This window comes from Arthrobacter sp. GW460-12-1-14-TSB2 (assembly GCF_059423525.1).
On record NZ_JBWKYC010000001.1, the window covers coordinates 86333 to 201675 of the forward strand.

The following is a 115343-nucleotide window of genomic DNA, read 5'->3' on the forward strand; positions in this document are numbered from 1 at the left end:
TCCACCAGCCAGCGCATCAGCGATCCGCGCTGGCTGGCGATCAGGCGGTGCCCGCCCAGGTCCTCCCGCTGGATCGCCGTTCCCGGGTTGAACGTGTCGGCCTGCGGGTTCACGATCAGGATCAGGGGCTGGCGTTCGAGCTCCAGGACCTGCACCCCCGGGACCCGGATGGGCGTTGAGGAACCGGCCAGTCCGATTTCGGTGCTGCCGGTTCGGACCGATTCGATGACTTCCTCGGGTGTGAACGCGGCGCTGACGTTGAGCCGGACGGAGGGGTGCAGCCGGGTAAAGCCGGCGATCATCGAGGTCAGGGGCTCGATGCCGGGGGAGGGCATGGTGATGATGTCCAGCCTGCCGCTGCGCACGCCCCGCAACGCTTGCACCGCGGACTGGGCGGCATCGAGGTCCCGCATTACCAGGCGTGCCGGTCCGACAAGTTCCTTGCCGGCCTCGCTGAGCACCGCCCTGCGGCCGATCCGGTGGAAGAGCGGCACGCCGAGGTCCTTCTCCAGTCCCGCGATGGTCTGGGACAGCGAGGGCTGGGCGATCAGGAGGTGCTCTGCGGCCCGGTTGAAACCATCATGGTCAACAACGGCCAGGAAATACTTCAGCTTTCGTGTGTCCACTCCGGCCCTTTCGCGAATTTGGTCCTGACAGCCTACGCCCGTGACAATCGACCATGCCCTATCCGCAGCTCAGGCTCAATGCCGGTGCCCTCGAAAACAATATCCGTGTCATGGCGTCCTGGTGCCGGGAACACCAGGTCGATCTTGCACCGCACGTCAAGACAACCATGTCCGCGCCGATCATCAGCCGCCAGGTGGCGGCCGGAGCAGTCGGCGTTACGGTTGCCACCGTGGACCAGGTGGCTGCCGCCCTGGGCTGGGGGCACCAACATGTCCTCATCGCCAATGAGGTGGTAGACCGGGACGGCCTCACACGCATCCGGACCTGGCTGGACGAGGATTCCGCGCGTGAGATCCGCTGCTTCGTGGACTCCGAGGCGGGCATCAACGCCGCGGCACAGGTGTTCACCGCCGATGGCGGCGTTCCGTTGGAGGTGATGCTCGACGTCGGGACTCCCGGCGGGCGCACGGGGGTCCGCACCCTTCAGGAGGCTGTCCGCCTCGCCGGGCTGGTCCGCGCCGCGGCCGGCCTGAGGCTCGTTGGAGTGGCCGGCTACGAGGGCGTGGTGCCCAACAGTCGTGCGGAGGACACCGTCACGGCGGTTGACCGGCACTGCAGGCTCGTACGGCAGGTGTTCCTGGAAGTCGCCCCGTTCTTCGAAACGTCCGCCCCCGTCTACTCCATGGGTGGATCGGCATTTCCGGACCGTGTGGTGGAATTCCTCCCGGACGCCGGCCAGGTGCCCGGAACAGGGCGGATCCTCCGGTCGGGCTGCTACGTCACCCACGATCACGGCACCTACGCCGGTGTCAGCCCGGTGCCGGGACTGATGCCCGCGCTGACCGTCCGCGCCGTGGTGCTCTCCACCCCCGAGGAGGGGATCGCCGTCGTCGGGTCCGGCAAACGGGACCTGCCGTACGACGCCGGGCTGCCGGTGGTCCTGGCTGTCCAAACCGCTGACGGTGCCCCGAAGGACGGGGCAACCGCTGTGGTGCGCAACCTCTACGACCACCACGCAGTCCTCACTGGCGTGACGGGCCTGGACGTCACGGACCTGGTGGACTTCGGCATCTCCCATCCCTGCTCCGCCTTCGACCGCTGGCCCGAATACGTCGTCACCGACGGAGACGGACGGGACATCGATGTGTGGCAGACCGATTTCCACCGGTCGGGAATCACCCGGCGATGATGCTGCCCAGGTTCCGGTACTTTGCCTGCCGCCGCGTCAGCAGCTCGCCGATCCCGGTGGCCGACAAGGTGGCGAGCTCGTATTCGATGGCCTGTCCCATGCGCTGGCAGAATGCTCGTGCTTCCGAGGCCGCGTCCCCGTGTGCTGCGTTGCCGCGTTCGTCCACGATGTGTTCCACCAGGGCGTTGGTGTAGAGGGCTGCAACGTTGACGCCCTGCGCTGCGGACATGGCCGGGGCGAAATCGGTGCTCCGATGGACGATGGCGCTGGCGCCTTCGGGCGGCAGCGGGGACAGCCACGCGTGCTGGGCGGCGATGGTGCGGTCTGCGGGCAGAAGTGCCAACGCCCCGCCTCCCGCCCCTTGGCCGAGCAGGACTGAAACGGTGGGGGAGTTCAGCCCGATCATGTCATGCAGTGACCGGGCAATCTCCCCGGCCAGCCCGCCTTCCTCGGCCTCCTTCGACAGCGCCGCGCCGCCTGTGTCAATGACTGTCAACAGCGGCAGCCCCAGTTCCTCGGCCAGGCGCATGCCGCGGCGGGCTTCCCGGAGCGACGCCGGTCCCATCGCCGTCTGCCGGGAGGGCCTGGGCCGGGTGTGGCCGATGACCACGCAGGATTCCTGGCCGAATCGCGCCAGGGCAAGCTGCAGCCCGGGGTCCTTTTCCCCCTGCCCGGTGCCGTTGAGGGGCAGCACATCGCGGGCGCCGTAGGCGAGCAACTGGCGGAGGTCCGGGCGGCGCGGGTTCCGGGAGATTTCGATCGATTCCCAGGCACCGGCGTCGGACGCTTTGACGGCGAGCGTGCGGGGCGGCGCAGGCCGCGGGTGCGCGCCCGGGACCACCATGCTCAGGGCGCGGTCCACGACGTCGGACAGTTGCCAGGGCGGGACCACCGCATCGACCAGGCCCTTGTCGAACAGGTTCTCGGCCACCTGGACGTTCTCCGGAAACGGCGCACCGTAGAGGGCCTCATAGACCCGCGGCCCGAGGAAGCCGAGCAGGGCCCCGGGCTCGGCCACGGTAATGTGGCCGAGCGATCCCCAGGACGCCATGACCCCTCCCGTGGTTGGGTGCCGCAGGTACACGAGGTAGGGCAGCCCGGCCTGGCGGTGGGCGCGGACGGCCGCGCTGATTTTCACCATGGACAGGAAGGCGATGGTGCCTTCCTGCATGCGCGTGCCGCCGGACGCAGGTCCCGCCAGAAGCGGCAGTCCCTCACGCGTGGCCCGTTCGACGGCGGTGACGATGCGTTCAGCGGCGGCGAGGCCGATGGAACCGGCGAGGAATCGGAACTCGCTGACGATCACGGCTACGCGCCGGCCCCGGATGCGGCCTTCGCCGGTGAGGACAGACTCGTCCACGCCTGTCTTGGCGCGGGCAGCTGCCAGTTCCTCCCGGTACTCGGGGCCGGGATCGGGGTCAACAACCGGCGCGTCCCAGCTCCGGTAGGAACCCGCGTCCAGCACGGCCGCGATGAGTCCGGCGGCGTCCAGGTGCCTGGCTTTCTGTTCTGTCAGCATGGTCACCGCCCCTCCTGCTTCGCGCCGGCGGCCAGTCCCAGCCACTGCCGGATCTGATCGCCGTCCTGGTCGAGCAGCGGCGGGGCCGTGTGGGTAGTGAGGGTCGTTTCAGCGGTGTCGGCAGCGCTGAAGAACCGCAGCGGCGGACCGGGCAGGCTTACGGTGCCCAGGAGCTTGTGCTCGACGTCGATCACCAGACCCTGCGAATGGACCTGCTCCCAGGCGTAGACCTCGTCCAGGGTGCGGACCTTGCCGGCCGGGATGCCGGCGTCGTTGAGTTTGCTGAGCAGCTCCTCGGCCCCGTAATCGGAGAACGCGTTCTCCACTTCCTCGATGACCTTCTCGCGGTTGCGCACCCGGTCCGCGTTGCTGGCGAACTCGGGCCGCGAGCCGTCGATTCCGAAGGTGGAAGCGAACGTGTTCCACAGCTTTTCGCTGCCCACGCTGATCTGGACGCGGCCCTGCCGGCAGTGGAACAGTCCGTAGGGGGCGATGGAGGGGTGGTGGTTGCCCTGGGCCTTCGGAATTTCACCGGCGACTGTAGCCCTGGTGCCTTGGAAGGCGTGCACCCCGATAAGGGCCGCGAGCAGTGAGGTGCGCACGATCTGTCCCTGCCCGGTCCGTTCGCGCTGCAGCAAGGCGGCCAGGGTGCCGAACGCGCCGTACATGCCGGACAGGAGATCAGCGATCGGAACGCCCACCCGCTGGGGGTCGTCCGGTCCGGAGCCGGTGAGGGACATCAGCCCGGTCTCGCCCTGCAGGATCTGGTCGTAGCCGCTGCGCCGGGATTCCGGCCCGTCATGCCCGAAGCCGGTGATGGACAGGATCACCAGTGCCGGGTTCAGGGCGTGCATTTCCGCGGCGGAGAAGCCCAGCCGGTCCAGCACGCCGGGGCGGAAGTTCTCGATGACGACGTCGGCGCGTTCCAGCAGTTCGCGCAGCACTGTCCGCCCGTCGTCGTTCTTCAGGTCCAGGGCGATGGACTCCTTGTTGCGGTTGCAGGACAGGAAGTACGTCGCCTGCGGGTCGTCGTCGGGACCTACAAAGGGGGGACCCCAGCCGCGGGTGTCATCTCCGGTGCCGGGGTTTTCCACCTTGATGACCCGGGCGCCGAGGTCAGCCAGCATCATGCCTGCGTGCGGGCCCGCCAAGGCTCGGCTCAGGTCCACCACGAGGTAGCCCGCCAGGGGCCCGTCGGTCCGGGGCGTGGATTCAGTGCTCTGCATGGGGTTCCTTCTGTTGCTCATGGATATCTGGGTTGAGGCCTGCTGGATGTCCGGGCGATTACAGCCAGCCCGGGACCACCATCACCAGCCAGGCGATGGCGGGTCCCGCCACGACGACGATCCCGCTGTAGGCCAGGATCTGCTTGTAGAACTTGTCCTTGTCCACGTCTTCGGGCGCGTTGGCCAGCACCAGTGCGCCGTTCGTGGAGAACGGGGAGACGTCAACGATCGTGGATGCCACGGCGAGGGCGGCAATGACCCCGACGGCGCCGATCTCCCCGGAAGCCAGGAACGGCACTGCGAGGGGAATGAGGGCCGCCAGGATGGCGGTGGACGAGGCGAAGGCCGAGACCACGGCGCCGATGTAGCAGATCAGCAGGGCCGCAAGCAGCGGCATGCCCAGCTGGGCCACGCCGTCGGACACGAATTTGATGGTGCCGGCTTCCTCCAGGACCCCCACGAAGGTGAGCATGCCGCAGAGGAGCAGGACAGTGGACCAGCTGATCTTGTTGACGGCGCCTTTCTGGGCGGCCGGGGAGACCAAGGCCAGGACCATGGCGATGGTGATGGAGACGAAGCCGACGTCCACCTTGAACCCCAGCGAAACCACGGCCAGGGCGATCAGGCCAAGAATGGTGACCAGCTGTGGAACGGAGGCGCGGGGAGTGCCGGCCAGCTCTGCCCCGGCCCCGGGCGAACCGTCTTTGCTGCCTTCCGGCGAGCTGCCTGATGTGCCCTTCGAGGCGACGCGGGCGGAGGAAATGTCGGTGCCCGAGCCCTGCAGGGTCACGCCGGCGGTCCGGGCTCCCACGCTCATGGCCATGCGCTTTTCGGCAGCCTGCTCCACGAACCGGCTTCCTGCGGAGGACCCGATCCTGTTTCCGCCGAGAACGAGGAACAGCACCAGTGCAATAGCCAGGTTGAAGACGAAGCTCGCCAGGAAGATTGCCATGGGGCTGGCTTCCAGTTCCGTCTTGGCAATGATGCCGTTGACGGTGACACCGTAGACGGCGATGGGGGAGAAGCCGCCGGCCTGTGCCCCGTGGATCACCATCATGCCCATCATGAGCGGGTTGATCTTGTGCCTGGCCGCGAAGCTGAGCGCGATCGGGGCGATGATGGCGACGGCGGCGGGCGAGAGCGCGCCCACAGCCGTGATGACGGCGGTGATGGCGAACATGATCCACGGGATCAGGGCCACCTTGCTGCCAACCAGCCGCACGGCGCCCCGGACCATGAGATCGATGGTGCCGTTGTTCTGCGCGATGGCGAACAGGTACGTGACCCCGACGATGGTCAGGAAAAGCCCTCCGGGAAAGTTGGCGAGGATGTCGTTCGTGGACATCCCCAGGACAACCGAGCCCAGCAGGAATGCCCCGACAAACGCCAGGGCGCCCATGTTGAGCGGGAGCACCGTGGCTAGCAGGAACATCACCGCCAGGATGATGATGGACAGGATAGGAGCGGACATCGTTGTTCCTCCGGATCGTTCGTTGGGGATTTAATTGGCTTAGTGGCCTAGCCTCCTAGACACTAGGTGTCTCTGTCAATAGTTCTCCGGTAGTCTTGGGGTTGAGGACCATGCCGAAAGGACGCAGATGGCAAAGCAGGCGGCAGCGCAACAGATTTCCCGCGTTTCGCGGCCCAGGCTCTATGAGCAGCTCGTGGAGCAACTCATGGACTTCATTGAGGCGGCCCAGCTGGGCCCGGGTGACACCCTTCCAGCAGAGCGCGAACTGGCCGAGCGGCTGGGGGTATCCCGCGCAACGCTGGCGCAGGCCCTGGTGGCGCTTGAGGTGCTCGGAGTAATCGATGTCCAGCACGGCACCGGGGCGGTGCTGGTCTACCGCCCCAACGTCCCGTCCGTCATCAAGGGGCTGCGCGAACACCGTAACCGGCTGCCCGAGATCGTGGAGGCGCGAAGCACGCTCGAGGTCAAGCTGGCCGAACTGGCAGCGGCCAGGCGCAGCGACGCCGACATGAAGGCCATCGACAAGGCGCTCGACGTCATGGCCGAGGAGGTTGCCTCGGGTGGACGGGGTGCGCACGGCGACGAGCTCTTCCACCAGGCCGTGACGGCCGCCGCGCACTCCGCAGTGCTGGGGCAGTTGATGACCTTCATCGCCGGAATGGTGCTCGAAACGCGGCTCGAGTCGCTCGGGCAACCTGGCCGCCCGGAGCAGTCCCTCGCGTCGCACCGCAAGATTGCCGACGCCATCAGAGCCCAGGACTCCGCCGCGGCTTCCAGCGCTATGCTCGAGCACATCGACCTCGTCTCCGATGTGGCGCTGCTGAAGAACTCCTAAATCGCCCCCGCAGCAAGGCGTGGCAGGATGGCTTCGGCCAGGGTGCGACACTTGCAGGTTCAACTAACCGCCTGTACGGTTAACTTCAACCTTCAAGTAATTTGTACCCTTATCGAATGCTGAGGCACCAGATGACCATTGTGTCCGAGACCCTCATGCCGGCGGATACGGCACCATCCGCGGCTGCCGTGCGCAGCAGGGTCACAGTCCCGTTGCGCTTTCCCGATGGCTACACGGCCACGGCCGAGGTACTGACGTTCCACGGGCTGGCCGACGGCAAGGAACACCTGCTGCTGGCCCTGGGCGCGTGGGAGCAGGCGCTGCTGGATCCGGAAAAGCTGGACCCGGCGTTGCCGGATGCGGGGCCGCTGGTCCGGCTGCACAGCGAATGCCTGACCGGTGACGTGTTCGGCAGCCAGCGCTGTGACTGCGGTCCGCAGCTGCGGGAGGCGGTGGAAAAGATCAGCGCCACCGGCGGGTTCCTCCTGTACCTCCGTCAGGAAGGGCGCGGCATCGGCCTGTACTCCAAGCTTGACGCCTACGCCCTGCAGGATACCGGCCTGGACACTTACGAAGCCAACGTGGCGCTGGGGCACGGCGAGGACGAGCGCGACTACACCGCTGCCGCCCAGATGCTGGGTGCCCTCGGCGCCACCACCGTCCGTTTGCTCACGAACAACCCGGACAAGGCCGCACAGCTCACCGCCCTGGGCATCGGCGTTACTGAGCAGGTTCCCACCGAGGTCCACCTTTCACCGGCCAATCACGCGTATCTGGCCGCCAAACGGGACCACACCGCGCACACCCTCGACCTCGCGCAGCCAGCCGTTCCCAGCCACGACGAAATGCTGGCCCGTGTTGATGCGCTGATTCCCCGCCTGCGGGAGCGCGCTGAGGAAACCGAGCGAATCCGCCGCATACCTGAATCCACGATGGAGGATTTGAGGGAGGCTGGCGTCTTCCGCGTGCTCTCGCCGAAGGCTGTCGGGGGATTCGGCATGGGAGTGGAGACGTACGTCGAGGTTGTGCGCCGGCTCGGGCGTGGATGCCCCTCCACGGCATGGACGGTGGGGCACCTGATTGAGCACGTCTGGATGCTCGCCCGCTGGCCCCGCAAGGTTCAGGACGAGGTCTTCGCCGACGGAGCGGAGCCTCTGGCTGCCGCGACCGGCGCTCCGGTGGGGCGGGCCACCAAAGTTCCCGGGGGCTACTCCATCTCGGGCCGTTGGACCTTTGCCTCGGGAGTCATGCACTCGGAGTGGGTCCTCCTGGCTGTGCAGCACGGGGACGTCCGCCTGCAGTGCCTCGTGCCGATTTCCGACGTCGAACTGCTTGACGTGTGGCACACGGCAGGGTTGAGGGGAACCGGCAGCAACGACGTCCGGGCAGAGGAGCTTTTCGTGCCGGCCTACCGGACGCTTGACTGGGCCCTTCTGGGTGCGGCGGACAATCCGGGCAGCCGGATCCATCCGGACCCGATCATCCACACCCCCATGGCGACGCTTCTGAACCTGGTGGCGCCCGCCGCCGCCCTGGGAGCTGCCGAGCACGCCGTCGAAATGTTCCGTGAGCGGGTTCTGGTACGCAGGGTCAAGAACACGCTGGAGGACCGTCAGGCGGATTCCCCCCTCGCGCAGGCCCGGTTCTCGCACGCCTACGGGCTCGTTGCCACGGCCCGCCTGCAGTGGGAGGAAGCGATCCGGGTGGTCACTGCCTCGTATCAGCGACGGCCCATGACAATGACGGACCACGAGCGGGCAGCCTACCGCCTCGCGCTCGGCCTCAGCGGGACGGCGTCTGCCGAAGCGGTTCGCGTCATCATGGCGGGATCGGGTGGAAGCGCGCACCGACTTTCAAATCCGCTCCAGCGGATCCAGCGCGACGTCGACGTTCTGCTCAACCATCCGACGTTGACCCTGGACCCGATCCTTGAGCAGGCGGGCCGCGGCCTGCTGGGCCTCGGGATTACTGTTCCGTCGTTCTAGCTATTGAAGGTCGCCCCGCTACTGCCCCACGACGGGGAGCAGCTGACGGTTCCTGATCCGTGACTCGCCGAACTGGAGCGCCAGCGGTTCGACTTCCCACGACCTGCCGCTCCGCGCCCTCGGGCTGCCGACGGCAACGTGCGGTGTCCAGTGCGGAGACCGGAAGCCGAGGGCGCGGGAGCTGAGGATGAAGTCATCGACGTTGTCCACCAGCAGCCCGTCCAGCAGGTCATGGAGGGCCTGGACGAGTGAAATCTGGTAGTCGTGGACCCGCTCCGGGACGTCGACTTCAAGACATGACACGCTGCCGCCGCCCAGCACGATCAGCCGTTCGGTGCTGCACGAAAAACCTTCCAGCACAGGCAGGCCGTGCAGCCAGGCAACCGTGCTGCGGGCGGCGGCCGACGCGCTGGTGATACCCCTGGTCCACTCCGAGACATCCTGGCAGAAGTCATCGAGCACTCCGAGGTGCAGCAGGGTCATGTGCAGTCCCCGCGGCCGGCGCAGGGCGCGGACATAGCGGCCGAGTCCCTCGTAGTCCGAGGGGCCGGAACCGACGCTGACCACCGGCGCCTCCACCGTGATGCGTGCAACCGGGTACATTCCGGCCCCCTCCTGACCGCGCTAACAGCTGGCTGTGAATGCCATTATCCGCCTGCCCGCCCGCCGACGGGCTCAGCCCGCCAGTGGGCGCAGGCCGTCGACCAGGGGAGTGGTGGGCCGCCCGGCCAGCCGTGCGAGATCTCCGGTGGTCAGGGCAAGTGCTCCCTCCCGGATATTGCCGTCCAGGGCTGCGAGGAATCCGGCCGTGGCAGGGTCAAGGCCGGCGGCCTCCAGGGCGCTGACGTGCTCTGCTGAACTCACGGGCAGGTAGCTGACGTTGCGCTCCAGGACCGTCGAGAACGCAGACGCCAGTTCCCCAAACGTCCAGGCGTAGTCGCCGGACAATTCATACACGCGGCCTTCGTGACCGGGCGTGGTCAGGACTGCGGCGATGGCTGCGGCGTAGTCCGCCCGGGTGGCGCTGGCAACGCGTCCCTCGCCTGCGCTGGCCAGCAGCGTGCCGGTCTCGCGGGCCGTGAGCAAGGCCGCGGCGTAGTTCTCCGTGTACCAGCCGTTGCGCAGGAAGGTGAACGGAAGGCCGCTGGCGCGGATGGCCTCCTCGGCCTTCGCGTGGTCAGGGGCCAGAACGAGCTCGGTGGTGTCAGCGGCCAGGACGCTGGTGTACAGAATGTGGGCAACCTTGGCCCGGACAGCCGCGCCGATGACTGTTTCGTGCTGGGTTGACCGGTTCTGGATATCGCTGCCGGAAATGAGAAGGAGGGTGTCGCCTTCGTCGAGGGCGGCGTCAACGGTGGCCGGATCGTCGTAATCCACTGTCGCTGTCCTGACGCCGTAAGCCGCCAGTTCCGCCAGCTGCTGAGCGGAACGCCCCGCGGCCACGATCTGCTCTGCCGGTACGCCGCGTCCCAGCAATTCCCTGACGACAAGGCGCCCCAGCTGGCCGGTGGCTCCTGCAATGACAATGGACATGAGATTCTCCTTGATTACCTTGGTTACCGGACGCCCCATTCGGGCGCCCTCCGTTATGGGCAACCGCCCCCGAACGGGAACAATTCCGGCGCCGGATGATGCACTTTGAAGTGCAATAGGCACCTTCAGGTAAGTAATGGAAAGGGCAGGTCGAAGCTTTCACCTGACCTCGACTGAGTGGTCTCAACTTCCACTGTTGTCGCGATTGACCGCACGACCCCCTCACCGGGCAGTCTTCGGTCAGGCCTCTAACGCCACGATTTCCAACACGTGCGCATAGTTCTGCTGGAGAGTTGGTATCCCCACGGTTAGGCGCCTTTCGGCGACGTAAACCACCGAAACGGCGGTGCCCCGGGTGACGCGGACGCACGGGTCCCCCTCCACAACCACTTCCCAATGCGCGCCTGGAACAGTGTGCGTGAGAAGGTCACCATAGAACATGCCAATGGCGGGGACCAGCTTTGCCAGAGCAGCTCGGTCAGTGTGGCCGTCCATGAGGTGGTCGACGGCGGCGAGGCCCTCTTTGGTGCGTGGGAGCTCTTTCCCGAGAGAACGGAAGAGAGCCAGTAGATCGTCGTAACCACCAACGTTGGTGGGAGGAATAGCTGGCTCGGCCGGTGCCGGTTTGTATTCGGCGTATCGGCGAGGAAGGCCTGCCGGAAGTTGTTGCAGAGGTTCGTCGGAGTCGCCGGGGTCCGTCATCTCGAAAGACTACGCTCGTGGTCATTGGATCGGGAACCTTTTCGGGTCCTGCGGACACTACAAGGCATGAGGCTAATGGGGGAAACCGACGAAGACCTGTGGCGTGACTGCATCACAGGCAACGCTGATGCCTTCGGGGCTCTGTTCGACAGGCATGCCGATGCGGTCTTCCGGTACTGCCTGTCCCGGTGCGGATCCTGGCATGATGCAGAGGAACTCGTCTCGATCACTTTTTTGGAGGCGTGGCGGCAGCGGGACAGGCTCAGGCCGGAGAAGGACACGGTCCTTCCGTGGCTGCTCGGGGTGGCCACGAACGCGAACCGCAACCGCGCCAGGGGATCCCGGCGGCACGCTGATTTCCTGGCCAGGCTGCCGCACTCCGATCCCCGGCACGGCCAACATGAAGCGGACCATGCGGAAGCGGTCGCCTCGCGGCTCGATGCTGAACGCGCCGTCCGCGAATTGCTTGACACGACCGCTGGACTGAACGACGGGGAACGGGACGTCGTTGTCCTGTGCCTGATGAACGGAATCGGCCAGGAAGAAGCCGCCAAGACCCTCGGTGTAAGGACCGGGACCGTGAAATCGAGACTGCACCGCGCACGGGCCAAGCTGGCCGCCATGAACCGGGACCTAGTGCCCAACGAACAACTCGACACGACAATCGTTGAAGCGAGGCTCCCATGAACCTGTCTGAAGTGACCTACCCGAAAGACACGAAGAACCGCGTCCAGAATCTCCTCGTCCAGGAGGCGCGGCGGAAACCGAACCTGCTCCGCCGTCCCCGTCGAACGCGAGTATGGCTCGTAACAGCGGCTGCCGCCGCGGTCGCGGCACTGATTGCGGGAGACGTCGTCGGACTCGCCGGCTGGCGTGGTGGAGCAACCGCGCAGGCCGCAGAAGTCCTCAACAATGCGGCGGAGACGGCGATCATGACGGCTGATCCAGTCGTGAACCCGGGCCAGTATTTGAGGGTCAAAAGCACCAATGTCTGGAGCAGCGCCTCAACCGAGGCAGATGGTTCCACCTACGAGTGGCTGGACACGGAAAAACTCGATTTGTATATTCCGGCTGATCGCTCTGATGAGTGGGTCTGGCTACGCTCAGGACGAGTACCCACGACATTCTTTGACGCCAAGTCCAAGGAGTACGTCGAAAAGAACGGCTACCAGCCATTTCCTGAGCTGCTGCGCGCACCCAACGGATCCTTCTATGGCAGCCCCGGCGGGTGGGTTCATACGGACATGTCCGCCCTTCCCCGCGATCCCTACCGGTTGCTGAACAGCATCTACAAACAAACTCTGGGGAAAGGCCAGTCCGTCGACGGCGAAGCCCTGGTGTTCATAGCTGACCTCCTCAGAACAGGTGTTGTGCCGGCCGACCTGCGGGCCGCCCTCTATAAGGCCGCGGCCATGATCCCTGGCGTGACCATCACAGAAAACCAGGCAAATCTGGACGGCCGCACCGGCATAGCCATCGGACGAACCGAGGAGGGCCCGTCCAAGACGCGTCAGGAGATCATTATCGACGCCGCAACAGGGCACCTGATCGGTGAACGGGCAATCCTTACTGAGCCTCAAGGATCAATACCGGCAGGAACGGCCATCGGCTGGACTGCCATTGAAACATCCGTTACCAACGCGGCACCCTGAACCGCCTCATCCAACTTCGTCCGTCGCATCGTTCTGTTGTGGCCCGCCCTTCCGCAAACTGACATCGTTGTGCGCGCCGGGAGCGAGGTCGTGCGCCTCCATCGAGACGCCGTGGTCGTAGGCGCTGGAGATATGCCGGCGGCCTTGGCCCACGTGAAAGCTGGCCATTGCATAGCCTCCGGCCGCAAGGACCCGGAAGCATTCTGCAAAAAAGCCGGGCAGGTCGGCGGTACGCAAATGGATGATGGCATATCACGCGAAGAATCCGCCCAGCTGCATGTCGGCGTGCGGAAGATTGCGCAGTTCTGCGACCTCAAACCGGACCCCGGGATGGCTCCTCCGGGCAACCTCAAGCATTCCGGGGACACATCGACACCAGCTATCGCGTCGGCAAATTGCCAATTCCACCACTTGCAATGGCCAAACGTAGGAATTCAGTTTGGTTTCGTAAGTATTAATCATTCATATTGATTTACATAGGCTGCTGGGCGATCTACGGAAATGGATCTCTCGCAGGGGGTACAAGGCGGAAATAGGGGTTACTCAGTTTCTCCCTTTAAATTCCCGATGATGAGGGCGTAGTAAAACGAGTGGCAGAGTATTTCCTTTTCGCAATCTAGGTACACTCCACTGCTGTGAAACTGTGAGCAGTGCGGCTTGAATGTGATTGTTAGAGATTTCCTGCCCGCTCCTATTGTCTGCCCTCCGCGGCAATTGGAGCAGTCAGGCTGACCATGCTGATGGCCAGCCATTCAATATTCAGGGAATTGCTGGGAATTCCGTGGCATGGGGCTATTGCTTCATGCCGTCATCCTCCAGCGCAGAAAGCGAGATTTCCGTGAAAAACAAAACCGCCGCCCATCTGGGCGCAGGTTTGGCATGTTTGGTGTTATTACTTTCGGGAACCACAGCAGCCCAGGCCAATCTGTTTGAAAGCCCGTTCGACGCATCCGACGGCAATCTGGTCCTTGATGACGAGGCCAAGGACTGGGTTAACGTTGGGGTCAATTGCGTATCCACGCCCAAAGTGGGCTGCGGCATTGACAAACCAACCGGGCAGAATGATGACTCGTTCGGCAACGGAACGAAGGAAGACACTGCCATCCCGAGTGTCATTGACGGGTCCATCCCCAACAACAAGAGCGACCTGACCCGTTTCTACACAAAACTCGTTACTGAGAGCAACGGCGAAGATTACGCCTACCTGGCCTGGGAGCGGGTCCAGGAGCCGACCGGCACCACGAACATGGACTTCGAATTCAATAAGTCCGCCACGTTGTCCGCCAATGGTGTCACCCCGGTCCGGACTGCGGGAGACGTTCTGATCAAGTATGACCTCTCTCAGGGCGGTACGGTTCCGACGCTCGGCTACCACCTCTGGGTGACGACAGGTGTGGGACGCGACGTGTGCGAAGCATCCAACTCCGTCCCCTGCTGGGGCAAAGTACAGCCGCTCACCGGCAATTTTGAGGGCTCGATCAATACGGTCAGCGTTATCGACCCGATTGCGCCGGACAACCCCCGCACGCTCAGTGTCCGGACCTTTGGTGAAGCAGCGATCAACCTGACGGATTCAGGCATCATTCCGGCGGGCACCTGCAGAGGATTCAGCACCGCCTACCTGAAGAGCCGTTCATCCGATTCATTCACCGCCGCTGTGAAGGACTTCATTGCCCCTCAGCCGCTGGACTTCAACAAGTGCGGCAGGATCGACGTTGTGAAACAGGATGACGACTCCCCGGCGTCAGCCCTTGCTGGAGCCGTTTTCACTCTGTACAACGATGTCGCTCCCGTTGGAACCGCGTTGGGCGCTGAGGACACCGCCACGACCCTGACCTGCACCACCGGAGCGGACGGCAAGTGCTCTTTTGTGGATGTACCAACCGGCAACTACTGGGTGGTGGAAACTACAACTCCGGCAGGACATGACACTGCAGCACCGCAGCAGGCCGTAGTGGGAGCCGGAGGAACGGTGACTCTGACCTTCACCGACCCCCGCGACTTCAAGGTGATAGTGCTGGTCTGCAAGGAAGCCGACAACTCCCTGTACCCCAGCACCGTGACTGTGGACGGAGCCGACAAGACTTCCCTTGCCACAGCCCCTTCCGGTCTGACAGCCGCCCAGCTGTGCGGCCTGGGCGGTGCCGCCTACGGCGACCTGAGCTACGGCGACCACCCGGCAAACGTCAACATCCCGCAGTAGGCCCTGAGGCTAAGCGTAAGGACCCGGAGCGGGTGGCCTGCTCCGGGTCCTTTGCGACATCGAAAGGTCCGGGTTCAGCGCCGCAACGGCCACGGACGCCAGCCGCCGGCCACTTCACGCAACCGGTCTTCCGCGTCCTGGAGGCGCACGGCGTCGACCGGAGCGGGTTCACCGCTCCCGCTTTCAAACCCGGAGCCGTCCACCGCGGTCAGCGCGTACTCGCTCCATTTCCGGCCGCCCACCGGATAGCGTTCGCGGTAGCCTCCCGCCGCCACGGTGAGCACCAACATCTCCATCCGGTCAGCCGCGGTCCCGGCCGTTTCATCGCAGGCATCGCAGCCGCACACCGGAAACGGGAAGTCATACATCACGCCGGCGTGGATCAGAACGCCCGGATATCCGGTGAACAGAAACGTCAGCGGTGCTGCATCGGCCCTGCGCGGGGTTACCCTGACAGCCTGCAGCATCTCCCGGGCCTTCATGAACACGTCCCCGGCGTGGACGGGATCCCTGTCGACGTCGACGTCGTAGACGGCAGACAGGTGATCGATCAGGGCCGCCGCGACGGCGTGTAGACCCGCGAAGCGCTCGGGATGGCTGTCGACGCTGTACGACTCCGGGGCAGGACCCTCGTCGCCCCATTGCCGGCCGTAGGGGATCAGTGCACCGTCCGGTGAGTAATATGCCCTCGTCGGCAGAAGCGGCCGGACATAGGGCGGCTGGCCTGCGGACGGCGGGACCGGCGGGGGTGGGACGGAAGGTGATTCCACCTCTTCCCCGGCCCAGTCCGACAACGCCGACACGAGGCCGCGGACGGACTCGGCGTCGGCGCTTCGCAACGCCACGAGCATGCGAGCGACGTCGAACTGCCTCTGCCGGTTGCCCACGAGGGGAGACCCGTTTTGGTACGCAGTCCACCGCCCATCCGGCCTGAGCCGCGCGATGGTGTTTCCGACGAACACGGCTGCCGCGGCGCTCATGGCGCTGTCGCTATCAATCTCGGCAGCCCATTGGTGCAGGAACCACATGAGCCTCGCAGGGTCCGCGGCGAGCTCGTCCGCCCTCACACCATGGTCGGCGCAGAACCCGATGAACGCGGAGTAACCTGCGACGTGCCTGACCTCAGTCGCGCGGCCGGGCCCCTCCGCGTATGGGGCCCCGGCGCGTGAGACGGGTTCGGGCAAGTCGGTGGCCGAACCCTCGAACAAATCTTCTGCATGCCGCATAACGGGATCCTAGCCCCGGACCAGGCAACAAGGGTGCCTGCGGAGGCGTGCCTGCGGAAGCCGGTCTACCATTGGCTCCTCGACGTCGTTCCGGCTCCGCGACAGCTCAAGCCACAGCCACAGCCGACAATCTGAATGGGGGGGCAACCATGCAGTACGGGGTGAGTAGGCGAGTTTCGGCTTGCGTCGGGGCCGTAGCGATCATTGCGGCCGCTTCGTTGTCTGCTTGTGGGGTTTCCCCCGGGAACGGAGAACCGCCCTGCCTTCCGCCCGCCTATTCGGTGGCCCCGCCCAGTGCCAGGGCGGGCGACCCGGTGACGGTCCAGGCGCCGGATGCTGACTGCAATCCCCGGTACGGCAAGGACGCCCGCATCCAGGTCACCCTCACGGATGCGGCCGGCATAAAGGTCATCAACACCACGGCCCCCATGACAGACGGAGGCGCCTTCACTTATACGTTTGTTGTCCCGGCGACTGCAGCTGCCGGACCTGCTGCGGTGGAGGCGGTGCCCTACGGCGTTGATTGGTGTGATGATACCGGCAGGAACAACCGCGCCGGCGGAACCGGGACTACCCTCGAACGAACGTCGTGTGCCGCACGAACAGAGCCCCTAACCATCATCCGCTAACCACAACGGGAAGGCGCATCAATGACAGCCCGCAACACACGTTCCGCCGGTGCCCCGTGCCGGGTGGACACATTCCAGCCCGATCCCCACGCCGCCATGGACTTTTACGGTCCGCTCTTCGGCTGGAGTTTCGACGATCCAGCGCCGATGCCGTCCGGGCTCGACGGCGACTACTTTACGGCGCGTCTCCGCGGGCGGCCGGTGGCCGGGATTGGCCAGGCTCCGCCGTTGTCCCGACCTTCGTGGAACACTCACGTCCGTGTCGAAGCCATCGGGCCAAGCCTCGTCCGCGCTGAGCAAGCCGGCGGCAGAGTCTTGGCCGGACCGTTTGGCGTCGGCTCGGAAGGCGCCCTTGCCGTGGTGGCCGATGCCACCGGGGTGCCATTTTTCCTTTCGGAGACTGGCCGGGGCGACGATGCCGCGCTGGCCGATGTACCGGACTCATGGGCGATGAGTTCGCTGCACACGACGGATCTCGACGCAGCGGCGTCGTTCTACGGCACCATGTTTGGCTGGGAACTTGATTCCGTGCCGGACGCCGGCTTCGCGCTCTGGCGCCTCTCGGGTGAAGTCGTCGCCGTCGTGACGGCGACGGACGGCGTCGCAGTCCCTCCGCACTGGAGCGTCAATTTCGCTGTCCGCGACGCGGACGCCTTGGCCGAGCACGCCGTTACCCTGGGCGGCACCATCGTTCTGGCGCCGATGAGCACGCCGGGTTTTCGCAACGCCGTGATCGGCGACCCGCAAGGCGCGTTCATTGCGGTCAGCGCACCGGCAGGCTGACACTTCCTGTTTGTCGATTGGAACAATCTCGACCGGGAGAGTGGGCACAATGGAGGCGTGACTTCTTCGCTCCTCCCGCCAGCCGCCGGACCCAACCCGCCCTTCGCTTTGGACGCTATTGGCGCGGGCCTGGCCTTTGCCGCGTCGCTGGGGGAGCTGGCTGACGCCCTGCGTTCCGGAGGGCCGGGCGGGACTGCCGTCGTCCAGGCACCTCCCGGAACGGGCAAGACAACCCTCGTTCCGCCGTTGCTCGCCAACATCGCTTCCGCCGGGTCCGGTACCGCAACGTATACCGCCGGACGGAAAGGCCGCAGCCCGCGCGTCGTCGTGACCCAGCCGCGCCGTGTCGCGGCGCGGTCCGCGGCACGACGATTGGCGGCACTGGACGGCAGCCGGCTAGGGGACCGCATCGGCTACACGGTCCGCGGCGAACGCATCTGCGGCGCGGGCACCATGATCGAGTTCGTCACGCCCGGCATCCTGCTGCAGCGGCTGCTCTCAGACCCGGGACTGGAGACTGTGGACGCCGTGATCCTTGACGAGGTGCACGAGCGCGGTCTGGAGACCGACCTGCTCCTCGGCATGCTCGCCGAGGTCCGCGAGCTGCGCGGCGACCTCATGCTGGTGGCCATGTCCGCCACACTGGATGCACCGCGCTTCGCCGCCCTTCTCGGGGCGGGCAACGGGGGGAACGACGACGGCGGCCCGGCACGCGTCGTCGACTGTCCTTCCGCGCTGTTCCCCCTGGAAACCCGGTGGGCACCGGCCGCCGTCGCGCGGCTGGACACCCGAGGCGTGACCCGCGCGTTCCTGGACCATGTGGCGGACACCGCTGCGGCAGCACATGACGAAGCCCTCGCGGAGGACGCGGACGTGGACGCCCTGGTTTTTGTGCCCGGCGCGTGGGAAGTGTCGCACGTCGCGGCCCGCCTCCGCAGCCGGGCGGATGCAGAGGTGCTGGAACTGCACGGCCAGGCAAGCCCGGCGGAACAGGACCGTGCAGTGTCGGGGCGGGAACCCGGCGGCCGTGCAAGGATCATCGTCTCCACCGCACTGGCCGAATCCTCCCTGACCGTCCCGGGAGTCCGGCTCGTCGTTGACTCCGGCCTGTCCCGCGAGCCTCGGCGCGACACGAACCGCGGCATGTCCGGCCTGGTGACTGTGTCCTGCTCCCGCGCCTCCGCCGTGCAGCGCGCCGGACGCGCGGCACGCCAGGGCCCCGGCCGGGTGGTCCGGTGCTATGACGAGAAGACCTTCGGGGCAGCCCCGGCCCACCAGATCCCGGAAATCGCGGTGGCTGACCTGACCGGAGCGGCTCTGGTCCTGGCCTGCTGGGGATCACCCGGCGGACGGGGCCTGGCCCTGCCTGACGCCCCGCCTGCGGCGGCAATGGCGGAGGCGGTTGAGGTCCTCCGCGAGCTGGGTGCCGTGGGTCCGGACGGCCTCGCCACGGAGCTGGGCAAGACCCTGGCACGGGTTCCCGCCGACCCGCGCCTGGCCCGCGCCCTGCTCGACGGCGCCGCAACCGTCGGCCACCGCGCCGCGGCGGAGACCGTCGCCGTCGTGGCCGGTGACCAGCGCGCTCCGGGCGCTGACCTGACCCGGCTGCTGGCCATGCTGCGTTCGGGCAACGATCCGGCGGCCCGGCGCTGGAAGGAGGACGTCCGGCGGATGGAATCGATCGTCCGCAACGAACGTGCCGCCGTCGGTAAATCCCAAGCCATTCCTCCGGTGCCCGCCGCGGAGGCCGTCGGGTTCGTCGTCGGCCTCGCGTTCCCGGACCGCGTTGCGCACCGCGTCCCGGGTGCGGGGGAACGGTACCTGCTCTCGTCCGGCACCCGGGCCGGCCTTCCGGCAGGCAGCCCGCTGTCAGGCCATGAATGGCTGGCGGTCGCTGAGGTTTCACGTGCGGAAGGCCGCGATGCCGCGGGTACCGGCGCCGTCATCCGTTCCGCCGCGCCGCTGTCGGCTGACACGGCGGAGGCCGCGGCCCGGCACCTGATGAGTGCAACCGTGGAAGCTGGATTCGACCAGGGGCGGATCAAGGCCCGGCGCGAACGCCGGTTGGGTGCGATCCTGCTTTCCTCGACGCCGGTGCGGCCGTCAGCCGCAGAAGGACGCGCAGCAGTGGCCCGGGCGCTGGCGAAGGAAGGGCTGGGAACCATCGGATGGTCGACGGCGGCGGACACCTTGCGCCGCCGTCTCGCGCTGCTGCACCGGGAACTGGGCGGACCCTGGCCGGACGTTTCCGAGGAAGCGCTGTTGGCCCGCCTTGACGACTGGCTGGCGCCCGAACTTGAGGCGCTTGCCGGCGGGAAGGCCACGGCCGGCATCGACCTCACCGATCCACTGCGGCGGCTCCTGCCTTGGCCCGATGCCGCCCGGCTGGGAGAACTGGCGCCGGAGACGCTGGAGGTGCCGAGCGGCTCGCGCGTCAGGATCGATTATCCGGACGCCGAGCACGACGACGGCAGGCCGGTGGTGGCGGTCAAGCTCCAGGAATGCTTCGGCTGGGCGGAAACACCGCGGCTGGCTGGCGGACGGGTCCCGGTGCTGTTCCACCTACTGTCACCGGCGCGGCGGCCCCTCGCGGTAACGGATGACCTCGCGTCGTTCTGGTCCGGGCCGTACGCGCAGGTGCGGGCCGAGATGCGCGGCCGCTACCCCAAGCATCCGTGGCCGGAGGATCCGTGGACGGCGCCGGCCACCGCCCGGACCAAGAGCAGGATGTAGCGCTGCCGCCGGCGGTGCGGGCTCATTCGCCGGTGATGCGTATCCCGGCCACAGCCCCGGTCCAGGGGCCGCCGGGGTCCTGACGCGTCAGATGGACTCCGACGTATCCGGGCTGCAGTTCCACGACCTGTGACACCACGCCTGAGCAGTCCAGAACGAGCGCCGGCAGACCCGTCCCCGTCAGGGGATCCTGGGAAAGTGAAATCTGGACGTCGTCGATGCCCACGCAAGCCGCCGTGACCGTGTGCCCACCGGCGGCCTTCACGGTGGCGATTTTGCTGAAGCCGACCCCCGAGCCGTCGGCCGGGCCGGACTCGTCAAGAAGCACAGACCCGGCCGCCGCTGAGAGGCGCTTCTTCAGTTCGGCGTAATTTCGCGTTTCGATGTCCAGAATCTCCGGACCCTTCGCCGGGACGGACGGCGCAGGACGGCCGCTGAAAACCGGGGCAGCGGTTGGCGGGGGATCGGCGGCGTCCTCGTAGGCACACCCGGCCAACAACACGGTGAGCACAGCCAGCACGGATGTACAGCGGCCCGGCCCCGTTCCCCCACGACGTGACATGGGCCGAGTCTACGGACAGTTCGCTCATCGGCAAGGCAGGCCGGTCCGGTTTCTTACGGATTCCTTAAGGGCAGGAGGCGAAGCTTGTCCTGGCGGCAACCGTCCGCCGTGCCCAGAAGGGAAGTGGCCCATTGACCGAAGTCCACCGAGTCCGAAACGAACCACGTCCGGTAAACACAACCGGCACAGGCCAGGCGGCAGCCCGTCGTGGTCTGCTGGAGCTTCCCCAGGTTCGGCATTGGATCATTTCAGCAGTCCTCCTGGCCGCCGCGGTTTCTCGCGCTGGGTCTGACCGTGCAATCGCTTCCTGGGGAGAGCGCCGTTGAACTGGGCGTTGACCAGGACCTCAGCCGGCACCATGCCGCCGTCCTGACGGTTGCAGCGATGGTCCTGAACGTGGCCTTTGGTCCTGTTTTCGGTCTGGTTGCCATTGTTCTGATCGCCCTGGCGGTGCTCCTGGTCCGCAGGTCGTTGGTGGATGCGGCCACCTTCGGTGTGTTGGCGGCGTCGGGTTGGGTGGCGAGCGAATTCTTCAAGCTCCTTGTCCGGCGGGACCGGCCCAACCCCGGCATGTTGTTCGACCCACTGGCGCCCGAAACCGGCTCCGACAGCCTCCCGAGCGGTCATGTCTCGTTCGCCATCACCCTTGCTTTCGCCCTGTATTCCCTGGCCCGCGGGACACGCTGGGCGCGTACGGTGGCCGCCCTGGGTGTGGCCCTGGCCCTGGTCGTTGCGTGGTCGCGGGTGTATATCGGGGTCCATTACCCGTCTGATGTGGCTGCATCGTTCCTCGCGGCCGGCGCCGTCCTCATACTACTCACGGGGCTCTGGAACCGATTCGCTGGCCGGATGTTTCAGCTTTTGCGCATCAACACAGCAACCCCGCAGCAACTGTCCTGAGGAGGGCCCTGTGAATATTCTTCAGGCACTTACTGGCTCCCCGGCCTTCGACGCTTCAGCCGGCGTTCTTTTCCTTTTTGACCCGGCAAGCATGCTGCAAGGCATGGGACCGGCGGCCATTGGCGTGATCGCCGCGATGGTCTTCGTCGAATCCGGAGTCCTGTTCCCTTTCCTGCCCGGGGACTCGCTGCTGTTCACCGCCGGGCTGCTGCACCAACAGCTGCAACTCACCCTGCCGGTGCTGATCGGCGTCGTTACGGCGGCGGCAGTTGGCGGTGACCAAGTGGGCTACCTGCTGGGCCGCAGATTCGGCAGGCGGTGGTTCACAGATGATGCCAGGGTGCTGAAAACTGCACACCTGACCCGGACTGAGGAATTCTTCGACCGCCACGGTGGGCCGGCCATCGTGCTGGCCAGGTTCGTTCCGATCGTCCGCACGTACGCACCCCTGACCGCCGGCATCGCCCGCTACGGGTACAAGGCCTTCACTGCGTGGAACATCATAGGTGCGCTGGCCTGGGCCGCCTCCGTGACCCTGTTGGGCTCCTGGCTCGGCCACTTCGAAATCATTGCCCGGAACATCGATGTGATCGCCATTGCCATGGTGCTTCTGTCCGTGGTGCCGTGGGGAGTGGAACTTCTCAAACGGCGGCACAAATCCCGGGCCACGGAACCAGACGCAGCCGGGGACGAAATGCCTGCGAGGGAACCGGCCACGGAAGAATAGCCATTATGAGTTCAACAGAGGATGTCCCTTCCCTGCTTCTGGTCGAAGACGACGCCGTCCTGGGACCGCTCGTGGCCGAGCTCCTTGGCATCGACTACCGGATCCGCCTTGTTGCCAATGGCAGGGACGGCCTTCACACCGGTCTGACTGAAGTGTGGGATGTGATGATCATCGACCGCGGGCTGCCCGGCATGGATGGCGTCGAACTCATAAAGGCCCTGCGTTCGAAGGGCATCACCGTTCCGATCCTCATTTTGACGGCCCTCGGTTCCACGCAGGACAAAGTCGACGGGCTGGACGCCGGTGCCAACGACTACATGACCAAGCCGTTCGACGCCGCGGAACTGAACGCACGGCTCCGCGCATTGACCCGCAGCTTTACCCTGCCCCGGACATCACTCGGCATCGGGGATTGGGAGCTGGACACCGCTTCCAGGTCCATCCGCTCGGTGTACGGGCCACTGGTTTCGCTCACTGCGAAGGAGACCGAACTCCTGGCCGCGCTGGCCAGCGAGCCGGAACGGGTCTTTACCCGCGACGAACTGATCACATCCCTGTTCCAGCCCACTGACCAGCCCGGCGTCATCGACACCTACGTCCATCACCTTCGCAGGAAGATCTCCAAAGCGGTGGTCCGCACCGTCCACGGTGTGGGCTACCAGATCGGCGACGCCCATGAATGAGGCGAACATGAATGAGACGACGCCCCCCGGCGACAGCCCCGACCATGCCACTCTCCGAACGGCCTCGCTCAAAGTGGCCCTCCGGATAAGCGCAGCATGTGCAGTGATGGTTCTGTGCCTGCTCTCCGGAGCCGCCCTGTACCTGATGAACCAGCTGGCCCACCCGGAACTGCCTGGTTCGGGAGCGCCCGCGGCGGACTATGCCTATCTCGACGCGAAGGACCTGCTCAAAGCCCTGATCATGGCGGGCGCCGCCGGGATTGTTCTTGCCGGGGGCATCGGCTGGGCAAGCGCACGCAGCGCCATCCGGCCATTGGCGGAGGCGCTGGCATTGCAGCGGAGGTTTATCCAGGATGCCAGCCACGAACTGCGCACGCCTTTGGCAATCCTGGATGCCCGGATCCAGCTCGCCCAGCGCGACGCTGTCCCGGACTCGACGGAGGGCCGGGCACTGGACCGGATCCGTGGGGACACTGCCGCATTGACCAGCATTGTCAATGAACTCCTGCTGGCCGCGACCGGGGCTCCACCGGAACCATCGACCGAACCGGTTGACCTTACCGCCATCACTGCCTCCGTGGCCGAGAGCCTTCAGCAGCTGGCAGGACAGCGGGACATCAGCGTCGTGGTCCGCAGCGAGGGCCGGCCCCTGGCCCGGATTGACGAGGGCAGCCTGCGCCGGGCCGTGCTTGCGCTCGGCGACAACGCCTTGGCCCATACGCCCGCCGGCGGCCGGATCACGCTCACGGCGTCAGCTGAGAAGCAACTCGCGGTAATAAAGGTGGCGGACACCGGCACCGGCGTAAGCGGGGTGGACCAGTCTCGGATCTTTGATCGATTTGTCAGGGCGCAGAGCCCGCAGGGAGCGCAGCGGAGCTTCGGCATCGGACTGGCTCTGGTCCGCGATATCGCTACCAGTGCCGGCGGCACCGTACAGATCGCACGGACCGGGCCGGACGGAACCACCATGCGTTTGGCGCTCCCATTGGCCGGAAAGCCGAATTCGCCCATTCCGGGATCCTTCTGAAAACCCTTGACCGGCGATACTTACCGATATATCGTTAAGTATCGCCGATGGTCGGCGACCGTAATATACAAAGGAGGATGCCCTCATGAGAGGCATTCACGACAAATTTTCAGACAACGGCCCGGAACGTGGACGTTTCGAGCGCGGACGCAGCCGGCGCGGACCCCACGGGCACGGCGGTGGCGGCTTCGGGAAGGGATTCGGCGCGGGTTTCGGCGCCGGCTTTGGGCCGGGATTCGGGCCGGGTTTTGGACCGGGCGGCCCGCGCCGGGCGAACAGGGGCGATGTCCGCTCTGCGATTCTGTCGCTCCTGGCCGAGGCCCCGTCCAACGGGTACGGCCTCATCAAGACAATCACGGAGAAGACGTCCGGCGCGTGGCGTCCGAGTCCGGGTTCGGTGTACCCGACGCTGCAGCAGCTCGTCGACGAAGAGCTCATCACGCCCGTCGGTGAGGGTCGGCGCACCGAATTCACACTCACCGATGCCGGCACGGCGTACGTGGCCGAACATGCCGAGGAGCTGGGGAACGCGTGGAACACCGATCCCGAGGGCACCGGACCCGCCTTTCACCAGAGCGTCGGCAAGCTCATGGGCGTCATCCACCAGTTCCGGGTCGCGGCCACCGACGAACAGCGTCTGGCCGCCGTCGAAAAGATTGATGAAGCCCGCCGGGCGCTGTACCTGATCCTTGCGGAGTGAACCCGGCAAGGACCCGGAGTGCCATGTGAGGTAACCGATACACACCGGAAACCTTGCGTCGTTGCCGCGAAACATTGCACCGTTAGGCTCATTCCTACTTGGACACAGCGGTCCACGCAGCGAACGGAAGGACACACCATGATGACTCTTTTGAGCACGTTGACACTCTCCCTTCATTCCGGCTGGAAGGACAAGGACCCGCATGCCGGCGGTGCGGGTTCCATGGGCGCTTTCCCGAGCGGGCAGCTCTCATCCACCCCCTGGGAAGGGTGGTGGCACGACGAACCCTAGCCCCGGAGGCCAGGGCCAGCATCTCCCTCTTGAAGTTCGGTCGCTTCAGGGTGTCGAATCGTCTTACAGAGGCCGCATGGCGGCTCACGACTAAGACGCCTGGAGTTGCTCATGTCGGTAAAAAGCTCAAATGGCCGGTCCAAGAGCCCGGCCCGCGGCATCTCTGATGCCCGGCGGGCGGACGCCTCCGCCGGGGCTCCCGCCGATTCGCCGGAGAAGGTCCGCAACGTTGTCCTCGTAGGCCACTCCGGTGCGGGCAAGACGATGCTGGTGGAAGCGCTGCTGGCAGCGACCGGCGTCATCTCCCGGATGGGATCGATCACGGACGGGAACACCGTCAGCGACGCCGAACCCTCCGAGGTGCACCAACAGCGCTCCGTGGTGCTGTCCGTTGCCCCGCTGGTGGTGGACGGCATCAAGGTCAACCTGCTCGATACGCCGGGCTACGGTGATTTCACCGGCGAACTCCGCGCCGGGCTGCGCGGAGCGGACGCGGCTTTGTTCGTGGTCTCGGCCATCGACGGCATCGACGCTGCCACCACGGCGCTCTGGGCCGAGTGCGACCAGGTCGGGATGCCCCGGGCGGTGGTGATCAGCCGGCTGGACCACCCCCGGGCGAACTTCGAGGCCACGGTTGCCGCCTGCCAGCGCTCCTTCGGCGACTCGGTGGTGCCGGCCTACCTCCCCGTGCGCAGCAGCGACGCAACCACGGGGCTCCTGGGCCTCCTCACGCAGACAGTGTCAGACTATTCCGCAGGATCCGCGGCTCCGCAGGTACGCGAAGCCACCGCGGAGGAGCTCACCGCGGCCGAAGGTGCCCGCGGCACGCTCATTGAGGGAATCATTTCGGAGAGCGAGGACGAGACCCTCATGGACCGCTATCTCGGCGGTGAGGAGATCGACGTCGGCGCGCTCGTCAGCGACCTGGAGACAGCCGTCGCCGGGGGAACTTTCTTTCCGGTGCTGGCAACGTCTGCCGAAACGGGCCTCGGCCTGACCGAACTGCTGGAAATGCTGACCCGTGCGTTCCCTTCCCCGCTGGAGCGCAGCGTGCCGCAGGTAAGCGGCCTGGCCGGCGAACCGGCCGCGCCGCTGGAGTGCGATCCGGCGGGCCCCCTGGCCGGCGAGGTCGTTCGGACCACCATCGATCCGTTCCTTGGCCGCGTCTGCCTGGTGCGGGTCTTCTCCGGCACGCTGCGGGAGGATTCCGCGGTACACGTCAGCGGCCGGGGGCTGGCCGAGCGGGGCCATGAGGACCACGACAGCGACGAGCGGCTCACCCACCTTTACTCCCCGGTGGGCTCCAGCCTCCGGCCCGTGCCCTATTGCGTGGCGGGGGACATCTGCGCGATCGCCAAGCTGGCGAATGCAGAGACCGGCGACACCGTGTCCGCCAAGGAGGCGCCGCTGCTCGTTGTTTCGTGGGACATGCCGGAGCCGCTGATGCCCGTCGCGGTGGAAGCAGCAACCCGCAGCGACGAGGATGCCCTCGCCAAGAGCCTGGGGAAGGTGGCCGCCGGAGACCCCACGCTGCGGGTGGAGCGGAACCCAGAAACCCACCAGCTGATCCTCTGGTGCATGGGTGAAGCCCACGGCGAAGTGGTGCTGGACAGGCTGCGCGAGCAGGGGGTCAAGCTGCAGACCGTCGACGTGATTACGCCGCTGCGGGAAACGTTTGCGGCGCCGGCCACGGGCCATGGACGCCACGTCAAACAGTCCGGCGGCCACGGTCAGTACGCCATCTGCGACATCGACGTGGAGCCCCTCGACCGGGGCGCGGGCTTCGAGTTCGTCGACAAGACCGTGGGCGGGGTCATTCCGGGGCAATACATCGGTTCCGTGGAGAAGGGCGTCCGGGCCCAGATGCAGAAGGGCGTGTCAGCCGGGTTCCCGGTGGTGGACATCCGGGTGACGCTCACCGGCGGCAAGGCGCACAGCGTCGACTCCTCGGACGCGGCGTTCCAGGCAGCAGGTGCGCTGGCGTTGCGGGAGGCGGCGGCCGCGGGGCGGATCCAGCTCCTCGAACCCGTCCTGGCCGTCACCATCAGCGTCGCTGACGACTATGTGGGGGCGGTGATGAGCGACCTCTCGTCCCGCCGCGGCCGGCTGACCGGAACAGCCGCGGCCGACGGCAGCGGTACCGAGATCAGCGCGGAGATCCCGGAGCAGGAACTGCTGCGCTACGCGGTGGAACTGCGGGCACTGACAGCCGGTACCGGCCGTTTCCGGCGCACGTATCTTCGCCACGAGCCCGTACCCCCGAACATGGTCCACACGGCCCCAAGGCAGTGAATTTCCAGCTTCAGGAGTGTGATCTCAGATAGGCCGCGACCGGGGCCGCCACGGAGGCGCCGATCTCCCCGGCCTCACGCTTCTTGCCCGCAACCGCAAACGAATGGTCGCCGCCCTCGTACCAGTGGAGCGTGGCCGTGGGCCCGATCCGGGCCACCACCCCTTCCAGGAGTTCCGGGGTGGCAAAGGTGTCCCGCGTTCCCTGCATGAACAGCATCGGAAGGGTGAGCCCGTAGAGGTGCTCATCGCGCAGTTTCTCCGGTTTGCCCGGGGGATGCAGCGGATAGCCGAGGTAGACCAGGCCGGCCGCCGGCATTCCCTCGGCGACAGCCATGGACGCCATCCGTCCGCCGAACGACTTGCCGGCCGCCCACACCGGACCGGCGTCGGAGTGGGCAGCGGCCCTCGCGGCGGCATCCTCCATGACGGCCCGCCAGGTGGCTATTGCCAGGGGCGGGCGGTCCGGGAACTTCCGCCCGGCCTCGCGGTAGGGGAAGTTGAAACGCAAGGTGGCGACGCCGTCGTCGTTCAACGCGTTGGTGAACCCGGCCATGAACGGGTGCTCCATCCCGGCGCCGGCCCCGTGCGCGAGGACCAGCGTGGCGAACGGGTTCTCCGGCCGGGCGTAGAGACCGGAGACCTGGAGATCGCCGACGCTGATGGTTAAGGGGGACTCGGATACGGGCATGACTCCATCATGCCGGAAATACCTGCGCGGCCGGCACACGGATTCGCGAAGGTCCCGGCTGACCCGTGGCCGGAGCGTGGTCCAATGAACGGGCTCAGCCCAGGGCCGGGGTGACCCGCAGCCAGATGAACTCCTGCGGCCGGAGAGTGATTCCGTCGTTTAAGGCGACCGGGCTGCCCGTGACGATGTCCACTGCCCCGGCCGCGAAGCCGGAGAGTGTCTGCGCCGTGATGCTCTGGTGTGAGTCGCTGAAGTTGGCGAGTGCCAGGACGAGGGATCCTTCGCCTGGCCGCTGGTAGCCCAGGACACCCCGGTTGCTGGTAGTGAAAGGAACCAGCCGCGTTCCGGCAAATTCGGGAGTAGCGGCCCGCACGGAGATCAGGGTGCGGAGCCCTTCGAACACTGCGCCTTCGGGCGTCGTCCGGTCGTGGCGCTTCGCGTACCTCTCGCCAGGGTAGTGGGGACGGTGCACCCACCTGCTGTCCGTGCCGTGGCCCTCTTCGAGGGCGTAGCCGTAGTCATTGAGCTGCCCCACTTCATCGCCAAGGTACAGCAGGGGGATCCCGCCGGTGCTGAAGGCCACCGAGTGGGCGAGCAGGATCCGGTCAACCGCCTGGCCGGTGCCGTGCTCCAGTCCGCAGAGCGACGCCGTCGTGCCGGAGATGCGGCAGTCACCGGTCCGAGGGTTGTCCTGGAAGGGAACGCCGCGGGCGAAGCTGCCCGGGAAGCGGTTCACGTAGAAGGAATTCAGGAAGCGGCGGTGGTCGAAGCCGTTGACGCCCAGCTCCGCGGCGTCCTCGTCCGCGAACGTCCAGCCGATGTCGTCGTGGCTCCGGACGTAGTTGACCCAGGACGTCCCGGCCGGGATGTTGTGCCGGCGCTCCAGCGCCTGCGCCAGCAGCGACACGTCGCGGGTGGCCATCGCCTCCCAGATCAGGGCCATCTGCAGGGGGTTGTAGGAAAGCTGGCACTCGGCGGGGTCGATGTACAGCGCCACTTCGTCGGGGTGGACGATCGCCTCGGATTTGAACAGCAGCGATGGCGCGGCGAGACGGCAGACGGCGTTGAAGGCCTGCAGCAGGGTGTGGGCCTCCGGCAGGTTTTCGCACGGGGTGCCGAGCCGCTTCCAGATGAAGGCCACAGCGTCCATCCGCAGGATGTCCACCCCCTGGTTGGCGAGGAAGAGCATCTCGCCGGCCATGGCCCGGAAAACGTCAGGGTTGGAGTAGTTCAGGTCCCACTGGAACGTGTGGAACGTGGCCCACACCCAGCGGCCGTCCGGCATTTCGATGAAGGAGCCGGGGTGGTCATCCGGGAAGATCTCGCGCACGTTTTGTTCGAAGGCGTCCGGCATGGTGCGGTCCGGGTAGATCCAGTAATAGTCGCTGAACGCCGGGTCACCCGCGGCCGCGCGCCGGGCCCACTCGTGTTCATCAGAGGTGTGGTTGAAAATGAAGTCAACCACCAGGCTGATGCCGTTGGCCCGCAGCTCGGCGGCGAGGTCCCGCAGCTGTTCCATGGTCCCGAGCTTCGGGTTGACGTCACGGTAACTGGAGACGGCATAACCGCCGTCGGAATGCGGTTCCGGCGCCAGGAACAGGGGCATCAGGTGCAGGTAGGTGAGGCCGAGCTCCTTGAAGTAGGGGATCCGGGCGCGGACTCCGTCGAGGTCCTCGGCATAGCGGTCAACGTAGCAGACCCCGCCGAGCATGTTGTTCGACAGGAACCATCCGCTGTTGCGCTCCCGTTCGGCATCCAGTGCCTTGAGCTCAGCCGGGCGGTCGTTCCAGGAACGGGCAGTCTGAAGCACGAGTGCCGTCAGCTGCTCCCGGAAGTCCTGCCGCGTGCCGTACAGGGTGTGGAAGAGCCGGTACAGGTCCGGGAAATGGCGGTCGAAACGGTGGCGGAAGTCGGAGCTGTCCTGACCCTCCGGCATGAGGTCCGTCTGTGCGCCCAGGGCGCTCAGTGCGTGCTGCCACAATGCCTGGTCCACACCAGCGGCTTCAACCATGGAACGGGTCTCCTTCGACGATTTTCGCGGGCACCCGCGGGGGCAACCGGCCAGTTCACATCCTGACAGACCCGCAGGCGCGTGCCCAGTGAGCGGGCCCAAGTTTCTTCGATTCGGACCCCAGCTACTGACGGAGTGGAGCGGGCGGGGTAGGTTGTCACCATGGCGAGCGAATCCACCACCCTCACCGTTGACGGGCCGAACGGTCCCCGCGACATGCGGATCTCGAGTCCCGGCCGTGTCCTTTGGCCCGACCTGGGCCTGACCAAGCTGGACCTTGCACGCTACCTGGCGGACGTGGGAGACGCCTTCATCGCGGCGAACGGCGGCCGGCCCGTGGCGCTGCAGCGGTTTTCGGACAATGTGGACGGCGAGCAGTTCTTCTCCAAGAACCCGCCGAAGGGCACACCTGACTTCATCCGGTCGGTGAAGGTGGTCTTCCCGAGTGCGCGCTCGCATCCCATGCTGGTCCTGGACGAACCGGCCGCCGCCGTCTGGGCCGCCCAGATGAACACCGTGGTGTTCCACCCCTGGCCGTCACTCGCCGAAAACACGGACAACCCGGACCAGTTGCGCATCGACCTGGACCCCCAGCCCGGAACGGACTTCGACGACGCGATCCCCGCAGCCTTGGAGCTGAAGGACGTGCTCGCGGAAGCCGGACTCACCACGTTCATCAAAACCTCGGGGAACCGCGGACTGCACGTCTACGCCCCGGTGGAGCCGACACGTGAGTTCCTGGACGTCCGCCATGCCGTCATCGCTGCTGCCCGTGAACTGGAGCGGCGAATGCCGGACAAGGTCACTACGGCCTGGTGGAAGGAAGAACGCGGCAACCGCGTGTTCGTGGACTTCAACCAGGCGAACCGCGACCGCACCATCGCCGGCGCCTACAGTCCCCGTGCGCTGGGCCACGCCCCGGTGTCGTGCCCGATCAGCTGGGACGAACTGGGCAGCGCCGACCCCAAGAACTTCACGATTCTCACCGTCCCGGACCGGCTAAAGACCGTCGGAGACCCATGGGCGGACATGAAGGATAAACCAGGGAAGATCGACGTGCTGCTCGAGTGGTGGGAACGCGACGTCGGCGCAGGCCTCGGGGAACTGCCATTCCCGCCGGACTATCCCAAGATGCCGGGCGAACCTCCGCGGGTGCAGCCCAGCAGGGCACGCAAGAAGGACTGAGCCAGCCGCGGTGGACGCCTGCCCGTGAGGGCTGCCCCATGAGGGGGTGCCAGGCGAAACAGCGACTACTCGAACCGGGACGGGTCACCCATGCCCCGCCGCACCACTTCCGCCGATCCGCCGGAGAAGTCGATGACGGTCGTCGGCTCCGCACCGCAGTCGCCGGAATCAACCACCGCGTCCACCACGTGATCCAGCCGCTCCTTGATCTCCCAACCCTGGGTGAGCGGTTCCTCCTCGTCGGGCAGCAGCAGCGTGCTGGAGAGCAGCGGCTCGCCCAGCTCGGCCAGCAGCGCCTGGACCACGGCGTTGTCCGGGATGCGGACGCCCACGGTCTTTTTCTTCGGATGCAGCAGGCGCTTGGGCACTTCCTTGGTGGCCGGAAGGATGAACGTGTAGCTGCCAGGCGTGACAGCCTTGATGCTGCGGAACACGTCGTTGTCGATCTGGACGAACTGGCCCAGCTGGGCAAAATCCTTGCAGACCAGGGTGAAGTGGTGCTTGCTGTCGAGCTGCCGGATGGAACGGATCCGGTCCAGGGCGTCGCGGTTTCCCAGCTGTGCACCAAGGGCGTAACAGGAGTCGGTGGGGTAGGCGATCAGTCCGCCGTTCCTCACCAGCTCCACTATTTGTCCGATCGCGCGGGGCTGGGGATCGTCGGGGTGCACGTCAAAGTATCTGGCCATGCCCTGAGCTTATGGCCCGGCGTTGATTTCTGCACGGAGGGCCGCGCCGCTGCATGGTCAGCGGGCGTGGGGCATACGGCTTCGTCGTCGATCAACCGCCCGCCGCCTCGTCATGATGGATCCGTTCCGCACGGGAGCCCAACGGCTCGCCGCTGCCGCCCCATTGCAGGGCGATGATCTCGGCCCCGATCGATACCGCAGTTTCTTCGGGAGTGCGTGCCCCCAGGTCCAGGCCGACGGGGCTGTGCAGTTTCAATAGTTGCTCGTTGCTCAAGCCCGCAGCGCGAAGCCTCTCCATCCGATCGTTGTGGGTGCGCCGGGAGCCCATCGCCCCGATATAAGCGACCGGAGGACCGCGAAGGGCCGCTTCAAGGACCGGGACATCGAACTTAGGGTCGTGGGTCAGGACACAAATCACGGTCCGCTCGTCGAGGAGCCCCCGGGCGAGCTGCTCGGAGAGATAATGGTGCGGCCACGCACGGACCACCTCCGCGGCGTCGGGAAATCTCGCTTGGGTGGCAAAGACGGCGCGGGCGTCACAAACGGTGACCTGATAGCCCAGGAAGGTGCCCAGCCGTGCCAAGGCCGCGGCGAAGTCGATGGCCCCGAAGACGAGCATCCGCGGCCGCGGCGCGTAGCTGGCGAAGAACACGGACATGCCGCTATCGAGGCGCTCGCCGTCAGGACCGTACGTCAGCACCGAATTACGGCCGGCCGCCAGCAGGCCCTGGGTGTCGTCGCCGACGGCCTGATCGGCCCGCTCCGAGCCGAGCCCGCCTTCGAACCCGTCCGGCCGGACCACGAGGTGGCGACCAAGCCAGCCGGGATCCGGGTGCTCTATCACGGTGGCAACTCCCACCGGGCGGGATGCCTCGATGTCCTCACGGACCCGGTCCAGCTCCGCGAAGGACTCCTGCGAAATTGGCTCGACAAACACCTCAATCGTGCCGCCACAGGTCAGTCCGACGGCGAAGGCGTCGTCGTCGCTGACGCCGTAGCTCACCAGCACCGGGCGGTGGTCTGCCTGTACCTGTGTGGCGAGCTCATAAACGGCACCCTCAACACATCCGCCCGAGACCGAGCCGAAGACTTCGCCGGCGGCCGTGACCAGCATGGATGCCCCAGGGGGCCTGGGTGCTGAACGGAAGGTCCGCACCACGGTGGCCAACCCTGCGGTGCCACCCTGCTGCCAGCCCGGCATCATGGCGGCGAGTACGTCACGCATCTTTCCCTGACCTCCGATGCCGGCTCAGGGCCGGCCCGAGCGCAGCCCGGCACGGCGGCCCAGGCGATAGGCACAAAACGCGACGGCGGCCAGCAGCCCTACGAGCTTGCCGGGGTTGCTGAGCTGATCGGTGAGCATTCCCTTGGCCAGCGAAAGGGCGTCCAGGCTGTTGTCCGTTAACGAAGCTGGCGCCGGTTCTGACGGCGGTGCAGACGCCGGTGCAGACGGCGGCAATGGTGCGGATGCCGCGGGGACAGGTGACACAGGAAGAGGCGCCGGCGCCTCCTGCCCGGCACCGCGCGGTGGTTCGCTGGAAGGCTCCGCGAGCAGTGCCTGCAGGTTGGCGGCGAACAGCGCCATCATCTGCTCGGTGACGCCGCCGATGACGCTCTTCCCCATGGCGGCGGCCTTTCCGGACAGGGCCAGGTCGGCGCTGACCGTACCCTGGGTGGAACCTTGCGCCTCGGCCAGATGCAGGGTGACGGTGGCTTCGGCGGTACCTTGGCCGCGGGTTTCCTGCGCCCGGCCCTGGAAGACAGCGCGGTGTTCGTCAGCGTTCCGTTCGAGGACGGACATCTGGCCCTTGTACTGCATCGAAACCGGTCCGAGTTTCACCTTCATCCCGATCTGGTAGGCGTCGTCGGACAGCTTGTTCAGGATCTGGGCCCCCGGAACGCATCCGGCCACGCGCTCAAAGTCCATGAGAGTGTCCCAGACGTCGTTGATGGGAGCGACTACGGAGAATGCGCTGTTTATTTGCATTAGCTGGTGCCCTGCCTCTCTTGTGTTGTCCTGCGTCCGTCCCGGACCGCGGTTGCCACTTCCGCGAGGGCCGCATAGCTGTGCCCGCTGACAAAGGCGTCGCAGTAGGGGAGAGCGGCTGCCATCCCGCCCACCAGCGGCTGGTAGTTCGCGTCCGCCTTCCGCGGGTTGACCCAGACAATCCGGTAGGCGAGCCGCTTCAGGCGTTCCATTTGCGCGGCCACGAGCTCCGGATCATCCTGGGCCCAGCCATCGGAGAGCACAACCACCACCGCACCCCTGGCCAGGCCGCGGCGGCCGTGCGCGTCGATGAACCTGCGCAGGCTCTCCGCGATCTGTGTCCCTCCCGCCCAGTCCGGCGCGCTCGCTGCGGCCCGGGCCAGTGCCTGGTCAGGGTTCCGGACTGCCAGCTGCCGCGTCAGCCGGGTCAGGCGCGTCGAGAACACGAACGCCTCCGCCCGGGCGCCTGTCACCGCCCCCTGCAGTAATGACAGGAAAACCCTCGTGTAGGGTTCCATGGACGCCGAAACATCGCACAGCAGGACCAGCTGCCGCTGACGGGGACTGCGGTGGGCGTAGAAGAGCCTTGTGGCATCGGATCCCGCGCGCCGGGCGGCACGGACGGTGCCCCGGATGTCAAGGCGTGCAGAGCTGTGCGACGACTTGCGGGTCCGGCGGCTCAGGCGCACCGGCGTGGAGAAGGCGATCTCGCGGACGAGCTGGCGTACCCGGGCCACTTCCTCGGCGGAGAGCTCGGCAAAGGACGTTTCGTGCAGCCTTTCCTCCGTCGATGCCATGGCCAGGATGGCGGCGCGCTCAGCACCGGCTTCCCCCTCGGGGCGTTCCCTGCCGGGAAACAGCGCGGGCGGCGAAGCTTTGGGCAGAGCATACGGAGCATTCGTCAGCCCTGACGGCGGGGACGGCCGGAGGCGCGCCCCGGAGCCGATGGCCGGCGGTGCTTTGGCGGGGCCCCTGCTGTCCGCCGGGTCAAGCCGGGCGTCAAACACAGCGGCAAAGACGGCGTCGAAAACGGATATCTGCTCCCGCGAGGACACCAGGACCACGCGGCACGTCCAGTAAAGCGATTCGCGGGCGGAGGGCGGGATCAGGCGGAGTGCTTCGGCCAGCCGAACGGCGCGGTCCGGGGAAGCCGACAGGCCGGCACGGCGCAGCGCCGTGACAAGCCCGGCGGCCAAGGAGGCGGCATCCACTCCAGGCGGGATGATGGCGGCGCTGAGATCAGCCATGGCCGTCCCCGACCAGCCAGGCCGCGCCACGGGCTCCCACGAGCTCCAGGTCGTCCCGGTTCTTGACAATCGAGCCCCAGGTCTTCTCCACGGTGGGCGCATCGAGGTGCGTGATCCCGAGCACGGACAAAGCGGAGACCCAGTCGATGGCTTCAGCGATCCCGGGCGGCTTGGCCATGTCCAGTGACCGCATCTTCGTGATGGCCGACGCTGCCTCCTGCGCCAGGGGACCGGCGCTTCCGGGGACCCGGCGCCGCACGATCTCGGCAATCCGTGCGGGTGCGGGATAGTCGATCCAGTGGTACAGGCAGCGGCGCGTGAGCGCGTCGTGCAGGTCCCTCGTCCGGTTGGACGTCAGGACCACAACGGGCGGATGCGTGGCCCGAATGGTGCCCAGCTCCGGGATGGTCACCGCGGCCTCTGCCAGCAGTTCGAACGTGAATGCCTCGAATTCGGCGTCAGCCCTGTCGATCTCGTCCAGCAGCAGCACGGCCGGGCGCGGTCCGGGATGCTCGATCGCCTGGAGCAGCGGCCGGCGCAGCAGGTACTGCGGCCCGAAAAGGTCCGATTCGTTCAGGGCTGCATCGCGGACCTCAGCCAACCGGATGCCCAGCAGCTGGCGCTGGTGGTTCCATTCATAGAGCGCTTCCCCGGCATCGATCCCCTCGTAGCACTGCAGCCGGAACAGGGGAGTGTCGAGCACGCGGGCCAGTGCCTTCGCAGCCTCCGTCTTGCCCACCCCCGCCTCGCCTTCCAGCAGGATCGGCTGCGGCAGGCGCACAGCCAGGAACAGTGCTGTGGCCAGTCCGACGTCGGCGAGGTAGTCGCCGTCGTCCAGCGCAGCAATCAGCGAGGGAACGTCCGGAACCAGCTGCTGCACGTCCCTCTCCGCACCGCTGCGCGCTGCGTTGCTCATGGTGCCCCCCGAAGCGTGTCGAGCACGCGTTCGTAATCGTCATCGGTGTTGATGTCCAGGGGAATGGTTCCGGGCACAGCTACCTCGGTGACCTCCGACGCGCGCTCCTCGAGGAGCTTCCACACCGCCTTGTCGCCGTGCAGGCCGGCGAGCGCAGGCAGCACGGACCGTGCGAAGGCAAAGGGATGGCCGATTCCGTCGTCGTACCGGCAGACCGCGATGTCGGCCTGCCCGCGTCCCGCCAGCAGCCGGTCCACGTTCCGGGCCATGACCCCCGGCTGGTCCCCGAGCAACAAAACCACCACATCCGTGTCGGGATGAAGCGACTGAAGGGCGGCGGCTATCGACGATCCACAACCGGTGCCGAAGTCCGGGTTGACCGCGACATCGCAGCCAGCGGTGTTCACCCCTTTCAGCACCACGGCGCTCGAGCCGCCCACCGCCAGCACCAGTTGGGCGAAGCCGCAGGCCCGCGCGGTGGCCAGCACGGCGTCGAGCAGCACCCCGTCACCGTAGGGAAGGAGCTGCTTGGGGCGCCCCATGCGGCGGGACCCGCCCGCGGCCAGGACCAGCCCGGCAACACGGGGCCGGGCGTCAGCGGGAGGCGTCATAGCGTTCCGGATCCTTGCGGAATGCTTCGTAGCATCCCAGGGAACAGAAGTAGATTGTGGCGCCGCCGTGCTCGAGGTGGAGCGTGGACTCGACAGCGGCCACCGTCATGCCGCACACAGGGTCAATAGCTGTCTCCGCTGCGCTTTGGACAGGCACCGGGTGCCGCCCTTTGGCGCGTTCGGCAATGAGCTGCGCGAGGATGGACACGGCGATCTCACCAGGCGTGCGGGCTCCAAGGTTTAGCCCTGCCGGGCTGTACACGCGGGAGCGCTGGGATTCATCCACATCCAGCGATGCCAGGACGGCGGCGCCGCGCATTTCGCTGGCAACCAGAGCAACATAGGGCACCCCGGCACGCAATGCGCGTTCGAGGGCCCCTTCTTCCTCCCTGCCGTGGGAGGCGACGATCAGGGCGGCGTCGTCGGCCCGTGGGTCCGCCGCCTGCCCGTCGGTCAGTTCCATCTGCAGGCCGATTCCGGCACCGAGGGACGCCAGGGCCTGGGCCACCGGCGTGGTGCCGACCACCAGGACCCGCGGCGCCGGGATGTGCGGTTCCAGGAAGATCTCGATCGCACCTCCGCTGAGGCAGGGGTTGGAAACCTCGACGGCGCCTTCCTCGCTCCGGTGCGAAGGCTCGCCTGGCACAACACGCAGCAACAGCGGCTCTTGGGCCGAGATGGCCTTCAGGCTGTATTCCCGCACCGAGGCCTCGACGCAGTTTCCGCCCACGAAGCCATCCATTTCACCATTGGACAGGATCAGGGCCGTGTCTCCGGCGTGCGCACTCGTGGGCCGCTGCGCCCGCACCACCGTGGCTCGGACGAACGGCTCCCGGCGGCTGACGAGTTCCGTTGCCCTTGCCGCTAGGGTTTCCGCCATGGCCTGCATGTCAGATCGGTGGCCTTGGGCGGCCCTGCATGGCCTCCCAGACCCGGGCCGGGGTGCACGGCATGTCCATGTGAACCACGCCGTATGGTGCCAGGGCGTCGACCACCGCATTCACAATGGCAGGGGGCGAGCCGACCGTGGCGGACTCACCGATGCCTTTGGCGCCGATGGGGTGGTGCGGCGACGGCGTCACCGTAAAGCCCGTCTCCCAGTCCGGCACCTCCATGGCCGTGGGGATCAGGTAGTCCATGAAGGAGCCGCCGAGGTTGTTGCCGTCGGCGTCGAACTCGATGATCTCCATCAGGGCCATCCCGACCCCGTCGGTCAGGCCGCCGTGGACCTGGCCCTCGATGATCATGGGGTTGATCCGGGTCCCGCAGTCATCCACCGCGATGAAGCGCCGTACTTTGACGTGGCCGGTTCCCGGATCGACGTCGACGACGCAGATGTACGCGCCGAACGGGAATGTCAGGTTGGGCGGGTCATACGTGACTTCCGCGTCCAGATTGCCGTCGACGCCTTCCGGCAGCGTCATGGTGCCGTGGGCGGCCATCGCGATGTCCTCGATGGTCTTCCCCGCGGTGGGGTCGCCTTTCACGAACCAGCGGCCCTTTTCCCATTCCAGGTCCTCCGGACGGGTCTCGAGCATCGCTGCGGCGATCAGCTTCGCCTTTTCCCGCACCTTGCGCGCCACCAGCGCGACGGCGCCGCCGCTGACCGGCGTCGAGCGGCTGCCGTAGGTGCCCAGGCCAAAGGGCGTCTGGTCCGTGTCGCCGTGGACGACGTCGATGTTCTCCGGCGGGATGCCAAGTTCCTCCGCGACGATCTGGGCGAACGTGGTTTCGTGGCCCTGGCCCTGGCTTTGCACGGAGATTCGGACCACGGCCTTGCCGGTGGGGTGCACCCGCAGCTCGGCGCCGTCGGCCATGCCGAGGCCGACTATGTCGAAGTGCTTGCGCGGCCCGGCGCCGACGACCTCGGTGAAGAAGGAGATGCCGATGCCCATCAGCTCGCCCTTGGCCCGTTTCTCCACCTGTTCGCGCCGCAGGTCCTCGTAGCCGGCCAGCTCCATGGACTTCCGCATGGCCGCCTCGTAGTTGCCCGAGTCGTAGACCCAGCCGGTCTTGTTGGCGTAGGGGAACTGCTCCGGCTTGATGAAGTTCTTCAGCCGCAGTTCCGCGGGGTCCATGTCCAGCTTCCGGGCAAGGATGTCCACCATCCGCTCCACCAGGTACACGGCCTCGGTGACGCGGAAGGAGCAGGCGTAGGCCACGCCCCCGGGTGCCTTGTTGGTGTACACGCCGGTCACCTTGCAGTAGGCGGCCTGCAGGTCGTAGCTGCCGGTGAAGATGGAGAAGAAGCCTGCAGGGGTCTTGGTGGGCTGGGCGGTGGCGTTGAAGGCGCCGTGGTCGGCCAGCACGTTGGTGCGCAGGGCCAGGATCTTCCCGTCCTTGGTCGCGGCGATCTCGCCCTCCATGATGTAGTCGCGGGCGAAGGAGGTGGACATCAGGTTCTCGGAGCGGTCCTCCACCCACTTCACCGGGCGGCCCGTGACGATGGAGCCGACGACGGCGAGGATGTAGCCGGGGTAGATGCCCACCTTGTTGCCGAAGCCGCCACCGATGTCCGGGGACACGATCCGGATCTTGTGCTCGGGGATGCCGGCGACGATCGCGAACAGCGTGCGGTGGGCGTGCGGGGCCTGCGTCGTCTCGTAGAGGGTCAGCTTGCCGTTGACGGCATCAAAGTCGGCGACGGCGCCGCAGGTCTCCATCGGCGCCGGGTGCACCCGCGGGTAGACCATCTCCTGGCTGACGACGACGTCGGCGCTCGCGAACAGGGCCTCGGTCTCCGCCGCGTTGCCGATTTCCCAGTCGAAGATCTTGTTGTCCGTCCGGCCCGGGATTTCGTCCCGGATGACGGGGGCGTCGGCGTCGAGGGCCTTGCGCGCGTCGACCAGCGGCGGCAGCACGTCGTATTCGACGTCGATCAGTTCCAGCGCGTCGCGGGCGGCGTACCGGTCCTCGGCCACAACGAACGCGACCTCCTGGCCCTGGAACCGGACCTTGTCCGTGACCAGCACCGCCTGCACGTCGGCGGAGAGGGTCGGCGCCCAGGCGAGCTTGAGGCCCTCCAGGTCCTTGCCGGTGATTACGGCAAGCACCTTCGGGTGGGCCAACGCATTGGTGGTGTCGATCGAGACCAGCCGTGCATGGGCAACCGGAGCGCGCAGGATCGCGCCGTGCAGCATGCCGGGCAGCACCATGTCGTCGATATAGTTGCCCTTCCCGCGGACGAACCGGGGGTCTTCCTTGCGCTGGATGCGGCCGTAGCCGACCGGGCGGTCCGCGTCGCCGGCTGCGGGGTTGCTGTCCCGCTCGTGGATGACAGTCATGCCTTCACCTCTGCGTCTTGGGTTTCCGTGGCGACGTCCTCCACCACGGTGTCGGTGCCGTCGAGGACCTCGTCGGCTCCTTCGCCGGTGGCGGCGGCAGCGGCGGCCGGGTGGGCGGCAGCCCACTGCACCGAGCGGACGATGGTGGCATAACCGGTGCAGCGGCAGATCTGCCCGGAAATGGCCTTGCGGATCTCGGTGTCGTCAGGATGCGGGTTCTTGTCCAGCAAGGCGCGGGCCGTGAGCATCATGCCCGGGGTGCAAAAGCCACACTGCAGCCCGTGCTCCTCCATGAACCCCTGCTGAACCGGATCGAGGGTGCCCGCCGTGGCGAGCCCTTCGACGGTGCGGATATCGTGCCCGGCCGCCATTGCCGCGAGCACGGTGCAGGACTTCACCGGCTGGCCGTCCATCAGCACCACGCATGTTCCGCAGTTGGTGGTGTCGCACCCCCAGTGCGTGCCCGTGAGACCCAGGACTTCGCGGATGTAATGAACCAGCAGCACGCGCGGTTCGATCTCGGAGACGACTTCGTTGCCGTTCACGGTCATGCTGATCTGCATGCGCTTCAGCCTTCCTGTGTCTGGGCGGCGCGGGCGCAGGCCTGTCGCAATACCCGCCGGGTGAGCTCGTCGGCCAGATGCCGCTTGTAGTCGATCTGTCCGCGCTGGTCCGCGACGGGATCACACGCAATGGCTGCCAGCCGGCCGGCCTCGACGAACAGCTCCTCGCTGGGTTGCCGGCCAAGGAGCACAGCCTCGGCTTCCGCGACGGTTCCGTCGAGGCCCAGGGCCGTGAGACCGATGGCGGCGGCTTCGACGCTGCCATCCTCCGCCAGCGAGATGGCCGCCCCGGCTGCGGCGACTGCCCAGTCGCCAACCCTGCGTTCCACCTTTTCGTAGGCACTTCCCGATCTCGGACGAACGGGGAACCGGACTTCGCACAGCAGCTCGTCAGGGGCCACCGCCGTTTCATAGGGGCCGCGGTGGAAATCGTTCATGTCGACGAGGCGCTCGCCGCCGGGTCCGCGGACTACCGCCACGGCACGCAGGACGTCGCAGACCGTGGACAGGTCTTCAGCCGGGTCCGCCTGGCACAGGGAACCGCCAATGGTTCCGCGGTTGCGCACCACAGGGTCCGCGATGACTGCTTCGGCGTCCGAAATGATCGGGAAGAGCCGGGCCACTTCGGTTGATTCCAGCAGGGCAGTATGGCGCGTCAGCGCGCCCACCCGCAGGCGATCCCCGTCGAGAAGGATGAAGTCGAGTTCGAAGAGGTCGTTGATGTCAATCAGCCATTCGGGCCGGGCCAGGCGGAGTTTCATCATGGGCAGCAGGCTGTGCCCGCCGGCGATCACCCGGGACTCGGGGCCGTGACGTGCAAGGAGTTCAAGGGCATCGTCCACGGTGCTGGCCCGCACATAGTCAAAAGAAGCCGGAATCTGCATTGTCCCTACCTCACTCCATGGCGCCGGAAAACTCACGGACGCCGATTTGAGGTCAGTCTTGCCCCGGCCTGAGTGGAGTGTCAATATCGTCATAAGCGAAGGGTTATGAAGCGGTGTCGATGACTTTGAGCCAGCTGCGGGCCTTCGCGCTCGTGGCCAGACTGGGGTCGCTTCACGCTGCCGCGGCGGCTCTGGCCGTCAGCGAGCCGGCGGTCTCCTCGGCACTGGCTGCGCTCCGGAAGGACCTCGGCGACCCCCTCTTCGTCCGGGCTTCCGGAGGCATTGCCCTGACGCCGGGCGGCCGGGCATTGGCGGACTACGCCCAGGAAATCGTGGGCCTGGCGGACCAGGCCCGGTGGGAAGTCTCCCATGCAACCACGGACGCGGGGTTGCTGAGAATCGTCGCGACAGCTCCGTTTGCCGAACATGCAGCCGGACGGCTGCTTGACCTCTTCACGAAACGCGTCCCGGGCGCCTCCGTCGATGTCGTGGTTGAATCCGCAGCCGACATAGCGTCGCTGCTCCTTGACCGCGCGTACGACATAGCCCTCGGCGCCAGGCCTGCGCAGCCGGCACTCGCAGGTGCCGACGTCGGACTGGAAATGGTCCCGTTCCTGCGGTACCAGCGCGTCTTTGTGGTGGCGGCGAAGCATCCCCTCGCTGCGCTGCATGGTCCGGTACCACTGGCACGGCTGCTGGACCGCCCGTGGTTTGCCGGCCCCTCCGGCATTCAGGCGGAGACGGATGAGGGGCGGTGGCTGGCCTCGATGGGCGTAGCGCCGGACGTGATCCGGCTAAGCAGCGAAACCGACGCGCTCGCCGCCGCCCGGGCGGGGGAAGGCCTGACACTCGCCGTGGGGCATATCGTGCGGGCGGAACTCCAGACCGGAGTCCTCGTGCGCGTGCCCGTGGTCGGAACTCCGGTGTCCGGGCTGTGGTGGGCAAGCACGCTGGACCACGGCCGGACAACGTCCAAGGCAAAGGCACTGCAGCGCTTCGTCACCTCATCGGATGCCACAGCCGCTATGGTTGCGCCGGGCGGCTCGCGGGGGCTTGAACGACGGGGATCCAAAGTCCACGTTGCGCTCTGGAGCTGAGGCCGAAGGCCATCGCCGCCCCTATGCAGTCACGCAGGACTCGGGCAACATATGAAGTGTTCCAAGCCCGGGCGGCCACCGGATCCACGGTTGGTCCGGGTATCGACCGGCACGAGAGGACACCTGAACATGACCACGACACTTAATCCCTACCTGGGCTTCCGGGACAACGCACGGGACGCCATGAACTTCTACCAGTCCGTATTCGGAGGCGAACTGGCGCTGAGTACCTTTGGCGAGTTCCATGCCAGTGAGGATGCGTCCGAGCAGGAAAAGATCATGCACGGCATGCTGACCACCGAATCCGGCTTGGTGCTCATGGGCGCCGATACGCCCAACGGCATGAGCTACAACCCCGGCGACAACTTCTCCGTTTCCCTCAGCGGCGAGGACGACGCCGAACTGCGCGGGTACTGGGAGAAGTTGTCCGACGGCGGGACCGTGACGGTGCCCCTCGAACAGGCGCCGTGGGGCGATACCTTCGGCATGTGCACGGACAAGTTCGGCGTCGCCTGGCTCGTGAACATCGCAGGACCCAAGGAGTAACGGACCCAAGCAGTATGGGGACCCAACAGTAGGGAGACCCTGGCAGCGGGAGGCGTTCGGCGCCTACTTCCTGGCGACGAAGTAGGCGTTGAACGGATCCTCCCCGAGTTCCTTCACCTCAACGGTGCCGAAGCCCGCAGCCCGCACCATGGACTCCGCCAGCTGCACGCCCCACACCGTTCCGAGTCCCTCCCCGTCCTGCGCCAGGGAGACGGACATGCAGTGGAACGTGGAGATCGCGTAGAGGAACGTTCCCCACGGGAGCTCAACATTGTCGGCCAGGTTGCTGGAGGCCTTGATGTCCACCATGAGGAACGTGCCGTCCGGGCGCAGCGCCTCGTGGATGTTTTGAAGCACCTTCGCCGGCCGGGCCTGGTCGTGGATGGCATCGAAGACGGTGATGAGGTCGAAGCCTTCCACGACGTCCAGGGCGGCCGCGTCCAGGATCTCGAACCGGGCATTTCCCAGTCCCAGCCGTCGGGCTTCCGCACGTCCCGCCAGCACGGCATCCTCCGAGAAGTCGTAACCGGTGAACCGGCTCGCGGGGAAGGCCCCGGCCATGAGGTTCACGGCGTGGCCTGCTCCGCAGCCGATATCGGCCACTTCGATGCCCGCCCGCAGCCTGTCCACGCAGCCCGCCAGCGGGAGGATGGCGGACACCAGGGAGGCGTCGTGGACCGAGCCGCTGTCACCGGCTTGGATGTCCATGAAATCCGGATAGTCCTCGTAGCCCAGGCCGCCGCCCGTGCGGAACTTCTGCGCTATCCTGCCGGCCACCTCACCCATCAGCGTGACGTACTGCAGCATGCGGGCCAGGTTGTCGACTCCAGGCCCGGAGACGGACGGGGCCAGTGCAGGGTCCAACCGGTAGGTGCCGGCGGCGTGCTGGTACTGGGTTGGCTGGTTCTGGGGTGGCCGGTAGTGAACGAAGCGGGCCGTCACCATGCCGCCGAGCCATTCCCGGACGTAGCGTTCGTTGAGGCCCGCCGCATCCGCAATCTGCTCGCTCGTGGCCGCGGGCAGTCCGGCCATCACATCGAACAGTCCGGTCTGGTGACCGACGCTGGCCAGGACCGCTGCGGAGCTGTCGTTGAGGATGCCGAGCAACCGGGCTGCGCCCGCCTCAACAGCATCGTCCGTCGGTAACCCGTCGTCGTGCGTGGTCTCCGCGGCGCCTGCGTGGAGGTCGGTATCGGTGGTGGTCATGGTTCTTTCCTTTCGTTCGGCGGACGTCCCTGTCCGGCTACTTCGAAAGTACTTTCGCGGCGGTCCTCCCCGCGTCGGGCGGATGATGCATCTTTTGCCGGGGGCGTGGGGCGGATGATGCAGGGGATCCCGGCGCGGGGAACAGGGACCGCAACCAACGCAGGACGACGACGGCGCGCCGCCGCCGTCGTGCTCTGTCCAGTTGTTGCGCCCGTCCGTCAGGTAATTCCGTGTTCCCTGGCCCAGCCCGCCGCGGCGGTCCGGGTGGATACCCCGATCTTGCCGAAGATGTTCGCCAGGTGCCGCCCCACCGTCTTTTCGCTGATGACCAGGGCCTCCGCCACCTGACGGTTGCTGGCACCCGTGGTGATGAGGGCCAGGACCTCGCATTCGCGGGCGGTCAGCCCGCTCCTGCCGGCGCCGGGTGCCGCGCCGCGCTCCAGCCGTTCGACGTCGGGGACAGCGCCGAGCTGTCGGTAGATGGCGAGTGCGGTGGCGACGTCGGCATCGGCAGCACCGGCCTGTCCGAGGCTGCGGCGGGAGCTGGCGAGCAGCTCATGGATCCGTGCCGTGCGGTAGCGCGCCCGCTGCGTCCGGTACGTCCGGGCTGCGGCTTCCAGCAGGGGCAGTGCCTCGTCGCCCCGGCCGGCAGCCAGCAGAACGGCGCCGCGGGCCTGGCATGCCCACGCCTGGAGCCCTGCAGAGGCGAACCGGGCGGCCGTCCGTTCCAGTTCCGACGCCAGCGCGTCAGCGAGCGCCGCTTCACGCTGGTCCAGTGCCAGCTCGGTGGCGGGCAGCAGCAGCCGGGCCCGGTCCAGCAGCCGGCTCTCGCCCAGGGCGGCGCGCAACTGGTTGAGCGCCAGGGCGCTGTCACCGGCAGCATAGTGGAGCAGCGCCTCTCCTGGCTGGGGGTCGACTCCGACGTCGCGTGCCCGCCGGTAAGCGGCCATCGCCCCGGCAGCGTTGCCGCGAAGGCGGCGCACCTCGCCCAGCTCGTAGTAGCCGGCGCCGGCCATCCAGCCATGCGCATTCACCAGGTTGTCGCTCGAAGCGCCTATTTCGCGTTCCACCGCATCCCAGCCGCCTTCGGCACTGACCAGCTGCAGCTCATGGATGCGCGTCACACCGGTGTACACAAAAGTGGCTGACTGGCCCGCGGTCCAATGCTCCAGTGCACCGGTCCAGGCCCGCATCCTGGCCAGGTCCCCGAGCTGGTGACACAGGTGGATGACGGTGCAATAGATGTCCCCGGCCCACACGGGGGCAACATCGCCGGCAAGGACCGGCAACAGGGCCTCGTCCAATTCGCTGAACCCTTCCTCAGTCCGGCCGGCACGGACACCGGCAAGGCCTGCCAGCACGCGGGCAAAGCATCCCAGGGTGGGATCGGACTGGCGGCCGGCCACGGCCTCGAGTTCCGCTGCCGCCGCCCGGGCCGGACCGGGGTCTTCCTCCAGGTCCAGTGACATGACGCTTTGGAGATAGAGCAGGTAGCCCTGCTCGGGGCCTTCCGGCAGGCCCTGGAGCAGGCGCCGCGCCCGGTTAAGCCAGCCGGAGGCAACCATCAGGTCCCCGCGGGTGCCCCACTGCAGTGACAGAATGATCGCCTTCATTGCCGCGGCCGGCCGGTCTCCGGCACCGGCGAGGCCCCGGTACAACTCCTCGGCCACGGACAGCGATTCGGGAACGCGGCCCAGCCACCACATCGCGTCGGCCAGGGCGTCCAGGTCCGGTAGCGCCAAGCCGGTGGTGGTTCTGGCGGCGAGCAGCCCGTTCCGTGCCGCGGGCCAGTCCCTGCGGGCGTACGCCGCGCGGGCGCTGGTGATCAAATCCGGTTCAGCCATCCGACGTCTCCAAAGGGTGGTTCCAGCGTACTGCCGTGCCCGGACTCCCGGAAAGACGGAGCGAATGTGATGTCTGGCTAATCTCTGGAAGCATAAAAACTGAAAGGTTATAGCAAGAAAGTTTAGTAATTAACTTCAATGAAAGTTGCAAACACCAATTTCGACCTGAGAAAAGTCCAATTTTTTAGAGAATCAATGGGTTACCTGGGTCGTTCAATCTGATAATGTCCCCACTATCGCTGGTCCCTCCCGGGAAACTAATGGCCGGGGAGGGGCCAGTCCTAGCTATGGAGGAATAATGCAGAACTGGGCACCGCTTATTGGGGGCTGCGCGGCGGGTCTGTTTGCGCTCACCGCCTGTAGTAGTCCGCCGTCAGTCAATCCGCCGACGGCATCGCAGGCCAGTCCTGGCCTAATCACCGATAGTCCGTCACCAACGGGCTCGGTTCAGGGGCCTCCGTCGACGAGCGCAACGCCGGCGGCTACGGACTTCATCGCCACTGAGGCCTTGACTGATGTGGGCTGCGAAGCGGACGGCAACGGCGTCTGGTCCTTTTCGGGCACGCTATCCAACACGGGTTCCGAACCCGTCAAATACACCGTGGCGGTGGCGGTGGGCACAACAAGTAGTGTCGCGGGCCACGCGATGATCGAAAAACTTGTGGCGGCTGGATCCAAGGAAAATATCCGGGCGGACGCGTTCGCCACGAACGCTCCGGCTGACGCAAAATGCGAGGCGGTGGTCTCAAAATGACGCCGACTCCCACATTGAAGCTGGACCGTATGATTGCAGCCATACTCCTTTCGGCAATGGTGCTGATGGGCGTGGCACCTATGGCCGACGCGACGACGCCTCTTCCTGCAACGCCGTCATCGGAACCGCCGTCAGAACAGGGAACAGTAGCGACGGCCGAACCTACGGTTTCGGCGGCAACGAACAATGCCGGGCGCGGCGACGCGAGTCCATCGGATCCGGTTGAACGGACACCGGCGCCAACTGCATCGACTGATCCGTCCACACCGGCTTCCGAGGCGCCGCCAACTGAAGCTCCGGACCCAACGCCGGCCGCAGCTATCCAGACGGGTTCGGCGGCAGCAGGTCCGTTCACACCGTTCGGGGCCATCGGCCAGAAGTGGATCCAACTGGGTGGTGCAGATGGTCCGTTGGGCGAACCCACGTCAAACGAGCAATGTGACGCCGCTGCTCTTTGCGTCGAGACCTTCGTTGGCGGAAATATCTACTACACGCCCACAACAGGCGCGCACGCTGTTCTTTTTGAGTCCGGCAAAACAGGACAACAATGGAAACTGTCCGGTGGACTAACCGCATTCGGATACCCCGTTTCTGGCGAGGCCTGTGACACCCTGGGGTGCTTTCAGAGATTCTCGCGAGGGGCGGACATTACGTGGACGGCTGAATCAGGCTTCGGAAGCACGCACGGTGCTATTGGCAACGCCGTGCATCGGATTTACGGAGGTTACGGGGTCATTGGATACCCGACATCCGACGAGTTGTGCAATCTTCCGACACAGGGCTGTGTACAGGAGTTCGGACGATTGCGAATCTTGTGGTCGGCTGCTTCAGGGGCCTACGGTGTGTGGGAACCGGGAGCAATCGGCGGGCTTTACGCAGGCAACGGCTCTGAGGCCGGCCGCCTTGGCTATCCTCTCTCGAAGGAAATTTGCGGTCTCACACGAGATGGCTGCTATCAGGTCTACCAAGGCGGCGTCATTGTGTGGTCCGCTGCGAGCGGTGCACACATCACTCTGGGCGCCATCCGAGGGGCTTGGCTGACCCGTGGACTTGAACGCGGTGACTTGGGCTATCCGGTGTCGGAAGAAGCTTGCGACCTCCCAGGGCCAGGGTGCTGGCAGGAGTATCAGGGCGGGAGCATCTACTGGTCAGCGACGACCGGCGCACATGCGACCAACGGCGCGATCAAGAGCCGGTTCGATGGTCTGGGAGGCGTCTCCGGTGGTCTCGGCTACCCCCTGGCCGGCGAAGTTTGTAATCAGCCCAACGGCGGGTGTTATCAATGGTTCAAGGGCGGCCTGATCTTCTGGTCGCCCTCCAGCGGCGCGCAGCCGGTCAGCGGAGGTATCAAGTCTAAATATGAAGCCATGGGGTGGCACCGGAGCTACCTCGGCTACCCGACGGCCCCGGAGACCTGTGCAGGATCCTCATGCGTCCAAGCGTTCCAGGGCGGTTACCTCACTTGGATATCGGGTATCACCAGGGATTACCGGCACACGGAATGCACGACGCTGAACGACGGCCGGATCAAATACCCCACCGGGAACGCGAATCGTGTCACTCTCACCTTCGCCGGCGATTACGGACAGTCATACGCCACAGTCGCCTATTGTCAGCGCGTGGCGGGTACGTATGTGACGGACTGGCGAACGGACGGGAGAGTGGGTGCGGCTGGCTTTAAGCCCCCGGGAGTCCCGTCAGGGCCAACGCGCTACAACTACTCGCCCACAGGCTCCTATACCGTAACGGAAGCTTTCGGACTGGGTAATCCCGGGACTGCACTGCCTTACCGCACCCTCAATCCCAATTCGCGGTGGGGCGGCAACCCGTGGACGGCAACATACAACAAGTACTTCGAGTCCACGTCGTGGGTGGGGTACGACGAGAACATGTGGTATTTCGCGACCGGAGCATCGCACGACTACCGCCAGGGGGCCGTCATCAACTACAACCGCCCGCCGGATTCGGAAATTGTCCAAGACGCAGGGTTTGCCATCTTCCTGCACGAACACAAGGTCCCGACAGCCGGATGCATTGCACTTGATGACTGGGCAGTTGAGGACTTCCTTAGGAAATCGACTCCAGGCGACCGAATCATCATGGGAGTGGCCCGCGATATCTTCCTTTAGGAAGGGTGGTTCTTCATCGTCGTCAGATCGCAGGGGACCGCTGAATTTTCCGTGTTGAGGGACGTTCAGCGGTCCCTTCCGTCGCCCGCAAGGCTCGCACCGGGGCAGCCATGACTTTCGGCCCTACGTGGCCACCGGGAAGAAGCGGAAGCTAGGAGATACATCCCGGCTACGGGAACGCTGCCCGACGGGAACAGGGAGCACCATGAGAGACCGACACCCGCAACTCCGGTTCCTCGGAGCCACGGACAGCGTGACCGGTTCAAGATACCTGGTGGAAGCAGGCGGGAGACGCATCCTCGTGGACTGCGGGCTCTTCCAAGGCTACAAGTTGCTCCGGGACCGGAACCGGGTTCCGTTCCCGGTCCAGCCGCGCTCCATTGATGCCGTGCTGCTGACCCATGCGCACCTTGACCACACCGGCTATGTCCCCGCCCTCGTCCGGGACGGCTTCGCCGGGCCGGTGTATGCCACCGAAGGCACCACTGAACTGTGTACCCTTCTCCTGCCCGACAGTGGCTACCTGCAGGAAGAGGAAGCCAAATACGCCTACCAGCGGGGATCGTCCAGGCACAGCCCGCCGGTACCGCTCTATACGGCCGCGGACGCGGTCAGGTCGCTCGACAGTTTCCGGGAACAGGGATTCGATGCCCCGCTGGAACTGGGAGGGGGAATCTCGGCGACGTTCCTGCCGGCCGGCCATATTCTGGGGGCTGCCCAGATCCGGCTCGACGTCGGCCAGCACTCCGTTCACTTCACCGGAGACCTCGGCCGCACCGACGACCCCCTGATGTTTCCTCCCCGCGGACTGGGTGCCGCTGACATTCTGGTGACGGAGTCCACGTACGGAAACCGCAAGCACTCCAGCCTGGATCCGGAACTGCAACTGGGAGAGATCATCACCCGCGTGGCGAAGAAAAACGGCGTCATCATGATTGCCGCCTTCGCCGTGGGACGGGCGGAGACACTGATGCTGCACCTGGCCCGGCTCCGCAGCAAGAACGCGATTCCGGACATCCCCGTGTACCTCAACAGTCCCATGGCCATCGACGCTTCCGGGATGTACCAGCGCCACCCCGATGAACACCGGCTCAAGCATCGGGAATACGAGGACATGTACAAAGTGGCCAAGATGACCCGCACCGTGGACGATTCGAAGCTGCTCAACCTCCGCGGCGGCCCCATGGTGATCATCTCCGCCAGCGGCATGCTCACCGGTGGCAGGATCCTGCACCACATCGCCGAATACGGATCAGATCCGAAGAACGCCATCATCCTCAGCGGGTACCAGGCGGGCGGAACCCGCGGCGCCGCGCTCGCCGCCGGCGAACGGCAGCTCCGGATCTATGGGGAGGACATCCGCATCCGGGCCGAAGTGATCCAGATGGAGAGCCTGTCAGCGCATGCGGATGCCGACGGGCTGATCGAGTGGATGAAGGCCGCCGAGCGGGAACCGCGGATGACATACATCACCCACGGCGAGCCGGAAGCGTCCGATGCCCTCCGGGTCCGGATCAAGCGGGAACTCGGCTGGCGGGTGCGCGTCCCGGAGTACCTCGAAGGCATCTCCCTCGAGGACCCGACGTGACCACCGAAAACCGTGCCGGCCTGAGCATGCTGGACGAGATCCGTTCCCTGGCCCGGCCGCTGAGCGGGCTCAGGGACCTTGACGGGCTGGTCCACAAAGCCGGCTCCGGCCGGTTTGTGGCGATCGGCGAAGCATCCCATGGCACCCATGAGTACTACACCGTCCGGGCCCGCCTGACCATGCGGCTGATCGAGGAGCAGGGGTACAGCTGGATCGGAGTCGAGGGTGACTGGCCGGACTGCTGGCGGATCAACCGCTGGGTTCGGGGACAAAGCGGGCTGGACGCCGGAGTCCACGCGATGCTCGCCGGGTTCGAGCGCTGGCCCACGTGGATGTGGGCCAACGAAGAAGTGGCGGGATTCCTGGACTGGCTGCGCGGCTGGAACCTGGAGCGCCCCCTGGCGGAACGCGTTGGCTTCTACGGCCTGGACGTCTACTCGCTGTGGGATTCACTGCGGGAAATCATCGGCTGGCTCCAGGAAAATGAGCCCGACGCCGTTCCTGCTGCCATGCGCGCATGGCAGTGCTTCCTTCCGCATCACGAGGACCCGCACCAGTACGCCTGGCGCACCCGGCTGGTTCCGGAGTCCTGCGAGGCGGACGTCGTTGCACTGCTCAGCGAGGTACGCAACCGGGCACTGTCACTACGGGACCATGAACCACGCGTCGAAAGTGACGAAGCCTTCGACGCCGTGCAGAACGCCATGGTCGCCGCCAACGCCGAACACTACTACCGCATCATGGTGCGGGGGAACCGCGAGTCCTGGAATGTCCGGGACCATCACATGGCGGACACGGTGGACCGGCTCAGCGCGCATCTGGGCCCGGCGTCTAAGGGCATCATCTGGGAGCACAACACGCACGTGGGGGATGCACGGGCCACGGACATGGCGCGGGACGGGCTGGTGAACGTGGGCCAGCTGCTCCGCGAGCGCCACGGCACCGAGGGCGTGACCCTGGTGGGGCTGGCGTCCTACGCGGGAACGGTGATGGCTGCCGACGGGTGGGGTTCCCCGGAACGGGTGCTCAAGGTACCGGAGGCGCGGACCGGCAGCCATGAGGACCTGCTGCACAAGGCGCTGGGCGCACCGGCTTTGCTGGAATTCGGCAGGGACAGGTCCGGGCCGTGGCTGTCGGCCTGGCTGGGACACCGGGCCATCGGGGTTGTCTACCGGCCGGCCAGTGAACACGGGAATTACGTCCCCACCCGGATGGGAGGTCGCTACGACGCGCTGATCTGGCTGGAGCGGACCTCGGCACTTCGTCCGCTCCATCACGAAGCTGCGCCAAGCGAGCCGGAGTTCGAAACGGAACCCACCGGCTTCTGAAATTCCGCCTTTGTTGTCGCCGGCGTGCCCGGTGTTTCCGGCGGCGCCCCGACGGGCTGAGCGCTGCGTCAGGAAGGGCCTGCGTCCGGAAGAGCCCCCCGTCGGGCTGAGCGCTGCGTCAGGAAGGGCCTGCGTCAGGAGGGGCGCTGCGTCAGGAAGGGCCTGCGTCCGGAAGAGCCCCGCGTCAGGAGGGTCCCCTCATCATCAGGACGGCCGCCGGAACGTACCAGAGCAGCGGCGCCAGCCGGAGCAGGGTGGTCAGCCAGCCCATGGGGGACAGCGGCCCGCTCTGCGGTATCACAGACAGCGCGGACAGGAACGATGCGGCCGCCGCAAAGGCGGCGATCCAGCCCAGGGCCGCGGGAGATGCCTTCATCCGCAGCGACAACACAGCAATGGCGGTGAACATCACCCCGGCGGGCAGGTTCGCCAGGGCAAGCGTGACGAGGCACAGATCCGCGACGGCGGCGGCCACCCCCTGTGCCACCGCGGCCTGCGACGGCAGGGTCAGCGTGATCTGGCCAGCCTGGCCCAGGATGTTCAAGCCAGCGCCCAGCACCCCTGCCGTGAACGCGATCCCTGCCAGCGTCCCGCGTAGCCGGCATCGGAGGCAGCTGGCCACGGTCCGGTGAGGAGTACTTCCATGGATCCGCCCGCTATGCCGAGCGCTGCCGACACCAATCCGGCCATGCCGCCCGACAACCGCAAGCGCTCGCCGGCGTTAGCAGCAGCTGCCGGATCCCGCCGCACGCGGGTCATCCCCTCGCCGCCAGCAGCCGGTCCATCACCAGGCCGGTCAGCAGCGCCATGCCGGCCGCCATCAGGACGGCGGCCGCGACACCAATGGCGATTACCGTCGTCGGATGCTGTCCCGGCTGCCACAGCGGAGGTGCGACGGCGAAGAACAGTCCCAGCCCGACGCACCATGCCAGTGCATTCCCGCCCACCCACCATCCGCTGTGGGCGAGGTGGCGGCGCAGTTCAGGCCACTGCGCCAGGCCGATCGAACAGAGCAGCAGCAAGGCTCCGGGCACTGCGACGGCGAGTTGCAGGACCGGCGGCCAGGCCTGCCATTGTTCTGCGAAAGTGCTGGGCGCAAGCCCGATGATCCAAGCCAGCGCCGCACCGGTGGCGGTGCGGACGGTCCACGAGCGCACACGGAGCCCGGGCAGCTGCCGCTTCAGCACGTGTGCCTGGGCGAGTCCCAGGACTGTGCCTTCCGCGACACCTGCCACGGCCAGCCACGCCAAGGCTCCGGCCGTATCCGGAATTATCACGAAGACCGCGACGACGGCGGGAGCCACGAAGCCCACACTCTCACCGAGTGTGACCCACAGGAACCAGCGGCGAAGGAACGGCTTTGGCCGTGCGGGGGCGGCGGGGTCCGCCCGGGTGTCCTCCATGGGGCTGACGCTACGCGCGGGGCGCAGCAGCCGGTGAGGGGCTTAAGGCCCTAACCCCTGCCTCGGCCCCCGGAGCACACTGAAGGTGTCAGCGGCCATCGGCGTGCTGATCCGAAAACGCGATGGAGAAGAGCAGGATTCGAATGAGCAAACCAATCGTCGTCGGCATCAACGGCTCCGCGGGAAGTGAGGCCGCAATGTCGTGGTCGCTGCACCGGGCGGCCAAGCTTAAGCTCCCGGTTATTGCAGTCCATGCAGTGGACGACCGGTGGATGTCGCCGGACTTCCAGTATCACGAACTGATCAGGGAATCAGGCATGGAGTTGCTAAGGCAGGTCCAGGAGGATGCCGCCAAGAAGGAACCAGGCGTTGCCGTCGATGTGCAGTTGCGGCACGGAAGCGCAGGCTCAGCCCTGAAGGAAATATCCAAAGAGGCCGCCATGCTGGTCATCGGCTCACACCACCGCCACTGGGCCGACGGAGGACCCATGACGGACCGCGCCCTTCAGGTCGTTACCGCGTCCGACAGCCCCGTGGCAGTCATACCGCAGGCCCAGGGGCCGCAGGGACGCGGCGTCGTAGTGGGCGTGGACGGCTCGGAGGAGTCCCTGCAGGCTGTGGCGTTTGCCGCGGCGGAAGCCGACCGCGAAGGGGATGAGCTGACCGCCCTGCTGGCGTTCCGGCGCCCCGCCCGCTGGGTCCAGAGCGGGATGCCTGCGAGCGGCCTGGCTGAAGTCATTGAGGAAGAGGACAAAATCGTGCTCGCCGAATCGGTCGCCGGGCTGCGGGACAAGTACCCGGACTTGGTGGTGAACCAGGTGCTCGACAAGGACACTGATCCGGCCAAGGCCCTCGTGGAGGCCGCCGCGAACGCGCGGCTCCTGGTGATCGGCAGCCGCGGACGCGGCGGGTTCAGCAGGCTCCTGCTCGGTTCCACCGCCCACGCGGTCCTGCTGCGGGTCCCGTGTCCCACGGTGGTCACCCGGGTGCACAAGATCAAGCACGAGGAATAGCAGGCACACCTCCGGTGCACGAAAAGTGGCGGCCCCCTCGGGGGGGGGGGCCGCCTTCGCGTCCGGAACCAGTTGCCCGCCTCGCTGACCGTTCTTGGGTGTCAGGTTATGCGCCCCGGATCCACGTGCGGCCTAGATCCGCCGGGGTGCTAGATCCATTTGGGTGCTGGGGGTACTTCGGGCAGGTCAGCGTCCGACGCCGGTGCCGCGGCATCCGCCGCTGTGCCGGCTGTTGCTGTGGTGCTTGTTGCTCGCACGCCCTGGGTGCCGCGTCCGGTGGCCCATTGGGTGATGGGCGCGAGCGGGCCGGTGATCAGTGTTGGGTTCTCCGCGCTGGTGTCGCCGAACGTCAGGTCTGTGCCAGTCACCCTGATGAGTAGTCCGGTGTCGGTGCCGCGGGTGTGCCAGGCTCCGGTGATGTCCTTCAGGAGCCGTTCGAGGACGGGGGCGGGGATGTCCCGGAAGCTGGCGCCGTTGTCCAGGTCCACGGCGTGGACCCAGACTTCACGGGTGCGCATCCAGACGGTTTCCTCGGCCGGGACGATCCGGCCTTGGGCTGTTTTGACTTTGTGGTGCCAGGCTCCTGCCGGGAGGTCCCGCCATTCGACGTTCAGGTGCACCGCGGAGTGGTCGAACAGGTGCCGCAGCGCGATCGGCGGAAGGGTGGCGCCGAAGTTGATTTCGTGGTCGCGCACCGACGTGGAGGCGTACATGGGCGTCTCCACGCCGGTGGCTGCCCACTCGATGAGCCGCGCGATGGCCCGCGCGTTGTAGCCGATGTGGGCCGTCACGTGCCGCCGGGTCCAGCCCGGCAGCAGCGAATCCCCGTCCAGGTCCGCGTCGGTGAGCTCGTTGAGCTTGCGGGCGAAAAACGCCGTGCCCCGCCGTGCCTGCAGCAAACCCTCGAGCAGGGCAGGGTCCGTGGTCTGGTCGTGGCGGGCGACCATCAGGCTTCCTTGACCACGCGGTTGCTCAGCTGGCCCAGGCCCTCGATGGTGGTGACCAGGATCTGGCCTTCCTGCAGGTAGCGCTTGGGGTCCTGGGCGTGGCCCACACCTCCCGGGGTGCCGGTGGCGATCACATCGCCCGGGTTCAGCGTGATGATCGTGGAGATGTAGGAGACCAGGAACTCCGGGGTGAACACCAGGTCCCCGGTGGGGGTGCTTTGCTGGACTTCGCCGTCCACGGCCGAGGTCATCAGGGGACCTGCGGTGAACTCATCCTGCGTGACCAGGGCGGGGCCGAACGGGGTGGACTTCTCCCAGGTCTTGCCCTGGAGCCACTGGATGGTGCGGAACTGGTAGTCGCGCATGGATACATCGTTCAGCACCGAGTACCCGGCGATGTGGTCCTTGGCGTCCGCTTCGCTGATCCGGCGGCCCTTCTTACCGATCACCACGGCGAGTTCGGCTTCCCAGTCCACGGTGTCCGATTCCTGCGGCAGGGCCAGGTCATCGTTCGGGCCGATCAGGGATTCCTGGTACTTCGCGAACAGGGTGGGGTACTCCGGTATCTCCCGGCCCATTTCCTTGATGTGGTTCCGGTAGTTGTGGCCCACGCAGATGATCTTGCCCGGGAACGGAACCACGGGAGCCAGGTCCGCGCCTTCGAGCGGGTGCGTCGCCCCGGTGGCGGCCTTCGCTTTCTCTTCCCATGCGGAATCCTTCAGGAGTTCCCCGACGTCGGCGAACCCGTCGATCTCGGTCAGGGTGGTCCCGTCCTGGCGGACAGCCACGGTGCCGTTAGCGTTGCCGGCGGGGGTGCGGAGGGTGAGGAGTCTCATTACTTGGTGCGTCCTTCGATGTAGGTGCGGTTGAAGTTCAGTCGTTCAAAGATCGGGGCGTCGCTGAAGCGGAACAGGTCAAAGGTTGCGTTCGAGCCGGCGCCGGCCTGCAGGGACCATTCGGCCCAGGACGGGACAACGAAGAGGTCACCCTTCTCCAGGGTCCTGACCTCGCCGTTCAGGGTGGCGGTGCCGGTGCCTTCGAAGACCTGCCAGACGCTGGAGCCGACCTCGCGGACCGCTTCAGTGGTCGCGCCGGCGCGGAGGCGGTGGAATTCGGCCCGGATGGTGGGCATCACATCCCCGCCCGTGGTCGGGTTCGTGTACCGGACGGCGGCGTGGCCCTGGGACACGGTGGCCGGGTGGCCCTCGTCCTCCAGCAGCAGCTGCTCGGTCAGGGCCCGGTCGGTGTATTCCCACCGGTACGCGGCGATGGGGGAGCTGGTGGTGTCATCCAGGCCCGAGAGCGGACGCAGGCCCGGGTGGGCCCAGAGCCGCTCGGAGCGGGAGATGTCCGGGGTGGCCTCGTCCGTGACGCGCTCGGTGCCGAACTCGAAGAACCCGGCGTCGGCGTAGTGCACGAACGGGATGTCCAGGCCGTCGATCCAGGCCATCGGCTCATCGGTGTCGTTGTGGTGGCCGTGGAAGTTCCAGCCCGGGGTCAGCAGGAAGTCCCCGCGGGACATCCGCACCGGATCCCCGTTCACCACCGTCCAGACACCCTCGCCCTCAACGACGAAGCGGAACGCGTTCTGCGAGTGCCGGTGCTCCGGTGCGGTCTCGCGGGCACCAAGGTACTGGATCGCGGCCCACAGCGTCGGGGTGGCATACGGGGTACCGGCCAGGCCGGGGTTCGCCAGGGCAATAGCACGGCGTTCCCCGCCACGGCCCACCGGGACCAGGTCACCGGCACGGGCCGCCAGCGGGTACAAGTCGCTCCACCGCCACACATGGGCCACCGCCTTCGGGGACGGGACCATCGGCATCAAATCCGCGATCTCAGTCCACAACGGGATCAGGTTCTCCCGGTCAAAATCCCGGTACAGCTGCTCAAGCTGCGCAGCCTCCTCCGGGGTCGGCTCCGGCAGGGCGTGGCTGGCGGCCACTGATTCATGAGTTGTGTTCTCGGCGCTGATGGACACAGGTGCCTCCTCGGTGAGTGCGGAACAGTTCGTTGGCGTGTCTCGACTCTACGGAGGGCTTCCCTGTGAGCTCCAACATATTCTGCTGGCCAGAATTGCTAGTCCGCGTCGGCCGGATTGGCCGCGATGTCTATCTCCAGCTGACGGCAGGTTTCCCGCAGGGCGCGGACGAGCCCGGCGTCGAACACACGGCGGAAGCGGGTCGCCGGAGTGGCGACGCTGAGCGCGCCGACCACGTTTCCGTGACGGTTGTGCAGGGCAATCCCGAGGGCGCTGACCCCCTCCTCCGTTCCTTCGAAATTGGCGGCGAAACCGTTGCTGCGGATGGATTCCAGCTCGCGGAGGAACGCCGGGTATTCCGCGTCCGGGATGGTGTCGCCGCCGATTTCGGCGTTGTTGCTGCGGAAGAGCTGGTCAATCATTGGCGTTTCCAGTTCGGCGAGCATGGCCTTGCCTCCGGAGGTCTTGTTGGCAGGCATCACCGTCCCTTGCCGGTCACCCACTCGCAACACATTGTTTCCTTCCACGGTGGCCAGGAAACGCGCTTTCGTGCCCACCCGCACCATGAGGTTGACGGTCTCGTTGAGTTGCGCGGACAGGAGCTCCATGTGCGGCTGGGCGAGGGAGCGGAGCAGCCTGGTCCAGCTCAGCCCGGCCGGCCCAACACCCATGGCCGGACCTGGCACGTAGCGGCGGGTTTCATCCTGCACCGCGAACCCGCGGTAGACCAGCATCGCCAGGAGGCGGTGGGCGGTGGACGGAGCAACGGCCAGCTCCTCCGCTGCGTCCTTGAGCCGCAGCGCCCCGCCGTCGCGGAGCAGCTGCAAAAGCTGCAGCGCATTGTCCACTGCCTCGATGGAATAGGTGGGCCGCTTCTGCACGGGATTCCGGACTGCTCTGGATGCGGGTTTGGGGGCTGGCTCTTTCTGCACATCAGAATTGTATTGTGGTTCACCTCCCACGGCCATGACAGTAGTGGCATGAATCACACATCTTCCGCTGCAGTGCCGCAACGGTCCTCGCCGGGGGCTTCCGCCCCCACAACCGTTGATGGGCCTGCATCGCGGTTCTCGAAAGCTTCGGCCGCCGCCGTCCTCGTCTGCTGGCTACTGGTGGTCTTCGATGGCTATGACCTCATCGTCTACGGGACGGTCCAGTCCTCCCTGATCACCGAGACCGGGTGGGGCCTGAACAAGGCCACCGCCGGGACCATCGGATCCATGGCCTTCCTCGGCATGATGATCGGGGCGATCTTTGCCGGCCGGATGGCCGACTCGTGGGGCCGCCGCCGCACCATCCTGGGCTGCGCCGTCGTTTTCTCCATCTTCACTGTCCTCTGCGCCTTCGCTCCCAACGCTGCCGTCTTCGGCGTTATGCGGCTCCTTGCCGGCATCGGGCTCGGCGGCCTGGTGCCGTCGGCGAACGCCCTTGTTGCCGAACTCGTCCCCACCAAGTGGCGGTCCACCATCGCCACCCTGATGATGTCCGGTGTCCCCATCGGCGGATCAATCGCCGCACTGGTCGGCATCCAGCTGATTCCCGCCTTCGGCTGGCAGTCGATGTTCCTCGTGGCCGTCCTGGCCCTGGTGATCGTGGTGCCGTTGGGACTGAAATACCTCCCGGAGACACTGACTCCGGTCAGCCCCACCGACAGGGCCGCCCGCAAGGCAGCCGGCAAAGTCGGCGGGATCAGGGAACCATCCGGCTTCTCTTCCCTGCTCCGGGCCCCGTACCTGGGGGTCAGCCTGCTGTTCGCCCTGGCGACGATCGCCACCCTGTTCGCCTGGTACGGACTCGGAACCTGGCTGCCCAACCTCATGCAGCTGGCCGGATACAACCTGGGATCAGCCCTGACCTTCGCGCTGGCCCTCAACCTGGGTGCGGTGGCCGGTTCAGTCATTACTGCTTGGGCCGGGACCCGCTTCGGTCCGATTCCGACGGCGATCGCCGCCGCGGCGGTCGCTGCGGGTGCGCTCGTGGTACTGGTCACGGGACCTCCTGTCACCGTGGTCTACCTCATGCTGGTCCTTGCAGGCGTCGGCACCCACGGCACACAGTGCCTGATCATCGCCGCCGTCGCGAGCCACTATCCCGGACACCTGCGGGGCACCGCGCTGGGCTGGGCGCTCGGGACAGGCCGCATCGGCGCCGTCGTCGCACCCCAGGTGGGTGGCCTCCTGCTGGCCGCCGGAATGGGCGTCAACTCCAACTTCATCGCCTTCGCCGGGGCAGCAGCCATCGCAGCGGTGCTGCTGGCCGCCGTCGGCCTCAAACTCAAGTCAAAAATTTCAACCTCACACTCACCTACAGGAGCAAGCAATGTCTGAGCACGCCACGTCCACCGATGTCCTCGTCATCGGAGGGGGAATGGCCGGACTGGCCGGAGCCCTCGCGCTGCGTGAAAACGGCGCCAACGTCACCCTCGTGGAGCGTGCCCCCGAATTCGGCGAGGTGGGCGCGGGTCTGCAGATGGCCCCCAACGCTTCCCGCGTCCTCCGGCGCTGGGGCCTGCTGGAAAAGGCACTGGAAATCGGTGTCCAGCCCAAGCACCTGGTGTTCCGCGACGCCGTCACCGGCGAGGAGCTGACCCGCCAGACGCTCGGCGCGGAGTTCGAGGAACGCTACGGCGCCCCGTACGTCGTAATCCACCGCAGCGACCTGCACCGTGTCCTCCTCGAAGGCTGTGAAGCGGCCGGCGTGACGCTGGTCAACGACGTCATGGTCGAGAGCGTTGAGACCGTGAACGGCCGCGGTGTGGCCCACACGGCGGCCGGCGTGGACTTCGAGGCCGACGTCGTGATCGGCGCCGACGGACTCAAGTCCACCCTGCGTCCGCTCGTGGCCAGCGACGAGCCGGTGCCCTCGGCCTACGTGGCATACCGCGGCACCGTGCCCATCACCGAAAACACCCCCAAGACCGACCTCGAGGACGTCATCGTCTACCTCGGCCCGGACTGCCACCTCGTACAGTACCCGCTGCGCAAGGGCGAGCTGCTGAACACTGTGGCCGTCTTCAAATCCGCCTCCTTCGAGCGCGGCGAAGAGCAGTACGGCGGCGTCGACGAGCTCGAGGCGGCCTACAAGGACTGCGTTCCGGCGGTTCAGGACGCGCTCAAGAACCTGGCCACCGGCATCCGCTGGCCCATGTACGACCGCGACCCGATCGAGAACTGGGTGGCCGGCCGGATGGTGCTGATGGGCGACGCCGCGCACCCGATGCTCCAGTACCTCGCCCAGGGTGCCTGCCAGGCCCTCGAAGACGCCGCTGTGCTGCAGGACGTCAGCAACGGAACCGTCTTCACCGCGGAAGGCATCAACCCGGAAGCCTGGGACGGTGCGATCAAGGACTTCAACAGCATTCGTGCCGGCCGGACCGCCAGGGTCCAGCGCACTGCCCGCGTCTGGGGCGAATCCTGGCACGTCTCCGGGCTTGCCCGGACCCTGCGCAACCTGCTCTTCAAGAGCCGGAAGGACAACGACTTCCAGTACAACGACTGGCTGTACGGCCAGGCCGGCGAGGGAGTTCCCGCGGCACGGAATGCGGCAGCGGCGGCGAAAGTCCCCGCCTAGTCTTACGTTCCAGCCCTAACGCTGCACCCTGGGAAGTGCCGGACTCGTGACCGTGTCCGGCACTTTTCCCGTTGGCACGGAGGCGGTTGCCCGTCCCACCCGGCGTCGGTAACGTTTTTTGTGGAGCATCTGAAGGACGCGGAGCTCCTGGAGGAAAGGACCCCGGCGTGAGGAATGTCTCCCTCTACCTGGACGTGGACGGCGTGATTTGCCCGTTCGGGGCGGCCGGCACCACGGACTGGGGGAGCCGGTGGCGAATTTCCGACGCCGGGTTGCTTGAAGTCGCATACGCCGGTGAGCTCGTGGAATCCCTCAACGCACTGTCCAGGACACCCGGCCTCCGATGCGTCTGGCTTACCAGCTGGGAGGAAATGGCACCGGACTACTTGTGCCCCGCGATCGGCCTTGCCGGGCAGGAATGGCCTGTGCTGGCCAGCAATGGACTAGGCAGCGGCGAAGGCTGGTGGAAACTGCAGGCACTGCAGCGGGACATCGAGGTGTTTGCTCCGGACCGTGCCGTCTGGATCGACGACCAGCTCGATTTCGAGACCGAGGCCCGGGCATGGGCTTCCATCCTTGGCCCGCGCCTGCTGCTGATTTCGCCGCAGCCCAGGCGTGGATTGTCCCGCGCTGAGCTGGAGGCCGTGCGTGCTTTCCTTTGACCGCCGGTTGTTTTGTCCTCACGGCGTTGACGCGTACGATCGATAAGGTTTCAAGCCCCTTCCGAACAACACCACCTGAGCTTCCGGCAAACACCGGGGTAACGCTGCGTGCGGACGGGGCACCGGGGAAGTGGAACTGCTGACCGTCGACTCTGCAGATTGGGCAACAGGTGGAAATCACCGTCATGGTGGCGCTGGTAATAGCGCTGGCACTTTTTTTCGACTTCACCAACGGTTTTCATGACACCGCGAACGCAATGGCTACGCCTATTGCCACCGGTGCCATCAAACCCAAGACGGCGGTTGCCCTCGCAGCGGTCCTGAACCTGGTCGGAGCCTTCCTTTCCACCGAAGTGGCCAAGACTGTTTCCGGCGGAATCATCAAGGAAGGGTCCGACGGCATCCAGATCACCCCGGACATAATCTTTGCCGGCTTGATGGGCGCCATCCTCTGGAACATGATCACGTGGCTTAAGGGACTGCCGTCAAGTTCGTCACACGCCCTCTTTGGCGGCCTCATCGGCGCAGCGATCGCCGGCATCGGCATCCATTCGGTGAACTTTGAATCCCTCATGCAGAAGGTCATCCTCCCAGCGATCTTCGCTCCGGTCATTGCCGGCGGCGTGGCCTACGTCTGCACCCGGCTCGCCTACGCACTGACGTCCCGGCACGACCCGGAGACCGGCAGCAAGCTCACCCAGAAGCGTGGCGGTTTCCGCACCGGCCAGATCTTCACGTCCAGCCTCGTGGCACTGGCGCACGGAACCAACGATGCGCAGAAGACCATGGGCATCATCACCCTCGTGCTGATTGCCGCCGGAACGCAGCAGCCGGGCTCCGGTCCGCAGTTCTGGGTCATCGCAGCCTGCGCCTTCGCCATTGCCATCGGCACGTACGCCGGAGGCTGGCGGATCATCCGCACCATGGGCTCCGGCCTTACCGACGTCAAGCCCGCCCAGGGATTCGCAGCCGAAGCCAGCACGGCCTCGGCGATCCTCGCTTCCTCGCACCTGGGCTTCGCGCTGTCCACCACCCAGGTGGCGTCCGGCTCCGTGATCGGCTCGGGGCTGGGCCGCAAAGGAACCTCCGTGCGCTGGGGCACCGCCGGACGGATCGCCGTCGGCTGGCTCTTTACGCTTCCTGCCGCCGGGATCGTCGGCGCCCTGACCGCCCTGCTGGTGAAGACCGGCGTCGTGGGAGTGGTCATTGCCGCTGTGGCCGGAACTGGCGCCGTGCTGTTCATGTTCGTGCAGTCCCGAAAGTCCCATGTGGGCCACCACAATGCCGTGGAGGTCGAGGAAGCAGGGCAGGCCGTCCGCTTCCGCAAGAAGAAGGCACTGGCGGCCAGCCGCGCCCACAAGCTGAACGGTGGAAACAAATGAAATGGTTGGAACTGGTCCAGGTGGCGGGCGCCACGCTCCTGGCGGCGGTGACGGTTGTGGTCCTTTACTCCGTCGGAGTCCGGTTCACCGCGATCGCGGGTGATTCCGAGCAGGCCACGCCGCGGTGGATGAAGTCGCTGGCGTACGCCTGCTTCGGACTGTGCGGCCTCGCGGTCCTTTTCGGGCTCTACCTGATCATTCCGTACTTCAGCAAGTAGCATCAGCGCCGGCCCCGGCGGCAAGGCTGGAACGCAAGGTGCTGCTCTGGCGGATATCACCCATCGGGGGAATAGTTAACACTGTTTCAGCGTGTTTGGTCCGGCCCCGGTGCCGGCCGATGCCGGGAGTCATCCCGAAGGGTTCTATCCAGGCCGGTTCCCCTGCCGGGAACCGCAAGCAGGTGGGTCTGTCATGCACAGTCAAACCGGGGCAGGAGCCGGGCTAACAGCCCGACGAACAGGCCGGCGACCCGGCCGGCTCCTGGTCGGGCTGCTGGGAACCATGGCGGCTCTGGGCCCGCTCTTCCTCACCAGCGGATGTGCCATCCCGCCGTCCCCGGCTCCGGGCCCTGGGACAACCACGACGACGGCGGCATCCGCTGCCGGGTCCGGCACCACATCGACGGACTCCACTAACGCCCCGCCAACGGTTGCCCCGCTCCCGGGGCCCGGCGACGGGCCTCCGCCCGCGCCCGGCGCCGTCGTCATTCGCTGGGTGCCCATCGGCCCGGCTGCGCCCTCTGACCCGCCGGAGGGGACGTTGTACGAACTCGTGCGGGACCGCAACTGCGCCGGCCTGCGCGAATCGACCCTCAACACGGCGTTTCCTGCCGTGTGGACGGCCGCGGAGGCCACCTGCCAGGCGCTGGCCACGGATCTGCCCGGAGACTGGGACCGGGCCCGGTCCGCGTTGTCTGGTGTCACAGGCCTGCCGCCCGAAAGGTGCTGGGAAATCAAGGTCACGGAATCCCTGCGCCAGGCCGTGGACCTTCGGACCGCCCATCCGGGAGCCCAGCTTCAAATAGATTCAGCAGGCGCCGGTGATGACTGCCCCCGGCGGCTGACAGGGTTGACTGTCCTTGACGGGCCATTTGCCGGCCAGCCCACCCCCACCGTTTCCTCTGCCGGCGGCACCCAGGTGCGGCTGGAAGGGTTCTTCGTGAACGTGGACAGAATCCTGGTGGACGGCACCCCGATCGACGACGGCGGCCAGCAGTTCGGCCCCCAGTTCGGTCCGTTCGTATTTTCGGCTCCTCCAGCCGCAGGTGCCTCCTCTGTCAGAGTCACAGTTGAGGCCACTCCGCCGGTTTCCGGGGCAGCAGTGCTGGTGTATTCCGACGAGACGCCGCCCGGTCCCGGCCCCACGCCGTCTGAACCGGCCACGTCAGGCCCCGCCACGACCCCGCCGCCGTCCGCGCCGCCGCAGACAGGGGCCACAAGACGGCTGACGGAACCGCAGTCATGAGCGGCGAGCCGGAGGCGGACCCCCGCTGGAAGCGCGCCGTCGACATGCTGGCGGTCATCGGCCCGCCGTTAACCATTGCCACGGCCTTGCTGGTCTACTTCGGCTGGGCACGGACGGATGCCCAAGCGAAGGCGATGGGGCTGGACGTCAGCCTCTTCGGGTACACGGTGCAGGATTTCGTGCTCCGCAGCATCCCGTCGTTGTTCATCCCGCTGGTCTGGCTGCTGCTTGTCGCTGTCGCATGGCTGTCCCTGGACCGGCTCCTGGCCGGACAACTCGCCGCCGGCAGGGTAGCGGGGATCCGGCGGCTCGCGGCGGTAATTCTGTTTACCGGGCTGGCCTGTGCAGCTGCCATGTGGCTGGTGGTGATTGTCCAACCTGAACGCACCGTGCTGTTCGTGCCGTACATTATGGCTGGCGGTGTGCTGCTCGCGGCCTGGGGCCTGAGTCTTTGGCGGCGGACCGCTGAAGCATCGGGACGCAGCCTTGCCGCGCTGTCGCGGGGGTCCGAGAAGACGCTGGTCTTCTGCCTGGTGAGCCTGCTGCTGTTCTGGGGCACCTCGGACTTCGCCCAGGCGCTGGGACGGGGACTGGCGGTGAGCTATGAGGAACGGTCCGCGCTCCTGCCCACCGCTGTTGTGTACAGCAAGGACCGGCTGGGTATCAGTGCGCCCAACGTCCGCGAACAGTCCAGCGGAACAGCGGAACATCCCGTGTACCAGTACAGCGGCCTGCGGCTATTGGTGGTCAGCGGCGGGCGCATATTCCTGCTCAACGAGGGCTGGACGCTCCGCAGCGGCAAAGTGGTGGTGCTCCGTGATGATCCCGGCATGCGCGTGGAGTATGGGAACCCCGAGTCCAAATGACTAGGCTGGGGCCATGTCCAGTCTCCAATATTTTGTGGCGTCGTCACTCGACGGATTCATTGCCACGTCCGACGACGACCTGGCATGGCTCCTCCAGTTCGACGGGTTCGAAGGCGGCCGGGAAAGCTACGAAACGTTCATGGCCGACGTCGGCTGCATCGTAATGGGCGGCGAAACATACGCCTGGCTCATGGAGCACGAGCCCGGCAACTGGCCCTACCCTGACACCCCCAGCTGGGTTTTCACCCACCACGAACATTCGGCCCCGCGGGGAGCGGACATCACGTTTATCCGCGGCGACGTCCGCGAGTTCATGGACGACTTCACGGCGGAGGCGGCCGGCAAGAACATCTGGCTGGTAGGCGGGGGAGAGCTCGCGGCCCAGTTCGCCGACGCCGGCCTGCTGGACGAAATCATCGTGTCCATCATCCCGGTGGTGCTCGGCGCCGGTAAGCCTGTGCTGCCCATCAAGACCGGCCCCACCCGGCCGTTGGAGCTGGTGGCGTCTAAGACCATGGGCAGGGGAATCGTGGAGCTGCGGTACCGGCTCGGCTGAACGTGCTCGGCCGGTCAGGGGGCGATATCCCGGATCAGGTTGGTGATGCGGGCCGTGGACAGCCGGCGGCCCGTCTCGTCGGTCATCACGACCTCGTGGGTGGTGAGCGTGCGGCCCAGGTGGATGGCCGTGCAGGTTCCTGTCACCGTGCCAGCGGCAATGGCCCGGTGATGGGTCGCTCCCACCTCGATCCCCATAGCCTGCCGTCCCGGACCGGCATGCATCCCGGCAGCGAACGAGCCAAGCGTCTCTGCCAGCACCACATGGGCGCCGCCGTGCAGGATCCCGGCCACCTGCGTGTTGCCTTCAACCGGCATGGTGGCCACGGTGCGTTCGGGGCTCATTTCGAGGAAATGGATCCCCATCTTCACCACCAGTGCGCCAACGCCGTATTCGCCGAGCCACTCATGCATTTCTTCGGGAACGCCAGCGGCTGCCAGTTCGGCGGCGAACTGCCCGGGCGTGAAATTGTCCATCATGGGAACTAGGCTGGCACCTGTGAGTGAAACTACCAAACCGGCCCCTGCCCCTCTTTCTGCAGGCACTGCAGCAGACGTCCTACCCGCAACCGAGTCCACTTCCGTGGCTGTGGCCAAGCCCGCCCGGAAAACCACACGTACCGCGGAGCCGGTTTCCGCCACCGTGGCCCCCGTGATTCCCATCACCGACCAGCCCCGCCTCCTCGTGCTGGACGGCCACTCCATGGCGTTCAGGGCGTTCTTCGCCCTGCCTGCGGACAAGTTCTCCACCGCTTCGGGGCAGCACACCAACGCGATCCACGGTTTCACGTCCATGCTCATCAACCTGATCAAGGAGCAACAGCCCACCCACGTCGCCGTGGCCTTCGACGTCTCGGACGAGACCACCCACCGGAAGGCCGAGTACAGCGAGTACAAGGGCGGCCGCAATGAGACGCCCCGGGAGATGAGCGGCCAGATCGACCTCATCGACAAGGTCATGGGTGCGTGGGGCATCAAGACCATCAAGATGCCCGGCTACGAAGCGGACGATATCCTGGCAACCCTCGCCGCCATGGGCGAAAAGGCCGGCTACGAAGTGCTGCTGGTCACGGGCGACCGCGATGCCTTCCAGCTGATTACGGACAACGTGTTCGTGCTGTACCCCAGGAAGGGCGTGAGCGACATTCCCCGGCTGGATGCCCCTGCCATCCAGGACAAGTACTTCGTCACACCGGCCGAATACTCCGACCTCGCCGCCCTGGTAGGGGAGTCGGCGGACAACCTCCCGGGGGTGCCCGGCGTCGGCCCCAAGACGGCCGCCAAGTGGATCAACCTTTACGGCGGGCTGGAAGGCGTGCTGGAACACCTCGACTCGATCGGCGGCAAAGTTGGCGACGCCCTGCGCGAGAACGTGGAGTCCGTCAAGCGCAACCGCCGGCTGAACAGGCTCCACACCGACCTGGAGCTTCCCGTGACCCTGGACGACCTTGCCGAGCCGCGGCCGGACCAGGCAGCCCTGGAGCAGTTGTTCGACGAACTGGAGTTCAAGACCATCCGCACCCGCCTCTTTGCCCTCTACGGGAGCGACGACGTGGACCTCGCCGAACGGGAAAGCCTGGACATTCCGGAGTACGCCACGCCGGCCGGAGCAGCCGAGCTGACCGCGTTCCTGGCGGCAGGCGCCGGGCACCGGTCCGCCCTCGCCGTCGACCTCGTTCCGGGACGGATCGGGGAGGACGCCGCCGCGCTGGCAATCGTCCGGGACGGAGCCGCCGCCTACATCGACCTTTCGAGCCAGGATGCCGAGGCCGAAAACGTACTGGCCGCGTGGCTGCGCGACCCCGAAGCGCCCAAGGTGATGCACGGTTTCAAAGCCGCCCTGAAAGCGCTGACCGCCCGCGGCCTGGAACTTGAAGGCGTCGTGGACGACACCTCGATTTCCGGCTACCTCATCCAGCCCGACCGCCGCACCTACGAGCTCGCGGAGCTGGCGCAGCACCACCTCAACATCGAAATCTCTCCCGCCGTTGCGAAGGCCGGACAGCTGGAGCTGGCGTTCGACGGCGACGACTCGGCAGCGGCCGGCGAACTTGTCCACGCCGCCGCCGTCGTCCAGACGCTCAGCCGCTACTTTGAAGCGGAGCTGAAGGAGCGCAAGGCGGAGGAACTGCTCTCCACCCTTGAGCTGCCGGTCAGCAGGGTGCTGGCTGACATGGAGCTCGCCGGCATTGCGATCGACATGCAGCGGATGGATGAGCAGCTGGCTGACCTGGCCAAGGTGATCGACAACGCCCAGGAGCTTGCGTTCGCCGCCATTGGCCACGAGGTCAACCTGGGATCGCCCAAACAGTTGCAGACCGTCCTCTTCGAGGAACTGCAGCTGCCGAAGACGAAGAAGATCAAGTCCGGTTACACCACCGACGCCGCCTCGCTGAAGAATCTGCTGGAAAAGACCGGGCACGAATTCCTGGTGCAGCTGATGGCCCACCGCGAGTCCTCGAAGCTGCGCCAGATGCTGGAGTCGCTCAAGAAGTCCGTGACCGAGGACGGCCGGATCCACACCACGTACGCGCAGAATGTCGCCGCCACCGGACGGATCTCGTCCAACAACCCCAACCTGCAGAACATCCCCATCCGCAGCGAGGAGGGCCGCCGGGTCCGCGGCATTTTCGTGGTCAGCGACGGCTATGAATGCCTCCTGTCCGCGGACTATTCGCAGATCGAAATGCGGATCATGGCGCACCTCTCGGGGGATGAAGGCCTGATCCAGGCATACCGGGACGGCGAGGACCTGCACCGGTTCGTGGGATCGAACATCTTCCACGTGCCCACCGACCAGGTCACCAGCGCCATGCGTTCCAAGGTCAAGGCGATGTCCTACGGCCTTGCCTACGGCCTGACGTCGTTCGGGCTCTCCAAACAGCTGGAGATTTCCGTTGACGAGGCCCGAACCCTGATGAAGGAGTACTTCGACCGCTTCGGAGCCGTCCGCGACTACCTGCGCGGCGTGGTGGATCAGGCCCGGATCGACGGGTACACCGCGACCATCGAGGGCCGCCGGCGGTACCTGCCGGACCTCACCAGCACGGACCGGCAGCTGCGCGAAAATGCGGAACGCATCGCGCTGAACTCACCGATCCAGGGCTCGGCGGCAGACATCATCAAACGGGCCATGCTGGGCGTGCACGCGGAACTGAAGGCCCAGGGCCTGAAATCGCGCATGCTCCTCCAGGTCCACGACGAACTGGTGCTTGAAGTTGCCCCCGGCGAGCGTGTTGCAGTGGAGAAGCTGGTCACCGAGCAGATGGGCTCCGCAGCGGACCTCAGCGTGCCGCTGGACGTCCAGATCGGCGTCGGTCCGAGCTGGTACGACGCCGGGCACTAGCAGTTTTAGGACGCGCAGGGCGCCGCCGACACGGCGTCCCGCGCGGTGGTTCATTCGGTTCAAGGGGGAGCAGCACGTGGCAGAAAAGTACGAGATCCGTCGATTCAGGGCAGCGGAGAAGGGTGTGCCCGGCTATGAGCAGGGAACCGATTGGATCCAGGCCGTGGGCTTCGGATTCCACGACACCCGCCGGAACGACGAATACGTGGACAAGATCATGGCCATGTACCGCACGGATGGACGCGAGCTGACCGGCGTCTACCAGACGGGTGCAGTGGCACAGCATTCATTGGGTGCCAGTGTCCCCGTGGCAACATTCGGCACGCTCCGCCGGGAACTGAATGTCGGGTACGGCCGCCAGCTTCTCACGCACATGGTGACGGCAGTGACCGTGCGCGGAACCCACCGGCGTCAGGGCCTTTTGCGCCGAATGATGACCGAAGACCTTACCGCGGCGAAGGCGGACGGCCTGGCGATTGCCGCGCTGACCGCCTCCGAGGGCTCCATCTATGGGAGGTTCGGCTACGGCGTCGCAACGTTTGAGCGCAGCATCAAGGTGGATACCGGACCACGGTTCGATCTCCGCCACCAGCCCTCCGGCACGGTGGAGATCGCCGACCGGAAGGTGCTCCTCGAACTGGCCCCTGAAGTGTTCGAGCGCGTGCACCGCCACACTCCTGGTTCCATCGTCCGGCAGGATGCCTACCGGCAGAACATCTCCGGAACCGTGGGCCGCGACGGCAACGAAGATGAAGCCATCAAGTGCGCGTTGCATTACGACGCTGCCGGAGCAGTGGATGGCTACGTCTCGTATAAATTCGCCGGCTGGGACACCAAGCCCTACACGGTGGAAATCGTGGACCTGGTGGCAGCAACGGATGATGCCTACCTGGAGCTCTGGCAGTTCCTGGGCAGCATCGACCTCATCCAGCGTGTCAGCTGGGCGGACGCACCGGTGGACGATCCTCTGGTGTGGGCGCTTGCGGACCCGCGCTGCGTCGAAGCCTCCGACCACCGGGATATGCTCTGGCTCCGGATCCTGGACAGCGTTCAGGCGCTCGGTGCCCGCCGATACTCCGCAGGCGGACGGCTGGTCCTGGAGCTCGAAGATGCCCTGGGATTCGCCGGCGGAACGTTCATCCTTGACGTCAGCGGCGGCGAGGCCAGTGTCTCGGGAGCACAGGCAGGGGCGCGCCCCGACCTGTCGATGGACGTGGCCGATCTCGCCTCCATCTACCTCGGCGCCGTGTGTCCGGTGACGTTGAAGGCGGCGGGGCGGATTCGGGAACACACGTCCGGTGCCGCACTCCGGGCAAGGCTCATGTTCGCCGTCGAACGCGCGCCCCACTGCCTGACGCATTTCTAAAGGGGTTTCGGGCCGCCGTTCCCGCCCCTGTCGCTTTGACCGGCGTTGGACGGTGCGACTAGAATAAACGGGCGTGTACTACGTGCGCGTATCTAGAATCCACAAATCAGGATGAACCTGGCAGAACCATGCGTTCTGCCAACATCCGCGCACTCGTCAATACGGGTGGGCGGCGGTCCGCCTGACCGACTAACTATCCACAACGGAGCCCCTACTACATGACCATCACCTCCACCGAGAAGCCCGGTACCCCCGTAGTCGCGATTAACGACATCGGTACCGCTGAGGACTTCCTCGCAGCAGTCGACGCCACCATCAAGTACTTCAACGACGGAGATCTCGTCGAAGGTACCGTCGTCAAGGTCGACCGCGACGAAGTTCTGCTCGACATCGGTTACAAGACCGAAGGTGTCATCCCCTCCCGCGAGCTGTCCATCAAGCACGACGTTGATCCCGGAGACGTCGTCTCCGTTGGCGATCAGGTCGAAGCCCTGGTGCTCACCAAGGAAGACAAAGAAGGCCGCCTGATCCTCTCCAAGAAGCGTGCTCAGTACGAGCGCGCCTGGGGCGACATCGAGAAGGTCAAGGAAGAAGACGGTGTCGTCACCGGTACCGTCATCGAGGTTGTCAAGGGTGGTCTTATCCTCGACATCGGTCTGCGCGGCTTCCTGCCCGCATCCCTCGTCGAGATGCGCCGTGTGCGCGACCTTGCTCCGTACATCGGTCAGCAGATCGAAGCCAAGATCATCGAGCTGGACAAGAACCGCAACAACGTTGTGCTGTCCCGCCGTGCATGGCTCGAGCAGACCCAGTCCGAGGTCCGCTCCACGTTCCTCAACAAGCTGGAAAAGGGCCAGGTTCGTCCCGGCGTCGTTTCCTCCATCGTCAACTTCGGTGCCTTCGTGGACCTGGGCGGCGTAGACGGCCTGGTTCACGTTTCCGAGCTGTCCTGGAAGCACATCGACCACCCGTCCGAGGTCGTCGAAGTTGGCCAGGAAGTCACCGTCGAGGTTCTCGAGGTCGACCTGGACCGCGAGCGTGTTTCCCTGTCGCTCAAGGCTACGCAGGAAGATCCGTGGCAGACCTTCGCCCGCACCCACGCCCTCGGCCAGGTTGTTCCGGGTAAGGTCACCAAGCTCGTTCCGTTCGGTGCGTTCGTTCGCGTCGAAGACGGCATCGAAGGCCTCGTGCACATCTCCGAGCTGGCAGTCCGCCACGTGGAGCTGGCTGAGCAGGTTGTCTCCGTTGGCGACGAGCTGTTCGTCAAGGTCATCGACATCGACCTCGAGCGCCGCCGCATCTCCCTCTCCCTCAAGCAGGCTAACGAGGGCGTTGACGCCGACAGCACCGAATTCGATCCGGCTCTCTACGGCATGGCCGCTGAGTACGACGAAGAGGGCAACTACAAGTACCCGGAGGGCTTCGACCCGGAGTCCAACGAGTGGCTTGAAGGCTACGAGAACCAGCGCGCAGCCTGGGAGCAGCAGTACGCTGACGCCCAGACCCGCTGGGAAGCACACAAGAAGCAGGTTGCCCAGCACGCTGCCGACGACGCTGCAGCTGCAACGTCCGGTGACAGCGATTCCGGCACCACCAGCTACTCCTCCGAGCCTGCTGCAGCCGAGACCGGTGCAGGCACGCTTGCTTCGGACGAGGCTCTTGCAGCACTGCGCGAGAAGCTGACCGGCAACTAATTTCCCGGTTTGCCCCGGACTTAAGTCCGGTGGCACCAGGCAGTTAGCAAGCTGAAGGTGGCCGTCCCCGAAAGGGGGCGGCCACCTTTTTGTCTGCCGGCAGGCTCTGCCTAGCCCAGCAGCCGATCGGTCGCAGGGTCCGCGCTTCCACCGAAGTACCGGTCGAGGACCTCCTGGAACACTGGCTCGTCAGGAGCGGCGCGCAGGAACAGCGTCATGGAGGACTGCAGCTTCCGGGCGTCGATCCCGCCGAAGATCCCGACGGCGCTGAGTCCCGTATGGGCGGCAACGGCCCGGGAGCAGTCAAGGAGCCGCGGACCAAGTAACGGGTGACCCCCGTAGGCCTTGGCCTCGGCCAGCGACGTGATGGCGTATTTCCGGGAGGTGGGGCTCTGCCCGAGGCCGGCGATCTGCGGGAAGATGAACCACATCCAGTGGCTCTGCTTCTCCCCGTCTTTTAGCTCTTCGAGGGCCCTCTGGTAGGTCCCGTTGGCATCCTGGGCCTGCACGAACCGTTCAAGGTCGAAGGGATCTTCCACCTGGTGCCTCCTCTGCTCAGTTGGACGCTGTCCATCCATCCAACCACCGGGCCGGCCTCGTGACGAGGGCTTGCGGCCTCAGCGAAGGGTGATCCGCGCCGTCACCGCTGGGCTCAACCCATCCCCGGACAGCTGCGCCCCGGCGGAGCGTAGGAGCGCCTGTGCGGCCGTGTTCCCGGCTGTGGTCTCGGCCTGCAGCACTGAGGCGCCTGCGCCCACGGCCACGGCGCAGACGAGCCTCACCGCCTCCCGGCCGATGCCCAGGCCACGGAAGCTTCGGCCCAGCCACATCCCGGTTTCCAGCGACGCCATCCCGGGCGTGGTGGTTCCGGTGCGCTTGAGCCGGATCGAGCCGGCCACCCGGCCGCCAAAACTGACAGCCCAGGATTTCTGGCCGTCCGGGCCGTCGAGGCCGGCCGCCGCAGCGCGGTGGTAGTCACGGAACCAGCCGATCCGCTCAGCGTTCCAGCCGGAGGTGGCACCCAACGGGGGAGTGACCTCGTCGGCAGCTGCTTCCGTGAGTGCGAGGTCCAGCAGCGCTGCCAAAACTTCCTCGTTGACGTCGAGCAGCTCCACACTGCCCGCGAGGGGCGGTGCGTGTTCAGAATGCGAAGACTGTTCAGAAGGGGACATCGATCCATTCCGCTTCTTCCGGCCGCAGGACGGCGCTGCCGGCTGTCAGGGACGCAAGCCGTGCGGCGGCCCGGTCCAGTTCGTCAGGCTGGTCGGCCAGGGCCACCCTGAGAACAGTGGTCCTCGCCTCGTAGCTGGTCTCCGCCATCACATAGCCGGCGGCGCGGAGGTCGTTTTCCAGCCTTCCGGCGGCGGAATGCGGAACCTCCACGGAGCAGATCCGAAGCCGGCGGCGCCGGACCAGCGGTGCCAGGTCCAGCGCGGAGGAGACCGATTCGGAATAGGCGCGCACCAGACCACCCGCACCCAGCAGGATCCCGCCAAAATAGCGGACGACGACGGCGGTGACGTCGCTCAGGTCAGTCACCCCGGGCAATGTCTCCCGCCGGAGGAGGGCCTCGAGCATGGGGATGCCGGCGGTTCCAGACGGCTCGCCGTCGTCGTTGGAGCGCTGGATGTCACGGTCCGGTCCCAGGACGAAGGCGGAGCAGTGGTGCCGGGCGTCGTGGAATTCCTTGCGCAGTCCGGCCACCAGGTTCCTTGCGCCTTCTTCGTCGCCGCTACGCCGGATCACGGTGATGAACCGCGACCGTTTGATCTCGAGTTCATGGCGGAAATCCGGCCCGGCCGCCAGGGTGGTGTAGGCAGTGGCCCTGCTTTCATCCTCTTGCACCGCCCAAGTCTAGTCCGGGGATGCGCCCACGCGGTCAGGGGTGGTGGTGGGTGGGGACTAGTCTGGTGGGGTGCTGAAGATCGGGTTGACAGGCGGCATCGCCTCGGGGAAGTCAGTTGTAGCCTCGCGTTTGCGCGAACTGGGGGCCGTCCTGGTTGACGCCGATGCCCTCGCTCGTGAGGTGGTGGAGCCGGGCACCCCCGGACTGGGCCGCGTGGTGGAAGCATTCGGGGCGGACATGCTGGCTGCGGACGGCGGGCTGGACCGGGCCCGGCTTGGCGCGCTGGTGTTTGGCGACCCGGACAGGCTCGCGGTGCTCAACGGCATCGTTCATCCCCTCGTCCGGGAGCGGGCCGCCGCGATGATTGACGCCGCCCCCGGCGGCGCCGTCGTCGTACAGGACATTCCCTTGCTCGTGGAAACGGGCCAGGGCAGCAATTTCCATCTCGTGCTGGTAGTGGATGCACCCGATGAGGTGCGGGTGCGGCGCATGGTGGCACTGCGGAACATGACCGAAGAGCAGGCCAGGTCACGGATGGCGGCGCAGGCCGCCAGGGACGACCGACTGGCCGCCGCGGACGTAGTGCTGGACAACTCCGGAAGCATTGATGAACTAAAAGCCGCCGTTGACGTCCTGTGGACCAGTCGGCTGGCCCCTTTTGCGGACAACATCAGCAAGCGGCGGGCGGCGCCGCGGACGGGCGGGCCGGTGCTTGCGCCGGCCGATCCGACGTGGGAAGCCCAAGCCGCCCGCCTCGCCGCCCGGCTGCAGGCTGCGGCTCCCGCGGACATCGTGGCGGTGGATCACATCGGCTCCACCGCCGTGCCGGGGCTTGACGCCAAAGACATTATTGACCTCCAGTTGACCGTTGCGGACCTTGAGACCGCGGACCGGATCGCGCCGCTCCTCGCCGCGGCGGGCTTTCCGCTGTGGCCGGGAGTGTTTGCCGACAGCCCGCAACCGTCGCACCCTGATCCGGCCGACTGGGCCAAGCGCCTGCACGGGAACGCCGACCCCGGCCGGCCCGTCAACCTGCATGTCCGGGCTGCGGGCTCGCCCGGCTGGCGGTTTGCCCTGTGTTTCCGGGACTGGCTCCGTGGCGATGCTGCGGCCAGAAGCGACTACCTGGCGGAGAAGCGGAGGGTCGCCGCCCTCCACAGCGTGGACAAGTCGACGGCGGGCTACGCGGCGGACAAGGAAGCATGGTTCGCGGAGCATGCCGCCGGCCGGATGGACGCGTGGGTGCAGCGCACGGGGTGGCAACCGCCGTCGTACGCAACAGCGTCAGCCACCGGTGCGGCTGCCGGCGCCGTCAGCGGTACTGCCCAAAGCTGAATTGGGGCACGTTGTCAGAGCCCGGCGGTAGATTATATTCATGAGTCTTGCCCAGGAAATCAACCGTGTCGTGGCTCCGTTCGAGGTCATCAGTGAGTTCAAGCCGGCGGGCGACCAGCCGGCCGCTATCGCGGAGCTGACCGAGCGTATCAAGAACGGCGAAAAGGACGTAGTGCTGCTTGGCGCCACCGGTACCGGTAAAAGCGCGACGACGGCATGGCTCATTGAGCAGGTCCAGCGTCCCACCCTGGTGATGGTGCAGAACAAGACCCTCGCCGCGCAGCTGGCCAACGAATTCCGCGAACTGCTCCCGAACAACGCCGTCGAGTACTTCGTGTCTTACTACGACTACTACCAGCCGGAAGCCTATGTAGCGCAGACGGACACCTTCATCGAGAAAGACTCCTCCGTCAACGAGGAGGTCGAACGCCTCCGCCACTCCGCCACTAATTCCCTGCTGACCCGACGTGACGTGATCGTGGTGGCCACCGTGTCCTGCATCTACGGCCTGGGCACTCCGGAAGAGTACATCGCCGGGATGGTGACGCTCCGCAAGGGCGCGGAGATGAACCGCGACGACCTTCTCCGGAAATTCGTCTCCATGCAGTACACCCGCAACGACATGGACTTCCACCGCGGCACTTTCCGGGTCCGCGGCGACACCGTGGAAATCATCCCGATGTACGAGGAACTCGCCATCCGGATCGAGTTCTTCGGCGACGAGATCGAGAACATCCACACGCTCCACCCCTTGACCGGCGAGGTGATCCGGGACGAAGACGAGATGTACGTCTTCCCTGCATCGCACTACGTGGCCGGACCGGAACGCATGGCCCGGGCCATCAAGCGGATCGAGGACGAACTCGCCGAACGGCTGCAGGTGCTCGAAAGCCAGAACAAGCTCGTGGAAGCCCAGCGGCTCCGGATGCGCACCACCTACGACCTCGAAATGATGCAGCAGATGGGCTTCTGCAACGGCATCGAGAACTACTCGTCGCACATTGACGGCCGCGCCCGCGGCACGGCGCCGCACTGCCTCATCGACTACTTCCCGGATGACTTCCTGCTGGTCATCGACGAGTCCCACGTGACAGTGCCTCAGATCGGCGCCATGTACGAGGGCGACATGTCCCGCAAGCGGAACCTGGTGGACTTCGGCTTCCGGCTGCCCTCGGCGATGGACAACCGGCCGCTTAAGTGGGACGAGTTCCAGGAGCGCGTGGGCCAGACCGTGTACCTCTCCGCCACTCCCGGCAAGTACGAACTCGGCAAGTCCGACGGCTTCGTGCAGCAGATCATCCGTCCCACCGGCCTGATCGACCCTGAGGTGGTGGTCAAGCCCACGAAGGGCCAGATCGATGACCTGCTGGGGGAGATCAAAACCCGCACGGCGAAGAACGAACGTGTCCTGGTTACCACCCTCACCAAGCGGATGGCGGAAGACCTGACCGACTACCTGCTGGGCCACGGCGTGAAGGTGGAGTACCTGCACTCCGACGTGGACACACTTCGCCGGGTGGAGCTGCTGCGGGAACTCCGGATGGGTGTCTTCGACGTCCTGGTCGGCATCAACCTGCTCCGGGAAGGCCTCGACCTCCCCGAAGTTTCGCTGGTCAGCATCCTCGACGCGGACAAGGAAGGCTTCCTGCGGTCCTCAACCTCCCTGATCCAGACCATCGGCCGCGCCGCCCGTAACGTGTCGGGACAGGTGCACATGTACGCCGACCGCATCACCGATTCCATGGCGCACGCGATCGACGAGACCAACCGCCGCCGTGCCATCCAGGTTGCCTACAACACGGAAAACGGCATCGACCCGCAACCGCTGCGGAAAAAGATCGCGGACATCACGGACCAGCTGGCCAAGGAGGATGCGGACACCCGCGAACTGCTGGCCGCTGCAGGGAAAACCCGGGGCAAGGGCAAGGGCGCGTCAAAGGTGCGCCAGGACGGCCTGGCGGCCGCACCGGCGGAGGACCTTGTGGGCCTGATCGAGCAGCTGACGGAACAGATGCACGCCGCGGCCGGCGAACTGCAGTTCGAACTGGCCGCCCGGTTGCGCGATGAAGTAGGGGAATTGAAGAAGGAACTGCGGCAGATGCAGGCCGCCGGCCACGCCTAGGGTAAAGTTGTTGTCACGTAGGGGAGTATCCCAAGCGCTACGATCGTCAACACGCACGGCATAGATGCCCTGCCGGGCGTAGCGGGCTGCCGTTTCAGCACCAAGTGCGCAGGCAAGCCGGAGAGACTTACACCGCATCTCTGTACCCTGCGAAAGGCATCCCTGTGCTCGAACTACCCGTCTGGTTCGAGGTCGGCTCACTCGTCGTCCTCGGCCTCATCCTCCTCATTGACCTGTTGCTGGTTGTCCGGCGCCCCCACGAACCTTCCATGAAGGAAGCCGGCCTCTGGGTGGCGTTCTACGTATCGCTCGCCCTGGTCTTTGCCGGCGCGATGTTCGCCTTCACCGGCCCGGAGTTCGGCGGGCAATTCGTTGCCGGCTGGGTGACGGAATACAGCCTCAGCATCGACAACCTCTTTGTCTTCATCATCATCATGGCGCGCTTCTCGGTGCCCCGTAAGTACCAGCAGGAAGTGCTGATGGTGGGCATCATCATCGCGCTGATCCTGCGCGGCATCTTCATCCTGCTCGGCGCCATCGTGATCGAGCAGTTCAGCTGGGTCTTCTACATCTTCGGCGCCTTCCTGCTCTGGACCGCCTGGAAGCAGGCCCAGGACGAGGGCGAGGACGAAGAGGACAAGGAAAACCCGCTGATCGCGAGGCTCCGCAAGGTGATTCCGATGTCGGAGAAGTTCGACGGCGGCAAGCTGCGCACCACGGTTAACGGCAAGAAGGTCTTCACCCCGATGCTGATCGTTTTTGTCACGATCGGCCTGACCGACCTGCTGTTCGCTGTCGACTCCATTCCGGCGATCTTCGGCCTGACCCAGAGCCCGTTCATTGTCTTCACCGCAAACCTCTTCGCCCTCATGGGCCTGCGCCAGCTGTACTTCCTGCTGGGCGGCCTGATGAACCGCCTGATCTACCTGAAGCACGCACTGTCCTTCATCCTGGCATTCATTGGCGTCAAGCTGGTCCTCCACGCAATGCACGTCAACGAACTTCCGTTCATCAACGGCGGCCATCACATCGAGTGGGCTCCGGAGATCCCGACGTTCGTGTCGCTGGCTGTCATCGTGGGCACCATCGTCGTCGCCGTGATTGCCAGCCTGGTGAGCTCCAAGGCTGCACAGTCGAAGTTGGACGCCCGTCTCGAAGAGGACGCCCGTAAGAGCATGAGCGACGCCGAGTAGTCACCGCACCGTTTCAGCTACCTGCCAGGCAACCCCGGTCACATCGTTGGCCGGGGTTGCCTGCGTCTGACGGCCCTGTTTGTCCGGGCACGGGCGGGGCTATGCTCTAGGGATGGCAAACACTTCCGGGACGGAGCCCGGCGTGCGCCACGATCAGGGGCGGACCCTGCCACGCCATACCGTCCAGCGGCGCACCGTCATCCTCCTGGGGTCGGCGCAGCTTCTCAGCGGAATCGGCACGGGAGCCACTGTTTCGATCGGCTCGCTGCTCGCGGTGGACCTCTCCGGTTCCAGCGCCTGGGCAGGCTCCGTTTCCACCGTGATGACCCTCGCCGCCGCCTTGTCCGCGCTGCCGCTGGCTTCGCTGGCGGACCGCCGCGGGCGCCTGGCCGGGCTGGTGACAGGTCTCGCGGCCGCCCTCGCCGGTGTCGCGGGCATCGTGGTTTCCGTAGTCTCCGGGAGCTTCCTGTTGCTGCTCCTGGGCACTGCCGGAGTGGGAGTCGGCACGGCCTCAAACCTGCAGGCGCGTTTCGCGGCCGTGGACCTCGCCGATGACGAGCATCGCGGGCGCTCCCTGTCCGCCGTCGTCTGGGCCATCACCATCGGCGCGGTGGCGGGACCCAACCTCATCCAGCCCGGCGCGGTTGTGGGCCAGGCAGTCGGGCTCCCGCCCATTGCCGGCCCCTTCATCATTTCCGCCGCCGGGCTTGTGCTGGCCGGTGTCCTCCTGCTCGCCGGGCTCCGGCCTGACCCGCTGCTGTTCGCCCGGCAGCTCGCGGCCGCCGGCCAGCAACCGGCAGCCCACCAACCCGCCGACCAGCAACAAGCCAGCCAGCCACCAGCCGTCACGCCACGGCGCGGCGCCCTTGCCCGGGGATTGCGCGCTGCCCGCAGCTCGCCGTCCGCCATCCTGGCGCTGGCCGCCGTCGTGGGAGCCCATGCCGTCATGGTGGGGGTGATGTCCGTGACGCCCCTCCACCTGCAGGAGCTGGTCGCCGGGCCCGGCGCGGCCGCCCACGCCGGGCACATGGCCTCGGGCGACGTCCTGGTGATCATTGGCTTCACGATCTCGCTGCACATCGCCGGGATGTTCGCGTTGTCGCCCGTGATGGGGTGGCTGACGGACAAGGCGGGACGAAAGCAGACGGTGGTCATCGGGTTCGCCCTGCTGGTCGCAGCCGTGGCCGTGGCCGGTGCCGGCCAGCGGTCAACCACCGCCGTGGCCGTGGGACTGGTACTGCTGGGACTCGGATGGTCCGCCGCCACGGTCGCCGGGTCCACGCTCCTGGCGGAAAGCGTCCGCCAGGAGGAACGCGTGATGGTCCAGGGCGTTTCGGACATGCTCATGGGAGCAGCGGGCGCCGTAGGCGGCGCGTCCTCCGGCGTCATCCTCAGCTGGGCGGGTTACCCCGGACTCAACCTGGCCGGAGGCGTGGTTGCCGGCGTCGTGCTTGCCGCCGCCGTCATGGCCCTCCTGCCCGGACGGGCAGGAGACCCCGCGGGACGGGTGTCCGGAACCGCCGCCGGCCGCTCACTTGCGGACTGAGCGCACCATTCCCAGCAGGCGCCCGAAGATGCCTTCGCCGTCGTCCGCAATGCCGTCATGGTGGAAGTCCGCGGTCTCCCAGACCTGGAGTCCGCGAACGGCGGACGCCGTTTCCAGGGAGAGGTCCCGGTCGACGTAGATGTCCTCGCTGTACACCGCGGCGGCAACGGGAACGGTGTTTGAGGCAAGCCGTTCCGGGTCGTAAAGCGGCTTCCAGTCGGACTTCTCGGCCAGCAGCCGGGCAACATTCCGCAGCGGACGGAGCGCCGCGTCCTGCTCGAAGTACCAGGGATAGACCATTTCGCCGGTCAGCAGCGGCTCGGCGGCGTCGGGGCGGAACTCGGGGAAGTCCTGGAGCACCCGCAGCGCGGCCCAGTCCGTGGCTTCCCCCTGACCGTAGATGGACTCGTGCATGAGGGCGTACAGCGGGTTCCCTGCGCGGGTGACAATGCCGCGGACCTGCTCCAGGAAGGAGTCGGAGAGGCGGTCGCCGTCGGGCGTGGCCACGAAGGCGTCCTCCAGCAGGTGGTGCAGGGTGTCCACCCTGGTGTTTCCGCCCAGGTAGGACCCCACCATCTGGAAACGCTCTACGGTGAGCCGTTGGCCGTCGGGCAGGTGCTCCTCAGTTTCGCGGAGGTGCCGGGCAATCCGGCTGACCGTAGCACGGTCCTCGGGGTACGACTTGAAGTATTCGGCGTTGCGGGCGGCCACGCGGCGGTAGGTGGCCTGGTACACCCTGTCGGCAGGTCCGTGAAGCGGCCCAAGCCCACCGGTGATGAGCGCCTCGCGAAGTCCCTCCGGAGCGAAGGAGAGGTAGCTCAGCGCGCAGAAGCCGCCGTAGCTTTGCCCGTAGATGGTCCACGGGCCGGACCCGAGGGCATGCCGGATCGCCTCGGCGTCAGCCACAATCGAATCCGCCCGGAAGTGGGTCAGGTAATCCAACTGGTCGGCGTCGTTTCCGCGGAGCGGGAGGGTGTTGCGGTCGATCGCGGCGGACAGACCGGTGCCGCGTTGGTCCAGCATGAGGATCCGGAAGTCCCTGGCGGCGGCTTTGCTCCAGCCACCGAGGGAGGGAAACCGGTTGCCCCTCCCGCCGGGGCCGCCCTGCAGGTAGAGCAGCCAGGGAAGCCTGGCGGCGTCTTCCTCGCTGTGGTCAGCGGAGACGTACTCCCGCGCAAAAACGGTGATCGTCTCCCCGGCACCCCCATTGAAGTGGTCAAGCGGCACCTCGAAAAAGTGCTCGGCCGTCCGCATTCCGCGGTACTCGTGCCGTGCTCTGACCGTGTGGGGGACAGCCGGCACATCGGCGGCAGCGGCAGCCTCCAACATCCCCACGGCAGCCAGTCCGGTCATCGGAAGATCAGCCAAGGACGTGCGCCTCACGGGCGGTCCCGAACGACTCGAGGGCTTCCCCGGTCAGCCGGAATGTTGACCATTCCTCCATGGGGAATGCGCCCAGTTTCTTGTAGAAGTTTATGGACGGTTCGTTCCAGTCCAGGACGCTCCACTCAACCCGTGCATAACCGCGGTCGACGGCGGTGGCCGCCAGGTGCTGCAGCAGCGCCTTGCCGTGGCCCTCGCCGCGCGCCTCCGGAGTCACATACAGGTCCTCGAGGTAGATCCCGTGGACACCTTCCCAGGTGGAATAGTTCAGGAACCAGAGCGCGAAGCCCCGGACCTCGCCGGCTTCGTTCTCGGCCATGGCGGCAAAGACCCTCGGGTTCTCGCCGAACAGGACCCCGGCGAGCATTTCCGGTGTGTTCCGGACGGCGTCGGGTTCCTTCTCGTAGACAGCCAGTTCGTGGATCATCTGCAGGATGACGGGGACATCTTCAACGGTGGCGGGCCGGATTGCACTCATCATTCGAGTTTACTAGCGACTACAGCCGGTTCACGTCCGTTACCCGGACCACTGCGGTTCCGGTTTCGTCGGAGGCCTCCAGGTCCACCTCCGCCGAGATCCCCCAGTCGTGGTTGCCGGCGGGATCGTCAAAGATCTGCCGGACCTTCCACTTCCCCGGCTCTTCGGTGATGATCAGCAGGCCCGGCCCCCGGGCGTCCGGTCCCGTGCCTATGTCGTTGTGTTCGTCAAAGTAGTCGTCCAGGACGTCCTCCCAGCGGTCGGCGTCCCAGCCGGCAGCGGCGTCGAGTTCGCCGAGCTCCGTGGCCGCCTCGTCGGCGAAAAGCTCCACGCGCCGGAACATCTCGTTGCGGACCATCACGCGGAAGGCCCGGATGTTGGACGTCAGCGACGGCGGCGGGGGCGGGGGAGCGTCGTGCGGCGTCGGTGCGGCGCCGGAGGTCAGCTCCTCCCATTCGTCCAGGAGGCTCGAATCGACCTGCCGGACCAGCTCGCCCAGCCAGGCAATCAGGTCCTCGAGGTCCTCCCGCAGGGAGTCCTGCGGAACCGTCTGGCGTAACGCCTTGAAACCGTCGGCGAGGTACCGCAGCACAATGCCCTCGGAACGCGCCAGCCCGTAAAACTGGACGAATTCGCCGAAGTTCATGGCCCGCTCGTACATGTCCCGGACCACGGACTTGGGGGCAAGCTCGAAGTCGCCGATCCAGGGTGCGGCCTTTCGGTAGACGTCGAAGGCCTCGCCCAGGATTTCCGCGAGCGGCTGGGGGTAGGTGACGTCCTCCAGCATGGCCATGCGCTGGTCGTATTCAATGCCGTCGGCCTTCATGGCGGCGATGGCTTCGCCGCGGGCCTTCTTCTGCTGGGCAGACAGGATCTGCCGGGGCTTTTCCAGCGTGGATTCGATCACGGACACCACGTCCAGGGCGTACGACGGCGACTCCGGGTCCAGGAGCTCGAGCGCGGCCAGTGCAAACGGCGAGAGCGGCTGGTTCAGCGCGAAGTTGGCCTGCAGGTGGACCGTGAGCCTGACGGTCCTGCCATCGGGGCCCTGTTCCTCGGGCGGAATCCGCTCCACCACTCCGGCGGCCAGAAGTTCCCGGTAGATGCCCAGGGCCTTCTTCATCAGCTGCAGCTGGGAACTGCGGGGTTCGTGGTTTTCCGTGAGCAGCCGCCGGGCGGCCTTGAACGGGTCACCGGGCCGTTCCATCAGGTTCATCAGCATGGCGTGCGTGACGGTGAAGCTTGACGTCAGCGGGTCCGGGACGGAGTCCACCAGACGGTTATAGGTGGGCTCGCCCCAGGACACGAAGCCCTCCGGCGGCTTCCGCCTGACCACCTGGCGGAGCTTCTTCTGGTCATCGCCGAATTTGGCAGTGGCCTTGGCCATCGCCTTGACGTTTTCGATCACGTGCTCGGGAGCCTGCACCACCACAGTGCCGGCGGTGTCGTAGCCGGCCCTGCCCGCGCGCCCCGCGATCTGGTGAAACTCGCGCGAGTTCAGCAGCCGGGTGCGGACGCCGTCGTACTTGCTCAGGGCGGTGAGCAGGACGGTGCGGATGGGCACGTTGATGCCCACGCCGAGTGTGTCCGTCCCGCAGATGACCTTGAGCAGGCCGGCCTGCGCCAACTGTTCCACCAGCCGCCGGTACTTGGGCAGCATGCCGGCGTGGTGCACGCCGATGCCGTGCCGCACCAGCCGGTTCAGGGTCTTTCCGAAGCCGGCCGCGAACCGGAAACCGGCAATGAGTTCCGCGATCTTGTCCTTCTCCTCGCGGGTGCAGACATTGATACTCATCAGGTTCTGCGCGCGGTCGATCGCCTCAAGCTGGCTGAAATGGACCACATAAACCGGGACCTGTTTTGTGGAGAGCAGCTCCTCCAAGGTCTCGTGGACCGGCGTCTGCTCGTAGTAGTAGTGCAATGGAATCGGGCGTTCAGCAGAACTGACGGTCGTCGTCTGACGCCCCGTCAACTCGGTGAGGCCGGTCTCAAAGCGGCTGACGTCACCCAGCGTGGCGGACATCAGCAGGAACTGCGCCTGCGGGAGCTCCAGCAGCGGTACCTGCCAGGCCCAGCCCCGCTGGGGGTCGGAGTAGAAGTGGAACTCGTCCATGATCACTGCGCCCAGGTCCGCTCCGGCGCCCTCGCGCAGGGCGATGTTGGCAAGGATTTCAGCGGTGCAGCAGATAATGGGGGCGTCCTGGTTGACCCCGGAGTCACCCGTGATCATGCCGACGTTTTCGGCCCCGAAGATCTCGCACAGGGCGAAGAACTTCTCCGAGACAAGGGCCTTGATGGGAGCCGTGTAGTAGCTGCGGTCGCCCCTCGCCATGGCCTGGAAGTGCGCGGCGATCGCCACCAGGGACTTGCCCGAACCCGTCGGAGTGGCCAGAATGACGTTGTCCCCGGATGCCAGCTCCATGATGGCTTCATCCTGGGCGGCGTAGAGGGACAGTCCGCGGCTTTCCGTCCATTCGACGAAGCGGGTGTAGAGCTCGTCCGGATCATGGTCCGTCCCGCTGGAGGTGCGTTCGGCCGGGACAGGGAGCTGCTCAACGAGTTTCATTGCTTTCAAGCTTAGTGCCCGCCGCCAATGGGTGGTTCTTCCTTGGTCGCGGGGCCGGGCCGGGCTAGGCTCGGCCTGACGGCAACAGCACGAGTCATTGGAGGGCGTCTTTGAAGTGGGATCCTGCGAAGTATGTGGAGTTCGGGAACCATCGCGACAGGCCGTATTTCGACCTCACAGCCCGGGTCCTTGCTGAGAAGCCCCGGCACGTGGTGGACCTCGGCTGTGGCCCCGGCAACCTGACGGCCACCCTCGCAGAGCGCTGGCCCGAGGCCGACGTCGTGGGAATAGACTCCTCCGCCGAGATGCTGCGGCAGGCAGCGGACCAGGCGCGGTCCGGCAACCTTTCCTTCGCGCTGCAGGACATCACCGAATGGATGCCCTCGGAACAAACGGACGTGGTGGTGTCCAACGCGGCCCTCCAATGGGTCCCCGGCCACGCCGCCTTGCTGGCCGGCTGGCTCGAGGCACTCAGGCCCGGCGCCTGGTTCGCCCTTCAGGTTCCCGGAAATTTCCGTTCGCCCTCGCATGTGCTGATGAGGCAACTCGCCGAGTCCGGCCGTTGGAAGGATACGCTCGGCGGCATCCTGCGCCACGACGACGCAGTGGCTGAACCCGCCGGGTACCTGAACATCATGCTCGACGCCGGCTGCGACGCTGACGCCTGGGAGACCACCTACCAGCAGGTTCTCCACGGACCGGATCCGGTCCTGGAATGGGTCAGGGGTGCAGGACTGCGGCCTGTGCTGTCGGCGCTCGCCCCGGCCGAGGCCGCGGAATTCGAAGCCGAATATTCGGCGCTGCTCAGGGACGCCTATCCTGCCACCGCCCACGGCACCGTCTTTCCGTTCCGGAGGATCTTCGCAGTCGCGCGGAAACGGGGCTGACATGCCGTCCCGGCGGGGGGAGGTGCGGTGCTCCGAGGCATGATGCTGCGGCTGCTCGCCGAGCATAAGCCGGTGGTGCTGGCCATCGTGCTGCTGCAGCTTGTCCAGACCACGGCCAACCTGTTGCTGCCCACGCTCAATGCCGCCGTCATCGATGACGGAATCGTCAAGGGGAACACCGACCTTATCCTTCGGCTGGGCGGCTGGATGGCCGGAATAGCCGCCGTCCAAGTGGCGGCTGCCCTTGCTGCCGGGTACTTCAGCGCCAACGTGGCCATGAAACTCGGCCACCAGCTCCGCAAGGAACTCTTCGCCAAAGTCCAGTCGCTCTCCTCACAGGAGGTCGGCGCCTTCGGCGTACCCAGCCTGGTCACCCGTGCCACCAATGATGTCCAGCAGATCCAGGCGCTGGCCGTGCTGGTCTTCACCATGCTCGTGGCCGCTCCCGCAATGGGAATCGGCGGAATCGTGCTGGCCCTCAACCAGGACGTGGTGCTGTCCGGCATTGTGGTGGCCATCATTCCCGTGCTGGTGCTCATCATGTTCGTGATCGTGCGCCGGCTCGTGCCCCTGTACCGGGAGGGCCAGGTCCTGATCGACCGCATCAGCAGGGTGCTGCGCGAACAGATCATCGGAGCCAACGTCATCCGCGCCTTCGTCCGCCAAGCGCACGAGGCGCACCGCTTCGCCGTCGTCAACCGTGGACTGACCCGCAACAACCTGCAGTCAGCGCTGCTGGTGGCAACGATGCTGCCGCTGATCATGATCGTGGTGAACCTGTCATCGGTGGGCGTGGTGTGGTTCGGCGGCCACCGGATCCAGGCCGGGGATATGCAGCTCGGCTCGTTGACGGCCTTCATCGCCTACATCCTGCAGATCCTCATCGCCATCATGATGGCGATGTACGTACTGATGACGGCTCCCCGCGCCGCCGTGTGCGCTGAGCGGATCCAGGCCGTGCTGGACACCCGGCCCGCGATCGCGGATCCGCCGATTTCCCGGGCCGGACTGCCGCACGCGCGGCGCACCCCCGGCGGAACGGTGGAATTCCGCAATGTCACTTTTGCCTACCCCGGAGCGGAAGCAGCTGTGCTGGACCGCATCAGTTTCACTGCTTCGCCGGGCACAATCACCGCCATCATCGGTTCCACGGGCAGCGGAAAGTCAACGCTGCTCAACCTGTTGCCCCGGTTCCTGGAAACCACTTCCGGGGAGGTGCTGATCGGCGGCCACAACGTCAAATCACTTCCGCTGCATTTCCTGCGGGACAGCCTGTCTCTGGTGCCCCAGCGTGCCTACCTCTTTTCCGGTACCGTGGCAGAGAACCTGAGGATAGCGGCCCCGGAAGCCAGCGACGACGACCTCCTTCGCGCGCTCCGCACCGCCCAGGCAGAGGACTTTGTGCGAGACCTCCCGGACGGTATCCATAGCCCCGTAAGCCAGGGGGGAACAAACCTTTCCGGCGGGCAGCGCCAACGGCTGTGCATCGCCCGCGCTCTGCTCCGGGACGCTCCCGTGTACCTTTTTGACGACAGCCTTTCGGCGCTGGACTACGCCACGGATGCCCGCCTCCGCCAGGCCCTCGTCCCGCTCACGCACCGGTCCACCGTCATCATCGTGGCGGAGCGCATCGCCACCATCCTTGACGCCGGACTCATCCTGGTGCTGGACCAGGGCAGGCTCGTTGCCCAGGGGACGCATACCGAACTCATGCGCACCTCGACGGTCTACCAGGAAATCGCCGCCTCTCAGCTCGCGTTGGGAGGCCGGCTATGAGCACAGCCACCACAAACACGACAACACCGACAACGGCGGTGGCCGGAGCGGGTGCGGGTGCCTGGGCCGCCGGGAGGCGCCTCCTTGGACTGCTCCGGCCAGTTAAATGGCGCATGCTCGCAGCTGTGGGTGCCACATGTGCGTTTGTTGCGCTCAACGTGTCGGCCCCCAAGCTGCTGGGTGACGCCACCGACGTCGTGGTTGAAGGTGTTTTTGGAGGGACCTTCAACGAACAGCAGCTGGCCGCACTGCTGGTGATCGTGGCGGTGATGTATATCGGTGCGTCGGTGTTCAGCTGGGTCCAGGGAGCGGTCACCGCCCTTGCGGTGCAACGGGTGAGCTACGGGCTGCGGGCCGCGGTGGAGGACAAACTGGCGAGGCTACCGTCCGCGCATTTCGACGAGCAGCGGCGCGGCGACGTCCTCAGCCGGGCAACGAACGACGTCGATAACATCTCGCAGGCAATGAACCAGTTGCTGAACCAGCTGATCCTGTCGGTGCTGATGCTCCTCGGCGCGTTGTCCATGATGCTGTGGCTTTCGCCGCTCCTGGCGGTCATTGCCCTGGTGACCGTGCCGTTTTCCACGGTGGTGACTGTGTTGATCGCCCGCAGGTCCCAGGCGCACTTTTCCGAGCAGTGGACCACCACGGGTGAGCTCAACGCGCACCTGGAGGAGTACATCACGGGGCACGAGGTTCTTAAGGCTTTCGGCCGGCAGGGGATGGCCACCGAGGTCTTCACTAACAGCAATGACAGGCTTTTCCGGACCAGCGCACGTGCCCAGTACGTTTCCGGCGCCGTGCAGCCCCTGCTGGTGTTTGTTTCAAATCTCAATTACATTGCGGTGGCCGTGGTGGGGGCCCTGCAGGTCACGACAGGTGCCATGACCATCGGCGGGGTCCAGGCTTTCATCCAGTTCAGCAGGCTTTTCAGCCAGCCGATCGGCCAGATCGGCGGCATGCTGACCCTGATCCAGTCCTGCGTGGCGTCGGCTGAACGCGTGTTTGCCTTGCTGGACGCGCCGGAGATTCCACGCGACGGCACGGGTGAGGACACGGCCGAGGCCGACCCGCCCGACGCCGGTCCGGCCGAGGCCGGTCCAGACGGCGTTACCGGTGGCGTCACCGCCGGCCGGGTGGTGTTCGACGCCGTCACCTTCGGCTACAGCCGTGACGTGCCGGTGGTCAAAGAACTGTCCTTCACCGCCGAACCCGGGCAGACCGTCGCGATCGTGGGCCATACCGGTGCGGGCAAGACCACCATGGTGAACCTGCTCATGAGGTTCTATGATCTCGACTCCGGCCGGATCACCATTGATGGCGTAGACATCACCGGGCGCTCCCGCGACGAGCTGCGCTCCCTGATCGGAATGGTGCTGCAGGACGCCTGGGTGTTCACCGGCTCCATCAGGGAGAACATTGAATACGGCCGTCCCGGCGCGAGCGAGGCAGACATTCTCGAAGCTGCCGAAGCAACCTTGGTGGACCACTTCGTGAGGGCCCTTCCGGACGGCTATGCGACCGTGCTGGGCAACGACGGCGACACCCTGAGCCAGGGCCAGCGGCAGCTCATCACCATTGCCCGCGCCCACCTCGCCGGCCGGAGCATCCTGATCCTGGACGAGGCGACGAGCTCCGTCGACACGCGCACAGAGGTGCAGATCCGGCAGGCAATGCAGCGGCTGAGGCGGGGACGGACCAGCTTCGTCATCGCCCACCGTTTGTCCACCGTGCGGGACGCTGATCTAATTCTGGTCATGGACCACGGACGAATCGTAGAGCAAGGGAACCACCAACAGCTGCTGGCGGCCAACGGCCATTACGGCAGGCTGTACGCCGCACAGTTTGCCGGCGGGGAAGAGACCTTGCGCGCGCCGGAGTCCGGCCTGTGAGCGGCGGGCAGGAATTTCCGGGGACCTGGAAGCCGAATCAGGGCAGTACCGTGCCGCTCTTCGAACAGCTGCGGCTGAACATCATCGAACGGGCGGACAGCGGCACCCTTGCCCCCGGGACGAGGCTGCCCGCCGTGCGCAGCCTTGCCGCAGCACTGGGCGTGGCGCCGCACACCGTGGCCCGCGCCTACAAGGAACTGGAGGCGGCAGGCGTCGTCGCCACCCGCGGCAGGCACGGAACCATCGTCTGCGCCCGGGACGAGGCCTGGACCTCCCTGACCGCGGCTGCGGCCGAATTCGCCACGGCGGCAAAGGCGCAGGGCGCCAGCTTCGCGGAGGCGGTGCAGCTGCTGGCAGCCGCGTACGACGCCGAATAGGCGCCCTCAATAGAAATTCGAAGAAGTTTTCGATTAGCATTAGTGAGTGCCTAAAGCCGTAGCTGAAGAACCAGCCGTTGATGCCCGCCCCGCCGTCGTCCCCCTGAACCAGGGAAAACCGGCGCGCCCTGACCTTTCCCGGCTCATCGTGAAAGGGGCACGGGAGCACAATCTGCGGAACGTGGACCTGGACCTGCCGCGGGACTCGATGATCGTTTTCACCGGCCTGTCCGGATCCGGAAAATCGTCCCTGGCGTTCGACACGATCTTCGCCGAGGGCCAGCGCCGCTACGTGGAATCCCTGTCTGCGTACGCACGGCAGTTCCTGGGGCAGGTGGACAAACCGGACGTGGACTTCATCGAAGGCTTGTCCCCGGCTGTCTCCATCGACCAGAAATCGACCAGCAAGAACCCGCGGTCCACGGTGGGCACCATCACCGAGATCTACGACTACATGCGTTTGCTCTGGGCCCGCGTGGGCCGTCCGCACTGCCCGATCTGCGGGGAGCAAGTGGCCAAGCAGACCCCGCAGCAGATCGTGGACCAGCTACTGGAACTGCCGGAAGGCACGCGCTTCCAGGTGCTTGCTCCCGTTGTCCGCGGGCGCAAGGGCGAATTCGTGGAGCTCTTCAAGGAACTCACGGCCAAGGGCTACTCACGGGCCAGGGTGGATGACAAGCTGATCCAGCTCAGCGACCCGCCCAAGCTCGGCAAGCAGTTCAAGCACACCATCGAAGTGGTGGTGGACCGGCTCGTGGTCAAGGAGGGCATCAGCCAGCGCCTGACCGACTCCGTGGAAACCGCACTCGGATTGGCCGAGGGCCGCGTCCTGGCGGAGTTCGTGGACCTCGAAGCGGGGGATCCGGAACGGGTCCGCGCGTTCTCCGAGCACCTCGCGTGCCCCAACGAGCACCCTCTTGCCATCGACGAAATCGAACCCCGCTCGTTCTCCTTCAACAACCCCTTCGGCGCGTGCTCCGCCTGCAGCGGCATCGGCACCAAGCTGGAAGTTGACGAGGAACTCATCATTCCCAATGGCGAGCTCTCCCTGGGTGAGGGCGCCATCGCGCCATGGTCGCTCGGCACGGCGACCAGCGAGTACTGGAACCGGCTGCTGTCAGGGCTGGCCAAGGAGCTTGGCTTCTCGATGACCACGCCGTGGCAGAAGCTGCCGAAGGACATCCGGCAGACCGTGCTGCACGGCAAGGACCACAAGGTCGTGGTGCAGTACCGCAACCGCTTCGGCCGGGAGCGCAAGTACAGCACCGGCTTCGAGGGCGTCATCCAGTACGTGCACCGCAAGCACGTGGAAACGGACTCGGACTCGGCCCGCGACCGGTACGAAGAGTACATGCGGCAGATTCCGTGCCCGGCCTGCAACGGCGCCCGCCTCAACCCGGCCTCGCTCTCCGTGCTGATCAACGGCAAGTCCATTGCCGAGGTCGCCGCCATGCCCATGCGTGAATGCGCGCACTTCCTGGACACCTTGGTGCTGACCGGCCGTGAAGCCCAGATTGCCCACCAGGTCCTGAAGGAAATCCAGGCGAGACTGACCTTCCTCCTGGACGTCGGGCTGGAGTACCTGAACCTGGAGCGTCCCTCCGGCACACTGTCCGGCGGCGAAGCGCAGCGCATCCGGCTGGCCACCCAGATCGGTTCCGGCCTGGTCGGCGTCCTCTACGTCCTGGACGAACCGTCCATCGGCCTGCACCAGCGGGACAACCGGCGGCTGATCGAAACGCTCACCCGCCTGCGCGACCTCGGCAACACCCTCATCGTGGTGGAGCACGACGAAGACACCATCCAGGAGGCCGACTGGGTGGTCGACATCGGACCCGGCGCCGGCGAACACGGCGGCCAGGTGGTGCATTCCGGTTCGTACAAGGAACTCCTGGAAAACACGGAGTCCCTCACCGGTGACTACCTTTCCGGCCGGAAGAAAATCGAAATTCCCAAGAAGCGGCGCAAGTACGACAAGAAGCGTGAGCTCAAGGTCATCGGAGCCCGGGAAAACAACCTGGTCAATGTGGATGCCGCCTTCCCGCTGGGTTTGTTGACGGCGGTGACCGGCGTGAGCGGTTCCGGCAAGTCCACGCTGGTCAACGAAATCCTTTACAAGGTGCTGGCCAACAAGCTCAACGGCGCCAAGCAGGTGGCCGGACGGCACAAGGCCGTGCAGGGCCTTGAGCACCTGGACAAGGTGGTGCACGTCGATCAAAGCCCCATCGGCCGGACTCCGCGTTCCAACCCCGCCACGTACACCGGTGTGTTCGACAACATCCGCAAGCTCTTCGCCGAGACCACCGAAGCCAAAGTCCGCGGCTACCAGCCCGGGCGGTTCTCGTTCAACGTGAAGGGCGGGCGCTGCGAGGCCTGCTCCGGCGACGGCACCCTGAAGATCGAAATGAACTTCCTGCCGGACGTCTACGTGCCCTGCGAGGTCTGCCACGGCGCCCGGTACAACCGGGAAACCCTGGAAGTCCACTACAAGGGCAAGACCATCGCAGATGTCCTGGACATGCCCATCGAGGAGGGGGCGGACTTCTTCGCCGCCTTCACCCCGATCGCCCGCCACCTCCGCACGCTGGTGGACGTCGGCCTTGGCTATGTGCGGCTGGGGCAGCCCGCCACCACGCTGTCCGGCGGTGAAGCCCAGCGCGTCAAGCTGGCTGCTGAACTCCAGAAGCGGTCCAACGGCCGCAGCATCTACGTCCTGGACGAGCCCACCACAGGGTTGCACTTCGAAGACATCCGCAAACTCCTCATGGTCCTCCAGGGCCTGGTGGACAAGGGCAATACCGTGATCACCATTGAGCACAACCTCGACGTCATCAAGAGCGCGGACTGGATCGTGGACCTTGGGCCCGACGGCGGTTCCGGCGGCGGACAGATCATCGCAACCGGCACCCCCGAACAGGTCGCGAAGTCCACCACGAGCTACACGGCCTCGTTCCTGGCGGAGATCCTCAGCTAGCCGGAGTCCCAAGCACGCTGAATGGCTGGAGCTTGCTGATCCGGCGGGAAGAAGTATTCCCGCCGGGGAATGCGAGTTTCAGCCATTCGCGCAGTTGTGGGAAACTAAGCCGGTGACCCTTTCAACAGTGCCCGTGATCTTCGACCTGGACGGCACTCTTGTCGATCCGGCGGGGGGAATAACGGGCGGAATCTCCGCGGCCCTTACCGAACTCGGCATCAGGGTCCCTGCCCAGGCCCAACTGGACGCGATGATCGGTCCGAAACTCAGCGACTCCCTCCTCCATATCGCAGGAGTTCCGCAGGAGCAGCTGGCGGAGGTCATCCGCCTGTACCGGGCGTACTACCTTGAGACCGGCATCGCCCAGAGCCGCCTGTACCCGGGCATCCGGGAACTCCTCGAAAGCTACGCCGTCGCGGGCCGTCCGATTGCCGTTGCCACGCAGAAGCCGGAAGGGCTCGCGCGGATCGTGCTGGACCACCATGGCATCGCGGCCTCATTCGGCTTCATCCGCGGTTCGGCGGCCGATGAGGCCGCCCACACCAACGCCCCGCGCGGAAAGACGGAGATCATTGCCGCCGCCATGTCCGATCTCCGCACACAACATGCCGTCATGGTGGGGGACCGCGCCCAGGACGTGGCCGGCGCCATGGCCAACGGGCTGGACTGCATCGGCGTCAGCTGGGGATTCGCTCCCGACGGCGAACTGCATGAGGCCGGCGCCGTGGCTATCGTGCACTCCACAACAGACCTCGTCGCGGTGGTTGAAAGCATGGATGCCGTACGCGCCGCTGCCCTAAGCGAGGTGCGCAACGATGGCACTGTTTGATGCAATCCGCTGGACCACCCGCACGCTGATCTCCGGAACCTGCCGGCCCACCGTCATCGGCCTGGAAAACGTCCCCAAGGAGGGACCGTTCATCGTGGCGCCAAACCACCTCTCCTTCCTGGACAGCGTGATCGTGCAAGCGCTCATGCCACGTCCGGTGGCCTTCTTCGCCAAGGCCGAATACTTCACCACGGGCGGTGTGAAGGGGAAGGTCATGAAGTCCTTCTTCGAATCCGTAGGCTCCATTCCGGTGGAGCGAGGGGAGCAGGCTGCGAGCGTGGCAGCCCTCAAGACGCTGCTGGACATCCTCGAGGCCGGGAAAGGCATCGGCATCTACCCGGAAGGCACGCGGTCCAGGGACGGCATCCTATACCGTGGCCGCACCGGCGTCGGCTGGCTTGCCCTGACCACCGGAGCGCCCGTGATTCCCGTCGGCCTCATCGGCACCGAAGACCTCCAGCCCGCCGGGCAGAACGGCGTGAAGCCGCAGCACTTCACCATGAAGGTGGGCGAGCCGCTGTACTTCGAAAAGACGGGACCGGACCACTCACTGCCGGCGCGGCGCCAGGTCACGGACCGCATCATGGACGCCATTGCAGAGCTCAGCGGCCAGGAGCGTTCCACCAGCTACAACCAAAGCAAGGCCGCGGAGTAGCGCCTTCGGCCGCCGGCCGGAGGCCCCCGGCCGGGAGTCTGCCGGCGGGAAGATCATTGCAGGGAAGTCCCTTTGTCCGGAAGTCCCCTGCAGCGTCAGTAGACTTGAATCGTGGCAGATCCAGCTAGTTACCGACCCCAAACGGGTGAGATTCCAACCAACCCGGGCGTGTACCGCTTCCGGGATCCGCACGGCCGGGTCATCTATGTCGGCAAGGCCAAAAGCCTGCGCTCCCGCCTGAACTCGTACTTCGCCAATCCCGGAGGGCTGCTGCCGAAGACGTACGCCATGGTCCACGCTGCCAGCAGTGTGGAGTGGACGGTCGTCGGAAGTGAGCTTGAGTCGCTCCAGCTGGAGTACACCTGGATCAAGGAATTCAAGCCCCGGTTCAATGTCGTTTTCCGCGACGATAAAACCTACCCTTACCTCGCGGTCACCATGGGGGAGAAGTTCCCCCGCGTGCAGGTGCTGCGCGGAGAACGCCGCAAGGGCACTCGCTACTTCGGCCCGTACACCGCCGGAGCCATTCGCGAAACCATGGACACGCTGCTGCGTGTCTTCCCGGTCCGCAGCTGCAGCCCCGGGGTCCTGAAGCGGGCGCAGGCGAGCGGGCGGCCCTGCCTGCTCGGCTACATCGACAAATGCTCCGCGCCGTGCGTCGGCCGGGTGACGCCGGAGGAACACCGGGCACTGGCGGAGGACTTCTGTTCCTTCATGGGCGGCGAAGCCAAACGCTTCATCGGGCGGCTGGAAAAGGACATGGCCGCGGCTGTTGCCGAGCTTGACTACGAGCGTGCCGCCCGGGTCCGGGACGACATCATCGCCCTCCGGAAGGTCTTCGAACGCAACGCCGTGGTCCTCGCGGAGGACACTGACGCCGATATCTTCGCGCTGCATGAGGACGAGCTGGAGGCAGCCGTGCAGGTGTTCCATGTCCGGGGCGGCCGCGTGCGCGGCCAGCGCGGCTGGGTGGTGGAGAAGGTCGAAGACTTCACGACGCCGGACCTCGTCGAGCACCTGCTCCAGCAGGTCTATGGCGAAGAAGGTGAAACGCAGGGACGGATGCCCCGCGAAGTCCTGGTGCCCGAAGAGCCGAGCAACGCAAACGAACTCGCCCAGTGGCTTTCCGGCCTGCGGGGCGCGAAGGTGGACATCCGGGTCCCGCGCCGCGGCGACAAGGCAGCGCTCATGTCCACGGTGCGGGAAAACGCCGAGCATGCACTGAAGCTGCACAAGTCGCGCCGGGCCGGAGACCTGACCAACCGGTCCTTGGCCCTGCAGGAACTCCAGGAAGCCCTCGACCTACCTGTGGCGCTGCTCCGCATCGAGTGCTTCGACATCTCCCACGTGCAGGGGACCAACGTGGTGGCCTCCATGGTGGTGGTGGAAGACGGCCTTCCCAAGAAGTCCGACTACCGCAAATTCTCCATCACCGGCGCGGCAGCCACGGACGACACGGCTGCCATGCACGACGTTCTCACGAGGCGTTTCCGGAACTACCTCCAGGAGCAGGAGGCTCATGCGGAAGCGGCGAAACTTCCCGGCCACCAGGCCGCGCTTGAGGCCCTGGCCGTCGCTTCCATGCAGGACACCACCACCCCCGCCCCGCGGGCAAAATTCGCCTACCCGCCCAACCTTGTGGTGGTGGACGGCGGCAAGCCCCAGGTCAATGCCGCCGCACGTGCCCTGGCGGAGCTCGGGATCGAGGACGTCTACGTGGTCGGCCTGGCCAAGCGCCTTGAAGAGGTCTGGCTCCCGGACAGTGATTTCCCGGTGATCCTGCCGCGGACGTCCGAGGGACTCTATCTGCTCCAGCGCATCCGCGATGAAGCCCACCGCTTCGCCATCACGTTCCACCGCCAGAAGCGCGGCAAGGCCATGACGGTTTCGGCCCTGGACAGCGTCCCGGGCCTGGGCGAGGCCAAACGCAAAGCACTGCTGGCACAGTTCGGCTCCGTCAAGAGCATCCGCACAGCGAGTGCGGCCGAACTGGCCACAGCCAAGGGCATCGGACCCTCGCTGGCGGACGCCATTGTCAGCCATTTCAGCAGCGCTGCCGCAGCCTCGGGGGCGGAAGCGCCGGCAATCAACATGACCACCGGCGAAATCATTGAAACTTAGCTAGGGTAAGGACCTGAAGCGGAACGCGCGGTTGCGTCGAATTACACAGCAGGAATGGGGCATTGCTCATGGCAGAGTCAACGGCAGGATCCGAAGCGGAACAGGACGGCATGACGCCCGTCAGGCCCGTTGAAGCGGAGCTGCTCGTCGTGACGGGTATGTCCGGGGCAGGACGCAGCACCGCTGCGGACGCCCTCGAGGACCATGGCTGGTATGTGGTGGAGAACCTTCCGCCGCAGATGCTCGGCACCCTGGCTGAGCTTGTGTCCCACGCCCCGCAGTCCATACCCAAGCTCGCCGTGGTGGTGGACGTCCGCAGCAAGGCGCTCTTCACTGATATCCGGACCGCGCTGAAAACCCTTGAGGCGAGCGGTGTCACGTTCCGCGTCCTGTTCCTGGACGCCAATGACGATGTCCTGGTCCGCCGTTTCGAGCAGGGCCGCCGTCCGCACCCGCTCCAGGAAGGCGGACGGATCCTCGACGGCATCGCCGCGGAGCGGGAGCTGTTGCATGAACTCCGCGATTCCGCAGACATTGTGCTGGACACCTCCGAGTTCAACGTCCACGCGCTGGCCACGGCCATCACTGAACTCTTCAGTGAAACCGGCCCCGTGGCCCTGCGGCTCAATGTCATGAGCTTCGGCTTCAAGTACGGCCTGCCGGTGGATGCGAACTTCGTGGTCGACGCGCGCTTCATCCCGAATCCGCACTGGGTTCCGCAGCTCCGCCCGCACACGGGCCTGGACAAGGACGTCAGCGACTACGTCCTTGAGGCCGAAGGGGTCAAGAGCTTCGTGGACCGCTACGTCCTGGCCATCGAGCCTGTGCTGGACGGCTACCGCCGGGAGAACAAGCACTACGCCACCATCGCCGTGGGTTGCACCGGCGGCAAGCACCGGTCGGTCGCGGTCGCGATGGAGCTGTCAAAGAAGCTCGCACAGTATCCCCGGGTCACTGTGACCACCACGCATCGGGATCTGGGCCGGGAGTAATGGGACTGCTTACCGGGCCGCTGCCCCTGGTTCCGCCTGCCGGCGGGACCATCGGCGGGCAGCTGGACAAAGGGCCGTCCGTCGTCGCCCTCGGCGGGGGCCACGGGCTCTCCGCTTCGCTGTCCGCCCTTCGCCTGCTCACCTCCGACCTGACCGCCATCGTCACCGTAGCGGACGACGGCGGGTCCTCCGGCCGCCTGCGCGAGGAGTACGGTGTCCTCCCGCCCGGCGACCTCCGGATGGCACTGACGGCACTGTGTGACGACACCGACTGGGGCCGGACCTGGCGGGACGTCATGCAACACCGCTTCAAGCCGGGGGCAGGCCGCGGCGGTTCCCTTGACGACCACGCCATGGGCAACCTGCTCATCGTCACCCTCTGGGAGCTGCTGGGTGACACCGTGGGCGGCCTGAAGTGGGCCGGCGCGCTGCTCGGTGCCCGCGGACAGGTACTGCCCATGTCCAGTGAACCATTGACGATCGAAGGCGAAGTCCGGGTGCCCGGCCCGGACGGAACGTCCATCCTGGAGACGGTCCGAGGCCAGGCCAAGTGTGCGGTGGCGGGTTCTCTGGAAAGCGTCCGGCTCCTGCCGGAATCGGCACATGCCTGCGTCGAAGCCCTGACGGCCATCGAACTGGCTGACTGGGTCATCCTCGGCCCCGGGTCCTGGTACACCTCCGTACTGCCGCACCTGCTGCTGCCGGAGATGCGCCAGGCGCTTTCCGATACGCCCGCGAGGCGGTGCCTCACCATGAACCTAGCCACGGACACCAAGGAGACCTCCGGAATGTCCGCCGCCGACCACCTGCATGTGCTGCGCAGCTATGCGCCCGACTTCAGCATCGACGTCGTGCTCGCGGACCCCGTGTCCGTGCCGGACGTCGAAGAGTTCAAGCGGGCCGCCGGGATGCTGGGTGCCGAGGTGGTGTTGGGTAAAGTAGGGGCGTCGAGCCGCCGTCCGATCCACGACCCCCTGCGTCTGGCAACGGCGTACCACGATATTTTCGGGAACAGTTAGGAAGGTGCCATGGCACTGACATCATCAGTCAAGGAAGAACTGTCCCGCCTGGACATTAAGAAGTCCTCGGTCCGCAAGGCTGAAGTCTCCGCAATGCTGCGATTCGCCGGCGGTCTCCACATCATTTCGGGCCGGATCGTGATCGAAGCGGAGGTGGACCTCGCTTCGACGGCGCGCCGGCTCCGGGCGGCCATCGCGGAGGTTTACGGCCACCAGAGCGAGATCATCGTCGTCTCCGGCGGCGGGCTCCGCCGTGGCAACCGGTATGTGGTCCGGGTGGTGCGGGACGGCGAAGCCCTCGCCCGCCAGACCGGTCTGCTGGACGCCCGCGGCCGTCCCGTGCGGGGGCTGCCCTCGGCCGTGGTCAACGGCTCCGCCGCCGACGCGGAAGCCGTGTGGCGCGGGGCGTTCCTGGCCCACGGCTCGCTGACCGAACCGGGCCGCTCCTCCGCCATGGAAGTGACGTGTCCCGGGCCCGAATCGGCGCTGGCGCTGGTTGGTGCGGCCCGCCGCCTCGGCATCCAGGCTAAGGCCCGCGAAGTCAGGGGAGTGGACCGTGTGGTCATCCGGGACGGCGATACCATCGCCGCCCTGCTCACGCGAATGGGCGCGCACGACGCCCTGATGGTCTGGGAAGAACGCCGCATGCGCAAAGAGGTGCGGGCCACGGCCAACAGGCTGGCCAACTTCGATGACGCCAACCTGCGCCGCTCGGCGCAGGCTGCTGTGGCCGCCGGGGCCAGGGTGGACCGCGCCCTGGAGATCCTCGGTGACGACGTCCCGGACCACCTGAAATACGCGGGTGAACTGCGGGTGGCGCACAAGCAGGCCAGCCTGGACGAACTTGGCCGGCTGGCAGATCCGCCCATGACCAAGGACGCCATTGCCGGCAGGATCCGCAGGCTCCTGGCGATGGCGGACAAGCGTGCCCTCGACCTGGGGATCCCCGGGACCGAGGCCAATGTGACGCCGGAAATGCTGGACGAGTAACGGCGCCCCTAGAATCGAGACCGGGTAACGGAAACCCGCTAAATTTCCGGGTGACCAGTCATCCGGATGCACAATCCGAGAGTTAGCAAACCGGACAACCCGTCCACGACAATGGAGGAATTTGTGACCGAGTACGTACTGCCTGAACTTAGCTACGACTACGCAGCGCTGGAGCCCCACATCTCCGCCCGCATCATGGAGCTGCACCACAGTAAGCACCACGCTGCATACGTGGCCGGCGCCAACAACGCGCTGGCCCAGCTGGCTGAGGCACGCGACAAGGGCGACTTCGCCAACATCAACCGCCTTTCGAAGGACCTGGCTTTCCACACCGGCGGCCACGTCAACCACTCCGTGTTCTGGAACAACCTGTCTCCGGACGGCGGCGACAAGCCCGAGGGTGAACTGGCCGCGGCCATCGACGATGCCTTCGGTTCCTTCGACGCCTTCCGCGCGCAGTTCAGCGCTGCGGCGCTCGGCCTGCAGGGTTCGGGCTGGGGCTTCCTCGCCTACGAGCCCATCGGCGGAAACCTCGTCATCGAGCAGCTGTACGACCAGCAGGGCAACGTTGCACTCGGCACCACGCCGTTGCTCATGCTCGATATGTGGGAGCACGCCTTCTACCTGGACTACGTCAACGTGAAGGCCGACTACGTCAAGGCATTCTGGAACATCGTTAACTGGGCCGACGTCGCCAAGCGCTTCGACGGTGCGCGCCAGAACGCTACGGGCCTCATCACCCTCTAAGCGTGACAGACACGACACCCGCCTGTAACAAACTTCACATTTAGGCCGTTTAGGACCGAATCGTGGAAGGTCGGCCCCCGCACTTGCGGGGGCCGACCTACTTAAACGTAAGATGGATCACGGAAGGCGGTTAGCCTTCAGCAATGTGGCTGGTCGCCCTCCGATCTGGTAATCATCTCTGCCCAATGGCGTGCGGGATCTGTTAGTTGGCTTGAACGCCCGCTCAACTAGTTGTGCTTCTACAAGCACCAAGGAGACTGAAAAAGTGACGACCCGTATTGGTATCAACGGCTTTGGCCGTATCGGCCGCAACTACTTCCGCGCAGCACTCGCACAGGGCGCTGACCTCGAGATCGTTGCAGTCAACGACCTCACCAGCCCCGAGGCGCTGGCCCACCTCTTCAAGTACGACTCCGTGGGCGGCCGCCTGAAGGAGACCATCGAGGTCAAGGACGGCAACATCGTCGTCAACGGCAACGTCGTCAAGGTTCTCGCCGAACGCGATCCCGCCAACCTCCCCTGGGGCGAGCTGGGTGTTGACATCGTTATCGAGTCCACCGGTTTCTTCACCAAGGCTGCTGCCGCGAAGAAGCACATCGACGCCGGCGCCAAGAAGGTCCTGATCTCCGCCCCGGCCTCTGACGAGGACATCACGATCGTGATGGGCGTGAACCACGAGCTGTACGACAACGCCAAGCACCACATCATCTCCAACGCTTCCTGCACCACCAACTGCCTCGGCCCGCTGGCCAAGGTAGTCAACGACGAGTTCGGCATCGAGCGTGGCCTGATGACCACCATCCACGCCTACACCGCCGACCAGAACCTCCAGGACGGCCCGCACAACGACCTGCGCCGTGCCCGCGCCGCCGCCATCAACATGGTCCCCACCTCCACCGGTGCGGCCAAGGCCATCGGCCTGGTTCTTCCCGAGCTCAAGGGCAAACTGGACGGCTACGCCATCCGCGTTCCCGTCCCCACCGGTTCAGCCACCGACCTCACGGTCACCGTATCCCGCGAGACCACCGTTGAAGAAGTCAACGCAGCGCTGAAGAAGGCGTCCGAGTCCGACGCGCTCCAGGGCTTCCTGACCTACACGGATGAGCCGATCGTCTCCTCCGACATCGTGGGCGACCCGGCATCGTCGATCTTTGACTCCGGTTTGACCAAGGTCATCGGCAACCAGGTCAAGGTTGTTTCCTGGTATGACAACGAATGGGGCTACTCGAACCGCCTTGTCGACCTCACGGAGCTCGTCGCAGCCAAGCTGGGCTAGGGTTAGACACATGACATTCCACACCCTCAACGAACTGATCGCTGATGGTGTCCGCGGGCGGTACATTCTGGTCAGAAGTGACCTGAATGTGCCGCTCGACGGCTCTGAAGTGACTGACGACGGCCGCATCAAGGCCTCCCTGCCAGTACTGACGAAGCTCACGGACGCCGGTGCCCGCGTGCTGGTCACAGCCCATCTCGGCCGCCCCAAGGGCGCCCCGGAAGAAAAATACTCCCTCAAGCCCGCCGTGACGCGGCTGGCTGAGCTGGCGTCCTTCAAGGTCGCCCTGGCCGGGGACACCGTTGGTGCTTCGGCCAAGGAGCTTGCCGCTTCGCTGCAGGACGGCGAAGCTCTGGTTCTTGAAAACGTCCGTTTCGATGCCCGTGAGACCAGCAAGGACGACGCCGAGCGCGGCGCCTTCGCGGACGAGCTGGTGGCATTGACCGGTGATAACGGCGCGTTTGTTGATGATGCTTTCGGCGCCGTCCACCGCAAGCACGCCAGCGTGTACGACGTCGCCACGCGGCTGCCGTCGTACCAGGGCGACCTCGTGCACACCGAGGTCGAGGTGCTGCGCAAGCTCACCACGGAGACCCAGCGGCCTTATGTTGTGGTGCTCGGCGGCTCAAAGGTCTCGGACAAGCTCGCCGTCATTGACAACCTGATCGGCAAGGCGGACACCATCCTGGTAGGCGGCGGAATGCTGTTCACCTTCCTCGCAGCCGAGGGCCACAAAGTGGCCGGAAGCCTGCTGGAAGAAGACCAGATCCCCGTGGTGCAGGACTACCTGAAGCGGGCGGCGGACGCAGGCACTGAGTTCGTCGTGCCCACGGACGTCGTGGTCGCGGCCAAGTTCGCCGCCGACGCCGACCACGAGACGGTCAGCGCTGACGCCATCGAAGGCAGCAGCTTCGGAGCACAGGGCATCGGCCTGGACATCGGACCCGAGTCGGCGGCTGCCTTCGCCGGCCGGATCAAGGGTGCCAAGACCGTGTTCTGGAACGGCCCCATGGGTGTCTTCGAGTTCGAAGCATTTGCCGGCGGCACCCGTGCCATCGCGCAGGCCCTTACTGAGGCGGATGCCTTCACCGTTGTCGGCGGCGGCGATTCCGCAGCTGCCGTCCGTACGCTGGGCTTCGCGGACGACCAGTTCGGCCACATCTCCACGGGTGGCGGCGCCAGCCTGGAGTACCTCGAAGGCAAGGAACTGCCGGGACTCAGCGTCCTGGACCGCTAGATCCTCCAGCCGGCAGGGCACCCCGCTGAAATATCCGGGGGCCCTGCCGGCTGTTTCCATCACCAGCCCCTTTTGGACAAGCACTTTTTGGAGAACACGTGACAACGTCAACGAACGGCAAGTTCGACCGCACGCCCCTCATCGCCGGCAACTGGAAGATGAACATGGACCACGTCCAGGGCATCACCCTGCTGCAGAAGCTGGCCTGGACCCTGTCTGATGCCAAGCATGACTACAGCCGCGCGGAAGTTGCTGTCTTCCCGCCCTTCACCGACCTTCGGGGCGTCCAGACCCTGGTTCAGGGCGATGAACTGGAGGTCGTCTACGGCGGCCAGGACCTGTCGCAGTTCGATTCGGGTGCCTACACCGGTGATATCAGCGGCCAGTTCCTCAACAAGCTGGGTTGCAAGTACGTCCTGGTGGGCCACAGCGAACGGCGCACCATCCACAACGAGTCCGACGAAGTCCTGAACGCCAAGGTGAAGGCTGCCTTCCGCCACGGCGTCACCCCGGTGCTCTGCGTCGGCGAGGGCCTGGAAATCCGGCAGGCCGGGACGCACGTCCAGCACACCCTTGACCAGCTCCGCGCCGACGTCGAGGGCCTTGCCGCTGAAGAAGCCGCTGAACTCGTGGTCGCCTATGAGCCCGTCTGGGCCATCGGCACCGGTGAGGTTGCCGGACCGCAGGACGCCCAGGAAATGTGTGCTGCCATCCGGGCCGAACTCGTCAGCCTGTTCGGTGACGAAGTCGCCGCGAAGGTCCGCCTGCTCTACGGCGGTTCGGTCAAGGCCAACAACGCCGCGGCCATCCTCAACGAACGCGACGTCGACGGCGTGTTGGTGGGCGGGGCCAGCCTCGATCCCGCTGAGTTTGCTAATATTGTCAGGTTCGAGAGTCACCTGCTGACGGATTAGTCCGGACACAGGCGTGACCCCCGCAATCATCAACTTCTGAAAGGCCGTCGTGGACGTTCTTCATGTCATTCTGCAGATCCTCCTGGGCATCACCAGCCTCCTGCTGACGCTGCTCATCCTGCTCCACAAGGGACGGGGCGGCGGTCTGTCGGACATGTTCGGCGGCGGCATGAGCTCGGGCCTGAGCTCGTCCGGCGTGGCCGAACGCAACCTCAACAGGTTCACGGTCATCCTCGGGGTCACCTGGGGCGTTGTTATTATCGCGCTCGGCCTGCTGATGCGCTTCTCCGGCGGCGGCGACTCCTAGCAGCTGCTTTTCCGCACAGAATCGGGACCGGGAATTTTCCAGGAATTTACACATTCCCGGTACTAACGGCCCTGCCGCCGTCGGGAACTCCGAATTACACTGTGGCTGTTGGTGTCCAATACCGGTCAGTCAAGTAGCCAGGAGTTCCCGATGGTGCATGCTGCTTCAGGGTTCCGGGGAACCCGTGTAGGGGCGGCCGAAGGGTCGGCCCCAAGAATTCAGCCAAACGACGTCGTCGGTGAACGCTTGCCGCGTATTCGTGTTTCTTATTGGTGCGCCAAGGGACACGAGACGCGGCCAGTTTTCATTAAGCTCCCGGAGGACCAGATACCGGCCGTCTGGGACTGCCGCCGCTGCGGAGGCCTGGCATCGCGGGACGAGAGCCGGGTCGAGCTCCCGCATCATGCCGAAGAAGGCTACAAAAGTCACCTTGAGTACGTTAAAGAGCGGCGCTCCAGCCAGGACGCAGAAGATGTCCTGGCTGGAGCGCTGGAACGGCTACGAGCCCGCGGGACCTTTACGGACTAGCTGCTCGGGAACCCGTGCGGCTGCATTCTCATCGATCAGCCAGAGCGTCTGTGAGCGCCCGGTGGGCCCGGCCGCCGGAACCTGAACCGGGTTGGCGCCAGCCAGGGCGAGCCCCACAGCGCCGGCCTTGTCCTCGCCCGCGACAACCATCCAGACCTCGCTGGCCGTGTTGATTGCCGGTAGGGTCAGGGAAATCCGTTCGGGTGGGGGTTTCGGCGAATTCCGGACCCCCACGACCGTGAGCTCCTTTTCCCTGATGCCCGCCTGCTCAGGGAACAACGAGGCCACATGGGCATCCGGACCCACGCCAAGAAGGACCACGTCGAACCGGGGAAGTGTCCCCGGGTTCTCGGGACGGTCATCGGACATGTCCGCGGCATGCTCCTCCGCGGCTGCCTCGGCAAGGCGGCGCGCGTAGTCGGCGGCAGCCTCCTCCGGGCTGGCGAAGTCGTCCGTTGAACCCGGTTCGTGCACCCGTTCCGGGTCAACCGCTATGTGGGACAGCAGGGCCTCATGGGCTTGGAGCGTGTTCCGGTCGCTGTCGGTGCCGCCAACGAATCGCTCGTCGCCCCACCAGAAATTGACCTTCGACCAGTTCACGGCCGGTGCCGCCGCGGAGTCGGCAACCGCCTTGAGCGTTCCGATCCCCACAGTGCCGCCTGTAAGCACCACCGTCGCCTCACCGTGTTTGTCCTGGACGTCCACGAGTTTGGTGATGAGCCGCGCTGCGATGGCCGCCATCAATACGGATGAGTCGGGGTGGATGCTTACTCTGGGATCAGCGCTCACTGGGACGGACACTCCTTAGATTTGTACGGGGCAGTCCAATAGTAATCACTTCACCGAACACTTCGTCGGGATCCAGGCGGCGGAGTTCTTCGGCGAGGCAGTCGCGCAGGCTTCGGCGCGGGAGCGAGATGCGCTGTGCCGGCTGGCCCGGCTGGGTCAGCTCCGCCACGGACAGGCCGGGACGGAACAGCTGGACGTCGCCGCTGGCACGGCTCAGCCGGACTCGGCGGATGCCGGTTCCGGCGGGGTCGGCCACGATGGTCACCGGGGCATCCAGGGCCAATGTCAGCCATGCCGCCAGGAGGAGGGTGCTGGGGGAGTCCGAGGCGCCTTCCACGGCGACGGCCGTGACGGGTGAGGAGTCCACCTGGTCGAGAACGGCCGCGAGCTGTATCCGCCAGTTGGTGAGGCGGGTCCAGGCGAGGTCGGTGTCGCCGGCCTTGTAGGTGTTGCGGATGTTGTCCAGCGCCTTCTGCGGGTCCTCCTCGTTGGCGGAGTCGGTGATCCGGCGGTGGGCTATCCGGCCGATGGAGGTCTCACACGCGCTCTTGGGTGCACCGTGCGGCCACCAGGCCACGATCGGCGCGTCGGGGAGCAGCAGCGCGGCCACGAGGGACTCGCTTTCCTCGGCGAGCTCGCCGTAACCCCGCAGCACGATCACTTCGGAGGCACCGGCGTCCCCGCCCACACGAATCTGGGCGTCCAGGCGGGTCGGCGCGCTGGCGCCGGCGTCCGCGAGGACGATGATCCGGCAGGGGTGTTCCCGGCTGGCGTCGTTGGCCGCTTCGATGGCCTCCTCTTCCAGTCCGGACTTAGTGACCACCACGAGGGTCAACACCCGTCCGAGTGCGATCACGCCGCCCTGCTCGCGCAGGGACATGATCTTCTTGGAGATGGCTGAGGTTGTTGTATCGGGAAGATCTACGATCATGGCCTTCTCCAGGTTCGTCCGTCACGGGCAAGCAGCTCGTCGGCCGAGGCCGGGCCCCAGCTTCCGGGGGCGTACGGCTCGGGCTGTTCGCCCAGGCTTGCCCAGTACTCTTCAAAGGGATCCAGGATCTTCCAGGAAAGTTCCACTTCCTGGTGCCGCGGGAACAGCGGCGGTTCGCCCAGCAGCACATCCAGGATGAGCCGTTCGTACGCTTCGGGGCTGGACTCGGTGAACGAGTGGCCGTAGCCGAAGTCCATCGTCACGTCGCGGACTTCCATCTGCGTGCCCGGAACCTTGGATCCGAACCTGATGGTCGCGCCTTCGTCGGGCTGGACCCGGATGACCACGGCGTTCTGGCCGAAGTCGTCCTCGCCGTGGTCGCGGAACAGCAGGTTGGGGGCGCGCTTGAAGACGACGGCAATTTCCGTCACGCGGCGTCCCAGCCGCTTGCCGGCACGCAGGTAGAACGGCACACCGGCCCAGCGCCGGGTGTGGATGTCCACGCGGATGGCCGCGTAGGTTTCCGTGGTGGAGTCGGCGGGGATGCCTTCCTCCTCCAGGTAGCCGAGGACCTGCTCGCCGCCCTGCCAGCCGCCGGCGAACTGACCGCGCGCCGAGTGGGTGGACAGGTCGTCCGGGAGCTTTACGGCAGCCAGGACCTTTTCCTTCTCGGCCCGCAGGTCGTCGGCGTTGAAAGAAATAGGTTCCTCCATGGCCGTCAGCGCCAGGAGCTGGAGCAGGTGGTTCTGGATGACGTCGCGGGCAGCGCCCACGCCGTCGTAGTAGCCGGCCCGGCCGCCGGTGCCGATGTCCTCGGCCATGGTGATCTGGACGTGGTCAACGTAATTGGCATTCCAGAGCGGCTCGAACAGCTGGTTCGCGAACCGCAGCGCCAGGATGTTCTGAACCGTCTCCTTGCCCAGGTAGTGGTCGATCCGGAACACTGCATCCGGCGGGAACACGGACTCCACAATGTCATTGAGCTGCCGGGCCGACTCAAGGTCGTGCCCGAACGGCTTCTCAATGACCACACGGCGCCACTTATCGCCCTCCGCCTGCGCCAGGCCATGCTTGGACAGCTGCCGGCAGACCTGCTCGAACGCCTTCGGCGGGATGGACAGGTAGAACGCGTGGTTCCCGCGCGTTCCGCGCTGCTCATCCAGTTCATCGATCGTGTCGCCGAGACGCTCAAAGGCGTCATCGTCGTCGAACTCGCCCTGGACAAACCGGATGCCCTCCGAAAGCTGGTTCCACACCGCCTCATCAAACGGGGTCCTGGCGTAGGCCATCACGGCAGCTTTCACCTCGGCGGCGAAGTCCTCGTTCTCCCACTGCCGCCGGGCAAAGCCCACCAGGGCAAAGCTCGGCGGCAGCAGGCCACGATTAGCCAGGTCGTACACGGCAGGCATCAGCTTCTTGCGGGCGAGGTCGCCGGTTACTCCGAAGAGGACCAGCGAGGAAGGACCGGCAATACGATTCAGCCGGCGGTCCCGGGGGTCCCTCAGCGGGTTGCGGCCCCGCCCAGCAGATTTCCTGCTGCCGTTTTCAGTTTCTGGCATGGTTGCTTCGGTGCCTTAACTTTCAGTGTGGGATGCTGCCTGGCCGGCGAGCTCTGAAACAATGTCCTGCAGCTGCTTGACCCCGGCAGCGCGGTCCGTGAGGTGCAGGCGGAGGACGGGACGGCCGTGCTCGGTGAGAACCTGGGCGTCGCCGGTGGCCTGCGCCGAGATCAGCTCACCGAACGTGAACGGCCGCTCCGGGATGGACAGGTCCGTGGGGGAGTCGGCAGTTACCTGCAGGAACACGCCGATGGCGGGTCCTCCCTTGTGGAACTGGCCGGTGGAGTGGAGGAAGCGCGGGCCCCAGCCGAACGTCACCGGACGACCGGTGGCCGCAGCGAGCTGGTCGCGGACCCCTTCGAACGGGGCGTAAGCCAGCCGGTCGAAGTAGGCCTGGACGCTGAGGTAGCTGTCGTCAGCGAGCTGAGAGAGCAGTGCGGACACGGCTGCGGACGCCGTGGAGGCATCACCCAGCCAGTCGCCGCCGCGGACCTCAATGGCGCCGTCGACGAAATTGGCGGGGGTCGGCTCCGGCTGTGCGTCCAGCAGTCCGCGGGCCGCTATCTTGGCGGCCTCCACGTCGGGCTGGTCGTACGGGTTGATGCCCAGCAGCCGGCCGGCCACTACCGTTGCGAATTCCCACACCATCATCTGCGTTGCCAGGCCGCCGGCAATGGCGACCTGGTTTTCGCCGAGCTGCACGTCGTCGGCGTCGGCCGCCACCAGGCGCACCACCAGGACGTCAGCCGCACCCGAGGTGACCTCCGGCGCGGACGGGCCGGCTACGACCGGAAGTACTCCGGTGCCGAGCTTGCCGGTGGATTCGGCGATGAGCTGTTCGGCCCAGTCGGCGAAGCCGACGATGCCGGATCCGTCTTCCGCAATGACGATCTTGTTGCGCAGCGGGTTGGTGCCGCCAAGGGCCGTTCCCAGGGCGAGGCCGATATTCTCGGGTGCGTCCTCGTTGAGGATTTCGGCTGCCTCTTCGGCTTCATCCAGGAAACCCTGGATGTCCACTCCGGCCAGGCCGCAGGGGACCAGTCCGAAGGCGGTCAGTGCCGAGAAGCGGCCGCCGACGTTGGGGTCGGCGTTGAAGACGGCGCGGTAGCCCGCCTCCCGTGAGGCCTTGTCCAACGGTGAGCCGGGATCGGTGACGATCACGATGCGGCTTTTGGCATCGATGCCGGCATCGGTGAAGGCCTGCTCGAAGATCCGACGCTGGGAATCTGTCTCCACCGTGGAACCCGACTTGGACGAAACCACAATCGCGGTTTCGGCAAGGCGGTCCACCAATGCAGCACTGACCTGTTCCGGGTCGGTGCTGTCAAGCACAGTCAGCTCGACGCCAGCGGTGCCCGCGATGACCTCTGGTGCCAGCGAGGAGCCGCCCATGCCGCAGAGGACAATGCGCGTCACTCCTTCGGCCTTCAGTGCATCGCGGAGTTCCAGGATGCCGCTGACCAGGGGCTGGGAGACGGTAGCCGCCTCGACCCAGCCCAGCCGGATGGCAGATTCCTGTTCGGCGTCCGGACCCCACAGGGTATGGTCCTTCGCGAAAATCCGGGTGGCAATGCGGTCTTCCAGCAGTGCTGGGAGGTGCTGCTCAAGTGCCTCGCGGGCTGCGCCGGTGGCGTCGTAGCTGAGTGTGCTCATGATGGGTTAGGAAGCCTTCCGTGCAGAGGCCAGGGCGCCTTCGACGTCACCCAGCAGTTCCTTCCAGCTGGCCACGAACTTGTCCAGGCCTTCGGATTCAAGCAGTGCCACGACTTCGTTGTAGGAAATCCCCAGTGCGTCGAGTGCGTTCAGCGTCGCATTCGCGTCGTCGTAGCCGCGGGTGACGGTGTCGCCCGTAACGACGCCGTGGTCAAAGGTGGCGTCCAGGGTCTTCTCCGGCATGGTGTTGACGACGCCGGGTGCGACGAGTTCGGTGACGTAGAGGGTGTCCGGGTAGGCCGGGTCCTTTACACCGGTGGAAGCCCACAACGGACGCTGCGGCAGGGCGCCGGCTTCGGCCAGCAAGGCCCAGCGTTCGGTGGAGAAGAGCTCTTCATAGACCTGGTAGGCGAGGCGGGCGTTGGCCAGTCCGGCCTTGCCCTTGAGTGCCTTGGCTTCGTCGGTTCCGACGGCGTCGAGGCGCTTGTCGATTTCGGCGTCCACGCGGGAGACAAAGAAGGATGCGACCGAGTGGATCTTGGAGAGGTCGTGGCCGTTGCCCTTGGCCTGCTCCAGGCCGGACTGGAAGGCGTTGATGACTGCGCGGTAGCGTTCCAGCGAGAAGATCAAGGTGACGTTGACGCTGATGCCCTCGGCCAGGGTCGCCGTGATGGCTTCGAGGCCTTCAAGGGTTGCCGGGATCTTGATCAGGACGTTGTCCTTGCCGACCTTCTTGTACAGGTGCTTCGCTTCGGCGATGGTGCCAGCGGTGTCCCAGGCGAGGCGGGGATCCACTTCGATGGACACGCGGCCGTCAACACCCTTGGTCGCGGCGGCGACGGGAGCGAACAGGTCGCAGGCGTCGGCGACGTCGGTGGTGGTGATTTCGAAGACGGTCTCTTCAACGGAAGCGCCGGCCGCTGCCTGGGCTGCGATGACGGTGTCGTAGTCGTGGCCGGTCGTGATGGCGGCGTGGAAGATGGACGGGTTGGTGGTGACGCCAACGACGTTCTTCTCTTCGATGAGCTTGCGCAGGGTGCCGGTCTGCAGGCGGCCGCGGGAGAGGTCGTCAAGCCAGATCGAGACGCCGGCGTCCGAGAGCTGCTGGGTGGGGGTAGTCATGTCATTAACTCCTGGAAATCATGGGTTCCGGGGGACCTGGGTCCCCCGGAACCGTGGTGTTGTATCAGTTGGCGAGACCTGCGAGGGATTCCTTCGCGGCGGCGGTGACTGCTTCGGCGGTGATGCCGAATTCCTGGAAGAGGCGCTTGTAGTCGGCGGAGGCGCCGAAGTGCTCGAGGCTGATGGAACGGCCGGCGTCGCCAACGAATTCCTTCCAGCCCAGGGCAAGCCCGGCTTCAACGGAGACACGTGCCTTGACGCTGGCCGGGAGGACGGCGTCGCGGTAGGCGGCGTCCTGCTTGTTGAACCACTCGACACACGGCATCGATACCACGCGGGTGGGGATGCCCTCGGCCTGGAGCGCTTCGCGGGCGTTCACGGCCAGCTGGACCTCGGACCCGGTGCCGATCAGGATGACCTGGGCGTCTGCCGTTTTGCCGTCCTTGGACGCTTCGGCCAGGACGTAGCCGCCCTTTGCAACGCCGGAGACGGCACCGAAGGTGTCGCCCTCGGCGTCGCCTTCGCCGCGGGCGTAGGTGGGGATGTTCTGGCGGGTCAGGACAATGCCGGCCGGGTTCTCGTGGTTTTCGAGCATGACCTTCCAGGCTGCGGCGACCTCGTTGGCGTCACCGGGGCGGACAACGTCCAGGCCCGGGATGGCGCGCAGTGAGGCCAACTGCTCCACCGGCTGGTGGGTGGGGCCGTCTTCGCCCAGGCCGATCGAGTCGTGCGTCCATACATACAGGGACGGGACACCCATCAGTGCACCGAGGCGGATGGCCGGGCGCTGGTAGTCGGAGAAGATCAGGAAGGTGCCGGAGAACGCGCGGGTCTTGCCGTGCAGGGCGATGCCGTTCACGATCGAGGCCGCGGCGTGCTCACGGATGCCGAAGTGCAGGACCCGGCCGTAGGGGTTGCCCTTCCACGCCTCGGTGGAGCGGGAAGCGGGAATGAACGAAGGCGAACCCTCGATGGTGGTGTTGTTGGATTCGGCGAGGTCGGCCGAACCGCCCCACAGTTCCGGCATGACCGGGCCGATTGCGTTAAGTACCTTGCCCGACGCGGCGCGGGTGGAGACGTCCTTGCCGGCTTCGAACACGGGCAGGGCGCCGTCGAGCTCGACGGGCAGCTTGCGGGCCTCGACTCGCTCGAGCAGTGCGGCCGCTTCCGGGTTCCCGGCCTGCCATGCTTCGAAAGAGTCCTGCCATTCGGTGCGGGCGGCGGCACCGCGGTCCACGACGGCGCGGGCGTGGGCCAGCACCTCCTCGTCAACCTCGAAGGTCTTCGCGGGGTCAAAGCCCAGCACGCTCTTCAGTGCCGCGACTTCCTCGGCGCCCAGGGCCGAGCCATGGATCTTGCCGGTGTTCTGCTTCTTCGGGGCCGGGTAGCCGATGATGGTGCGCAGCGACACGATCGAGGGCTTGGAGGTCTCCGCCTTCGCGGCGATCAGGGCGGCGTACAGTTCCTGCACGTCTTCCTTGTATTCGCCGGTCTTGGTCCAGTCCACGCGCTGGACGTGCCAGCCGTACGCCTCGTAGCGCTTGAGGACGTCCTCGGTGAAGGCGACGTCGGTGTCGTCTTCGATGGAGATGTGGTTCTCGTCGTAAACAACGACAAGGTTGCCGAGTTCCTGGTGGCCGGCCAGCGAGGAAGCCTCGGAGGTCACGCCTTCCTGGAGGTCGCCGTCGGACGCAATGACCCAGATGGTGTGGTCGAACGGGGACTCACCGGCGGGAGCGTCGGCGTCGAACAGGCCGCGTTGGCGGCGCTGGGAGTACGCGAAGCCGACCGAGGAGGCCAGGCCCTGGCCCAGCGGGCCGGTGGTGATCTCCACACCGGCCGTGTGCTTGTACTCCGGGTGCCCCGGTGTCAGCGAACCCCAGGTACGCAACGCCTTCAGGTCATCGAGCTCCAGTCCGTAGCCGGAAAGGAACAGCTGGATGTACAGCGTCAGGGACGTGTGGCCGGGGGAGAGGATGAACCGGTCGCGGCCGATCCAGTCCGGGTTCTTCGGGTCATGGCGCATCAGCTTCTGGAAGAGAAGGTACGCAGCCGGGGCCAGGCTCATCGCGGTGCCCGGGTGGCCGTTCCCTACTTTTTCGACCGCATCCGCGGCCAGAATGCGGACCGTATCAACGGCTCGCTGGTCCAAACTGGTCCATGACAGTTCTTGCTCTTCCAAATGTGGCACGAAAACCGGGCCCCTCTCTGTGCTGACGGCAGGTGGTACGAACAGGCCGGAGCGGGGGCACGCATGTTGGTGCCCGCTGCGGTTAGTACCAGCCGTTCACCATTGAAACGTTGATCTTCATTCAGTCGCGTTCGAGATTCCGGGAATGCGCATTCCACTGGCATTCCTTGCGTGCTGATCTGCAGACAGCTTAGCCCCATTCCAAGGGCTGGTCAGCGTGTATCTCACTAAGTGGACTGAATTTTCCTTATATGAATCACCACGCTGTGCCACTGCCGTGAGGATCGGTTAACCTGCCGGAATCATGGAGGCTTTGGGCGCCGGAGAGCCACGGTATGATATTCGGAGGCCACCGCCGGAGGGAGCGGGCCCTTTTTGGGCCGCCGCCGCTGCGAGAACCAGCCGGACTGAACAGCCAGACAGAACAGAGTGACTGCCACCGTGAGCACAACAGATACGCCGCTGAACGCCTCCCGGCTCCCCGGAAAGATCGGGATAGCCCGCAAAGCCAAGGCGTACCTTGCCCTCACAAAACCGCGGGTCATCGAACTCCTTCTTGTGAGCACTCTGCCCACCATGATCTACGCCGAACGCGGATTCCCCTCCATCGGGCTGATCCTGGCGACGCTCGTGGGTGGAGCGTTCGCTGCCGGCAGTGCCGGTGCGTTCAACTGCTACATCGACCGCGACATCGACAAATTGATGCACCGGACCGAGAACCGGCCCCTGGTAACCGGTGAAGTGACGCCGCGCGAAGCGCTCGTGTTTTCCTGGTTGCTGGGTGCGGCCGCCATCGCGATCCTCTGGTTCGGCGCCAACCCTCTCTCAGCATGGCTTGGCCTCGGCGCCATCGTCTTCTACGTGGTCATTTACACAATGATCCTCAAGCGCCGCACGGCCCAGAACATCGTCTGGGGCGGAGCGGCAGGCTGCTTCCCGGTCCTGATCGCCTGGTCCGCCGTGACCAACACTGTGGAGTGGCCCGCCATCGTCCTGTTCATGGTGATCTTCCTGTGGACTCCGCCGCACTACTGGCCGCTGTCCATGCGCTACGGCGAGGACTACCGCAACGCCAACGTGCCGATGCTCGGGGCAATCGCCGGCGCGAAAGTCGTCTCGGTCCAGGTCGTCCTGTACGCGTGGGCCATGGTTGCCTGCTCGCTGCTGCTGGTCCCTGCGGGCGGGGCTGGCTGGGTGTACACCGTCACCGCCGTCGTCGCCGGCGCCTGGTTCCTGTACGAATCGCACGCCCTCTACAACCGGGCCCAGGGTGGCGACGTCTCCAACAAGGGCGCCATGAAGGTCTTCCACGGTTCAATCAGCTACCTGACCCTGCTCTTCATCGCACTGGCCGTGGACCCCTTCGTGGGTTCAGCCATCATGGGCTAGCCCCCTTCCCACTTCCTAACCCCGGACGCTCTCTCACTTCCTGCCGTTTAATACCGGACGCTCTCTCACTTCTAGTGGCAAAATCGGCAACGCTCTCTCAGCTTCCGCAGCTTTCCGGAAAGGCTCCTTCACCCCAGGGTGAAGGAGCCTTTCGTTTTGGGCCGCAGGAAGTGAGAGAGCGTCCGCCGAAACCCCGCAGGAAGTGAGAGAGCGTCGCCAAGGTCAGGCGGGCAAAGAGAAGCACCCCGGTCAAGAATGCTGACCGGGGTGCTTCTCGGGGCTGTACTGCTTGACGGAGGCTGCCTTACGTGACGGCCTCGCGCTGCAGCACGACCAGTCCCTACTTGACCGGGCTGAACCGTGCGATGTCCGCGGCGTTCGTGGCGGCGCTCATGAGCAGCGCGGCACCCAGCATGTGGGCACCCACCAGCAACGCGGGAATGCCGTTGTAATACTGCGTGAAGCCAATGGCCGCCTGCAGCACCGTGACTCCAAGAAGCAGCAGGACGGCAGTGCGGAAGGGGCCTTGGATCCGGTCCCGGAGCACGAGGAACACGCCGAAGAGCGCTCCGGCGGTGACGAGATAGGCCGGCACCGCGTGGATGTGGGAGAAGAAGTCCCAGTCAAGGCCGTTCCTGGGGGCATCCGCATCGCCCGCGTGCGGTCCGGCGCCCGTCACCACCACTCCAAGGGTCACGGCGACGGCAGAGAACAGGGCGACGGCGGCCATCACCGGACGTGCGGCGCCCGGAAGGGCGGGAAGCCCGACGGCGGGGAACCGTCCCGTACGGCCGTACGCCCTGTTGACCAGCAGGGTGGCAATAACAACAAGGGCCATCGAGACCAGGAAGTGCAGGCCCACGACCCACGGGTTGAGCTGGGTGAGCACCGTAATGCCGCCGATGACGGCCTGTGCCGGGATGCTGGCCAGCAGGCCCAGGGCCAATAGGTAGAGGTCCCGTCGCTCTTTGCGGAGGTTCCACAAGTAGACCAGCATCAGGACTGCGATTGCGGCCAGGGCGAACGTCAGGAGCCGGTTTCCGAATTCGATGAACCCGTGGATACCCATCTCCGGTGTATTGACAAGGGACACGTCGGTGCAGCGGGGCCACGTGGGGCAGCCGAGCCCGGACGCGGTGAGGCGGACCGCGCCGCCGGTTACCACGAGCACCGTCTGGCCGATGAGTGACAGGACGGCCAGCCGGCGGACGGTCGAGTCGACCGCAACTGGGAGCTTGGACGTCATGCGTCCGAGGATTTGGGGGAGGCGCGATGCCGTACTCACGGTTTTCTCAATTCCACTTGAACCAACGGATGGCCGCTGCGCCGGCGATAGCCGTCCAAAGCAGCAGGATTAGGGTGGCGCCTCCATTGAAGGTGCCAGCGAGGAAGGCATCCCTCAGGGCCTCGCCCAATGCCCCGGA

At 66.0% G+C, this 115343-nt stretch carries 103 protein-coding genes (2 of these 103 running past the window's edge); 57 read left to right on the forward strand and 46 right to left on the reverse strand.

Annotated features, from left to right (window positions below; translation table 11 throughout):
* Positions 1-626, reverse strand: partial view of a LysR family transcriptional regulator gene (locus AC07YR_RS00435; RefSeq protein ID WP_494732761.1) — the 5' portion only. Its footprint begins 262 nt before the window's first position; 626 of the gene's 888 nt are visible here — the first part of the coding sequence; the start codon lies at positions 624-626; the stop codon falls past the left edge of the window.
* A 53-nt stretch (positions 627-679) separates the two neighbouring features.
* Between AC07YR_RS00435 and AC07YR_RS00440 the strand changes: the two genes are divergently transcribed.
* A complete protein-coding gene (locus tag AC07YR_RS00440) occupies positions 680-1816 on the forward strand; it encodes an alanine racemase (RefSeq protein WP_494732762.1) in 1137 nt (378 codons plus the stop codon).
* On the opposite strand, the gene AC07YR_RS00445 is transcribed toward AC07YR_RS00440, so the two are convergent.
* The 3 genes from AC07YR_RS00445 to AC07YR_RS00455 are packed head-to-tail and all read right to left on the reverse strand — an operon-like array spanning position 1803 to position 6032.
* Positions 1803-3335 carry a carboxyl transferase domain-containing protein gene (locus AC07YR_RS00445; RefSeq protein WP_436059320.1) on the reverse strand — a complete coding sequence of 511 codons (1533 nt, stop codon included), beginning with the start codon at positions 3333-3335 and terminating at the stop codon, positions 1803-1805. The genes AC07YR_RS00440 and AC07YR_RS00445 overlap by 14 nt on opposite strands.
* A gap of 2 nt (positions 3336-3337) precedes the next feature.
* On the reverse strand, positions 3338-4561 hold the full coding sequence (locus AC07YR_RS00450) for a CaiB/BaiF CoA transferase family protein (protein WP_436057574.1): 1224 nt from the start codon (positions 4559-4561) through the stop codon (positions 3338-3340).
* 58 nt (positions 4562-4619) lie between these two features.
* Positions 4620-6032: an SLC13 family permease gene (locus tag AC07YR_RS00455; RefSeq protein ID WP_494732763.1), complete on the reverse strand. Its 1413-nt coding sequence runs from the start codon at positions 6030-6032 to the stop codon at positions 4620-4622.
* A gap of 127 nt (positions 6033-6159) precedes the next feature.
* Between AC07YR_RS00455 and AC07YR_RS00460 the strand changes: the two genes are divergently transcribed.
* The gene (locus AC07YR_RS00460; RefSeq protein ID WP_436057576.1) at positions 6160-6867 is read left to right on the forward strand and encodes a FadR/GntR family transcriptional regulator; all 708 of its coding nucleotides are present in this window, start codon (positions 6160-6162) and stop codon (positions 6865-6867) included.
* Positions 6868-6998: 131 nt separating this feature from the next.
* A complete protein-coding gene (ribA, locus tag AC07YR_RS00465; RefSeq protein WP_494732764.1) occupies positions 6999-8852 on the forward strand; it encodes a GTP cyclohydrolase II RibA in 1854 nt (617 codons plus the stop codon).
* 18 nt (positions 8853-8870) lie between these two features.
* Here the strand turns inward: ribA and AC07YR_RS00470 are convergent, their stop codons facing one another.
* The 3 genes from AC07YR_RS00470 to AC07YR_RS00480 all read right to left on the reverse strand — a co-directional run bounded on the left by AC07YR_RS00470 (position 8871) and on the right by AC07YR_RS00480 (position 11087).
* Positions 8871-9455, reverse strand: coding sequence for a hypothetical protein (locus AC07YR_RS00470; RefSeq protein ID WP_390246748.1), 585 nt, complete (start codon positions 9453-9455; stop codon positions 8871-8873).
* Positions 9456-9527: 72 nt separating this feature from the next.
* Positions 9528-10385 carry an SDR family oxidoreductase gene (locus tag AC07YR_RS00475; protein ID WP_436057578.1) on the reverse strand — a complete coding sequence of 286 codons (858 nt, stop codon included), beginning with the start codon at positions 10383-10385 and terminating at the stop codon, positions 9528-9530.
* A 240-nt stretch (positions 10386-10625) separates the two neighbouring features.
* Complete coding sequence (locus AC07YR_RS00480; RefSeq protein WP_494732765.1) at positions 10626-11087, reverse strand: DUF6278 family protein; 462 nt, start codon at positions 11085-11087, stop codon at positions 10626-10628.
* A gap of 75 nt (positions 11088-11162) precedes the next feature.
* Between AC07YR_RS00480 and AC07YR_RS00485 the strand changes: the two genes are divergently transcribed.
* Together AC07YR_RS00485 and AC07YR_RS00490 are read left to right on the forward strand one after the other, a co-directional pair.
* Positions 11163-11774: an RNA polymerase sigma factor gene (locus AC07YR_RS00485; RefSeq protein ID WP_436057580.1), complete on the forward strand. Its 612-nt coding sequence runs from the start codon at positions 11163-11165 to the stop codon at positions 11772-11774.
* A complete protein-coding gene (locus AC07YR_RS00490) occupies positions 11771-12739 on the forward strand; it encodes a CU044_5270 family protein (protein ID WP_494732766.1) in 969 nt (322 codons plus the stop codon). The genes AC07YR_RS00485 and AC07YR_RS00490 overlap by 4 nt, the downstream gene beginning before the upstream one ends.
* A 6-nt stretch (positions 12740-12745) precedes the next feature.
* Here the strand turns inward: AC07YR_RS00490 and AC07YR_RS00495 are convergent, their stop codons facing one another.
* Positions 12746-12907: a hypothetical protein gene (locus AC07YR_RS00495; protein ID WP_494732767.1), complete on the reverse strand. Its 162-nt coding sequence runs from the start codon at positions 12905-12907 to the stop codon at positions 12746-12748.
* Positions 12908-13577: 670 nt separating this feature from the next.
* Here AC07YR_RS00495 and AC07YR_RS00500 point away from each other — a divergent pair.
* A complete protein-coding gene (locus tag AC07YR_RS00500; RefSeq protein WP_494732768.1) occupies positions 13578-14942 on the forward strand; it encodes a prealbumin-like fold domain-containing protein in 1365 nt (454 codons plus the stop codon).
* A gap of 74 nt (positions 14943-15016) precedes the next feature.
* Here AC07YR_RS00500 and AC07YR_RS00505 read toward each other — a convergent pair whose 3' ends face one another.
* The gene (locus tag AC07YR_RS00505; RefSeq protein ID WP_494732769.1) at positions 15017-16168 is read right to left on the reverse strand and encodes a DUF6226 family protein; all 1152 of its coding nucleotides are present in this window, start codon (positions 16166-16168) and stop codon (positions 15017-15019) included.
* Positions 16169-16482: 314 nt separating this feature from the next.
* On the opposite strand from AC07YR_RS00505, the gene AC07YR_RS00510 reads away from it, so the two are divergent.
* The 3 genes from AC07YR_RS00510 to hrpB are packed head-to-tail and all read left to right on the forward strand — an operon-like array spanning position 16483 to position 20313.
* Positions 16483-16797, forward strand: coding sequence for a hypothetical protein (locus AC07YR_RS00510; protein ID WP_494732770.1), 315 nt, complete (start codon positions 16483-16485; stop codon positions 16795-16797).
* Positions 16798-16818: 21 nt separating this feature from the next.
* Entirely contained in the window at positions 16819-17580 is a 762-nt protein-coding gene (locus AC07YR_RS00515) for a VOC family protein (RefSeq protein ID WP_494732771.1), read from the forward strand.
* Positions 17581-17637: 57 nt separating this feature from the next.
* Positions 17638-20313, forward strand: coding sequence for an ATP-dependent helicase HrpB (hrpB, locus tag AC07YR_RS00520; RefSeq protein WP_494732772.1), 2676 nt, complete (start codon positions 17638-17640; stop codon positions 20311-20313).
* Positions 20314-20335: 22 nt separating this feature from the next.
* On the opposite strand, the gene AC07YR_RS00525 is transcribed toward hrpB, so the two are convergent.
* Positions 20336-20875, reverse strand: coding sequence for a hypothetical protein (locus AC07YR_RS00525; RefSeq protein WP_494732773.1), 540 nt, complete (start codon positions 20873-20875; stop codon positions 20336-20338).
* 294 nt (positions 20876-21169) lie between these two features.
* On the opposite strand from AC07YR_RS00525, the gene AC07YR_RS00530 reads away from it, so the two are divergent.
* The 7 genes from AC07YR_RS00530 to AC07YR_RS00560 all read left to right on the forward strand — a co-directional run bounded on the left by AC07YR_RS00530 (position 21170) and on the right by AC07YR_RS00560 (position 27495).
* A complete protein-coding gene (locus AC07YR_RS00530; RefSeq protein WP_269319482.1) occupies positions 21170-21775 on the forward strand; it encodes a phosphatase PAP2 family protein in 606 nt (201 codons plus the stop codon).
* Between the two features lie 10 nt (positions 21776-21785).
* Positions 21786-22502 (forward strand): DedA family protein, encoded by a 717-nt coding sequence (locus AC07YR_RS00535; protein WP_436057588.1) that lies wholly within the window; start codon positions 21786-21788, stop codon positions 22500-22502.
* Between the two features lie 5 nt (positions 22503-22507).
* Positions 22508-23185, forward strand: a complete 678-nt coding sequence (locus tag AC07YR_RS00540; RefSeq protein WP_436057589.1) for a response regulator transcription factor — start codon at positions 22508-22510, stop codon at positions 23183-23185.
* 7 nt (positions 23186-23192) lie between these two features.
* Entirely contained in the window at positions 23193-24212 is a 1020-nt protein-coding gene (locus AC07YR_RS00545; protein WP_436057590.1) for a sensor histidine kinase, read from the forward strand.
* Positions 24213-24297: 85 nt separating this feature from the next.
* Positions 24298-24912 (forward strand): PadR family transcriptional regulator, encoded by a 615-nt coding sequence (locus tag AC07YR_RS00550; protein ID WP_028269348.1) that lies wholly within the window; start codon positions 24298-24300, stop codon positions 24910-24912.
* A gap of 138 nt (positions 24913-25050) precedes the next feature.
* The gene (locus AC07YR_RS00555) at positions 25051-25203 is read left to right on the forward strand and encodes a hypothetical protein (protein ID WP_156037040.1); all 153 of its coding nucleotides are present in this window, start codon (positions 25051-25053) and stop codon (positions 25201-25203) included.
* A gap of 111 nt (positions 25204-25314) precedes the next feature.
* Positions 25315-27495: an elongation factor G-like protein EF-G2 gene (locus AC07YR_RS00560; RefSeq protein ID WP_494732774.1), complete on the forward strand. Its 2181-nt coding sequence runs from the start codon at positions 25315-25317 to the stop codon at positions 27493-27495.
* A gap of 10 nt (positions 27496-27505) precedes the next feature.
* On the opposite strand, the gene AC07YR_RS00565 is transcribed toward AC07YR_RS00560, so the two are convergent.
* Both AC07YR_RS00565 and AC07YR_RS00570 read right to left on the reverse strand, forming a co-directional pair.
* Positions 27506-28183 carry an alpha/beta hydrolase family protein gene (locus AC07YR_RS00565; RefSeq protein WP_494732775.1) on the reverse strand — a complete coding sequence of 226 codons (678 nt, stop codon included), beginning with the start codon at positions 28181-28183 and terminating at the stop codon, positions 27506-27508.
* A 94-nt stretch (positions 28184-28277) separates the two neighbouring features.
* Entirely contained in the window at positions 28278-30194 is a 1917-nt protein-coding gene (locus AC07YR_RS00570; RefSeq protein ID WP_494732776.1) for an amylosucrase, read from the reverse strand.
* A 162-nt stretch (positions 30195-30356) separates the two neighbouring features.
* Here AC07YR_RS00570 and ligD point away from each other — a divergent pair, with 162 nt between their 5' ends.
* The gene (ligD, locus tag AC07YR_RS00575; protein ID WP_494732777.1) at positions 30357-31379 is read left to right on the forward strand and encodes a non-homologous end-joining DNA ligase; all 1023 of its coding nucleotides are present in this window, start codon (positions 30357-30359) and stop codon (positions 31377-31379) included.
* A gap of 65 nt (positions 31380-31444) precedes the next feature.
* On the opposite strand, the gene AC07YR_RS00580 is transcribed toward ligD, so the two are convergent.
* The 10 genes from AC07YR_RS00580 to AC07YR_RS00625 all read right to left on the reverse strand — a co-directional run bounded on the left by AC07YR_RS00580 (position 31445) and on the right by AC07YR_RS00625 (position 41557).
* The gene (locus AC07YR_RS00580; RefSeq protein WP_055806046.1) at positions 31445-32065 is read right to left on the reverse strand and encodes an L-threonylcarbamoyladenylate synthase; all 621 of its coding nucleotides are present in this window, start codon (positions 32063-32065) and stop codon (positions 31445-31447) included.
* Positions 32066-32156: 91 nt separating this feature from the next.
* Positions 32157-33290 (reverse strand): XdhC family protein, encoded by a 1134-nt coding sequence (locus AC07YR_RS00585; protein WP_494732778.1) that lies wholly within the window; start codon positions 33288-33290, stop codon positions 32157-32159.
* A 24-nt stretch (positions 33291-33314) separates the two neighbouring features.
* Entirely contained in the window at positions 33315-34052 is a 738-nt protein-coding gene (locus tag AC07YR_RS00590; protein ID WP_494732779.1) for an SRPBCC family protein, read from the reverse strand.
* Positions 34052-35299, reverse strand: coding sequence for a vWA domain-containing protein (locus AC07YR_RS00595; protein ID WP_494732780.1), 1248 nt, complete (start codon positions 35297-35299; stop codon positions 34052-34054). Before AC07YR_RS00595 ends, AC07YR_RS00590 begins: the two co-directional genes overlap by 1 nt.
* Entirely contained in the window at positions 35292-36215 is a 924-nt protein-coding gene (locus tag AC07YR_RS00600; RefSeq protein ID WP_055806036.1) for an AAA family ATPase, read from the reverse strand. Before AC07YR_RS00600 ends, AC07YR_RS00595 begins: the two co-directional genes overlap by 8 nt.
* On the reverse strand, positions 36212-36826 hold the full coding sequence (locus AC07YR_RS00605) for a nucleotidyltransferase family protein (RefSeq protein WP_436057600.1): 615 nt from the start codon (positions 36824-36826) through the stop codon (positions 36212-36214). The genes AC07YR_RS00600 and AC07YR_RS00605 overlap by 4 nt, the downstream gene beginning before the upstream one ends.
* A complete protein-coding gene (locus AC07YR_RS00610; RefSeq protein ID WP_494732781.1) occupies positions 36810-37706 on the reverse strand; it encodes an XdhC family protein in 897 nt (298 codons plus the stop codon). The genes AC07YR_RS00605 and AC07YR_RS00610 overlap by 17 nt, the downstream gene beginning before the upstream one ends.
* Positions 37707-37716: 10 nt before the next feature.
* The gene (locus tag AC07YR_RS00615; protein WP_436057602.1) at positions 37717-40110 is read right to left on the reverse strand and encodes an aerobic carbon-monoxide dehydrogenase large subunit; all 2394 of its coding nucleotides are present in this window, start codon (positions 40108-40110) and stop codon (positions 37717-37719) included.
* Positions 40107-40673, reverse strand: a complete 567-nt coding sequence (locus AC07YR_RS00620; protein WP_436057603.1) for a (2Fe-2S)-binding protein — start codon at positions 40671-40673, stop codon at positions 40107-40109. Before AC07YR_RS00620 ends, AC07YR_RS00615 begins: the two co-directional genes overlap by 4 nt.
* Positions 40674-40678: 5 nt before the next feature.
* The gene (locus AC07YR_RS00625) at positions 40679-41557 is read right to left on the reverse strand and encodes an FAD binding domain-containing protein (protein ID WP_436057604.1); all 879 of its coding nucleotides are present in this window, start codon (positions 41555-41557) and stop codon (positions 40679-40681) included.
* 119 nt (positions 41558-41676) lie between these two features.
* Between AC07YR_RS00625 and AC07YR_RS00630 the strand changes: the two genes are divergently transcribed.
* Positions 41677-42654 (forward strand): LysR family transcriptional regulator, encoded by a 978-nt coding sequence (locus AC07YR_RS00630; RefSeq protein ID WP_494732782.1) that lies wholly within the window; start codon positions 41677-41679, stop codon positions 42652-42654.
* A 129-nt stretch (positions 42655-42783) separates the two neighbouring features.
* A complete protein-coding gene (locus AC07YR_RS00635) occupies positions 42784-43200 on the forward strand; it encodes a VOC family protein (RefSeq protein ID WP_055806015.1) in 417 nt (138 codons plus the stop codon).
* 63 nt (positions 43201-43263) lie between these two features.
* On the opposite strand, the gene AC07YR_RS00640 is transcribed toward AC07YR_RS00635, so the two are convergent.
* Complete coding sequence (locus tag AC07YR_RS00640) at positions 43264-44406, reverse strand: class I SAM-dependent methyltransferase (RefSeq protein ID WP_494732783.1); 1143 nt, start codon at positions 44404-44406, stop codon at positions 43264-43266.
* A gap of 218 nt (positions 44407-44624) precedes the next feature.
* On the reverse strand, positions 44625-46250 hold the full coding sequence (locus AC07YR_RS00645; RefSeq protein ID WP_494732784.1) for a LuxR C-terminal-related transcriptional regulator: 1626 nt from the start codon (positions 46248-46250) through the stop codon (positions 44625-44627).
* Positions 46251-46548: 298 nt separating this feature from the next.
* Between AC07YR_RS00645 and AC07YR_RS00650 the strand changes: the two genes are divergently transcribed.
* From AC07YR_RS00650 to AC07YR_RS00665, 4 genes are all read left to right on the forward strand, one after another.
* Positions 46549-47004 (forward strand): hypothetical protein, encoded by a 456-nt coding sequence (locus AC07YR_RS00650; RefSeq protein WP_436057608.1) that lies wholly within the window; start codon positions 46549-46551, stop codon positions 47002-47004.
* Positions 47001-49133, forward strand: a complete 2133-nt coding sequence (locus tag AC07YR_RS00655) for a L,D-transpeptidase family protein (protein WP_494732785.1) — start codon at positions 47001-47003, stop codon at positions 49131-49133. The genes AC07YR_RS00650 and AC07YR_RS00655 overlap by 4 nt, the downstream gene beginning before the upstream one ends.
* 205 nt (positions 49134-49338) lie before the next feature.
* Positions 49339-50721, forward strand: a complete 1383-nt coding sequence (locus AC07YR_RS00660) for an MBL fold metallo-hydrolase RNA specificity domain-containing protein (protein WP_436057610.1) — start codon at positions 49339-49341, stop codon at positions 50719-50721.
* The gene (locus AC07YR_RS00665) at positions 50718-52049 is read left to right on the forward strand and encodes an erythromycin esterase family protein (RefSeq protein WP_436057611.1); all 1332 of its coding nucleotides are present in this window, start codon (positions 50718-50720) and stop codon (positions 52047-52049) included. Before AC07YR_RS00660 ends, AC07YR_RS00665 begins: the two co-directional genes overlap by 4 nt.
* Before the next feature lie 184 nt (positions 52050-52233).
* Here AC07YR_RS00665 and AC07YR_RS00670 read toward each other — a convergent pair whose 3' ends face one another.
* Genes AC07YR_RS00670 through AC07YR_RS00680 form a run of 3 tightly spaced genes read right to left on the reverse strand, consistent with a single transcriptional unit; the run spans position 52234 to position 53452 of the window.
* Positions 52234-52593 (reverse strand): hypothetical protein, encoded by a 360-nt coding sequence (locus AC07YR_RS00670; protein ID WP_494732786.1) that lies wholly within the window; start codon positions 52591-52593, stop codon positions 52234-52236.
* Positions 52590-52808 (reverse strand): hypothetical protein, encoded by a 219-nt coding sequence (locus tag AC07YR_RS00675; RefSeq protein ID WP_494732787.1) that lies wholly within the window; start codon positions 52806-52808, stop codon positions 52590-52592. The genes AC07YR_RS00670 and AC07YR_RS00675 overlap by 4 nt, the downstream gene beginning before the upstream one ends.
* Positions 52805-53452 carry a hypothetical protein gene (locus AC07YR_RS00680; protein WP_436057613.1) on the reverse strand — a complete coding sequence of 216 codons (648 nt, stop codon included), beginning with the start codon at positions 53450-53452 and terminating at the stop codon, positions 52805-52807. Before AC07YR_RS00680 ends, AC07YR_RS00675 begins: the two co-directional genes overlap by 4 nt.
* A gap of 143 nt (positions 53453-53595) precedes the next feature.
* Here AC07YR_RS00680 and AC07YR_RS00685 point away from each other — a divergent pair, with 143 nt between their 5' ends.
* Entirely contained in the window at positions 53596-54465 is an 870-nt protein-coding gene (locus AC07YR_RS00685) for a universal stress protein (protein ID WP_494732788.1), read from the forward strand.
* 149 nt (positions 54466-54614) lie between these two features.
* Here the strand turns inward: AC07YR_RS00685 and AC07YR_RS00690 are convergent, their stop codons facing one another.
* The 4 genes from AC07YR_RS00690 to AC07YR_RS00705 all read right to left on the reverse strand — a co-directional run bounded on the left by AC07YR_RS00690 (position 54615) and on the right by AC07YR_RS00705 (position 58322).
* Positions 54615-55412 (reverse strand): maleylpyruvate isomerase family mycothiol-dependent enzyme, encoded by a 798-nt coding sequence (locus tag AC07YR_RS00690; protein ID WP_494732789.1) that lies wholly within the window; start codon positions 55410-55412, stop codon positions 54615-54617.
* A complete protein-coding gene (locus tag AC07YR_RS00695) occupies positions 55412-56248 on the reverse strand; it encodes a fumarylacetoacetate hydrolase family protein (protein WP_494732790.1) in 837 nt (278 codons plus the stop codon). Before AC07YR_RS00695 ends, AC07YR_RS00690 begins: the two co-directional genes overlap by 1 nt.
* Positions 56248-57390 (reverse strand): cupin domain-containing protein, encoded by a 1143-nt coding sequence (locus tag AC07YR_RS00700; RefSeq protein ID WP_494732791.1) that lies wholly within the window; start codon positions 57388-57390, stop codon positions 56248-56250. The genes AC07YR_RS00695 and AC07YR_RS00700 overlap by 1 nt, the downstream gene beginning before the upstream one ends.
* A 98-nt stretch (positions 57391-57488) precedes the next feature.
* Entirely contained in the window at positions 57489-58322 is an 834-nt protein-coding gene (locus tag AC07YR_RS00705; protein ID WP_494732792.1) for an IclR family transcriptional regulator, read from the reverse strand.
* A 48-nt stretch (positions 58323-58370) separates the two neighbouring features.
* On the opposite strand from AC07YR_RS00705, the gene AC07YR_RS00710 reads away from it, so the two are divergent.
* The 8 genes from AC07YR_RS00710 to AC07YR_RS00745 all read left to right on the forward strand — a co-directional run bounded on the left by AC07YR_RS00710 (position 58371) and on the right by AC07YR_RS00745 (position 65890).
* The gene (locus AC07YR_RS00710) at positions 58371-59717 is read left to right on the forward strand and encodes an MFS transporter (protein WP_494732793.1); all 1347 of its coding nucleotides are present in this window, start codon (positions 58371-58373) and stop codon (positions 59715-59717) included.
* Positions 59710-60960 carry an FAD-dependent oxidoreductase gene (locus tag AC07YR_RS00715; protein ID WP_055805985.1) on the forward strand — a complete coding sequence of 417 codons (1251 nt, stop codon included), beginning with the start codon at positions 59710-59712 and terminating at the stop codon, positions 60958-60960. The genes AC07YR_RS00710 and AC07YR_RS00715 overlap by 8 nt, the downstream gene beginning before the upstream one ends.
* A gap of 167 nt (positions 60961-61127) precedes the next feature.
* Positions 61128-61622 (forward strand): HAD domain-containing protein, encoded by a 495-nt coding sequence (locus AC07YR_RS00720; RefSeq protein WP_494732794.1) that lies wholly within the window; start codon positions 61128-61130, stop codon positions 61620-61622.
* A gap of 170 nt (positions 61623-61792) precedes the next feature.
* Positions 61793-63004 (forward strand): inorganic phosphate transporter, encoded by a 1212-nt coding sequence (locus AC07YR_RS00725; protein ID WP_055805978.1) that lies wholly within the window; start codon positions 61793-61795, stop codon positions 63002-63004.
* Entirely contained in the window at positions 63001-63222 is a 222-nt protein-coding gene (locus AC07YR_RS00730; protein WP_055805976.1) for a hypothetical protein, read from the forward strand. The genes AC07YR_RS00725 and AC07YR_RS00730 overlap by 4 nt, the downstream gene beginning before the upstream one ends.
* Positions 63223-63415: 193 nt before the next feature.
* The gene (locus AC07YR_RS00735; RefSeq protein WP_494732795.1) at positions 63416-64468 is read left to right on the forward strand and encodes a hypothetical protein; all 1053 of its coding nucleotides are present in this window, start codon (positions 63416-63418) and stop codon (positions 64466-64468) included.
* Positions 64465-65334: a hypothetical protein gene (locus AC07YR_RS00740; protein ID WP_494732796.1), complete on the forward strand. Its 870-nt coding sequence runs from the start codon at positions 64465-64467 to the stop codon at positions 65332-65334. Before AC07YR_RS00735 ends, AC07YR_RS00740 begins: the two co-directional genes overlap by 4 nt.
* 13 nt (positions 65335-65347) lie before the next feature.
* Positions 65348-65890, forward strand: a complete 543-nt coding sequence (locus tag AC07YR_RS00745) for a dihydrofolate reductase family protein (protein ID WP_494732797.1) — start codon at positions 65348-65350, stop codon at positions 65888-65890.
* A 14-nt stretch (positions 65891-65904) separates the two neighbouring features.
* Here the strand turns inward: AC07YR_RS00745 and AC07YR_RS00750 are convergent, their stop codons facing one another.
* Complete coding sequence (locus AC07YR_RS00750) at positions 65905-66369, reverse strand: hotdog fold thioesterase (protein ID WP_436057623.1); 465 nt, start codon at positions 66367-66369, stop codon at positions 65905-65907.
* Positions 66370-66592: 223 nt separating this feature from the next.
* On the opposite strand from AC07YR_RS00750, the gene polA reads away from it, so the two are divergent.
* From polA to rpsA, 3 genes are all read left to right on the forward strand, one after another.
* A complete protein-coding gene (gene polA, locus AC07YR_RS00755) occupies positions 66593-69235 on the forward strand; it encodes a DNA polymerase I (protein ID WP_494733017.1) in 2643 nt (880 codons plus the stop codon).
* Positions 69236-69311: 76 nt separating this feature from the next.
* On the forward strand, positions 69312-70601 hold the full coding sequence (locus tag AC07YR_RS00760; protein ID WP_055805963.1) for a GNAT family N-acetyltransferase: 1290 nt from the start codon (positions 69312-69314) through the stop codon (positions 70599-70601).
* Positions 70602-70819: 218 nt separating this feature from the next.
* Complete coding sequence (gene rpsA / locus AC07YR_RS00765) at positions 70820-72295, forward strand: 30S ribosomal protein S1 (RefSeq protein ID WP_011691911.1); 1476 nt, start codon at positions 70820-70822, stop codon at positions 72293-72295.
* Between the two features lie 110 nt (positions 72296-72405).
* On the opposite strand, the gene AC07YR_RS00770 is transcribed toward rpsA, so the two are convergent.
* The 3 genes from AC07YR_RS00770 to AC07YR_RS00780 all read right to left on the reverse strand — a co-directional run bounded on the left by AC07YR_RS00770 (position 72406) and on the right by AC07YR_RS00780 (position 74140).
* Positions 72406-72834, reverse strand: coding sequence for a DUF1810 domain-containing protein (locus AC07YR_RS00770; RefSeq protein WP_494732798.1), 429 nt, complete (start codon positions 72832-72834; stop codon positions 72406-72408).
* A 78-nt stretch (positions 72835-72912) separates the two neighbouring features.
* Positions 72913-73467 (reverse strand): GNAT family N-acetyltransferase, encoded by a 555-nt coding sequence (locus AC07YR_RS00775; RefSeq protein ID WP_436057626.1) that lies wholly within the window; start codon positions 73465-73467, stop codon positions 72913-72915.
* The gene (locus tag AC07YR_RS00780) at positions 73454-74140 is read right to left on the reverse strand and encodes an IMPACT family protein (protein ID WP_436057627.1); all 687 of its coding nucleotides are present in this window, start codon (positions 74138-74140) and stop codon (positions 73454-73456) included. The genes AC07YR_RS00775 and AC07YR_RS00780 overlap by 14 nt, the downstream gene beginning before the upstream one ends.
* Positions 74141-74210: 70 nt before the next feature.
* Here AC07YR_RS00780 and coaE point away from each other — a divergent pair, with 70 nt between their 5' ends.
* From coaE to AC07YR_RS00800, 4 genes are all read left to right on the forward strand, one after another.
* A complete protein-coding gene (gene coaE, locus AC07YR_RS00785) occupies positions 74211-75476 on the forward strand; it encodes a dephospho-CoA kinase (protein WP_436057628.1) in 1266 nt (421 codons plus the stop codon).
* A 40-nt stretch (positions 75477-75516) separates the two neighbouring features.
* The gene (uvrB, locus tag AC07YR_RS00790) at positions 75517-77598 is read left to right on the forward strand and encodes an excinuclease ABC subunit UvrB (RefSeq protein WP_436057629.1); all 2082 of its coding nucleotides are present in this window, start codon (positions 75517-75519) and stop codon (positions 77596-77598) included.
* 164 nt (positions 77599-77762) lie between these two features.
* Positions 77763-78791 (forward strand): TerC family protein, encoded by a 1029-nt coding sequence (locus tag AC07YR_RS00795; protein WP_055805948.1) that lies wholly within the window; start codon positions 77763-77765, stop codon positions 78789-78791.
* A gap of 112 nt (positions 78792-78903) precedes the next feature.
* Positions 78904-80337: an MFS transporter gene (locus AC07YR_RS00800; RefSeq protein ID WP_494732799.1), complete on the forward strand. Its 1434-nt coding sequence runs from the start codon at positions 78904-78906 to the stop codon at positions 80335-80337.
* Here the strand turns inward: AC07YR_RS00800 and AC07YR_RS00805 are convergent.
* From AC07YR_RS00805 to AC07YR_RS00815, 3 genes are read right to left on the reverse strand one after another with little or no spacing between them, the layout of a single operon-like run.
* Positions 80323-81666, reverse strand: a complete 1344-nt coding sequence (locus AC07YR_RS00805; RefSeq protein ID WP_494733018.1) for an alpha/beta fold hydrolase — start codon at positions 81664-81666, stop codon at positions 80323-80325. The two genes, AC07YR_RS00800 and AC07YR_RS00805, sit on opposite strands and share 15 nt — an antisense overlap.
* 31 nt (positions 81667-81697) lie before the next feature.
* Positions 81698-82198: a GNAT family N-acetyltransferase gene (locus AC07YR_RS00810; protein ID WP_494733019.1), complete on the reverse strand. Its 501-nt coding sequence runs from the start codon at positions 82196-82198 to the stop codon at positions 81698-81700.
* A 19-nt stretch (positions 82199-82217) separates the two neighbouring features.
* Positions 82218-84764, reverse strand: coding sequence for a DEAD/DEAH box helicase (locus tag AC07YR_RS00815; RefSeq protein ID WP_494732800.1), 2547 nt, complete (start codon positions 84762-84764; stop codon positions 82218-82220).
* 110 nt (positions 84765-84874) lie between these two features.
* On the opposite strand from AC07YR_RS00815, the gene AC07YR_RS00820 reads away from it, so the two are divergent.
* The 17 genes from AC07YR_RS00820 to AC07YR_RS00900 all read left to right on the forward strand — a co-directional run bounded on the left by AC07YR_RS00820 (position 84875) and on the right by AC07YR_RS00900 (position 104285).
* The gene (locus AC07YR_RS00820; RefSeq protein WP_436057632.1) at positions 84875-85651 is read left to right on the forward strand and encodes a trans-aconitate 2-methyltransferase; all 777 of its coding nucleotides are present in this window, start codon (positions 84875-84877) and stop codon (positions 85649-85651) included.
* 39 nt (positions 85652-85690) lie between these two features.
* Positions 85691-87427, forward strand: a complete 1737-nt coding sequence (locus AC07YR_RS00825) for an ABC transporter ATP-binding protein (RefSeq protein ID WP_436059324.1) — start codon at positions 85691-85693, stop codon at positions 87425-87427.
* Positions 87424-89319, forward strand: coding sequence for an ABC transporter ATP-binding protein (locus tag AC07YR_RS00830; protein ID WP_436057633.1), 1896 nt, complete (start codon positions 87424-87426; stop codon positions 89317-89319). Before AC07YR_RS00825 ends, AC07YR_RS00830 begins: the two co-directional genes overlap by 4 nt.
* Positions 89316-89696 (forward strand): GntR family transcriptional regulator, encoded by a 381-nt coding sequence (locus AC07YR_RS00835; protein ID WP_436057634.1) that lies wholly within the window; start codon positions 89316-89318, stop codon positions 89694-89696. Before AC07YR_RS00830 ends, AC07YR_RS00835 begins: the two co-directional genes overlap by 4 nt.
* Positions 89697-89742: 46 nt before the next feature.
* Complete coding sequence (uvrA, locus tag AC07YR_RS00840) at positions 89743-92670, forward strand: excinuclease ABC subunit UvrA (RefSeq protein ID WP_436057635.1); 2928 nt, start codon at positions 89743-89745, stop codon at positions 92668-92670.
* Between the two features lie 112 nt (positions 92671-92782).
* Positions 92783-93499 carry an HAD hydrolase-like protein gene (locus AC07YR_RS00845; RefSeq protein WP_436057636.1) on the forward strand — a complete coding sequence of 239 codons (717 nt, stop codon included), beginning with the start codon at positions 92783-92785 and terminating at the stop codon, positions 93497-93499.
* A complete protein-coding gene (locus tag AC07YR_RS00850) occupies positions 93486-94154 on the forward strand; it encodes a lysophospholipid acyltransferase family protein (RefSeq protein WP_436057637.1) in 669 nt (222 codons plus the stop codon). Before AC07YR_RS00845 ends, AC07YR_RS00850 begins: the two co-directional genes overlap by 14 nt.
* Positions 94155-94265: 111 nt before the next feature.
* On the forward strand, positions 94266-96275 hold the full coding sequence (uvrC, locus tag AC07YR_RS00855; RefSeq protein ID WP_055805928.1) for an excinuclease ABC subunit UvrC: 2010 nt from the start codon (positions 94266-94268) through the stop codon (positions 96273-96275).
* Between the two features lie 68 nt (positions 96276-96343).
* Entirely contained in the window at positions 96344-97267 is a 924-nt protein-coding gene (gene rapZ, locus AC07YR_RS00860) for an RNase adapter RapZ (protein ID WP_055806640.1), read from the forward strand.
* Complete coding sequence (locus tag AC07YR_RS00865) at positions 97267-98286, forward strand: gluconeogenesis factor YvcK family protein (RefSeq protein ID WP_436057638.1); 1020 nt, start codon at positions 97267-97269, stop codon at positions 98284-98286. The genes rapZ and AC07YR_RS00865 overlap by 1 nt, the downstream gene beginning before the upstream one ends.
* 9 nt (positions 98287-98295) lie before the next feature.
* A complete protein-coding gene (whiA, locus tag AC07YR_RS00870) occupies positions 98296-99276 on the forward strand; it encodes a DNA-binding protein WhiA (RefSeq protein ID WP_011691931.1) in 981 nt (326 codons plus the stop codon).
* Positions 99277-99399: 123 nt separating this feature from the next.
* Positions 99400-100023 (forward strand): superoxide dismutase, encoded by a 624-nt coding sequence (locus AC07YR_RS00875; protein WP_055805923.1) that lies wholly within the window; start codon positions 99400-99402, stop codon positions 100021-100023.
* A 265-nt stretch (positions 100024-100288) separates the two neighbouring features.
* Positions 100289-101299, forward strand: coding sequence for a type I glyceraldehyde-3-phosphate dehydrogenase (gap, locus tag AC07YR_RS00880; protein ID WP_055805911.1), 1011 nt, complete (start codon positions 100289-100291; stop codon positions 101297-101299).
* A gap of 10 nt (positions 101300-101309) precedes the next feature.
* Positions 101310-102536, forward strand: coding sequence for a phosphoglycerate kinase (locus AC07YR_RS00885; protein WP_436057639.1), 1227 nt, complete (start codon positions 101310-101312; stop codon positions 102534-102536).
* A gap of 98 nt (positions 102537-102634) precedes the next feature.
* Positions 102635-103450: a triose-phosphate isomerase gene (gene tpiA, locus AC07YR_RS00890; RefSeq protein ID WP_494732801.1), complete on the forward strand. Its 816-nt coding sequence runs from the start codon at positions 102635-102637 to the stop codon at positions 103448-103450.
* Positions 103451-103499: 49 nt separating this feature from the next.
* A complete protein-coding gene (secG, locus tag AC07YR_RS00895; RefSeq protein WP_011691936.1) occupies positions 103500-103757 on the forward strand; it encodes a preprotein translocase subunit SecG in 258 nt (85 codons plus the stop codon).
* Positions 103758-103907: 150 nt separating this feature from the next.
* A complete protein-coding gene (locus AC07YR_RS00900) occupies positions 103908-104285 on the forward strand; it encodes an RNA polymerase-binding protein RbpA (RefSeq protein WP_436059325.1) in 378 nt (125 codons plus the stop codon).
* Here the strand turns inward: AC07YR_RS00900 and pgl are convergent.
* The 6 genes from pgl to tkt all read right to left on the reverse strand — a co-directional run bounded on the left by pgl (position 104256) and on the right by tkt (position 112521).
* Positions 104256-105074 (reverse strand): 6-phosphogluconolactonase, encoded by an 819-nt coding sequence (gene pgl, locus AC07YR_RS00905; protein WP_055805899.1) that lies wholly within the window; start codon positions 105072-105074, stop codon positions 104256-104258. The genes AC07YR_RS00900 and pgl overlap by 30 nt on opposite strands.
* On the reverse strand, positions 105064-106005 hold the full coding sequence (locus AC07YR_RS00910) for a glucose-6-phosphate dehydrogenase assembly protein OpcA (RefSeq protein ID WP_055805896.1): 942 nt from the start codon (positions 106003-106005) through the stop codon (positions 105064-105066). Before AC07YR_RS00910 ends, pgl begins: the two co-directional genes overlap by 11 nt.
* Positions 106002-107564, reverse strand: coding sequence for a glucose-6-phosphate dehydrogenase (gene zwf, locus AC07YR_RS00915; protein ID WP_436057641.1), 1563 nt, complete (start codon positions 107562-107564; stop codon positions 106002-106004). The genes AC07YR_RS00910 and zwf overlap by 4 nt, the downstream gene beginning before the upstream one ends.
* A 15-nt stretch (positions 107565-107579) precedes the next feature.
* The gene (locus tag AC07YR_RS00920; protein ID WP_055805890.1) at positions 107580-109217 is read right to left on the reverse strand and encodes a hypothetical protein; all 1638 of its coding nucleotides are present in this window, start codon (positions 109215-109217) and stop codon (positions 107580-107582) included.
* Between the two features lie 6 nt (positions 109218-109223).
* Positions 109224-110339 carry a transaldolase gene (gene tal, locus AC07YR_RS00925; protein ID WP_436057643.1) on the reverse strand — a complete coding sequence of 372 codons (1116 nt, stop codon included), beginning with the start codon at positions 110337-110339 and terminating at the stop codon, positions 109224-109226.
* Positions 110340-110403: 64 nt separating this feature from the next.
* Positions 110404-112521, reverse strand: coding sequence for a transketolase (tkt, locus tag AC07YR_RS00930; protein ID WP_436059326.1), 2118 nt, complete (start codon positions 112519-112521; stop codon positions 110404-110406).
* A 438-nt stretch (positions 112522-112959) separates the two neighbouring features.
* Here tkt and AC07YR_RS00935 point away from each other — a divergent pair, with 438 nt between their 5' ends.
* Positions 112960-113919 (forward strand): heme o synthase, encoded by a 960-nt coding sequence (locus AC07YR_RS00935; RefSeq protein WP_055805882.1) that lies wholly within the window; start codon positions 112960-112962, stop codon positions 113917-113919.
* Between the two features lie 340 nt (positions 113920-114259).
* Here the strand turns inward: AC07YR_RS00935 and AC07YR_RS00940 are convergent, their stop codons facing one another.
* Both AC07YR_RS00940 and AC07YR_RS00945 read right to left on the reverse strand, forming a co-directional pair.
* Positions 114260-115204, reverse strand: a complete 945-nt coding sequence (locus AC07YR_RS00940) for a COX15/CtaA family protein (RefSeq protein WP_494732802.1) — start codon at positions 115202-115204, stop codon at positions 114260-114262.
* A 7-nt stretch (positions 115205-115211) separates the two neighbouring features.
* Positions 115212-115343 carry the 3' portion of an ABC transporter permease gene (locus tag AC07YR_RS00945; protein WP_055805877.1) on the reverse strand. The gene runs 627 nt beyond the window's last position, so only the last 132 of its 759 coding nucleotides appear in the window; the start codon falls outside the window, past its right edge — the gene reads right to left on this strand; the stop codon is at positions 115212-115214.

Excerpts from the sequence above, each read along its gene's own strand:
- AC07YR_RS00440 (WP_494732762.1), top strand. The coding sequence starts at position 680 with ATGCCCTATCCGCAGCTCAGGCTCAATGCCGGTGCCCTCGAAAACAAT.
- AC07YR_RS00445 (WP_436059320.1), bottom strand. The coding sequence starts at position 3,335 with ATGCTGACAGAACAGAAAGCCAGGCACCTGGACGCCGCCGGACTCATC.
- AC07YR_RS00450 (WP_436057574.1), bottom strand. The coding sequence starts at position 4,561 with ATGCAGAGCACTGAATCCACGCCCCGGACCGACGGGCCCCTGGCGGGC.
- AC07YR_RS00455 (WP_494732763.1), bottom strand. The coding sequence starts at position 6,032 with ATGTCCGCTCCTATCCTGTCCATCATCATCCTGGCGGTGATGTTCCTG.
- AC07YR_RS00460 (WP_436057576.1), top strand. The coding sequence starts at position 6,160 with ATGGCAAAGCAGGCGGCAGCGCAACAGATTTCCCGCGTTTCGCGGCCC.
- ribA (WP_494732764.1), top strand. The coding sequence starts at position 6,999 with ATGACCATTGTGTCCGAGACCCTCATGCCGGCGGATACGGCACCATCC.
- AC07YR_RS00470 (WP_390246748.1), bottom strand. The coding sequence starts at position 9,455 with ATGTACCCGGTTGCACGCATCACGGTGGAGGCGCCGGTGGTCAGCGTC.
- AC07YR_RS00475 (WP_436057578.1), bottom strand. The coding sequence starts at position 10,385 with ATGTCCATTGTCATTGCAGGAGCCACCGGCCAGCTGGGGCGCCTTGTC.
- AC07YR_RS00480 (WP_494732765.1), bottom strand. The coding sequence starts at position 11,087 with ATGACGGACCCCGGCGACTCCGACGAACCTCTGCAACAACTTCCGGCA.
- AC07YR_RS00485 (WP_436057580.1), top strand. The coding sequence starts at position 11,163 with ATGGGGGAAACCGACGAAGACCTGTGGCGTGACTGCATCACAGGCAAC.
- AC07YR_RS00490 (WP_494732766.1), top strand. The coding sequence starts at position 11,771 with ATGAACCTGTCTGAAGTGACCTACCCGAAAGACACGAAGAACCGCGTC.
- AC07YR_RS00495 (WP_494732767.1), bottom strand. The coding sequence starts at position 12,907 with ATGGCCAGCTTTCACGTGGGCCAAGGCCGCCGGCATATCTCCAGCGCC.
- AC07YR_RS00505 (WP_494732769.1), bottom strand. The coding sequence starts at position 16,168 with ATGCGGCATGCAGAAGATTTGTTCGAGGGTTCGGCCACCGACTTGCCC.
- AC07YR_RS00515 (WP_494732771.1), top strand. The coding sequence starts at position 16,819 with ATGACAGCCCGCAACACACGTTCCGCCGGTGCCCCGTGCCGGGTGGAC.
- AC07YR_RS00525 (WP_494732773.1), bottom strand. The coding sequence starts at position 20,875 with ATGTCACGTCGTGGGGGAACGGGGCCGGGCCGCTGTACATCCGTGCTG.
- AC07YR_RS00540 (WP_436057589.1), top strand. The coding sequence starts at position 22,508 with ATGAGTTCAACAGAGGATGTCCCTTCCCTGCTTCTGGTCGAAGACGAC.
- AC07YR_RS00545 (WP_436057590.1), top strand. The coding sequence starts at position 23,193 with ATGAATGAGACGACGCCCCCCGGCGACAGCCCCGACCATGCCACTCTC.
- AC07YR_RS00550 (WP_028269348.1), top strand. The coding sequence starts at position 24,298 with ATGAGAGGCATTCACGACAAATTTTCAGACAACGGCCCGGAACGTGGA.
- AC07YR_RS00555 (WP_156037040.1), top strand. The coding sequence starts at position 25,051 with ATGATGACTCTTTTGAGCACGTTGACACTCTCCCTTCATTCCGGCTGG.
- AC07YR_RS00560 (WP_494732774.1), top strand. The coding sequence starts at position 25,315 with ATGTCGGTAAAAAGCTCAAATGGCCGGTCCAAGAGCCCGGCCCGCGGC.
- AC07YR_RS00565 (WP_494732775.1), bottom strand. The coding sequence starts at position 28,183 with ATGCCCGTATCCGAGTCCCCCTTAACCATCAGCGTCGGCGATCTCCAG.
- AC07YR_RS00570 (WP_494732776.1), bottom strand. The coding sequence starts at position 30,194 with ATGGTTGAAGCCGCTGGTGTGGACCAGGCATTGTGGCAGCACGCACTG.
- ligD (WP_494732777.1), top strand. The coding sequence starts at position 30,357 with ATGGCGAGCGAATCCACCACCCTCACCGTTGACGGGCCGAACGGTCCC.
- AC07YR_RS00580 (WP_055806046.1), bottom strand. The coding sequence starts at position 32,065 with ATGGCCAGATACTTTGACGTGCACCCCGACGATCCCCAGCCCCGCGCG.
- AC07YR_RS00585 (WP_494732778.1), bottom strand. The coding sequence starts at position 33,290 with ATGCGTGACGTACTCGCCGCCATGATGCCGGGCTGGCAGCAGGGTGGC.
- AC07YR_RS00590 (WP_494732779.1), bottom strand. The coding sequence starts at position 34,052 with ATGCAAATAAACAGCGCATTCTCCGTAGTCGCTCCCATCAACGACGTC.
- AC07YR_RS00595 (WP_494732780.1), bottom strand. The coding sequence starts at position 35,299 with ATGGCTGATCTCAGCGCCGCCATCATCCCGCCTGGAGTGGATGCCGCC.
- AC07YR_RS00600 (WP_055806036.1), bottom strand. The coding sequence starts at position 36,215 with ATGAGCAACGCAGCGCGCAGCGGTGCGGAGAGGGACGTGCAGCAGCTG.
- AC07YR_RS00605 (WP_436057600.1), bottom strand. The coding sequence starts at position 36,826 with ATGACGCCTCCCGCTGACGCCCGGCCCCGTGTTGCCGGGCTGGTCCTG.
- AC07YR_RS00610 (WP_494732781.1), bottom strand. The coding sequence starts at position 37,706 with ATGGCGGAAACCCTAGCGGCAAGGGCAACGGAACTCGTCAGCCGCCGG.
- AC07YR_RS00615 (WP_436057602.1), bottom strand. The coding sequence starts at position 40,110 with ATGACTGTCATCCACGAGCGGGACAGCAACCCCGCAGCCGGCGACGCG.
- AC07YR_RS00620 (WP_436057603.1), bottom strand. The coding sequence starts at position 40,673 with ATGCAGATCAGCATGACCGTGAACGGCAACGAAGTCGTCTCCGAGATC.
- AC07YR_RS00625 (WP_436057604.1), bottom strand. The coding sequence starts at position 41,557 with ATGCAGATTCCGGCTTCTTTTGACTATGTGCGGGCCAGCACCGTGGAC.
- AC07YR_RS00630 (WP_494732782.1), top strand. The coding sequence starts at position 41,677 with ATGACTTTGAGCCAGCTGCGGGCCTTCGCGCTCGTGGCCAGACTGGGG.
- AC07YR_RS00635 (WP_055806015.1), top strand. The coding sequence starts at position 42,784 with ATGACCACGACACTTAATCCCTACCTGGGCTTCCGGGACAACGCACGG.
- AC07YR_RS00640 (WP_494732783.1), bottom strand. The coding sequence starts at position 44,406 with ATGACCACCACCGATACCGACCTCCACGCAGGCGCCGCGGAGACCACG.
- AC07YR_RS00645 (WP_494732784.1), bottom strand. The coding sequence starts at position 46,250 with ATGGCTGAACCGGATTTGATCACCAGCGCCCGCGCGGCGTACGCCCGC.
- AC07YR_RS00650 (WP_436057608.1), top strand. The coding sequence starts at position 46,549 with ATGCAGAACTGGGCACCGCTTATTGGGGGCTGCGCGGCGGGTCTGTTT.
- AC07YR_RS00655 (WP_494732785.1), top strand. The coding sequence starts at position 47,001 with ATGACGCCGACTCCCACATTGAAGCTGGACCGTATGATTGCAGCCATA.
- AC07YR_RS00660 (WP_436057610.1), top strand. The coding sequence starts at position 49,339 with ATGAGAGACCGACACCCGCAACTCCGGTTCCTCGGAGCCACGGACAGC.
- AC07YR_RS00675 (WP_494732787.1), bottom strand. The coding sequence starts at position 52,808 with ATGACCCGCGTGCGGCGGGATCCGGCAGCTGCTGCTAACGCCGGCGAG.
- AC07YR_RS00680 (WP_436057613.1), bottom strand. The coding sequence starts at position 53,452 with ATGGAGGACACCCGGGCGGACCCCGCCGCCCCCGCACGGCCAAAGCCG.
- AC07YR_RS00685 (WP_494732788.1), top strand. The coding sequence starts at position 53,596 with ATGAGCAAACCAATCGTCGTCGGCATCAACGGCTCCGCGGGAAGTGAG.
- AC07YR_RS00690 (WP_494732789.1), bottom strand. The coding sequence starts at position 55,412 with ATGGTCGCCCGCCACGACCAGACCACGGACCCTGCCCTGCTCGAGGGT.
- AC07YR_RS00695 (WP_494732790.1), bottom strand. The coding sequence starts at position 56,248 with ATGAGACTCCTCACCCTCCGCACCCCCGCCGGCAACGCTAACGGCACC.
- AC07YR_RS00710 (WP_494732793.1), top strand. The coding sequence starts at position 58,371 with ATGAATCACACATCTTCCGCTGCAGTGCCGCAACGGTCCTCGCCGGGG.
- AC07YR_RS00715 (WP_055805985.1), top strand. The coding sequence starts at position 59,710 with ATGTCTGAGCACGCCACGTCCACCGATGTCCTCGTCATCGGAGGGGGA.
- AC07YR_RS00730 (WP_055805976.1), top strand. The coding sequence starts at position 63,001 with ATGAAATGGTTGGAACTGGTCCAGGTGGCGGGCGCCACGCTCCTGGCG.
- AC07YR_RS00735 (WP_494732795.1), top strand. The coding sequence starts at position 63,416 with ATGCACAGTCAAACCGGGGCAGGAGCCGGGCTAACAGCCCGACGAACA.
- AC07YR_RS00740 (WP_494732796.1), top strand. The coding sequence starts at position 64,465 with ATGAGCGGCGAGCCGGAGGCGGACCCCCGCTGGAAGCGCGCCGTCGAC.
- AC07YR_RS00745 (WP_494732797.1), top strand. The coding sequence starts at position 65,348 with ATGTCCAGTCTCCAATATTTTGTGGCGTCGTCACTCGACGGATTCATT.
- AC07YR_RS00750 (WP_436057623.1), bottom strand. The coding sequence starts at position 66,369 with ATGATGGACAATTTCACGCCCGGGCAGTTCGCCGCCGAACTGGCAGCC.
- polA (WP_494733017.1), top strand. The coding sequence starts at position 66,593 with ATGGCGTTCAGGGCGTTCTTCGCCCTGCCTGCGGACAAGTTCTCCACC.
- rpsA (WP_011691911.1), top strand. The coding sequence starts at position 70,820 with ATGACCATCACCTCCACCGAGAAGCCCGGTACCCCCGTAGTCGCGATT.
- AC07YR_RS00775 (WP_436057626.1), bottom strand. The coding sequence starts at position 73,467 with ATGTCCCCTTCTGAACAGTCTTCGCATTCTGAACACGCACCGCCCCTC.
- uvrB (WP_436057629.1), top strand. The coding sequence starts at position 75,517 with ATGAGTCTTGCCCAGGAAATCAACCGTGTCGTGGCTCCGTTCGAGGTC.
- AC07YR_RS00800 (WP_494732799.1), top strand. The coding sequence starts at position 78,904 with ATGGCAAACACTTCCGGGACGGAGCCCGGCGTGCGCCACGATCAGGGG.
- AC07YR_RS00805 (WP_494733018.1), bottom strand. The coding sequence starts at position 81,666 with ATGTTGGAGGCTGCCGCTGCCGCCGATGTGCCGGCTGTCCCCCACACG.
- AC07YR_RS00810 (WP_494733019.1), bottom strand. The coding sequence starts at position 82,198 with ATGAGTGCAATCCGGCCCGCCACCGTTGAAGATGTCCCCGTCATCCTG.
- AC07YR_RS00815 (WP_494732800.1), bottom strand. The coding sequence starts at position 84,764 with ATGAAACTCGTTGAGCAGCTCCCTGTCCCGGCCGAACGCACCTCCAGC.
- AC07YR_RS00825 (WP_436059324.1), top strand. The coding sequence starts at position 85,691 with ATGATGCTGCGGCTGCTCGCCGAGCATAAGCCGGTGGTGCTGGCCATC.
- AC07YR_RS00830 (WP_436057633.1), top strand. The coding sequence starts at position 87,424 with ATGAGCACAGCCACCACAAACACGACAACACCGACAACGGCGGTGGCC.
- AC07YR_RS00850 (WP_436057637.1), top strand. The coding sequence starts at position 93,486 with ATGGCACTGTTTGATGCAATCCGCTGGACCACCCGCACGCTGATCTCC.
- rapZ (WP_055806640.1), top strand. The coding sequence starts at position 96,344 with ATGGCAGAGTCAACGGCAGGATCCGAAGCGGAACAGGACGGCATGACG.
- AC07YR_RS00865 (WP_436057638.1), top strand. The coding sequence starts at position 97,267 with ATGGGACTGCTTACCGGGCCGCTGCCCCTGGTTCCGCCTGCCGGCGGG.
- whiA (WP_011691931.1), top strand. The coding sequence starts at position 98,296 with ATGGCACTGACATCATCAGTCAAGGAAGAACTGTCCCGCCTGGACATT.
- AC07YR_RS00885 (WP_436057639.1), top strand. The coding sequence starts at position 101,310 with ATGACATTCCACACCCTCAACGAACTGATCGCTGATGGTGTCCGCGGG.
- AC07YR_RS00900 (WP_436059325.1), top strand. The coding sequence starts at position 103,908 with ATGGTGCATGCTGCTTCAGGGTTCCGGGGAACCCGTGTAGGGGCGGCC.
- AC07YR_RS00910 (WP_055805896.1), bottom strand. The coding sequence starts at position 106,005 with ATGATCGTAGATCTTCCCGATACAACAACCTCAGCCATCTCCAAGAAG.
- zwf (WP_436057641.1), bottom strand. The coding sequence starts at position 107,564 with ATGCCAGAAACTGAAAACGGCAGCAGGAAATCTGCTGGGCGGGGCCGC.
- AC07YR_RS00920 (WP_055805890.1), bottom strand. The coding sequence starts at position 109,217 with ATGAGCACACTCAGCTACGACGCCACCGGCGCAGCCCGCGAGGCACTT.
- tal (WP_436057643.1), bottom strand. The coding sequence starts at position 110,339 with ATGACTACCCCCACCCAGCAGCTCTCGGACGCCGGCGTCTCGATCTGG.